Annotated in this window: 73 protein-coding genes and 2 pseudogenes; 23 read left to right on the forward strand and 52 right to left on the reverse strand. The window is 44.2% G+C overall.

All coding sequences use genetic code 11. From position 1 onward, the window contains the following. Positions 1 to 164: 164 nt before the first annotated feature. Together AB4Z45_RS25355 and thrS are read right to left on the reverse strand one after the other, a co-directional pair. Entirely contained in the window at positions 165 to 989 is an 825-nt protein-coding gene (locus AB4Z45_RS25355) for a MetQ/NlpA family ABC transporter substrate-binding protein (protein ID WP_076268555.1), read from the reverse strand. 293 nt (positions 990 to 1,282) lie between these two features. After that, positions 1,283 to 3,196, reverse strand: a complete 1,914-nt coding sequence (gene thrS / locus AB4Z45_RS25360) for a threonine--tRNA ligase (RefSeq protein WP_441912433.1) — start codon at positions 3,194 to 3,196, stop codon at positions 1,283 to 1,285. A 506-nt stretch (positions 3,197 to 3,702) separates the two neighbouring features. Here thrS and AB4Z45_RS25365 point away from each other — a divergent pair. Then, positions 3,703 to 4,107, forward strand: coding sequence for a CBS domain-containing protein (locus AB4Z45_RS25365; RefSeq protein WP_076268557.1), 405 nt, complete (start codon positions 3,703 to 3,705; stop codon positions 4,105 to 4,107). Positions 4,108 to 4,187: 80 nt separating this feature from the next. Here the strand turns inward: AB4Z45_RS25365 and AB4Z45_RS25370 are convergent, their stop codons facing one another. Beyond that, positions 4,188 to 5,075 (reverse strand): LysR family transcriptional regulator, encoded by an 888-nt coding sequence (locus tag AB4Z45_RS25370; RefSeq protein WP_441912378.1) that lies wholly within the window; start codon positions 5,073 to 5,075, stop codon positions 4,188 to 4,190. Between the two features lie 113 nt (positions 5,076 to 5,188). Here AB4Z45_RS25370 and AB4Z45_RS25375 point away from each other — a divergent pair, with 113 nt between their 5' ends. Beyond that, complete coding sequence (locus AB4Z45_RS25375) at positions 5,189 to 6,574, forward strand: MFS transporter (protein WP_441912379.1); 1,386 nt, start codon at positions 5,189 to 5,191, stop codon at positions 6,572 to 6,574. Here AB4Z45_RS25375 and AB4Z45_RS25380 read toward each other — a convergent pair. Together AB4Z45_RS25380 and AB4Z45_RS25385 are read right to left on the reverse strand one after the other, a co-directional pair. Continuing rightward, a complete protein-coding gene (locus tag AB4Z45_RS25380; protein WP_441912380.1) occupies positions 6,554 to 7,183 on the reverse strand; it encodes a type 1 glutamine amidotransferase family protein in 630 nt (209 codons plus the stop codon). The two genes, AB4Z45_RS25375 and AB4Z45_RS25380, sit on opposite strands and share 21 nt — an antisense overlap. Positions 7,184 to 7,281: 98 nt before the next feature. Beyond that, the gene (locus tag AB4Z45_RS25385; RefSeq protein WP_441912381.1) at positions 7,282 to 8,064 is read right to left on the reverse strand and encodes an AraC family transcriptional regulator; all 783 of its coding nucleotides are present in this window, start codon (positions 8,062 to 8,064) and stop codon (positions 7,282 to 7,284) included. A 105-nt stretch (positions 8,065 to 8,169) separates the two neighbouring features. Here AB4Z45_RS25385 and pyk point away from each other — a divergent pair, with 105 nt between their 5' ends. The 3 genes from pyk (at position 8,170) to AB4Z45_RS25400 (ending at position 10,705) form a co-directional block, all read left to right on the forward strand. Then, positions 8,170 to 9,585 carry a pyruvate kinase gene (pyk, locus tag AB4Z45_RS25390; protein WP_076268562.1) on the forward strand — a complete coding sequence of 472 codons (1,416 nt, stop codon included), beginning with the start codon at positions 8,170 to 8,172 and terminating at the stop codon, positions 9,583 to 9,585. A gap of 206 nt (positions 9,586 to 9,791) precedes the next feature. After that, positions 9,792 to 10,088 carry a hypothetical protein gene (locus AB4Z45_RS25395; protein ID WP_076268563.1) on the forward strand — a complete coding sequence of 99 codons (297 nt, stop codon included), beginning with the start codon at positions 9,792 to 9,794 and terminating at the stop codon, positions 10,086 to 10,088. 242 nt (positions 10,089 to 10,330) lie between these two features. Continuing rightward, positions 10,331 to 10,705 (forward strand): hypothetical protein, encoded by a 375-nt coding sequence (locus tag AB4Z45_RS25400; RefSeq protein WP_076268564.1) that lies wholly within the window; start codon positions 10,331 to 10,333, stop codon positions 10,703 to 10,705. Positions 10,706 to 10,747: 42 nt separating this feature from the next. On the opposite strand, the gene AB4Z45_RS25405 is transcribed toward AB4Z45_RS25400, so the two are convergent. The 3 genes from AB4Z45_RS25405 to AB4Z45_RS25415 form a co-directional block, all read right to left on the reverse strand. Next, the gene (locus AB4Z45_RS25405) at positions 10,748 to 12,166 is read right to left on the reverse strand and encodes an MDR family MFS transporter (RefSeq protein WP_441912382.1); all 1,419 of its coding nucleotides are present in this window, start codon (positions 12,164 to 12,166) and stop codon (positions 10,748 to 10,750) included. A 4-nt stretch (positions 12,167 to 12,170) separates the two neighbouring features. Further along, entirely contained in the window at positions 12,171 to 12,596 is a 426-nt protein-coding gene (locus AB4Z45_RS25410) for a MerR family transcriptional regulator (protein ID WP_339206240.1), read from the reverse strand. 177 nt (positions 12,597 to 12,773) lie between these two features. Further along, positions 12,774 to 13,718 (reverse strand): acetamidase/formamidase family protein, encoded by a 945-nt coding sequence (locus tag AB4Z45_RS25415; RefSeq protein ID WP_441912383.1) that lies wholly within the window; start codon positions 13,716 to 13,718, stop codon positions 12,774 to 12,776. 364 nt (positions 13,719 to 14,082) lie between these two features. Between AB4Z45_RS25415 and AB4Z45_RS25420 the strand changes: the two are divergent. From AB4Z45_RS25420 to AB4Z45_RS25450, 7 genes and pseudogenes are all read left to right on the forward strand, one after another. Next, positions 14,083 to 14,261, forward strand: a pseudogene (locus tag AB4Z45_RS25420) (family 4 glycosyl hydrolase); the annotation flags it as partial. A gap of 42 nt (positions 14,262 to 14,303) precedes the next feature. Then, positions 14,304 to 15,197 carry a hypothetical protein gene (locus AB4Z45_RS25425; protein ID WP_441912384.1) on the forward strand — a complete coding sequence of 298 codons (894 nt, stop codon included), beginning with the start codon at positions 14,304 to 14,306 and terminating at the stop codon, positions 15,195 to 15,197. A gap of 85 nt (positions 15,198 to 15,282) precedes the next feature. Then, the gene (locus AB4Z45_RS25430; protein WP_441912385.1) at positions 15,283 to 16,509 is read left to right on the forward strand and encodes an ROK family protein; all 1,227 of its coding nucleotides are present in this window, start codon (positions 15,283 to 15,285) and stop codon (positions 16,507 to 16,509) included. A 129-nt stretch (positions 16,510 to 16,638) separates the two neighbouring features. After that, the gene (locus AB4Z45_RS25435; RefSeq protein ID WP_441912386.1) at positions 16,639 to 17,913 is read left to right on the forward strand and encodes an ABC transporter substrate-binding protein; all 1,275 of its coding nucleotides are present in this window, start codon (positions 16,639 to 16,641) and stop codon (positions 17,911 to 17,913) included. Between the two features lie 96 nt (positions 17,914 to 18,009). Then, positions 18,010 to 18,879 carry a carbohydrate ABC transporter permease gene (locus AB4Z45_RS25440; RefSeq protein ID WP_441912387.1) on the forward strand — a complete coding sequence of 290 codons (870 nt, stop codon included), beginning with the start codon at positions 18,010 to 18,012 and terminating at the stop codon, positions 18,877 to 18,879. 42 nt (positions 18,880 to 18,921) lie between these two features. Further along, a complete protein-coding gene (locus tag AB4Z45_RS25445) occupies positions 18,922 to 19,767 on the forward strand; it encodes a carbohydrate ABC transporter permease (protein WP_076268571.1) in 846 nt (281 codons plus the stop codon). 36 nt (positions 19,768 to 19,803) lie between these two features. Further along, positions 19,804 to 20,637: a PIG-L deacetylase family protein gene (locus AB4Z45_RS25450; RefSeq protein WP_441912388.1), complete on the forward strand. Its 834-nt coding sequence runs from the start codon at positions 19,804 to 19,806 to the stop codon at positions 20,635 to 20,637. A 136-nt stretch (positions 20,638 to 20,773) separates the two neighbouring features. Here AB4Z45_RS25450 and AB4Z45_RS25455 read toward each other — a convergent pair whose 3' ends face one another. The 9 genes from AB4Z45_RS25455 to AB4Z45_RS25495 all read right to left on the reverse strand — a co-directional run bounded on the left by AB4Z45_RS25455 (position 20,774) and on the right by AB4Z45_RS25495 (position 27,005). Further along, positions 20,774 to 21,760, reverse strand: coding sequence for a cation diffusion facilitator family transporter (locus tag AB4Z45_RS25455; protein WP_441912389.1), 987 nt, complete (start codon positions 21,758 to 21,760; stop codon positions 20,774 to 20,776). A 179-nt stretch (positions 21,761 to 21,939) separates the two neighbouring features. After that, a complete protein-coding gene (locus tag AB4Z45_RS25460) occupies positions 21,940 to 22,500 on the reverse strand; it encodes a nucleotidyltransferase family protein (protein ID WP_441912390.1) in 561 nt (186 codons plus the stop codon). After that, the gene (locus AB4Z45_RS25465; RefSeq protein ID WP_441912391.1) at positions 22,484 to 23,212 is read right to left on the reverse strand and encodes a metal-dependent hydrolase; all 729 of its coding nucleotides are present in this window, start codon (positions 23,210 to 23,212) and stop codon (positions 22,484 to 22,486) included. The genes AB4Z45_RS25460 and AB4Z45_RS25465 overlap by 17 nt, the downstream gene beginning before the upstream one ends. 54 nt (positions 23,213 to 23,266) lie before the next feature. Then, complete coding sequence (locus AB4Z45_RS25470; protein ID WP_441912392.1) at positions 23,267 to 24,307, reverse strand: serine hydrolase domain-containing protein; 1,041 nt, start codon at positions 24,305 to 24,307, stop codon at positions 23,267 to 23,269. 133 nt (positions 24,308 to 24,440) lie between these two features. After that, positions 24,441 to 24,836 carry a hypothetical protein gene (locus tag AB4Z45_RS25475; RefSeq protein WP_441912393.1) on the reverse strand — a complete coding sequence of 132 codons (396 nt, stop codon included), beginning with the start codon at positions 24,834 to 24,836 and terminating at the stop codon, positions 24,441 to 24,443. A gap of 191 nt (positions 24,837 to 25,027) precedes the next feature. Continuing rightward, a complete protein-coding gene (locus AB4Z45_RS25480) occupies positions 25,028 to 25,681 on the reverse strand; it encodes a polysaccharide deacetylase family protein (RefSeq protein WP_441912394.1) in 654 nt (217 codons plus the stop codon). 200 nt (positions 25,682 to 25,881) lie between these two features. Next, the gene (locus AB4Z45_RS25485; RefSeq protein ID WP_076268579.1) at positions 25,882 to 26,061 is read right to left on the reverse strand and encodes a hypothetical protein; all 180 of its coding nucleotides are present in this window, start codon (positions 26,059 to 26,061) and stop codon (positions 25,882 to 25,884) included. Between the two features lie 250 nt (positions 26,062 to 26,311). Further along, positions 26,312 to 26,542, reverse strand: coding sequence for a hypothetical protein (locus AB4Z45_RS25490; RefSeq protein WP_053373130.1), 231 nt, complete (start codon positions 26,540 to 26,542; stop codon positions 26,312 to 26,314). 145 nt (positions 26,543 to 26,687) lie between these two features. Further along, positions 26,688 to 27,005 carry a thioredoxin family protein gene (locus tag AB4Z45_RS25495; RefSeq protein ID WP_083682069.1) on the reverse strand — a complete coding sequence of 106 codons (318 nt, stop codon included), beginning with the start codon at positions 27,003 to 27,005 and terminating at the stop codon, positions 26,688 to 26,690. 195 nt (positions 27,006 to 27,200) lie between these two features. On the opposite strand from AB4Z45_RS25495, the gene AB4Z45_RS25500 reads away from it, so the two are divergent. The 3 genes from AB4Z45_RS25500 to hflX all read left to right on the forward strand — a co-directional run bounded on the left by AB4Z45_RS25500 (position 27,201) and on the right by hflX (position 33,063). After that, positions 27,201 to 28,412, forward strand: coding sequence for an SWIM zinc finger family protein (locus tag AB4Z45_RS25500; RefSeq protein WP_441912395.1), 1,212 nt, complete (start codon positions 27,201 to 27,203; stop codon positions 28,410 to 28,412). Next, positions 28,409 to 31,366: a DEAD/DEAH box helicase gene (locus AB4Z45_RS25505; RefSeq protein ID WP_441912396.1), complete on the forward strand. Its 2,958-nt coding sequence runs from the start codon at positions 28,409 to 28,411 to the stop codon at positions 31,364 to 31,366. Before AB4Z45_RS25500 ends, AB4Z45_RS25505 begins: the two co-directional genes overlap by 4 nt. Positions 31,367 to 31,797: 431 nt before the next feature. Next, the gene (gene hflX, locus AB4Z45_RS25510; RefSeq protein WP_441881125.1) at positions 31,798 to 33,063 is read left to right on the forward strand and encodes a GTPase HflX; all 1,266 of its coding nucleotides are present in this window, start codon (positions 31,798 to 31,800) and stop codon (positions 33,061 to 33,063) included. Between the two features lie 139 nt (positions 33,064 to 33,202). Here hflX and AB4Z45_RS25515 read toward each other — a convergent pair whose 3' ends face one another. The 3 genes from AB4Z45_RS25515 to AB4Z45_RS25525 all read right to left on the reverse strand — a co-directional run bounded on the left by AB4Z45_RS25515 (position 33,203) and on the right by AB4Z45_RS25525 (position 36,187). Then, positions 33,203 to 34,129: a TIGR03943 family putative permease subunit gene (locus AB4Z45_RS25515; RefSeq protein WP_441912397.1), complete on the reverse strand. Its 927-nt coding sequence runs from the start codon at positions 34,127 to 34,129 to the stop codon at positions 33,203 to 33,205. Further along, the gene (locus AB4Z45_RS25520) at positions 34,126 to 35,076 is read right to left on the reverse strand and encodes a permease (RefSeq protein WP_441912398.1); all 951 of its coding nucleotides are present in this window, start codon (positions 35,074 to 35,076) and stop codon (positions 34,126 to 34,128) included. The genes AB4Z45_RS25515 and AB4Z45_RS25520 overlap by 4 nt, the downstream gene beginning before the upstream one ends. A gap of 190 nt (positions 35,077 to 35,266) precedes the next feature. Continuing rightward, on the reverse strand, positions 35,267 to 36,187 hold the full coding sequence (locus tag AB4Z45_RS25525) for an aldo/keto reductase (RefSeq protein WP_441912399.1): 921 nt from the start codon (positions 36,185 to 36,187) through the stop codon (positions 35,267 to 35,269). Positions 36,188 to 36,332: 145 nt separating this feature from the next. Here AB4Z45_RS25525 and udk point away from each other — a divergent pair, with 145 nt between their 5' ends. Further along, on the forward strand, positions 36,333 to 36,968 hold the full coding sequence (gene udk / locus AB4Z45_RS25530; RefSeq protein ID WP_076268584.1) for a uridine kinase: 636 nt from the start codon (positions 36,333 to 36,335) through the stop codon (positions 36,966 to 36,968). Positions 36,969 to 37,121: 153 nt separating this feature from the next. Here the strand turns inward: udk and AB4Z45_RS25535 are convergent, their stop codons facing one another. From AB4Z45_RS25535 to AB4Z45_RS25620, 18 genes are all read right to left on the reverse strand, one after another. After that, entirely contained in the window at positions 37,122 to 38,273 is a 1,152-nt protein-coding gene (locus AB4Z45_RS25535; RefSeq protein WP_441912400.1) for an MFS transporter, read from the reverse strand. 18 nt (positions 38,274 to 38,291) lie between these two features. Further along, positions 38,292 to 39,389, reverse strand: coding sequence for a polysaccharide deacetylase family protein (locus tag AB4Z45_RS25540; RefSeq protein ID WP_441912401.1), 1,098 nt, complete (start codon positions 39,387 to 39,389; stop codon positions 38,292 to 38,294). 155 nt (positions 39,390 to 39,544) lie between these two features. Beyond that, positions 39,545 to 40,621, reverse strand: a complete 1,077-nt coding sequence (locus AB4Z45_RS25545) for a copper resistance D family protein (RefSeq protein ID WP_441912402.1) — start codon at positions 40,619 to 40,621, stop codon at positions 39,545 to 39,547. A 194-nt stretch (positions 40,622 to 40,815) separates the two neighbouring features. Next, the gene (locus tag AB4Z45_RS25550; protein WP_441912403.1) at positions 40,816 to 41,661 is read right to left on the reverse strand and encodes a carbohydrate ABC transporter permease; all 846 of its coding nucleotides are present in this window, start codon (positions 41,659 to 41,661) and stop codon (positions 40,816 to 40,818) included. Positions 41,662 to 41,674: 13 nt separating this feature from the next. Next, positions 41,675 to 42,577 (reverse strand): carbohydrate ABC transporter permease, encoded by a 903-nt coding sequence (locus AB4Z45_RS25555; protein ID WP_441912404.1) that lies wholly within the window; start codon positions 42,575 to 42,577, stop codon positions 41,675 to 41,677. Positions 42,578 to 42,664: 87 nt separating this feature from the next. Continuing rightward, entirely contained in the window at positions 42,665 to 44,032 is a 1,368-nt protein-coding gene (locus AB4Z45_RS25560; protein ID WP_083682071.1) for an ABC transporter substrate-binding protein, read from the reverse strand. Between the two features lie 189 nt (positions 44,033 to 44,221). After that, entirely contained in the window at positions 44,222 to 45,505 is a 1,284-nt protein-coding gene (locus AB4Z45_RS25565) for an extracellular solute-binding protein (protein WP_441912405.1), read from the reverse strand. A gap of 29 nt (positions 45,506 to 45,534) precedes the next feature. Next, positions 45,535 to 46,521 carry a substrate-binding domain-containing protein gene (locus tag AB4Z45_RS25570; RefSeq protein ID WP_441912406.1) on the reverse strand — a complete coding sequence of 329 codons (987 nt, stop codon included), beginning with the start codon at positions 46,519 to 46,521 and terminating at the stop codon, positions 45,535 to 45,537. A 15-nt stretch (positions 46,522 to 46,536) separates the two neighbouring features. After that, positions 46,537 to 48,321, reverse strand: coding sequence for a cache domain-containing sensor histidine kinase (locus tag AB4Z45_RS25575; RefSeq protein WP_441912407.1), 1,785 nt, complete (start codon positions 48,319 to 48,321; stop codon positions 46,537 to 46,539). Position 48,322: 1 nt separating this feature from the next. Continuing rightward, the gene (locus AB4Z45_RS25580) at positions 48,323 to 50,110 is read right to left on the reverse strand and encodes a response regulator (protein WP_441912408.1); all 1,788 of its coding nucleotides are present in this window, start codon (positions 50,108 to 50,110) and stop codon (positions 48,323 to 48,325) included. Between the two features lie 35 nt (positions 50,111 to 50,145). After that, positions 50,146 to 50,856, reverse strand: coding sequence for an ABC transporter permease (locus AB4Z45_RS25585; RefSeq protein WP_441912409.1), 711 nt, complete (start codon positions 50,854 to 50,856; stop codon positions 50,146 to 50,148). Then, positions 50,853 to 51,701 (reverse strand): ATP-binding cassette domain-containing protein, encoded by an 849-nt coding sequence (locus AB4Z45_RS25590; RefSeq protein WP_441912410.1) that lies wholly within the window; start codon positions 51,699 to 51,701, stop codon positions 50,853 to 50,855. The genes AB4Z45_RS25585 and AB4Z45_RS25590 overlap by 4 nt, the downstream gene beginning before the upstream one ends. 173 nt (positions 51,702 to 51,874) lie before the next feature. Further along, positions 51,875 to 52,972, reverse strand: a complete 1,098-nt coding sequence (locus tag AB4Z45_RS25595) for a LytTR family transcriptional regulator DNA-binding domain-containing protein (protein WP_441912411.1) — start codon at positions 52,970 to 52,972, stop codon at positions 51,875 to 51,877. Positions 52,973 to 53,143: 171 nt separating this feature from the next. Then, a complete protein-coding gene (locus AB4Z45_RS25600) occupies positions 53,144 to 54,256 on the reverse strand; it encodes a Ger(x)C family spore germination protein (RefSeq protein WP_441912412.1) in 1,113 nt (370 codons plus the stop codon). Further along, the gene (locus AB4Z45_RS25605; protein ID WP_441912413.1) at positions 54,253 to 55,353 is read right to left on the reverse strand and encodes a GerAB/ArcD/ProY family transporter; all 1,101 of its coding nucleotides are present in this window, start codon (positions 55,351 to 55,353) and stop codon (positions 54,253 to 54,255) included. The genes AB4Z45_RS25600 and AB4Z45_RS25605 overlap by 4 nt, the downstream gene beginning before the upstream one ends. Next, positions 55,350 to 56,882: a spore germination protein gene (locus AB4Z45_RS25610; RefSeq protein ID WP_441912434.1), complete on the reverse strand. Its 1,533-nt coding sequence runs from the start codon at positions 56,880 to 56,882 to the stop codon at positions 55,350 to 55,352. Before AB4Z45_RS25610 ends, AB4Z45_RS25605 begins: the two co-directional genes overlap by 4 nt. A 180-nt stretch (positions 56,883 to 57,062) precedes the next feature. Next, positions 57,063 to 58,415, reverse strand: coding sequence for a sensor histidine kinase (locus AB4Z45_RS25615; RefSeq protein ID WP_441912414.1), 1,353 nt, complete (start codon positions 58,413 to 58,415; stop codon positions 57,063 to 57,065). Position 58,416: 1 nt separating this feature from the next. Then, positions 58,417 to 59,133, reverse strand: coding sequence for a response regulator transcription factor (locus AB4Z45_RS25620; protein ID WP_441912415.1), 717 nt, complete (start codon positions 59,131 to 59,133; stop codon positions 58,417 to 58,419). A 155-nt stretch (positions 59,134 to 59,288) separates the two neighbouring features. Here AB4Z45_RS25620 and AB4Z45_RS25625 point away from each other — a divergent pair, with 155 nt between their 5' ends. Both AB4Z45_RS25625 and AB4Z45_RS25630 read left to right on the forward strand, forming a co-directional pair. Further along, positions 59,289 to 59,960 carry a hypothetical protein gene (locus AB4Z45_RS25625; protein ID WP_441912416.1) on the forward strand — a complete coding sequence of 224 codons (672 nt, stop codon included), beginning with the start codon at positions 59,289 to 59,291 and terminating at the stop codon, positions 59,958 to 59,960. A 149-nt stretch (positions 59,961 to 60,109) separates the two neighbouring features. Beyond that, positions 60,110 to 61,876 (forward strand): sulfatase-like hydrolase/transferase, encoded by a 1,767-nt coding sequence (locus tag AB4Z45_RS25630; RefSeq protein ID WP_441912417.1) that lies wholly within the window; start codon positions 60,110 to 60,112, stop codon positions 61,874 to 61,876. A gap of 9 nt (positions 61,877 to 61,885) precedes the next feature. Here AB4Z45_RS25630 and AB4Z45_RS25635 read toward each other — a convergent pair whose 3' ends face one another. From AB4Z45_RS25635 to AB4Z45_RS25645, 3 genes are all read right to left on the reverse strand, one after another. Continuing rightward, on the reverse strand, positions 61,886 to 62,539 hold the full coding sequence (locus tag AB4Z45_RS25635) for a response regulator (RefSeq protein ID WP_441912418.1): 654 nt from the start codon (positions 62,537 to 62,539) through the stop codon (positions 61,886 to 61,888). Further along, entirely contained in the window at positions 62,536 to 67,617 is a 5,082-nt protein-coding gene (locus tag AB4Z45_RS25640; RefSeq protein ID WP_441912419.1) for an AAA family ATPase, read from the reverse strand. Before AB4Z45_RS25640 ends, AB4Z45_RS25635 begins: the two co-directional genes overlap by 4 nt. A 570-nt stretch (positions 67,618 to 68,187) precedes the next feature. Then, positions 68,188 to 68,976, reverse strand: a complete 789-nt coding sequence (locus AB4Z45_RS25645; protein WP_441912420.1) for an arylamine N-acetyltransferase family protein — start codon at positions 68,974 to 68,976, stop codon at positions 68,188 to 68,190. Between the two features lie 616 nt (positions 68,977 to 69,592). Between AB4Z45_RS25645 and AB4Z45_RS25650 the strand changes: the two genes are divergently transcribed. From AB4Z45_RS25650 to AB4Z45_RS25660, 3 genes are all read left to right on the forward strand, one after another. Next, a complete protein-coding gene (locus AB4Z45_RS25650; RefSeq protein WP_441881205.1) occupies positions 69,593 to 70,645 on the forward strand; it encodes an LLM class flavin-dependent oxidoreductase in 1,053 nt (350 codons plus the stop codon). Positions 70,646 to 70,788: 143 nt separating this feature from the next. After that, a complete protein-coding gene (locus AB4Z45_RS25655) occupies positions 70,789 to 71,562 on the forward strand; it encodes a hypothetical protein (protein ID WP_441912421.1) in 774 nt (257 codons plus the stop codon). Between the two features lie 1,398 nt (positions 71,563 to 72,960). Continuing rightward, a complete protein-coding gene (locus AB4Z45_RS25660; protein WP_441912422.1) occupies positions 72,961 to 73,218 on the forward strand; it encodes a carboxymuconolactone decarboxylase family protein in 258 nt (85 codons plus the stop codon). 66 nt (positions 73,219 to 73,284) lie between these two features. Here the strand turns inward: AB4Z45_RS25660 and AB4Z45_RS25665 are convergent, their stop codons facing one another. From AB4Z45_RS25665 to AB4Z45_RS25690, 6 genes are all read right to left on the reverse strand, one after another. Next, positions 73,285 to 74,616 carry a family 43 glycosylhydrolase gene (locus AB4Z45_RS25665; protein WP_441912423.1) on the reverse strand — a complete coding sequence of 444 codons (1,332 nt, stop codon included), beginning with the start codon at positions 74,614 to 74,616 and terminating at the stop codon, positions 73,285 to 73,287. Positions 74,617 to 74,823: 207 nt separating this feature from the next. Further along, complete coding sequence (locus AB4Z45_RS25670; RefSeq protein ID WP_441912424.1) at positions 74,824 to 75,795, reverse strand: N-acetylglucosamine kinase; 972 nt, start codon at positions 75,793 to 75,795, stop codon at positions 74,824 to 74,826. A gap of 28 nt (positions 75,796 to 75,823) precedes the next feature. Further along, positions 75,824 to 76,816, reverse strand: a complete 993-nt coding sequence (locus tag AB4Z45_RS25675) for a LacI family DNA-binding transcriptional regulator (RefSeq protein ID WP_441912425.1) — start codon at positions 76,814 to 76,816, stop codon at positions 75,824 to 75,826. 84 nt (positions 76,817 to 76,900) lie between these two features. After that, the gene (locus AB4Z45_RS25680; protein WP_441912426.1) at positions 76,901 to 78,241 is read right to left on the reverse strand and encodes an ABC transporter substrate-binding protein; all 1,341 of its coding nucleotides are present in this window, start codon (positions 78,239 to 78,241) and stop codon (positions 76,901 to 76,903) included. A 59-nt stretch (positions 78,242 to 78,300) separates the two neighbouring features. Then, positions 78,301 to 79,182, reverse strand: a complete 882-nt coding sequence (locus tag AB4Z45_RS25685) for a carbohydrate ABC transporter permease (protein WP_441912427.1) — start codon at positions 79,180 to 79,182, stop codon at positions 78,301 to 78,303. Continuing rightward, positions 79,179 to 80,075, reverse strand: a complete 897-nt coding sequence (locus AB4Z45_RS25690; protein WP_076268610.1) for a carbohydrate ABC transporter permease — start codon at positions 80,073 to 80,075, stop codon at positions 79,179 to 79,181. The genes AB4Z45_RS25685 and AB4Z45_RS25690 overlap by 4 nt, the downstream gene beginning before the upstream one ends. Positions 80,076 to 80,626: 551 nt before the next feature. Between AB4Z45_RS25690 and AB4Z45_RS25695 the strand changes: the two genes are divergently transcribed. Next, a complete protein-coding gene (locus tag AB4Z45_RS25695) occupies positions 80,627 to 81,169 on the forward strand; it encodes an NADPH-dependent FMN reductase (RefSeq protein ID WP_441912428.1) in 543 nt (180 codons plus the stop codon). Positions 81,170 to 81,265: 96 nt separating this feature from the next. Here AB4Z45_RS25695 and AB4Z45_RS25700 read toward each other — a convergent pair whose 3' ends face one another. The 4 genes from AB4Z45_RS25700 to AB4Z45_RS25715 all read right to left on the reverse strand — a co-directional run bounded on the left by AB4Z45_RS25700 (position 81,266) and on the right by AB4Z45_RS25715 (position 85,844). Further along, positions 81,266 to 82,264: a LacI family DNA-binding transcriptional regulator gene (locus AB4Z45_RS25700; RefSeq protein ID WP_076268612.1), complete on the reverse strand. Its 999-nt coding sequence runs from the start codon at positions 82,262 to 82,264 to the stop codon at positions 81,266 to 81,268. Positions 82,265 to 82,522: 258 nt separating this feature from the next. Next, complete coding sequence (locus AB4Z45_RS25705; protein ID WP_441912429.1) at positions 82,523 to 84,796, reverse strand: glycoside hydrolase family 3 C-terminal domain-containing protein; 2,274 nt, start codon at positions 84,794 to 84,796, stop codon at positions 82,523 to 82,525. A gap of 49 nt (positions 84,797 to 84,845) precedes the next feature. Continuing rightward, positions 84,846 to 85,091: a hypothetical protein gene (locus tag AB4Z45_RS25710; protein ID WP_441912430.1), complete on the reverse strand. Its 246-nt coding sequence runs from the start codon at positions 85,089 to 85,091 to the stop codon at positions 84,846 to 84,848. Between the two features lie 276 nt (positions 85,092 to 85,367). Then, the gene (locus AB4Z45_RS25715) at positions 85,368 to 85,844 is read right to left on the reverse strand and encodes a CcdC family protein (protein WP_441912431.1); all 477 of its coding nucleotides are present in this window, start codon (positions 85,842 to 85,844) and stop codon (positions 85,368 to 85,370) included. Between the two features lie 420 nt (positions 85,845 to 86,264). Between AB4Z45_RS25715 and AB4Z45_RS25720 the strand changes: the two genes are divergently transcribed. After that, positions 86,265 to 88,358 (forward strand): GxGYxYP domain-containing protein, encoded by a 2,094-nt coding sequence (locus AB4Z45_RS25720; RefSeq protein WP_441912432.1) that lies wholly within the window; start codon positions 86,265 to 86,267, stop codon positions 88,356 to 88,358. Between the two features lie 151 nt (positions 88,359 to 88,509). On the opposite strand, the pseudogene AB4Z45_RS25725 reads toward AB4Z45_RS25720, so the two are convergent. Further along, positions 88,510 to 88,642: pseudogene (locus AB4Z45_RS25725) on the reverse strand (transposase); the annotation flags it as partial.

An 88,642-nucleotide genomic window follows, 5' to 3' on the forward strand; every position in this document is an offset into this window, starting at 1 on the left:
ATGGTATATTGAATGTACATAGAAACCTTCCTTTCGAAGATGGTTGGGTGGTACCTCCATTTTACCAAAGGTTGGTTTCTTTGTTTTTTACAGATTTCAAAACTTTGAAGAGGGTGCCTCTAAAGCCTATGGCTTTTGGGACACCCTCAAGGTCTATTTTCGAGTTACCAAGATGCGACAATGTACGTGCCGTATTTTTCTTCTACGAATTTCTTGACTTGGTCGGAATGATAAGCCTTAATCAATCTTTGGAATACCGGCTTATCCTTGTCCTCGGTTCTTACTGCAATAATATTTACCCAAGGAGAATCCTTTGGCTCAATAAAAATGGCATCCTTCGTTGGCACAAAACCCGCTTCTACCGCATAGTTGGTGTTGATTACTGCCGCCGTCAGATCGCCAAGCGCTTTCGGAATGAATGCTGCATCCAGCTCCTCAAATTTCAATTTGAGCTTGTTTTCTGCGATGTCGCGAACAGTCGCTTTAATGCCAACGCCTTCTTTTAACTTGATCAGTCCAGCGTTTTCAAATAGAATCAACGCGCGTGCGCCATTCGTCGGATCATTAGGCAGGCCGATAACATCGCCTTCCTTTATTTCAGAAACATCTTTGATTTTTTTGGAGTAGAAGCCGATTGGAAAATTAAGCGTGTTCGCGATCTTCACCAAATCAAGGTTGTTATCCTTCTTGAATTGATCGAGATACGGCTCATGCTGGAATGCATTCGCATCAAGCTCGCCTTCCGCCAGCACTTTATTCGGCTGTACATAGTCATTGAATACAACAAGCTCAATATCGAGGTTATCCTTAGCCGCAACTTCCTGCACCTGTTTCCAAATCTCTTCCTCAACGCCTGCCGAAATGCCTACCTTAAGCTTTGCTTTCTCTCCTTCTCCCTCTGCACCACTCAATTCTGATTTGTTGCCGCACGCAGCAAGCACAGCGGTTAATACCAGTGTCAGCATAATCAATACGAGCTTTTGTTTCATATGTTCTCCCCTGCTTCCTATTTGTTTTCCAAGCTGATTACATGTCTAGAAAAACAGAAAAGCTCTTATTCCACGATGCCGGCTGCTTGCGCCGTTCCGTGAAATAAGAGCTTTTAGTCGTCTAATCAGCTCAATTTCTTATAATTCCGATGAGCTTACTATAGATTATATTTATTGCTTCTGTCAACGATTTTATTTGTCATTCAAGCGCTAGCTCTTCCATGGATGACCAATTCCAACGTGGAACGTCAGCCGCTCCGTTATTGCACCCCGCTGCAACCGCGCTAACCTTATTACGATTTAGCTAATACTTCATCCTTAATCCGCTGTACAACCTCAGCAATCGCTAGTGATCCGAGATCACCTTCGCCTCTTTTCCTGATGGCAACGCTGCCCGCGTTTTTCTCACTCTCACCGAGTACCAATGTGTAAGGCACCTTTTCAAGGCCAGCCTCGCGAATTTTATACCCCAGCTTCTCATTCCTTGTATTCACTTTAGTGCGAATGCCCGCTTCAGCGAGTGCTTCCTTCACTTGCAAGGCATAATCGATATATTTCTCCGAGACAGGCAGCAGCTTAACCTGAACAGGTGCGAGCCATAATGGGAATGCTCCTGAATAATGCTCTGTCAATATACCGATAAAACGATCAATCGATCCATATACCGCACGATGAATAACGACAGGGCGATGCTTCTGGTTGTCTTCGCCAATATAGGACAAATCAAATTTTTCAGGCATTTGGAAATCAAGCTGAATCGTGCCGCATTGCCAGCTCCGCTTCAATGCATCGAGGATATGAAAGTCGATTTTCGGCCCATAAAATGCACCGTCGCCCTCATTTACGCGATATTGAATATTGCGGCTGTCCAGTACGCTGCGCAGCGATTGCTCCGCTTGATCCCATAGCTCCTCGGAGCCCATTGAATCCTCAGGTCTAGTCGACAGCTCAATTTTGAAATCAAAACCGAATACGCCGTAGATATGGTCGATCAATGCGATTGCATGGCTGATCTCTGCTTCAATCTGATCAGGCCGCACGAATATATGAGCATCATCCTGGCAAAACGTACGCACCCGCATCATGCCGTTCAGAGCCCCCGAGTACTCATGGCGATGAACCTGGCCAAATTCCGACATCCGAATCGGAAGCTCTCTGTACGAATGCAGACTGTTTTTGAAAATCAGCATATGCCCCGGGCAGTTCATCGGTTTTAGCGCATAAGCCGTGTCATCCACATTTGTAAAATACATATTGTCCTTATAATGATCCCAGTGACCCGATTGCTCCCACATCCGCTGGTTCATCATAAATGGCGTGCGTACTTCCTCATAATCCCGCTGCCGCTGCTTCTCGCGAATCAGGCTCTCCAGCTCCGTACGAATCGTCATGCCGTTTGGCAGGTAGAACGGCATGCCCGGCGCCTCTTCTGAGAACATGAACAGCTCCAATTCCTTGCCAAGCTTGCGGTGATCACGCTTCTTCGCTTCCTCCAGCAGGTGCAAATGCTCATCAAGCTGCGCTTTTTTCGGGAAGGACGTGCCATATATCCGCTGCAGCATTTTGTTGTCCGAATTGCCACGCCAGTAAGCGCCTGCTACATTCAGCAGCTTGAACGCCTTGATGCGTCCTGTGGAAGGTAAATGAGGACCGCGGCAAAGGTCAACAAACTCGCCTTGCTCATAGAGTGAAATAATGGAATCGTCCGGCAAATCACGAATTAACTCCAGCTTGAGCGGCTCTTCCTCCTGTGCGAATAAAGCTGTCGCTTCCTCGCGACTCACTTCACGACGCGTAATCGGCAGGTTTTCTTGAATAACCTTGCTCATCTCTGCTTCAATGGCAGCAAGATCATCTGTAGATAACGGCTTCTCGATATCAATGTCGTAATAGAAGCCATCCTCAATAACAGGACCAATTCCGAGCTTCACGGCCTTTTCCCCATAGATACGCTTTATGGCTTGTGCCATAACATGCGCTGTACTATGACGGTATATCGCTAAACCATCAGCGCCATCAAGCGTTATAATTTCAACGCTGCTGCTTGCTTGAATGGGCTCGTTCAGATCGACAAGCCTGCCATCGACTTTTCCCGCGACTGCATTTTTGCCAAGGCCAGTACTGATTGATTCCGCCAATTGCGCGGCGGTTGTCCCCTGCGGATACTCCTTAACTGTTCCATCCGGTAATGTAATTGCAATACTCATCATGCAGCCTCCGATCGAATGTAGTTGAACGCAAAAAAACACATCTCTCCCACCAAGGGACGAGTGCGTTCAGCTCGTGGTTCCACCCTCATTCGATCTGCTGCTTTATATGACTGGCTATCGCCAGACTTAAAGTTGCATACAGCAAGATCCTTATTGAGCACCCGGTAACGAGGATGAATCGGTGTTATTTACAATCGCTTTATGCAAACAGCGGGTTCAATAACACGGCTGCAAAGGGGTAATTACACATTCGGTTGCTGGAGAAGCTCTCAGCCTTAGCCTCTCTCTCTGGACAGCTCGTATAAGGTAATCATGTCTTTGGTCAAAGCCTATTTATGGCTAAATTGTAATTCGAATATTCCAATAAGTCAACTGCAGCCAAGTATTCATGGAAATAAGCATCATTTTTAGCATTTTTATTCGATTATTTTAGACGTGCCCAGTCACTTCCACATGCACCATCGGACAAAATATGCTTTAATATACCAAAGGAGCGTGATTCAATGGACATCAAATCGTTTCTATTTCCAAAAAACGAGGTCTCTTACCTCATGACATCCTCTAATATGAAAGAAGCCATAGATAAATTAGAGGCTAGCCACTATACCGCCATTCCGATCTTGGACGACAATGGCTTATATTTCGGAACACTTTCCGAAGGGGATTTATTATGGAAGTTGAAAGCCACACCCGGTCTCACCTTTGATACGATGCACGAAATTCCTGTCGTCTCCATTAAAAAACGGATGAAAGTCGAATGTGTCGCGATCAACGCCGATTTGGACGATATGCTGGCGCTGGCGGCCGATCAGAACTTCGTTCCCGTCGTAGACACCGATCGCGTCTTTCTTGGTATTATTCGCCGCAAAGATATCATCGAATACTATACCCGAAATATTTCTGATTAGCTTGGAAAAGCCAGATCATGCATTTCAAGAAGGCTGCCGTCGCCGGCAGCCTTTTATGATGAATTAGTGGTGAAGCATGCTTAAATGCTTTGTTTGGATAACGCTTCAAAATACGCTGCAACGACCTCACGAAATTCCAGAGCAGCTCGCGAAATATACCGATTTCTATGCCATAATAGTGCTATCTCCCGTACTAATTCGTGATTCTCTATTTGGAGATAATGGATTTGTTCCCGCGAATTCCTTGCCGTGCTGGGTATGAAGGCTATACCTATTTCGGCCTCCACAAGCATGCTAAGCCTTGCAGGTTCATCCCCCTCATACACATATTTTGGTACAAATCCAATTGATTCGCATAAAGAGTCAACTAAATCGCGCGTACCGTAGCCTCTTTTCACTCCAACAAACCATTCATCCCTTAGCTCTGCCAAAGTTACGCTGCTTCGATCTGCCAGCCGATGCCCCTTTGGAACAGCTACAAGGATCGGGTCGATAAACACGATTTGACATTCGATCTCATCCCTTTCTATAGGAGGTGAGGACAAGCAAAAATCCACTTCTCCTCTATCCAGAAGCGTAACCATTTCCTGTGTGGCGAGCATTTGCACATGAAATTGAATATCAGGACGTTTTTTCCGAAACTCACGAAGGATATTGGGCAATTTGCTTGCAGTGGTCACCGCTAATTTGAGCGTGCTATGTTCCGGGCTGGATAAATCGCTAAGCTCCTGCTTCCCCTGCTCCAATTCAAACAATGCCCTTTCTGCACGGCGAAGGAATAGGCTGCCATACTCATTCAATCGCAAATTTCTCCCTATTCGATCGAATAAGGGGACCCCTAAATCCTCCTCCAAGCGCCCAATCGTCTTGCTTAGTGAAGACTGAGTAACGTGCAGATTGCGTGCAGCTTCGGTCATATGCTCCAAACGAGCTACCGTGAGAAAATATTGCAGTTGAAGAAGTTCCATTTCGCGCCCCCATTCATTCCCTCAAGTCAATGAGATTATAGCATCAAATGCGTTGGAATGAATAAATGATTTCAAGTACGATGACCTTAATACGTTTTGGGGGCGATTCAAAAATGAGTGTTCGCAGCAGGTGGTTAATGATCTCCGTTGGACTAGGAATACTATTGAACCCATTAAATTCTTCGATGGTTTCAGTTGCTATTCCACGTCTGCAGCATGTATTCCAACTTGATTTTACAAGTGTTTCTTGGATTATTTTTTCTTTCTACATTGCAAGCAGTATCGCTCAGCCTATTATGGGAAAGGCCAGCGATTTATTCGGGCGCAGGAAGATCTTTCTTGCCGGCCTTATTGTAGCCTTCGTTGCGTCATTACTAGCTCCGTTGTCACCAAACTTCGGATGGCTCATAGTGTTCCGCATTGTGCAAGCCATTGGAACAAGCATGATGGTTGCCGTTGGAATGGCTATTGTACGCATTCATATTACGGAGAAACAAGCGACTGCGCTGTCTGTTTTGTCCATCTTTTTATCGGGAGCGGCAGCCATTGGCCCTTTTATTGGCGGGGTCTTGATTCATTCATGGGATTGGACGGCTATCTTTTTCGTCAATATTCCATTTGCGATAGCTAGCTTTCTATTAGCATGGAGAACTATTCCTATGGATGAACCGCAAATGCGCGCTGCAAAGGACATGTCTTTTCGTATGTGGTTTGATTTGATAGATGCGTCAGGAATCCTGCTCTTTACAGTAGGTCTGGTTGCCCTGCTCGCTTCATTGCTCTCAGCCAAATCATCTGGACATCTCTCATTCGGAAATGGTGTTTTCTTGCTGATCGGCCTTGCTGCGCTGGGGGCATTCGTACGACATGAGTTAAAAACGGCGTCACCTTTTATCCCACTACGCACATTCGCCAAATATCCTGCGATGACTTGGGTTAATGTAGAATTCATGCTCGTTAACATACTATATTACTCGCTCTTTTTTGGGCTACCATCCTACTTGCAAATGGTACGCCATGTCAGTGAGTTCCAAACCGGAATTCTCATGCTAAGCTTAGGCTTATGCTCGCTAGTCACTTCTCCAATCGCAGGACGATGGATCGATAAATCAGGACCAAGACCAGCATTGCTGGTCTCTGCCATTCTCATGACACTTGGGTCAGTGTGGCTCGTCACATTGAATCAAAATTCACCGGTTATTAGCGTATGTCTAGCTTTGGCAGCATTCGGCATTAGCAACGGGCTGAACAATGTAGGGATGCAAGCATCCTTGTTCCAAAGCTCTCCAAAAGAAATAATCGGTGTAGCATCCGGATTATTTAATACATCCAGATACTTTGGAACCATCCTCTCCTCATTGTTGATAGGTATCGTTATGGGCGATACGTTCAGCTTCGAGGGATTTCACGTGCTTGGAATTATCCTCACGGTCATTGCGTTGTCTTTGGTATTTCTGAACCGGCGGCGCCGGAATTCATTACGATACGGAATCCATTAATTCGAAGAAATATTTTGATTCATGAGTCTGATAAAGCTTGAACCAAGCCTGTAATGTATTTGGCGCAAAAACATCCAACAGCTGCAGTACATGCATTGTAAACTCCAGCGGGGCTATACCAGATGCAGTAACTAAGTTTCCATCTGTTACTGCAGGCTCCGTTTCATAATATTTTTCTCCCGTATAATTAGGACAAATCATTTTCAAATATTCAAGATCGTTGCTTGTATGTCTTCTTGAGTCGAGCGCTCCCATCTTTGCAAGTCCCATTGTAGCGCCACAAATCGCTGCAACTACTGCTCCTTCTTGTAATGCTTTTGAAGCTTTTTTCAATATAGGCTCGTGAATGGGTTCCATCCAAGTATCTCCGCCTGGAAGAACGAGTACATCCGTACTTTCCAAACTACACTCTTCAACAGAAATAGCAGGCAATATTTTCAATCCGCCCATTGTAGTAGCAGGATTTTTATCCACGCCGACTGTAATAACTTCTAAAGGTGCTGCCTCTTTTTTAAAATACCTCCCCGAGTTAAGCTCAGCAGTTAAATAACCTACTTCCCAGTCCGCCATCGTATCAAAAACATATAGATATACTTTTTTTGTCTGCATAATAAACACTCCTTCTGTAATGTCTGAATACCCCTATTATAAAAAAACTTCACTGACATTCTCCGTCAGTGAAGTTTTTTAAATTTGATAAAAATCAATTAAACGGTTGAAGAGCGCTCATGCAGGAAATCAGATGGCGAGCTGCCAACAATGCGCTTGAATATGCGGTAAAAATACGAAACATCGTTATAACCTAAATAGTCGGCGATTTCACTAATCATCAGCTGCGATTCGGTCAGCATGTAGATCGCCGTCTTCATTCGCTGATTGTGTACATATTCGCTGATTGTCTGGTTCGTAACCGCCTTAAACAAAGTAGCCGCATAATTCGGTGTCGTATTAATGACATCCCCCAGCTCCTCCTTCGTCACCCTCTCGCGATAATGCGTCGAAATATATTGCTTCATGCTGTCCACACGCCGATGCTTGTCCGAGGAAATCATTCCGCGATCCTTCTCTTGATTGAGATAGACCAGCGCTTCCGTAAGCAGCGCCTCTGCCATAAGTTCATAGTAAGGCGGTTTCTCCTTGTATTGTGTCCAAACTCCCCGCAGCCTCTCCTGTATAACTTCAAAGCGCCCGAGCCGTTGCTTTAACGGCTCTTCCAGCTGAAGCAGAGGAAGGCTGCACTCGGTAGCGATTTTGCAAAAATTGACCACATACTTCGTGTGGACGACCGTTGGAATGCTTTTCCCATAGTATGGAATATGTCCCGGTATAAGGAGCAAATCTCCTTTTTCCAAAATCACCTTCTCCTCGTTCACCCAATATACACATTTCCCATATGTCACTAACGAGAGATGAAAGGATAACATGCGCCCCTCACCTTCCTCGTACCAATCCGCTCCGTTGTCCTGATGCACATCCATAATTGCCAGCATAATGAACGCTCCTTAGAACCGTACTATTGTACATTCATTGTACTATAGTTCTTATCTCCTTTCGACTTTTCACGTTACAATGAAAAAAATAAGGAGGCCTACAACATGCTAAAAACAAAAATTATTTGTACAATGGGGCCCGCTTGCGACTCCGTTTCGACGATTAAAGAAATGATCCAAGCAGGGATGACCGTTGGTAGACTGAATATGGCTCACGGCGAATTAGAAGATCACGTTATGCGAATGAACAATATACGGCAGGCTGCACGCGAGCTGAACACTTTTGTTCCCATTATGATGGATATTAAAGGTCCTGAGGTGCGGATCGGCAAGCTGAAGGAAGCGTCTTGCGAGCTGGTTATCGGTGAAGAATTGATTCTCACGACAGAGGATGTACTCGGCGATGCAACTCGACTTCCTGTAAACTATTCCGAGCTTCCGCTTGTCGTAAAAACAGGTGACCGGATTCTCATTGATGATGGACTTGTTGATCTGACGGTAATGTCGGTTGAAGGTAACGATATTCGTTGCAAAATCGTGAGCGGCGGCATATTGAAACCCCGCAAAGGCGTTAACCTGCCAGGCATCAAAACGACGCTGCCAGGCGTAACGGAGCGCGATGTCGTGCACATTCATTTTGGCATCAAACATAATGTTGAGATCATTGCTGCTTCCTTCGTAAGAAAAGCAGAGGACATCTTGGAAATCCGCAACATTCTTGAAGAAGCAAATGCAAGCCATGTACAAATCATTTCCAAAATCGAAAACGCTGAGGGCATGCAAAACCTTGATGCAATTATCGAAGCATCCGATGGCATTATGGTTGCGCGTGGTGATCTAGGCGTTGAGGTACCGATCGAAGACGTGCCGATGATGCAGCGTGAGATGATCAACAAATGCAATCTTGTAGGCAAGCCGGTTATCGTTGCTACACATATGCTCGAATCGATGCAGGTTAACCCGCGTCCAACTCGGGCTGAAGTAAGCGACGTAGCCAATGCGGTTATTCAAGGCGCTGACGTCGTGATGCTATCCGGCGAGACAGCTGCTGGAAAATACCCTATCCCATCCGTACGGACAATGGCTTCCATCGCTAGAAAAGCCGAATCCATGATCGATTATAAAGAGCAATTCGATAAAAAGAGATCGCAGCAAAGCACGAACATTACGGAGGTAATTAGCCAAGGTGTCGTTAGCTCCTCGCTTGAGCTGAGCGCCAAAGCAATCCTTACTTCAACGGAAAGCGGCTTTACAGCTCGCATGGTATCCAAGTACCGTCCGATGTCACCAATTATCGCAATTACGCAGCATGATCATGTGCTTCCAAAAATTTGCTTGCTCTCCGGCGTTATTCCGGTTAAAGGCGATGCAGTAACAACAACAGACGAAATGTTCGAGTCTGCTATCCGCAATGCCAAGCTGACTGGACTTATTGATACAGGCGATATTATCGTGCTTTCCGCTGGCGTGCCAATCGGCCAAGCCGGGGCAACCAATCTTATCAAAGTAGCACAAGTATAAGTAAGTATTTCGCCAAAAATGGCATGATATCAAAAAGCTGCGCCGTCCGAGGACGATGCAGCTTTTTACTCATATAAATGCAGCCCGAACGACTCAACATAATGATACTTTCATGAAGCTTTCACAAATGACATGCTTTCCTATGCCTTTTGGAGCATATTATAATAATAACAACACATCGTTTCTACACTTAGGAGGGAATGGGTATGAAAAAAGAACATACCGTTCATTTCAAAATTATGCATGGCTCGGCAACCAAGACGCTAACCGGACTCATGTACCTAGAGGAAAACACAAAACCAACTGTTCAAGATTATCAAGAAGTCCTGAAACAATGCGGACATGATGTACATATCGAGAATGAAGAGCAGTTTATTTTCCGCTCCAACAACCCAGCAGACGATTATTTGATCGACGTTCTTGAAAACTATAAGAAAAACGACAAAGATCTACATGCTGACCATCTCGCACAAAGCTTTGTAAAAAAGACGCCATTCCTATAGAAATATTACTAGAATAGGAGCAGAAAGGCTGTTTCGGGTCAAATGACCTCATGAAACAGCCTTTTTTTATCGTACAAAATAAACTGTTTACGACTTTGACAGCTGCTAAAGTACCTATTCCTTAATAAGGCTTTGGAAATATTTTCATGTTGAATTGGTTGTGTTATGCTTCTTCTAGGATTATATAAGCTTAGAGTCAGCATGAAGCTATACCGTTCATGATCCATGAAAGTTGGTGATTCGTGAGTACAAATGAAAGTATCACCTTAGTTGTCATTACCCTCATTTCCGTGCCGCTTTTCCTGCTTGCCTTCATCGTCATTCGGCAATCGTTTAAGGATACTCGGGAGACTAAATTTATTTTGAAACATGGCGAATCCTTTGACGCGACTGTGAGCTCCATACAAAAAACCAATACGGAGATTAACGGTCATCCTGAGGTTTTTATCGGATTAACGATTCCAAGAGAGCATGCAGATCCCTATCGCGCCATCATTAAAACCGCCATTTATATGGTTAATATTCCTCAGTATCAGCCTGGCCGCAAAGTAAAGGTGAAGGTGCTGGAGACTAACGGCAAAATTAAAGTCGCCTTGGAAGGCGCACATGTATTTTAACTTACATGAAATAAGAAAGAGCGCCGCAATCGGCGCTCTTTCTTATTGTACTGCAGCTGCCTTTCGTTTCCGCAGCAATAGTGTTAGCGGGATAGAACAGATAATAATAATCGTCCCCAGATGGAAAACATCCTGAACGCTAAGCGACAGCGCAATGGTTTTGGACGATGCACCGTCCTCCAAGTGAGCAATCGTCTGCGCTGAGAGGATCGTGCTGAACAAACTAATCGATAGCGCGGATGTCCCCTGCCTGATCCAATTCATCACCGCAGAGGCATGACCTGAATTCACGCTTGGTACAGCAGACATCGCAGCGTTCGTCACGGGCATATTGCTGAAGCCAATCCCCATATAACGAATAGCCACCCATACCGTAATAAATGCCGCGCTTGTCGCCACATTCGCATGGCTAAGCTCCCAAGTAGCTAATCCCATTAGCAGGAGACCGATGAAGATCAGCTTCGATGGTCCTATTTTGCCATAAAGCCTGCCTGCTGCAAGCGAGATTAATACCATCGCAAGCGTACCTGGAAGCATGACCATGCCTGTAGTAAAGCTCGACTCCCCTTTAATATTTTGCATGAAGATCGGAACGAGCAACGTGCCTGCATATAAGGAAATCGTTATACAGCAGTTTAGTATGACACCGTACGTAAATCTCGGAATCTTCAGTACTCGCAAATTCAATAAAGGATTGCTGACTCGCAGTGTCCGCACCACAAAATAAGCAAGCACGACTATACCAGCCGCGATCATTCCGAGTGTTTGCCAGCCTGCCCAGCCCCAATTATGCGCCTCGCTAAATGCGACCAGCAACGCGCTTGTTCCGATGAGAACCGCGCCAAACCCGATCCAATCCAGCTTAATCCCGGTGCTTAATCGATAATTAGGAATGTACTTGGCGGCAATAAGCACAGCAATAATGCCAATCGGAATGTTCATTAGAAATAATGATTTCCAGCCGTAAATTTCAGCAAGCCATCCGCCTATCGTCGGCCCAAGCGCAGGAGCAAGCATCGCTGATACGCTCCAGAAACTGACGGCCACAGCCTGTTTTGATTTCTCGATGGTCTGGTAAATGATTGTCATCGTAGTGGGCATAATAATTCCGCTGAAGAATCCTTGCAAAATCCGAAACGCGATGAGAGATTCAATGCTCCATGCGAAGGTACAAAGCGCAGACGTTATAGTAAAACCGGCTAGTGCAATCACATATAATTTTTTGTAGCTCCATTTATCGCCCATAAAACCGATAATCGGAGCAATAATACCTGTTGCCATCATAAAACCGGATAACATCCATTGCACCGTGTTTAAACTGGCATGAAAATCATCCATAAAGATCGGCAACGCTACATTTATCGTAGTTGTACTTAAAGAGGCCATGAAGTTACCGAAAAAAACGGCAATCATAATGGTCCAAAATGACGAAGCTGCTTTTTGCGAGGTTTCCACATTCATGCTCCTATTCCTGTAATTGATCCAAAGCTTTCTGTACACGCTTCTCTGTTTCGGTAAGTTCTTCTTTAAACTGCTCCATACGTTTAATTTTCATGTCGATCATCGTTTTTTCCTTATGGAGCACCTGTGATATTTCGAAAAGCTTCAATTTCCGCGCTTCGCGATCCTCACTCGTACGATATTCACTTTTCTGCTGCTCGATGAGCGATTGAAACTCCATGTACTGCTGAAGCTCTGCAAGCGAGAAGCCGAGCACCTCTTTTACGAGCAAAATCTTATTGATTTTCTCTATATTTTCCTCCGAATATAACCGAATACCTCCTTGCGTTCGCTCCGGTGCAGAGATCAAGCCAAAATCCTCATAATAGCGAATGGCGCGTTTCGTTAATCCAGTACGTTTGGCTACTTCTTCAATTTTTAGCAAATCCAATGTCGAGCACCTCCGAATTTTCTACAATAAGCATACTCCTAGTGACAGTTAACGTCAACGTTAACTTTTGGAGTGCAATAGTGATGGAGCAGCAGCTGTGCAAATAACTTGCCGTTCATATGCAAAAAAAACAATCTGAAACATAGCAACATGTTCCAGACTGTTTTTTGATCTCAGTTATATCGATGACTTGAAAACGCCATGCGGCAAGCAAGCGTGCACGCCTTTTATTCCATTCACAATTTGAGTAATTCTTAAATCAACAACCGAGCTTCCTAGTGCGATCGCTTCTACTCGGTTTAAACCATATATTTCACCCATAAGATCAAGCATACCATCCAGCGCCTCTACGGTGGCTTCATTTAAGTCTTCATGAAAGCCAAACGTAATCCAGCCTGAAGGCGTATTCGCTCTAGGATTCGTCAAAACGATGTCTTCCTTCACCGTTACCGTTACGTCAACCAAATCCATAGGAGACTCAATCGCCTGACAGCTAATCTCCCCATCGCCTTGACGAGCGTGGCCATCTCCTATGGATAAATAGCCTCCGTCCACAGAGATCGGCAAATATAATGTGCTTCCTTTGACAAGCTCCTTGCAATCGATATTGCCGCCGCAGGCGCGAGGAGGAAAAGTGGAATGAATACCTGGACTATCCGGAGGCATCCCAATCACGCCCAAAAAGGGTTGTAGCTCTACCGTAAACGATTTGTCATTAATGAGACAGGTTCCTCTCATCCATTCCTTGTCTAATTTCCAATCGAGGGAAATCTCTTTATATTCGGTTAGCTTTAGCTTTTGATTTTGCCAATTTGGATATTGGCCTGCTGCTGTAAAGCCATATGATCCTGGAATGATATCATTAAATCTAATCTCAAGAGTCATTCCTTTTTTTGCTTCTTTGATAAATAAGGGGCCAATTAAAGCATGACCACTATCGATATCCTGTCTTCTTGAAAAAGGTTTATATCTATCTTGATTGCTTGTACCTGTACCCCAGCCTGCATCCAGCGTTTGAAAACGAATGGAATCACCTGATTCGATCGTAAGCAGCGGAGTCACTTCTGTTGTAAACGAGCCAATTAGGGAGCCTTGCGCCAATTCGATTTTGTGAACGGTCATGAATGATCCCTCCAAAAAAGCTAAATTGCCTTTCAAATTTATATTACCATAATTGGAAATTAATAGTTATATGAAGAGAGTCCATCTCAATTTAGTTCATTGTTTGTCCATACGGTTGGAACCTCCCCCATGGACTACTTACAGTAAGATAGTATTATAAAATCGTTCTTTATCATAAGAAGAACGATTTTTTTTATTTTACAATAGAAGTAAGGCTAAGCGGGATGTAGATCATGCGCTTGCCAATATCTTTTTGATTTGAATAGGAGTGTGAACCAAAAAACAGATATAGATTAGTGATGTGTATGTTTTAGTGTTACAACCATTTAGGAAATCCAAATCATGACGGAGCAGAAAAAAAGGGTTGAAAATAGCGGTTATTGGAGGCGGTTCCTCATACATTCCTGAGATTATTGACGTTTTATTAATAAATATGATGAAATGCCCATACGTGGGCTGTGACTGTTTGATAGTGAAGAAGGCAGCCATAAGCTGGAGATTATTGGTAAACTATCCAAAAGAATGGTCAAAAAATCAGGTTTAGGTTACCGCTGCATGGTAGATGAATAAAAAGGATGGAATCTATTGAATATATTGTTGGCCTTTTGCGCTGTTCTAATGTTCATTATTCAGACGTTATCTTTGAAACAAATGAGAAGCACGAATAACAATGATGGATTATCCTCCTTTTTCAAACGGAGTTCGGCTTATACGGCGATAATTGCTATTGGCTTTTTTGTATCATGGCTCATATCAGATTTGAATGGCATCCATACCGCTACGCTTGTGCTTGGAGTGTTTTATGGGCTTGTTTTTGTACTTACTGTTTTGTTCTATTCCTGCGCTATGAATACGGGACCGTTATCTTACTCTGCTTTTTATTTCTCAGCAAGCCTGCTTCTGCCTGTTGTTGCAAGTGTTATACTTTGGAATGAGCCGATGACCGGCATGAAATTTATGGGTATTGCTCTTTTTATCCTATCCTTCTATTTCATCAATGTGTTTGGAAGCAAAGGGCAAGAAGCAGCAGGAATGAAATGGTTAGTTTATTGTCTTCTTGCCTTTATTTTAAATGGTACCTTGCCAATCATCATGAAATGGCAGCAGACGTTACTTGATGGGCATGAGCTGATTCCCTTTATGTGTGTAGGATTTGGATCCGCGTTCTTATTTTCACTTATCGGTATTCTTTTCACTGGGGGATTCCAAAGACAAAGCAAGCCAATTCCTACTGTACGACAGCTTCGTATTTTGTCACTGTACATTGTAGCCATAGCAGGATCAACCGGTACTGGAAATGCGATAATAACATATTTGTCAGGACGAATGTCAGGCCTTCATTTGTTTCCGCTCGTCAATGGAAGTATGATTGTGCTTCTAACGATCCTCTCCGCTGTTTTATTTAAAGAGAAAATGTCTCGTGGCGGCATCATCGGAATAGGCATTGGCTTGCTCGCCATCGTGTTTGTGAATATGTAAATAATAGTTATTGACAATCATAATGGCAAATCTTATTATTTAATTAAGTTTATTTATTAATCATTTTTAGAAGAGAGGTTGTCGTTTGTCCAAAGTATCAGCAAAGCAGAAACATGTAAGAATCATGAATCAAAATTTAATCATAGATGCGATTAGAAGAGATGAAAGCGCTACAAGAAGTGAGCTGTCAAAGCTGCTGAAGCTAAGTGTACCTAGCGTTTGCACGAACGCAGATCAATTGGTTAGGCTAGGCATTCTAAGGGAAACAGAGGATGGCTTCACAGGTGTGGGAAGAAAAGCAAGCCGTTTGCGGTTGAATGATAACTTTGGCTATATCATCTCCGTTGATCTAAGCAATCCTTGTATTACGGTGGGCATTTCAAATCTAAATCCAATCATTATTCAAGAAGTGAAATTCGATATTGAACAATATGACATCAACCAGTTAATGGAGCTAATCATAAGCAAGATTGATGAACTTCTTGTTAAGAGCAGTGTATTAGTAAATCAATTGCTTGCTATATCTATCTCTATACCAGGTCAAGTGGATAATGATTTAGGTATCGTAAAGTGCGGATCGTATCTGGAGCGACTCGGCACTGTGAATTTCAGAGAACCGCTTCTAAATAAATTCGGTGTTCGAGTACTGGTACAAAAGGATATCAATTCTGCTGTTCTAGGCGAAATAAAATTTGGAGCTGCACAGGGACACGCAAATGCTGTGTTTGTAAGCGTTGACGTGGGTGTGGGTCTTGGTATCGTGCTTGGAGGATCGTTGTATCCGGGGAAATTTCATCTTGCAGGTGAAATAGAAAATTACATCGTGAACGTAGAGGCAGAGAATACGGAACGACAGGATGGTTTATTTGAGAGCTCTCGGTTGCGCGATTTGGTTACAATAGAAGCTTTGGTCAGATCGGTTAGAGCAGAGCTGGAGTCTGGAGGCGAGAGCAGACTGCTTAAAGCTGTGAATGGCGACATTGCTAAGGTCGATTTTAATGACATTATAAAGGCGACATTAGAAGGAGATGCCCTAAGCGTTAAGCATGTGAAGCGCTGTGCAAAGATTATGGCTGCCTTCATAGCAAACATGTTATTTTTACTTGATTTGGATACCGTAATATTGGGTGGTGGGTTCGTCACCCTCGGTTCGGCTTACACCGATACAATACGGGATGAAGTTAGGCGATTAGGGCTAGGAAATACGGCTATCGTGGATACGGCGCTCAAGACGAAAGCTGTTTTGATTGGCGGGATTGCCATTGGATTGGAGACTATGTTCAGTGAACTGCTGGAGGAGCAGGAGGCTTAAAGCCTCCTATCTCTCCTATTAGTTAATTAAGTTTATTAATCAATGATAAATTAGATTGTTCCTTGGACGTTTTAAATGAACGCGTTCAAGTTTCAATATATGAATTCATTTTAAAAGGAGAGTTGAGTAATGAAGAAAAAGGCGGCAAGCAAGGCAACAGCACTAGTACTTATCTTCGTAGTATTTGCAGCACTGATGGCAGCATGCGGGGGATCCAAACAAGAAGAGAATGGAGCATCCGAGAGTAAAACAAAAGAGATAACGCTTCGGGTAGCGACATCATTCGCTGGATCTGATCCATGGGTTCCAGCTTGGACGGAAGCTATTAAACAGTTCCAAGAGGAAAACAAGGGCATCAAAATTACGGATGAGTCAACGCCGGTCAATCAAGAAGCATTGCGTACGAAAGTGAAAGCGGATGCAGCAACTGGCAATCTAGCCGATGTGATGTTTTATTTCAATGGCAGCGAGACAGCTATTCTAACCGAATCGAAAGAAATTGTTTCCTGGGAAGATGAATTTGCTAAAGATCCAGATTGGGCGAAGCAATTCAATAGCGGAATCATCGAGAAGGTCAAGTATGAAGGCAAACTCTATTCTCTCCCCTATATCGGCTTCTATGAAGGCTTGTTCTGGAATAAAGAGTTATTCGACCAGTATCAACTCGAAGCTCCAACAACCTATGATGCTTTTATAAAAGCGATAGATACGTTTGCAGCTAATAATATTGTACCATTCGCTACATCGCTCACAACTCCATATCTGCAAGAGGCTTTGGTTCTTTCACAGGTTGGGCCAGAGGGACAACAAAAGGCTTACGATCCATCATGGGCGCCAGCTCTTACGATCTTCAAAGAGTTGAATGATAAGAAAGCGTTTCCTAAAGATGCACTCACGCTGGATGATGAAAAAGCGCAATCTTTATTTGCAGGCGGGAAAGCGGGAATGATGTTCAACGGTTCATGGACAGCTGCTGGTCTGAGTACAAATCCTGCTTTTCAAATTACACCATTTCCACTCGTGCCGGGTGGTAAGGGTGAGAATATGATTGTATCTGGATTTGGTTCTGGTTGGTATATGAAGAAAAATACCGATCAAGCTAAATATGATGCAGCTCTAGCTTTTGTGAAATTCATGACATCTCCTGAAACGGCTGGCAAATTTGCAGCAATAGGCGGAACTTATGCAGTCGATACACAACAATCCAGCAGCACCGCACAGCTTCTGATTGACGGCAACAAGATGGTGAGTGAGGCAAAGGATTTCGTTATGCCCATCGATTCTTACGTTTCTAGGGAATCGTATACCGAGTTCTTAAAAGGTATTGCTTATGTGTCAGCAGGAAGAAAAACAGCCGAGGAAATTCTAGATGAAGCCACAAAATTAAACAACAGAAACAAGTAGTTTTTTCAACAAGCCCCGGGATATCGGATCACCGGCTCCCGGGCAAATGGCAGTATGTAATCCAAGCTATTGCTTATGAAGAGGAGGCGTTCAGTTGTGATATTCAGGGACAAGAGATACATTGTGCTTTTCCTGGCGCCAACGATGCTATTATTATTCACCTTTCTTTTATATCCACTCGTACAATCCGTTTATTATAGCTTCACCGAATGGTATAACTTCTCAAATACGAAGAAGTTCATAGGATTCGGCAATTACAACCAGCTCCTTCATGACCCCGTTGTTTGGATAGCGCTAAAAAACACGTTTATATTGGTGATCGGTGCCGTATTCCTGCAGGCTGGAGGAGGTTTGGTCCTTGCATTGCTAACCGACAGCATCAAACGAGGATTTAAGTTTTTTAGAACGGTCTTTTTCTTTCCGATTGTTATCTCAGGTACGGCGATTGGCCTCATGTTCTCGCTCATTTACAACTATGACTATGGACTCTTAAATGCCATTATGAGAGGGCTCGGTCTGTCTGAGCAAATATGGCTAACGGAGAAAAGCGCTATCTATTTGGTACTCATACCGATTCTATGGCAGTATGTTGGATTTTATTTTGTTATATTCCTGACTGGAATGTCGAAGATTCCAGAGGATATTTATGAATCAGCTATGCTGGACGGTATTACAGGAATAAGAAAATCCATCTATATTACACTTCCATTATTACGAGATGTCATTGCTTCTTGCCTTACGCTCGCCACGGCTGGAGCATTGAAGGTATTTGATGTCGTATATATCGTGACCAAGGGTGGTCCATTGAATTCCAGTGAGCTGCTCAGTACTTACATGTACACGAAGGCATTCAATGGGCAAAACGCAGGTTATGCCAGCACAATCGTCATTGCGATGATGATACTCGGTATTGTCATAACAGTTGTGTTAAATAAATTAGTTAAAAAAGAGGCTGTCAGCTACTGATGATAAACTACAAACAGCCCAATTGAGAAGGTGATATTTTAGATGGTTAACAGACTAGTAAAGCCTGGTGCGGTCAAGTTCGGCGTATATGCACTCCTGCTTTTATGGGCATGCACAACGATCATCCCGCTATTATGGGTGCTGCTCAATAGCTTCAAAACGTCCGAAGAAATTTTAACGCAATCATTCGCTCTCCCACAAAGCTACTCTTTATTTAACTTTTTGAAGTTGAACGAGTATGGCAATATTAACGTCGTTAAAGGCTTTATGAACAGTATGATCATTTCGGGATCCGTTGTATTAGGTGTTTCCCTTTTTGGCGGGTTGGCTTCTTTTGTACTAGCGAGATTTCAATTTGCATTTAAAGGGTATTTCACGTCTATATTTGTTATTTGCATGCTGCTGCCGCAGTTCGCTGTTATTATTCCGAATTTCGTTATCATCGAGAAGCTGGGTTTGAATGGAACCTATTTATCCGTTATTCTCCCACAAGTAGCTGGCAATTTGAGCTTTGCTATTCTAATGATAACAGGCTTCATGGCTTCTTTGCCTGGAGAACTAGAGGAAGCGGCGGTCATGGATGGGGCAACCATTTGGAAAATATATTATAAAATAACGCTGCCGCTTTGCTTCCCTATTTTTGCAACGGTGTCTATTATGGTCTTTCTTTGGTCATACAACGAGCTTTTGCTACCACTCGTCTACCTGCCAATAAGAGAGATGCAGCCTATATCTGTCCTCTTGTCGCTCGTATCGAATGCGTATGGTACAGATTATGGCGCTATGATGGCAGCCATCACGATTTCAATCGTACCACTGCTTGTTTTGTACATGTTCTCACAAGAAACGGTTATTAAAGGGCTGACAGCAGGTGCAGTAAAGGGATAATGGTTTTGGGTTACCATACAGGAGGAGAGAAAAAAGATGTCTACACAACAACAAAAAAATATAATTGTCATTGCTGCACATCCGGATGAACCGGAAATTTATGCGGGAGGAACCTCTGCTTTATTCGCAGAAATGGGACACCGAGTGAAATTCGTTTCCTTAACCAATGGAGATTGCGGACACTACTCAATTAGCGGACAAGAGCTCGTGGATAGAAGAACGCAGGAGGCCTATGAGGCTGCTAGACGATTGGGTGTTCTTGACTATAGCATATTGAATATATCTGATGGCCGTCTGACGAATAGCTTTGAAGTGAGAGAAGAAGTTATTCGCCAAATTCGCAATTGGAAGGCCGATGTCGTCATTACCTTCCATCCTGAAGGTGCAGGACATGTAGATAATCGCAATGCAGGAAGAATTGTGAGAGATGCTGCGGATTTTATAGCGAAGGTACCTAATTCTGTGCCAGATGCCCCATATTTAGAGCAATCCCCTCTTTTCTTGCTTATGCCGGACTACGGAAAGAGGCATGCTTACTCACCCGATCTGGTCGTCGATATTGGTTCTGTTATTGAGAAGAAGCTGCTTGGCTGTGATGCGCACGCTTCCCAATTCTATGAGTTTGCGCCATGGCAGCGTAATCTGCTAGATCAGGTTCCACAGACGTGGGATGCTAGGAAGGATTATATTTTGCAATATTGGAGCAGCTTTATTGAGGTTTCATCGGAGATGCTTCCGACGCTGGATCGACTATACGAAGATGGGAAGTCAGGAAAAACAAAGTATGCAGAGCCATTCGAGATTGCAGATTATGGCAGAAGACCGAGTGATACGGAGCTGAAGCAGTTGTTTCCCATGCTGAGTCAATAAGAGGAAATACCTTGATATACTTCGTGAACGGATCGTTGTTGCAGGGCAGCTGCAATGCATGTCAATAGCAAAAGCCAGCTCCTATGAACTGCACCTCCATTGTTAGACACCATCTAACTTTGGAGGTGCAGCTTTTCTATTTGGATTCAATAGGATTCCAGCTTCTTTTGCCGTCATCCTCTAAAATCCCTAATGTCACATCTGCAATATCCTTGTCTTCAAGCAGCTTGGCGCGAACGAGGAACTTAATATCATCGGCTACCGCAAGCGTTAAACCAGGCTGCAGCTCCAAGTACGCCTCAACGTGGTAATAGCGGCCCTCTTGTAGAATGCGCATTTGATAAATATCGGTTACGCTCTGTTCGGAAAAAATAATACGGGACACCTTGTCTGCTACTTCCTTCGGGGCAGAAACACCAATGAGTCCGATCATATTGTCGTAGCCTACACGATAAGCAACTCCAACCATTAACAGACCAATCAACAGGGTTGCAACGCCATCAACCGTTTTAAACGAGGTAAATGCAGCAATAATGACCGCGATCATCGCCAAGGCAGCTCCCGAAACGGCGACAAGATCCTCATAGAAAACTAATCGCGTAGCAGGAGCAGAACGCCCTACATTTTTGAAGGCAGCTGAGAAAATACCGAGTCCTTTCCCTTCTGCTCCCGCTTCGTGTAAGATTTCCTTCATGGCTTTGACTAGAATAAGCCCGTCTATGACAAGATTAACAACCAGAACCCCAATGTTTAGCCAAAAACCTTCACTTGCAACTGGATGCAAAATGAGATGCCAGCCTTCACGAATCGTTTCATAAGCCATAATGGTAACGACGATGACGGCTATCATACAGAAAATATTGATGACACGTCCAAAGCCGGTTGGAAACCTTGGCGTCGGTTTTTTCTCGGCAAGAATGCTTCCGGCAAAAACAAAGCCTTGGTTTATCGCATCTGCCAATGAATGCATGGCGGAAGCAAACATGGCGCCGCTGCCGCTGAAGGCCGCTGCGAACCCTTTTATGGCGGCGATAAACGCATTGCCGATCATCGCTACAGCGGAGGATTTATTCCCTTTCTTTATAAGCTGCATAAAACTCTGACGTTCTGCTTTAGACTCCATTTTCTCCTCCGCAACATTTTATTTACCATTACCTTTCCACTATTTCCTGCTTTCAATCCCAGCACTGCTATTTTATGCTTACCCACACCGGCAATAGGATAAACGGACAAAAGCTTTTCATTATGTCAGAGACAACTTTCTTCTTGCGTTATCGAAGTCATTAAAATAATACCATGCTTTCATTGGCGTACTTTAGGCCAGCGCTCTTGAAACCTCTTTTGCTCAAGCCGCTTCTCATAAATGGCGATTCGATCCTCGTATTCCAAGTAAAAAGGTGATGGTCTAACAATCATTTCTAGAACATCTTCTATCCCACAAGGAGCAGTTAACACGAGTTTGTCATGCTGATCTATTTTCAAGCCTAGGGCGGTTACGGTCTCAGGAAATTTGGAAATGGCATCTGTGGAGCTGGAATACGGAGGATTGTTATTGATCATATGCATTCGGGCTTGGTTCTTAACGGACCAAGGCACGTGAGGGTTCATCTGATTTAATGTGTTTTCCAGCTGTTTCTCTATCTGCTCGTCTATGTTGGAAGGATCGAAATAAACGACATCAACATCGGCCAGCGGCGTTCGTTCCGTAAATCCGTGAAGGGTATCCCAAATTTTGCTGCGAACGAAACCAGCACATACCCACCAATCTGGAAGCTGGAGCGTGCTAACCTCTCGTAAGATGTTCATCATCCACTCATCTCTATATACAAGCTGTATAATATCCTCTTCACTGTTTATCAACATTGATCCACTCTCCTGATTTGTTCATTTCTTGTTCAATATGTATGTCCAAGCCTGCTATAGGCGAATAGCCGTCGACACTTGTTTCATCCGTCCTCACCATAAATGACCACTTAAAGCCCTCTCTTGGAAAGGTGAGCATGACATAGATGTTTTCGTTCTTATACTTTTTTTCTAATGCCTGCTGCAATTGCAGCTTCGAGAACGACAACCCTCCAAGATACAAGGCAACAAGGATTAGTCCTGATAAAAAAATACGCCTTCTTCTCCGAGTAGACGCCCCGATAATGAGAGCAGCGGTCAGCGTAATTAAAAGAACAGCGTCGTTTCTATTTACAATAAAGAAATCAGTCTCCGTTTTAATAAAGGGATAAAAGGGAGCTACGCCATTGCCGATGAAATCTATAAATAAATGGCTAAAAACGCAGATAGACAATATCAGCCAAGCCTTTTTAAACGTAATTTTCCTCTGGAATGCATAATAACATGCAGCAAAGAACAAACCAATCACAGGTACAAGCCAAATGGAGTGACCAAGCAGGTCTCCGTAAAGCTTCGAAATATCAGGAGAAATAGCAGCTGCACCGCCGAAAATGAAGAGAACCTTGCGATTCACCTTTGATGCAGCCGCTTTCCCGCAAAATAAATAGGCCAAGCTGGCGCCTACTACAAAATGTAAAAAGACGTGTATGATATGACCTGAAATATTATCCATATTCACCTTTCTATCAAATTTAAAAATTTGATATATGATTCTCGAAGAAGCAGCCTACACTATCGGCAGTTCATAATGCTTGCACAACTCCCGAATGACCTCACCGATCAATGACTCGTTTTGAGGTTTACCTGGCTCTGCATTCATCATCACTGCAATACCGCTTTCTTGGCGCGGGTATCCAGCCAGCTTGCTTTGAGAACCAACTCCCCAGCCTTGAGAAATGAAGCAGAGCTGCTCTCCAGCATCAGGAAGAAATACGCCTAAGCCTGCACCTTTATCGCTCGCATAACCCGTAAGCATTATTCTAGCCATCGCTGGCCGCAAAATACCATTAGGATCGCCATTCCAAGCCTTCACGACCTCGCGTGCCAATACTAGCAATTCAGAAGGCGTTGTCCACAAGCCTGCTCCGGATAAATTGGGATAGTGCGCTCTCTTCCCTTCAACCACCTGTCCCCGTTTATCATGACCCATGGATGTGTTCAGTGGCTCGTTTGCAATACCATCCCAGAAAATAGAACGTTTTAAGCCAAGCGGCTTCATAACAAGCCGCTCCATAGCAGCCGAAAAGGCTTCTCCTGACACATCCTCAAGGATTTGCTCCAACACAGAATAACCTGCATCCGAGTAAGAGAATCGACTCTCTGGCAGGTGAGCAGCCTCGACTGGTTTGGAATGATATTTCGTTGCTCCTAAGAGCAGCTCTCTAGGCGTAGGGAAAGGGTCTTGCTTCTGATAAGGTTCATAGCTCCCCCGTGCATCCACAATTCCCGATTGATGTGCCAGCAAACTGCGCAGCGTTACTTTCCTCTGCTGAGTGAACTGGTTTTCGGGCACCTGCCAGGAAACTAAGTAACGATTAACATCCTCCTCCAAGCTAAGCACGCCCTCTTGGACTAAACGAAGCACACCAATAGCCGTAACCATTTTGCTGATGGAGCAGGCAGGAAACAAAGTTTCCTCTGTCACCTTCTGCTGCAGGCTCGCTTCAAGTACGCCATAGCTTCCTTGCCACACCATTTGTCCATGCTGAAGAACGGCAATTCCTAATCCCGGAACACCATTCAACTTCATTTTTTCTTCTATTTCCAAACTTATCATTGCCTCTTGGCACATAAGATCAGCTCCGTCACCAAACAAATTAGAATAATTTTTACCTCATTATTCCATTTCACTCTGTATGACGGGAAAAAGCAACAGCCAGTTGCAACATTTTTATGGCAGCCTATTCTTTCTTCGATATCCGTCTATAGAAATAAACGCCCTCAACAATCAGCCCTGCCATAAAACCTCCTGCTACCGCTTCTAAAAATACGAGGAAACTAATCAGGTCCTCCCATCCAGTCAAACCTTTGGAATACATAGCCATCAGTATAAGACCTATTAGCATCCCAAGATTGGAAAACAACCATAGCTTTCTCGCTCCAAGCCAGCCGATAAAACCGAATAAAAAAGATAATATGGCTGCGAGCAGCATAAATCGGAAAGCGTGCATGCCGGTGAAAGGCTGGCCTAATATAACAAAACGAATCAACCATAATAACAGGCTAACAAGCAAGGAGGATGCTCCAGCTAGTAGCCACCACCTGCCGCTTCTGTCAGCGGGAATCCAGTGCATCAACCATTGCTCCCTCTTGAATAAATGTTCTTTTTTACTTAAACGCATGAAGCGCTTACTTTGTTTCGTTCATTCTGGTTTGCCCTGCATGAATTCAGCAATAACTGCTCGCAGCAAAAAAAGGAGTACAGTTCGCCGCTGCTATGAATTCATAGAGACGAGCTGTACTCCTTTTTAATCATGCGATTTGCTTGCTAAATGGCTGCGGTTTGAAGAGTTGTTTCCTTAGGAAGCTGAAAAACTACATTTTTTGCAAGCAGCTTATCCATTAATGCTTGAAAAGGAGCAACCGAGATCCAGTCGTGAATCATAATAATTTGTCCGCTTGTTGCTTGTAAATCATGATGTTGGTCCATAACGTCCACCGGCTCAAAATCGAACGTATCCCAAGTACAATCCACATGCAGTCCGCTTTTTGGGGTGCCATTCTCGAAAGACGGCTGCTGATAGCCCAGCTCATCCAGCACACGTTGAATACCTTCGAAATGATCATCATTCATTTCGTCTAACAACTGCTGCATAAATGGAAAACGAAACAGCTTGGAAGGCCTTCTCTTTTCTGCTTTATTGTACAGCTCATCTATAATACGGTCGGTTCGCTCGATCTGTCCTCTTACGTCTTGTAAGCCGATAACAGAGAAATCTGCATGATCATATCCGCGATTCCCGATGATATGGCCTGCTTTAATCGCAGCTATCGCTTCCTCAGAGCAGCTTTCCAATGCTTCGCCCCTACAAAACCAAATCGCCCGAATCTCTTTTGCGTTCAGAAAATTGACCTTTTGCATAAAATCTTCAGCAGGACCTTCATCTATCGTGAGGCACACCGCTTTTTCAACCGCCAACATAGCAAGTAACCCCCGTTTAATTAATGCTGCCAACCTTTATCATCTATGTAGTATACCATAAGCATTCCTTTTCACTTACTCTTCTTTCCTAAAAGAACTTCATTTGTAGCTATATGAAAATAGTACACACAGCAAACCGAATGTCAGAATGACACCCGGCTTTTTTTGCAAGTCATGTAATTTCAATAATTACCGATCAACTAAGAATGTTTTCTAGCTGAATTCAATTCATTGGCATTCTGATGCCATTCCTTGAGCATGCTTTGGTAAAAATGACTTTCCTGCGTGCTGAGTCCCTGCTTGTTGTCTTTAATAATTAAATTGCCGATATTCCGCTTCAAAATGATGCTCCGACGTCCTAACATGTCCATATAAGTCAAGTAAAATCACCCTCCAGATAATGTTTTCCAATCGGTCGTTTTAAGTATAACGAATACGACTCCTATTGAAAAACAGCAACCAGTGGCGTTATTTCTAATAATGCTGACTAAGGCGGACTGAGCGGAAACGAGCAGCAGTCATTCGAAAACATCCTGCCGTATCCTCCATATAACGTCCACACCTCCTCAGATGGGATGTAAACACAACAAAAAACCACAGCCCATATTTGGCTGTGGTTTATCGCAATTATTAGGCTTTACCTAGGATCTCATCTATTTCGCTTTTCAGTAATAGATATCTGTGGACGCTGCGATTGATCGCAACCTTAGTGAGGTTATGCTTAAGCACATAAACCTTCATCTGGTCCTTAGTCAGGCCTAACAGGTCACCGGCCTCGGTAACGGTTAATACAACCTGCTTGCTCGTTGCGTTAAATGTTTTTTTTACTTTTTGATCCCAGTCTTCAAATACTACCTGCATATTTCCGACTCCTTTATCATAGTCAATGGTCTTTATTGACTGCACTTCTCAATTATAACACGAACAGCACTATAATCTTCGCCTGATAAAAATTTTATAGTAAATAAAAATATATTTTGGCCGTTCTACGGAGAAATCATCCCCGTTAATCCATGTTCTTCATAAGTTTATACAAATAATCAACTGAACGCATCGCATATTCAAACTGATAAGGTTCTCCATTCTTCAATAAAACAAGGCAAGGCACGCTCGTAATTTTCCAAGCATTTCGCAGCTGGGGGGCGTAATTTATATTTATTTTATACAAGGTCGTTGGAACCTCAGCCGCTTCCACAATTTCCAGCATTCGCTCGGCGACCTTACAGGTTCCGCAAAACGGTGATGAAAACAGCAGCGCATCCTTACCATTCCCTATCCGATTAAGCTTTAGCCAGTCTTCTTCTTGGATTTCTTGAATTGCCATCTGTCATCTTTCCTTTCTGCCGATTAAAGACAGTCGTTCTTTTATTGCCGTATCTATATTGTAAAATGTTTTGGTGCTTTAGGAAAGACAAACTGCGGGAAGCATGCACATTATCACCCGAGCAATGGCTAAAATAAATGGTATAATTAGCTGATTCGCAAAATGATTTTTATTCGTTAGGGAGACCACTTCGTCATGAAACCAATTGAACAAATGAACGTCGCAGAGTGGCACGCACTGTTTAAATCTCGTACCGAGTCTCTGTCTGACCTTACTCGAAATGCCGCATATGTACACAGTGCAATTACAGCAATTAATCAGATAAAGCCTAAGCTTTCTTCTGCACAAAATAATCTATTCGAGCTGCATGCTCATCTTCATATTCTGATGCTGCTGCTTAATCTTATTCCCGATCAAAAGGGACATTCCGGCTCCTTTATCGGCTTCCATACACATGCTGCTATTTCTGATGTACAGCTTGCTATTGCTGAGCTCATGCAAAAAAAATCCGATCCTGCCGAGGGGCCCGACTATTGGCGATGCATAGAAGAAACATTAGCCTTTTTACGCAAGCTCATGCTCGCGGAATCAGGATCAAAGACGTATTTCTCCGATTCTTATTTTTGGTTATGGCAATACTGGATTATTCCTAACCAGAACGATAGGAACCTATGTCTAGAAGAGCTGCAGCAATTGAATGCCGCACCTTCAAAGCCCGGCTCAGCGATCTCCCGCTACCCTTGGCTGCTTGCCGAGGTGTGGATGAACTTCTTCTTACAACGCGACGAAGAGGCGTGGAGCAAACTAAATGAAATAAGCAGCCGTAACGAGCTTCGTCCCGGTGACTTATTCCATGTCTTAACCATGATGTCTGAAAAAGAGCAATGGCAGCGGTTATCGAATTGGTTAGTGGAAACGAAGCCCTATGTAGAGAAAAGCCGAATTAACGCCTTGGAAATCTTTTATAGCTACTGGGACGGGGTAATTGAACATATTCCAGATGCGGAGCAGCTGATGTGGGCGCCTCTCATTCAATCGCTTCCCTATGCTAGTTCTATTTACGAAGGAAAACTGCTCCGTCATGCCAAATGGCAGCAATGGATCGATTATCAGCTCAGCACGGGAACGGAGCCGCTTGACTATCGCGTTGGTGTGTTCGCCCCTATTGAGAAACATGCGCCGGAGCTGCTGCTGCCCTTTTATCATCAGGCTGTGGAAAGATATGTGCTGCTCAAAAATAGGCCTGGCTACAAAACCGCTGTGAAGCTGCTCAAACGTTTGGCTAAGCTGTACAAAAAAAAGAAAGACGAGGAGCGCTGGGAAACGTTTATTGCAGCGTTCGCTTCTAGCCATAGCCGACTTCGTGCGCTTCAGGAAGAACTTCGGAAAGGAAAACTTATACCATGAGCAAGTTTACAAAAACAATTACGGTATACGCTAGTTTAACGACACATGGCGATGCTCTCCTATACGGAATGAGCGGCATGAGCGACTTCCTGCCCGGCGTCAGCTTGAAGCACAGCTTGTTCGCCTGGCATACACCTTCCTTTTACGGCACAGAACTCGAAGTACAGCAGGTTGAAGGACTAGAGCTTGTATTGCTTCCAGCCGAGCAGGTTATTCCTTTTTTTGCGGAAAACACGGTACTTGAGCATGTGGAATGGATATGGGAAGAGCAAGCCGGAATGCTTGTTGCGCTCGCCCCCTTGTTAGCAGCTGAAATAACTGCGCATCGCTTTATACCAAGCTTCTCAGCCTTCCGTACAGGAAAGCTCCAATGGAGCTGGGATAGTGCTGCAATAAACGAACACATTCAGAGCATGATCAGGAAAACTCAATCAGACGATAGCTTTAAGACGGGATTACTTGCTGCTTTTTCTGCTGCTGTATTTGACGCTTACTATGGCACAGAAACGACTGCTGCTGATTTGCGCAGGGAATACCCGCTCCTCTTTGCCAAGGATGGCATAACCGCTGGACTTGATGCTCAGGCATGGCTGATCTCCATTGGCTGGAAAGCCGATCACGCTCCATTTCGGCCAATGCTTCAGCTTGTCGAGCCCGTTGCTGTGGACGACCCGTGGCAGCTTAAGCTTATTTTGCAGGACAAGCTCGATCAAGCGGTTATTGTACCCGTTAAATTGTCTGATACAGGCGAGGCTTACGGCTCGTGGCCTGCTTCTTGGTCGCCATCTATTCGTGAGCGTTCCTCAGGCTGGTTGGAGCGTATTCGTGCTTGCCTGCCGACAAGCCTGCTTGCGGGCAATCGTGACGATATTTTAAACGTCCCCTTGAAAAATGATGCCGCTTGGCGGTTCCTTGCCGTAGATAGCCCCCGTTTGTTAGACGCGGGCTGGCAGGTACTGCTTCCCGCTTGGTGGGAAACCGCCAGCCGCAAGAAACCACGCCTTCGCGCTAAGGTCAGCACAAGCAAACGAGAAGAGGGCTCCGGTGAATCTTTATTTGGACTGGATACACTAATCGAATTCGACTGGCGCATTGCCATTGGAGACACCGACCTGACTGAAGCCGAGTTTAATGAGCTTGTTGCCCGGAATGAGCGGCTCGTTCGCTTCCGAGGACAGTGGGTTTCGCTTGATCCCGCCTTGCTTGCGCAAATTCGCAAAGCGATGTCGGGCATTGACCGCGCCGAAGGTTTATCGTTTCAAGATGTTCTTCAGCTGCATCTTTTGGGAAGCGGCAACGAGCAAGGGGATAATCAGCCTGAGCAAGAAAATGAAGCAGAGCAAGAGCATCGTATTCAGCTGGAAGTTGAGCTGAACGAGCATTTGATGACGCTGGTCAGCCAGCTAAACCAACGAACCGAATGGCCTATGCTTGCTGTTCCTGCCGGGCTGCGTGCCGAGCTTCGACCTTATCAGCAGGAAGGCTACGCTTGGTTGTCCTTTTTACGTCGATTCGGACTTGGCGCATGCTTGGCCGACGACATGGGTCTTGGCAAGACGGTTCAGCTTATCGCCTACTTGCTCAATCTCAAGGAGAGCGCAGCAGAGTCGGAGCAGCACATGCCATCGCTCATCATTTGCCCAACCTCTGTTCTGGGCAACTGGCAGAAGGAGATAAGCCGCTTTGCACCCTCGCTGCGCGTCATGCTTCATTACGGAAGCAAACGCCTCGGAGGAGAACATTTCCTTGAGGAGATTCGAAGCTCCGATGTCATACTAACTTCATTCGCAACCGCTACTCTTGATCAAGACATGCTGAAGGATATTACTTTTGCAGCGATTTGCTTGGATGAGGCACAAAATATAAAGAACGCTCAAACGAAACAATCCGCAGCCGTTCGCAGCTTTACTGCGAAGCATCGTATCGCTTTGACGGGCACGCCGATCGAGAATCGTCTATCGGAGCTGTGGTCCATCTATGATTTCATGAATCCGGGGTTTCTGGGGAGTGCACATGGTTTCCAACAGCGCTTCAGCAATCCTATTGAAAAGGAACGCAATGTTCAGCGCACCGCAGATTTGCAAAAGCTCGTTAAGCCATTCATGCTGCGGCGCAAGAAGAAGGACCCCGCGATCCAGCTTGATTTGCCGGACAAAAACGAAATGAAAACGTATATTCATCTCACAGCCGAGCAAGGCGCGCTTTATAATCAAACCGTTAATCAGCTTATGGATCGCATGCAAAAGCTTGAAGGCATAGAACGTAAAGGCGCCATTTTATCGTCCATTATGCAGCTGAAGCAGCTTTGCGATCATCCGATGCTGCTAACGAAAGAACCTTTGGTGGACAGCTCTGCGCCCGCTGGCGAGCAAATGGATACAGAGCGGATCATAAGCCGATCGGCTAAGCTTGAGCGGCTGCTCGCCATGGTGAGAGAACTGCGAGACGAAGGCGAACGCTGCCTTATTTTCACGCAATACCTCGGTATGGGAGAAATGCTTCAAAGCGTGCTGCAGCAGGAGCTGCAGGAGCCGATATTATATTTGAATGGCAGCACCTCCAAGCTGGCGCGGGACCGCATGATTGAGCGGTTCCAATCGCAGCAATTGCCGCCGGAAGAGCAGCCTAATGTGTTCATTCTGTCGATTAAGGCTGGCGGCGTCGGGCTTAACCTGACCGCTGCTAACCATGTATTCCATTTCGACCGTTGGTGGAATCCTGCTGTGGAGAACCAAGCAACCGACCGCGCGTACCGCATGGGCCAAACTCGCGACGTTCAGGTTCATAAATTTATCTCGCTTGGCACGCTGGAGGAACGCATCGATGAGATGCTCGAAAATAAGCAGCAGCTCAGTGAAAATGTCATCTCCAGCTCTGAGGGCTGGATCACGGAGCTGTCAACCGATGAGCTGAAGGAGCTCTTCACTTTGCGTCAGGATTGGAGCGATTCATAAGGGACTCTTTTCCTTTTGACTTGCCGTGAAATAGCCCTTTGTGCTACACTGATGCTAATTTAAATGAACGGAGGGTTACGTGTGATAGACTATATCCGAGTTAGGTCTTTGCGCAGCTGCTAATTGAATAGCGCCAAAGCTCTGCCTGTGTGCAGGGGACTCAGGATAGGTCTGCCCATTTTGAAGGTAACCCATATAAACTGAATACGTCGACTATTGTAGGGAGCATCCCGACTCGCGTATTCGCCTTTAGAGCGGAATTTCCATACGTTTATTTCAGCGTATATGGAAGGCCATCAATCCATATTGATAAGGGATACTCGATTCCTTATGGATATTTTTACTGATACCCGCTTACCTATAACGGTGAACACAGGCAGAGCTGCCTGTGTTTTTTATTTTTTAAATAACCGTTAAAAGGATGATGAATAATGGAACAACCAAAACAAAAGGCGATTATCGTCGGAGTTCAGCTTCAAAATCAAACCGACTTTGAATACTCCATGGAGGAGCTTCGCAATCTAGCTTCCGCTTGTTATATCGAGGTCGTTGATGAGCTAAGCCAAAAGGCAGCACGCATTAACCCGTCTCACTATATTGGGACTGGAAAAATCCAAGAGCTGCTGGCCCTGCTCGAAGCGCATGACGCGCATGTCGTTATTTTCAACGATGAGCTCTCCCACTCTCAAATTCGTAATTTGGAAGCCGCTTTGGAGCGGACGGTCATTGACCGAACGATTCTCATTTTGGATATTTTTGCGGAGCGCGCCAAAACAAGAGAAGCCCAGTTGCAAGTCGAAGTTGCTCGGCTTCAATATATGCTTCCTAGGCTTGTCGGACTTCGCGCATCCTTGGGGCGGCAAGGCGGCGGAGCTGGTCTCAAGAATAGAGGCGCCGGTGAAACGAAGCTGGAGCTGGATCGCAGACGTATCGAAGAGCGGATCACTGCTTTGCAAGCCGAGCTTGAGAAGCTGGTAGCCCGCCGTCAAATTCAGCGGAAGCAGCGGCAGAAGAACGAGGTGCCTGTCGTCTGTCTCGTCGGTTATACGAATACGGGGAAATCCAGCTTGATGAATGCTTTGCTTGAGAAATACAATCCAGAGACAACCAAGCAGGTGTTTGCGAAGGATATGCTTTTTGCAACGCTGGAGACCTCGGTTCGCAGCATTGATTTGCCTGACAACAAATCATTCCTGCTGACAGATACGGTCGGCTTCGTAAGCCAGCTTCCCCATCACCTGGTGAAGGCCTTCCGCTCAACTTTAGAGGAAGTAACTGAAGCTGATTTGCTCGTACATGTCGTCGACTACGCTCATGACGATTATGAGCAGCTTGTTGCGGTTACGAATGAGACGTTAAAGGAGCTTGGGGCTTACAATCTCCCAACGATTTATGCTTACAATAAATGTGATCTGACGGAGCATCCTTATCCGGAAGTACGTGATAACAACGTCTACCTATCCGCCAAAAAGAATATTGGACTAAATGAGCTTATTCAGCTTATTCGCGATCATGTCTTCGACGACTATATGGAATGCGAGCTGTTGATTCCGTTCAACCAAGGGCGCTTGGTTGCTTACTTTAACGAGCATGCGCACGTGCATGCAACGGACTACGAAGCAGAAGGCACACGGATGAAGCTGGAATGCCGGGTATCTGATTTTGAAAGGTACCGGAATGAAGTAACGGTGCTTTAAGCTATAATAGTTGTTTAGAAGGTTAATTAAAAACCTTTTGAGCTAATACTGAAAAAGTCGTCGTTTTGTCGCTAAATGCAACAAGACAACGACTTTTTTAATGCTCTTCTGAACGGGTCGGCATCTTACTGCTTCCCCGTTAATTGGAACGATAGACATATGGATCTTTGGGAGTCTCGATTGGCTTCCAGTCGGTCACCTTTAGAACAGGAATCGTTTGCTTAAAGGGCTGATAAAGCTCCCACGTCAGTTTCCCGTTTACATGCACCCAATCATCATCTTTAATTTGCGTGTTTTTCGGAAATTCGACAAGCATGCCAAAAACGCCTGAATCCGCCACACAATGAATGAAGCCAAACCGGAAAACAAAATAATGGTTGCCGTCCACCTGTTGTCCTTTGTAGGCGAACCCATCGAACCCGATTGATTTGCCCATAAATGCCTCTGGAGTATTGTAGATGACTTCCATGCCTTTCAAATAATCTGCGTCCGTCAAAATGACTTCATCCCGATTTATAAATTGCTCTAGTTCTTTATTTTTGACATTAACATAATCGTCCTTGGCGTAAAAAACGCTAGAATCTGGCTTCAGAAACTGGTGGGCGCCAGGATTATTTTGGATGTTTTCGTCAAAGCTCGGGAAAGAAAAGCCTTTTGCCTTTACGAAGCTTGAATCAAGCGCATAAGCAGGCAGGAACAGCCCTGTAAAGATTGGCACAAATAAAATGAAGCAGCTGATAAATCGTTTTAGCCTCGTATCGTTGCCGTGGTTGTGGCCATGATCATGATGATGATTGTGTTGATGACTGTGATCATCATGTGCTTCATGACGGCATTCCAACTCTTCTGCATGTCCCCCTGCGGCAAGCGCCGCCTCCTTTTTCTCCTCGGCAATCTGCTGGCGCGAGACGCGAACAAATTCAAAGATGCTTAGCAGACCCATAATAACGACGGCACTGATAGAGAGATAAGCATATTTCATATTGATATATTTATTAATATCTCCCGTATAATGCAGCATAAAAAACATAAAAGAAAATCCGAACAATATAACGAAACGAATCACCCGAATAACCTCCCTACAAGCAACGATCCTACCAGCGTAAACAACGTTACAAGTGCAATTAAAACGACGACAAATTTACTGCGGTATGTTCCGAGAAGCATAAGCGTGTTTTTAATATCGATCATCGGTCCAAAAACAAGAAAAGCCGATAGTGAGCCTACCGTAAATGTACTTCTGAAGGAAGCTGCGATGAAGGCATCCGCCTCCGAACAAAGTGAAATAAGGAAAGCTAGAGCAATCATCACTAATGAAGAAGTGACCGGATTGCTGCCTAAATGAAGTAAATAAGAGGTCGGTACAAATGTCTGCATGCATGCAGCGATAAATGCACCAAGCACTAAATATTTGCCGACGGAGAAAAACTCTTCAATCGCGTGCACGACTACCTCATAAAGCTTCTTACCGGATGAAACGCGGGAAACAGCAGGTATTTCCAAGCCAGGCTCCATAGCCGCGGCAGTTTGTTCGTCTTGCATGCGGAACGGAAGCTGCTTGAACATAAACGACAGGATAATCGATACGGAGAACGCTACCGCGATAGCAAGCCCAGCCCGAATCCCAACCATCTCCCAGTCATTACCAAAAGCGATATAGGTGGAGAATAAAACAATGGGATTAATAATGGGTCCAGTAAGCATAAATGCAATTCCGGCATGCAGCGGCATGCCCTTGTTTATTAATCTTCGCGTAATGGGGACAATCCCGCATTCACAGGAAGGAAAAAAGATACCGATTCCGCAACCAAACGCGGTAGCCAGATAACGGTTGCGCGGCATGATGCGTGTGAGCCATCCTTCCTTCACAAAAGTTTGAATCAATCCAGAAATAAGAACACCGACTAAGACAAACGGAATAGCTTCCATCACCATGCTAATAAAAATCGTATTTAATTGATATAAGGTCGTCAAGCTTGCTCCTCCTGCGTTTACTTCATTTTCCAAATGCATCTAGTATTTGCCTCTTGCCTCTGTATATGGTTGTAAACCACTCGCAGCCTGTATGTCAAGCCTGCCGAATTCAGTTATTGAATTGACATAAAAAAGACTGATGATTGCTCACCAGCCGACTTAGCTATTCTATAATCTTTTATCACTGCAATCCCTTATGAGACAGCACCTGCTCGTAGATATTGACAGACTAATTGCTGCGATCCTGCGGGTGAGGCTCGACTGCAAGCATTGCCGCCTTTGCGTTCGCTTCAACCTGAGCCGAGTCCTTGCAGCCCGGAATGACAGCCGTTACGGCAGGATGCTTCAAGCACCAAGCAAGCGCCCAGCTCGCCATATCGACACCTTGCGGCACCTCTTCACGCTGAATGTGTTCTACTTCCAGCAGCTTAAGCCGCGTGTTCTCTTTATCATGCCTGTGGCGTACATCGGTATCACCGAACACGGCCCCCGGCTTATATTTGCCGCTCAAATAGCCGCTTGCCAGCGGAACACGTGCAAGCACGCCCAAATCCTGCTGCTCGCATGCTGGAAATACTCTTTCCTCCGGCTGACGGTCGAGTCGATTATATACGACCTGAATGACGCGAGAGTTCACCTTTGTTGATGCTTCTGTCTGATGCAGATTGTCATTGCTGCCGATAGACGTCCCAAGAAAACGGATTTTCCCGGCTGCAATTTGCTTATCCAGAGTGGTCCACAGCACATCATTATCAAATGCTTGGTCTGGTCCAGAGTGGAACTGGTACAGGTCAATATAGTCCGTCTTTAGCGCCTTCAGTGAAGCATCAAGCTGAGCTACAACACCTTCGGCGTCAAATACGTCGGTACGCGTGAAGCGCTCGTGGAAATGATGGCCAAACTTTGTTGCTATGATCCAATCCTCGCGGTTGCGGCGGCTGATATAATCTCCAATGAGTGACTCTGAGAGGTGATCGCCGTAACATTCAGCGGTATCAATCAGATTGATGCCAAGCTCACGCCCTTTATCGAGAATCAAATCGACTTCGTTCTGCGAATACTCCCGGCCCCATTCTCCTCCAAACTGCCAGGTTCCGATGCCGATTACCGACACATTTAGTTCTGTGCTTCCGAGTCTTCTATACTTCAAGATCAACACTCCTTCTAAATGATGTAGCCTGTCCTTTTCATTTTAACATTTTAAACCATGAGTAAGAAATAGCATGCTTCCGTATTCTGTGCTACAATACTGAAATTGCTATGGCAATTTTATTAGGGAGGTTTACTGAATCACCATGCTTATTATTGGTATCGCTGGCGGCACCGGCTCGGGAAAAACTACGGTTGCACGCTCTGTCATTGAACGTCTTGGATCAGAAAAAGTAACTTTCATATCTCAGGATAACTACTATAAAACCTATTCGCATCTCAGCATGGCTGAACGTGAATTGATCAATTATGATCACCCTCTCTCTTTTGATATCGAGCTGCTCGCTCAAGATCTGCTGCTTCTAAAAGAAGGGAAAACCGTTTACGCGCCAGTCTATGACTTCGCGGCTTATGCTCCATCCACTACAGAAACGGTAGAGCTTAAGCCGAACAATATCGTAATATTGGAAGGACTTCATGTGCTCGCAGAAGAGAGCATTCGGAAGCTGCTCGACATCAAAGTATTCGTCGATACGGATCCCGATGTACGTATTCTCCGTCGTGTGCTTCGGGATATTGAGGAGCGCGGCCGGACGATCCAGTCCGTTCATGACCAGTACTTGAAGACGGTTAAGCCGATGCACGAGGCTTTTATCGAGCCATCCAAAAAATATGCCGATCTAATCATTCCCGAAGGCGGACACAACGAGGTCGGTATTCAGCTGCTGTCCATACTGACTGAAAAATATATGACAGATCACGAGCCGCCGATTCTCGGCTAATTGCGCTCTAAACATAGGAAAGGGGCAGTCCCTCCGGTCATTTCAGACCATGAGGGACTGCCCCTTTTTTAGCAAATGTAAGTTTAAAGTGCCATTCGGCAGCTTTCCAGCAGCAATATGTCTACTTTCTAGCTCTATTTTTGCGAGCAACCATTAAACAATCGAGTTTGTTTGGCTTCCTCGCTCATGATGCTTGTTTGCGAAGAACAGCACCGAAGCCGTCAGGCATAAACAGAACAGAATCAAATAAAGAAATGGCGCTCCAAAATAATCGACCACCGCGCCGCCCATTGCATTGCCGACAATGCCGCCAAGTCCCCAGGTTACAGCCGCATATACCGTTTGCAGAGTCGCTTTCGTGCCCTCAGTCGCATAGCTTTGTACGATTTCAACAGCTGTGCCCGCGACAAAAGCGAACGCGATCCCATTTAGCAGTTGAACCGCCAGCGTCAATGTAACGTTGTCGAAGAAAAACATCGCAAAATATTGGATGCCATAGATCAAAGCCGCGACGCACAGCAGCTGGTATCTGCCTATTCGCTTGCTTAGCTTCGTCGCCACCCAGAACATCGGCACCTCAATAATAGCGGCTATCGCAAATGCACTGCCGATCCAGCTCTTATCAAAGCCCATTTCCTTAAAGTATAATGGCAAAAAATTCATATTAATCGATGCAGACATCATCATCAGCATGCTTGTAGCGACAAAGATCATAAACGGCTTATTGCGAACAACCTCGCCCATTTGGCCGAATAACGTCACATTTCTACGAGTAACCTTCGTTGCTGGAAGCAGCATGAGCGCCAAGCAGACGGTTAAACTCACAATAAGATAATAAATAAAGATATCGTTGTAGCCGTATTTTTCGTATAAAATGCCTGTAGCAAAGGTACCTATCGCATAACTTAAAGCTCCCCATAACCTGACGCTGCCAAAGGAAAAACCTTTTTTGCTGGCAATTTCTACAGACATCGCGTCGCCTATCGGCCCGCCAGAGGATTGAAACCATGCAAAGAAAATAGACAAGAAAAGAATTCCCGCAAGTCCCTCCATAAGCTGAAATCCAAGCCCGAGTATCGGAGCAATGATGACGCAGATCATGATAATTTTGCGCGGATTGTTGATTCGGTCATTAATCATGCCCATCACGGGCTGGGCAATGACGCTGACCAGAGCCCATAAAGACAGGATGAGACCAACCGTTGTATGGCTAAAGCCGCGATCGCTGAAATATAGACTCGTGTAAGGCATTACGACAGAAATGGCTAGATACCATAAAAAATAATAGGTTGCTAATGACTTCACCGGGTACGTACCTTCTCTCTACAGCTCTTCCTTAATCTCCGATTGCCAGCCGAGCTGCCTGCACATCTCATGCATATTGCGAATATCCCGTCTTGCTTCAATGCGGGTTAATCCTAATTCCATTGCATGCTTAGCAGCCCACCGAAGCAAATATACGAGCGTATCCGCTTGCGCTTCCTTAGCCCCAAAGTCGAGTAGCACAAGCGTATCTTCTACGACACCAGCGCGTACGAAACCCCAATAGGAGCCTTCAAACTGCCATATGTGGAACAGCTCACGATTCTCTATAACGCCGAATTCATGAATTGGATTCTCCAAATGCTCAAGCCATTCCTGCTCGGAATTGAATTGAAGCGTATATTGTGGAACGTTCCATGCTATGGTCTGAGCAGCTAGCGCAGACAGCTCCTCTTTATTTGCCAAGGGAGCCCAGCCCTCCGAAGGATAATCCAGCTCAGATGGAACCTCAACCGTTATTTTCCAAGGCTTGTAGCCTACTTCTAACCCTGCTGACTCCAGCATTTCGGGAATACCAACGCATCGTAATCCTCTTTGCTTAGCGGTTTGGATAAGTGCTCTTAAAGCCTCCGGAGTGCCTGTCGCAATATCATTGCTATGCATGACGACAATCGTCCCTTTATCCAGAACGGGTTCGACCTTTGCAATTATATCTTCCGAAGATACGCCCCTCCAATCTCCTGAATCAACGCCTTCAATATCCCGGTAGCCGCCCCATTCATCCAGCCAAACCAAGTTTTCCTCGCGGAAAGAACAATAAGGAAAACGCATAAAAGTTGGGCAAGCAAGGCCTGTCGCATCCTGATAAGCCAGCTCGGTCAGCTTGAGCTGCTCCAAAAATACAGCCTTAGGCACCTCAGCCATTCGACGATGATGATACGTATGCGGGGCAAGAACATGACCCCGAGACAAAATCTCTCTAGCTTTATCCGGATATCTATCTATCCACTCGCCCGTAAAAAAGAAGGTGCCAATCGCTTCTTCTTCCTCTAGAACAGAAAGCCAAAGTTCAAGCGGTAGATGTGAAGGCCCGTCATCAAACGTAAATGCACATATCGGCTGGTCGTTATTTCCCTTCCAAAACGCTTCAATTGTCATATGGCAACCCCTATTCTCTCGTTAGTTTCCTGTATTATAGTTGAGAACAAAAAAATGTTCCAATACTCTCCTCTCCTTATCTAATACAATCCTACTGTCTTACAAAAAAAACTCGTCCTGCTTAAAAAGCAAAAACGAGTTTCCTTCTATCAGCTCTATTGAACAGATAAAAGTATGCCAAAAAACGGGAATAAGACAGCTATGCAAGCAAAGGCGGCAAACATGCTGCGTTTCTCTTTTTTATAGCTGGGAAATATTAAGGCCAGTGCTGCAATTCCAATAACAATCATGCTGATATATACCAAACTCCAGTTCCACTGCAGCGACAAGTCTTGCAAATCGCCATGCAAAAAAGTAAATAACGGAGATGGAGAAGGCTGTTCGAACTCCCCTTCATGAGGCGGCTCCTGTACACCCATGTAGGCGGTTGTGATGAGAATGACTAGTGCAAGAAACGTTTCCGCGCGAAGCCACCATTGCAATCTACTTTTATGTCGACCATGATCTGTAATCTTTGATAGAAACCCATTCATAAAGCCTAGAAGAACAAGCGGCAAGAAAACAAGATGCTTCAGTAGAAGCGCTTGTCCATAGTTGATTCCCCATGAGTTGATATACCCATCGACTAGGAGAAACATCATCATTATACCTGCCGCTACAATAAGGACGATGCTGCTAATCGACATTGGCGTGAACCATCTTACAAACGCCTTCCAGTTCCATTCCCCATTTGTAAACCAAGCAACAATAAGAAGCGTGCCGAGCCAAAGAGAAACTGCAGCGACATGAACGGATTGTGAAAGTACGCCCCAGAAAGGCGAGAAGCCTGCCGGATGGCTGGCCCAGCCATGAGCTAGAATACTGGCGCACCATAAGAGTGCTAGAACCCATTTGGTCATTTTACCCTGCAAGCCTTTAAACTGAGTGATCATGTACATCACGGTACATATTATGAGATTCCAAACCCAAGCATTGCCGTACGAATAATCTTTTACAACAATTAATAAAACCTGAATGAAGGGCATGTCCTGCGCAAAATCGCGTAAAACAAGCGCTGATCGAAGAATCGACATAAATGAAAAAAGCGGGATTGCCAATAAAGCATATTGAAATAAATCAGTGATGTTCATTAATTGCGGTTTGGACTTCTCTGGAATGAACTGAAGCAATAGATAACCGCCGGTCAAAGCAAAGGACAAATAAAGCAGCGTTTCAAACAAATAAATGTACAATATGATCAACTCCAAGCACAGGGTTCAACTCAAAAGTCATCATATCATAAATAAAAACAAATGAATGCATGCTCATATGATATTTGTTTGAAAAATTGGAATACCCGCATTCGGTACATATTCCATAAACGAACAGCTCCTTCCTCGGAAGAGAAAAGAGCTGCCAGCTGCTATTGAATTATTCAAATATTAGCTTATTTAACCGCACCAGCTGTAATCCCGCTTGCGATTTGCCTTTGAAAAATAATATAAATAATAAGAACCGGAATAATGGTGATCAACAGCGCTGCGAACAACGGACCCCACTCTGTACGATACTGCATCTCGGCCTGCATAACGCCAATTTCCACCGGCAGCGTATACTGGGTCGGATCATTAATAAGTATCGTACCCACGATATATTCGTTCCAGATGTTCAAGATATTGACGATGCCAACCGTGATCAAACCTGGCTGCGCCAGCGGAAGCATAACTCGGAAAAATGTCCCGTAATAAGAAGCGCCATCCACGATTGCTGCTTCCTCGAGCTCCTTCGGCAGCGACTTGAAAAACCCGACGAGCACAAAGATGCCAAAGGCCAGCAAGCTGGACGTATAAACAAATATCAATCCGAGCTTCGTATTAATTAGGCCGAGCGAATTCATCAAGAAAAACAACGGAATGAGCGCTAGTACAAACGGTACCATCATTGAGGAAATATAAAGCAGAAACAACGCATTGCTTCCTCTAAATTTATACCTCGCCAGCACATACGCTGTCGTTGCGGATAGCAGCAGCGCTAATATCGTTGATCCCGTCGTAATGACAAGGGAATTCACGAAATAAGTATCAAAGTGGTATTTGTTCCACACATACGAGAAATTGGACCAAATAAGCGGAATCTCTGGCAAAGCCCAAGGTGCATTTAAGAAAAATTGTTCATTATTTTTTAGAGAATCAAGCAAGGTCCAAATGAGCGGGTACAATACCGATATGCCCCATAGGATCAAAATGGCATAGATGATTAGCTTGGCGATCGGATTTTTAATCTGTATATTCATCTCTTTATCCCCCTTAGCTCATCTCAACGGGATCATGACGCATAAGCCGTTGAAGTACGATTGTCGTAATTAAGGACAGGACCAGGATGATAAACCCTATCGAAGCGCCATACCCAAAGTGGAATTGCCGGAATGCCATTTGATACAAGTAGGAGCCCATAACCTGTGTACTGTTATCCGGTCCGCCTTCTGTCATAATCCATACGATTACAAAGGAACCGTTAAGTGTAGTCATCATGATGTTAAGAATGGACACTTTCATCTGCTCCCAAACGAGCGGAAGCGTGATGCTCCAAAACTGTTTCCATTCCCCTGCGCCCTCAATGCTTGCCGCTTCAAAATAGGAAGCAGGAATGCTTTGAATAGCTGCAATGAGAAGGATCATATAAAAGCCGATACCCGCCCAAATCGCCGGAGGCAGAAGCATCCAAATCGTATGATCGGAAAAACCAAGCCACGTTATCGATACTTTTTCACTCGTAAATAATGACAAAAATGCATTCAAGAAGCCAATTTGCGGATTATATATGAAATTCCACAATACGCCAATAACAACGACGGAAATTACATTCGGAATGAAGAAAATCGACCGAAAAAATCCAGCCAGCTTAAAGCCAAACCTAGTGAGCGCTACTGCAAAAAACGTCGCGAGAAGCATAATTCCGATTACTTTGCCAGCAACAAGAAAATAGTCATTGCCGATCGCTCTCCACACAATGGGATCATGGAACATCTCTTTGAAATTATCAAAGCCAACAAACATTTTTGTCTCCGACATGCCGGACCAGTCAAAAAATGAATAATACAAGCTTTGCACTACCGGATAGATTGTAAATACGCCGAAAAATAAAAGAGTTGGGATGATGAATGATGCGATAAATATATTTCTCTGCCATTTTACTGTCCCTGAGTTCATACCTTCCATCCCTCCGAGTAAATTCACAGAAAGTGATCGAGGCGTTATGCCTCGATCAATCTCTGCCGTCAATCTTTTGAAGGCTTATTATTTGCTAACCTTTTTCACCACGTCAGTTACCCGCTTAACCCACTCTTCAGGCGTAATTTTGCTAATCGTTAGTGCATCTGTTGCATCCATCATCGCTTTATCAACGTCAGCGTTGTAAGTGATTGTTGGGATAACAACCGTGTTAGGATCTGTCAAATATTTAGCAGCATCTTTAACATGGCTTGGCGCATTGGAGCTGCTGATGTCGCCTTTAATGTTGGAAGGCGCGCCGCTTAGCTCAGCCCATTGTGAAGCTTGATCTTTTGAGAAAATGAATTGCAGGAACGCTTTAGCTGCTTCTTTGTTTTTCGCTTTTTTCGCGATGGCAACAGTAGCTGTGGATGTATTCGCAACCACTTTACCGCCTGCTTCTTGCGTAATGGAAGGAATGAAACCAAAGTCAAAGCCAGCAGGAACGTCTTTAGCCATTTCATTAGGCAGCCAAAGGCCATTCACAATGAAAGCATCTTTGTTTTGCAGGAACAGCATTTGTGAATCCGTGTGATTGATTTGGATAGAAGCTTTGTCGATGTAATCCTTATCGCGCATTTCTACGATTTTGTTCAATGCAGCAAGAACAGCAGGGCTCTCAAAAGCTTCTACTTTGTTAGCTGCCATATCTTGAAGAATAGAGAAATCGTTGTTGTTTGCTGATACGATAGCTGGATACAGGAACGAGCCATTGATATAGTACGGGTATTTGCCTGTGTGAATGAACGGCGTAATGCCGTCTGCTTTGATTTTTTCGCTTACAGCAAGGAACGATGGGAAGTCCGTTGGCTCAGCCCAGCCTTTTTCCTTGAAGAGCGCTTTGTTCCAGAAAACACCCCATGAGTTCAGTACGAGTGGAATATTGTATACTTTACCGTCAAATTGTTGAGCAGGTTGAGCCAAAATGTCGCTGATTAGATCGCCGTCAACGTTTTTGGCATCTTTCAGCCAATCCGTCAAATCCTCCAGCTGGCCGTCTTCAACCATTTGGCGATCGTTCAATACCGGACCGTCGATGTATACGAAATCTGGCGGGTTGCCGCCGATCCAGCGCGGTCTATTTTGATCGTTAATTTTAGGTCCTGCGGATTCTTTAATGTTAAGCTCCGGATTTGCAGCTTGGAAATCAGCAATAACTTTTTTCCACCATTTATCGCCATACCCGCCCACAAAATATTGAATTTCGAAATCGCCTGTCAGCTTAACCGTCGTGTCGGTAGCAGCAGGCGCGTCCGTCGCTTCAGCAGCCGGCTCCTTTGTAGGTGCATTAGTAGCTGCTCCACCATTATTGCTATTCGAGCCACATCCAACTAACGATACGGCAGCCAAAATAACGGCGATACCAAGCGCTGCAATCTTTTTCTTCATAATCATTAAAGCAAACCCTCCCAAAAATGATGTTTTTTACACTGTACTTAGGGGCTCATCTTGCTGCTCCATCGTGTAATTTCATCATAAATTGGGAGGGCTATAATCTCTATTGAATATCTTCCATATATTCTTTATTATCTTCTCTTCCGTGCATATAAAGCTATTTTTCGAGTGATTTCGCTAAGATAGCGCTCATTTTTGCTGCTTGCTCTTGTTTTCTGCAAAAGACTGCAATTCATCTAATGCCGCTTTTGGCGTCATTTGCTCATATAGAACAGCTTCACCGAGCTTACGGGTATAATCAAGCACCGCTTGCCAAGCAGGCTCCTTCGCTGGATAAAACCTAGCTTTGCTTAACGCTTCCAAATCGCTTTTGATCACTTCGCTCTTCTCCGACAGCTTGTTGCCCACCGTCGTCGTAACGGGAAGAAACCCTTCGCGTTTAATCATTTCTTCATAAGCTCGATCTTCATAGAGGAAGTCAAGAAACTTGGACAACGCTTCTTTATTGGTATGATCAGTTTTGAAGGAAACAAGCAGATCATGTACACCAAACGTAATTGGCGATGTACCATCCTTTACTGGAATTGGACCCTTTCCCCATTCCAGCTCCGGAAACTCCTTGGGGACGACTGCCGAGAAATAATTGCCAGATATCATCATAGCAAGATGGCCTCCGCCCATAATTCGCTGCTTCTCGTCGCGAGTTGTTATGTTTGGCTCTGGCTCAGTCAAGCCTTTATCAAACAGCTCTTTAAAAAAAGACAATCCTTCCACATTGGTCGGTGAATTAATGGCCCATTTCCCATCTTTAATCCAATCTCCACCCGAGCCGAAAAATATATAAGACAAAGTCGCCTGTGTCTCATTGTCCGACAGGTCAATTCCGAAGCCGTCTGCTGCGCCAAGCGCTTTAATTTTCATTGCGGCCTGCTCCAGCTCCGACCATGTTGTCGGAGGGGCGGCAATGCCCGCTTTGCGGAACAGCTCCTTGTTGTAGTATAAATTCCGTGTAGTGGCTACGTATGGAATTGCGTATTGCACCCCATCTATCTGATCCATATCTACTAAGTTCGGATACAGCCGATTCGCTAGTTCAGGCGATATAATATCGTCCATATTATTCAACAAGCCATCCTTGGCGTAATGGGCATACACATTCGTATTCAGAAGATCGGGAGGCTGGTTTTTGCTAATCATTGTCGTATAGATTCCATCGAGTATATCCCAGTTGGCTACTTGCAGCTCTACATCAATGAGAGGGTTTTTCCGCTCAAACTCTTTTACCAGCTTCTCAAGCAGCGGCTTCGTTTCCGTACTGTATTCGGAGGCGACAAACCGAATCAACGCACGTTCCTCCTTTGGAGTTGCAACTGGCTCTGGGTTCTCGTTCATGCACGATGAGGAAACTACTGTAATTAACAAAAGGCTGATAGCAACCATAAGAGGCTTCGTTCCATACCGTTTTCGCTGCATAGGGTTATATTATCCTTCCGAATAGGGATCTACTTACTCGTTATAAATGGGAATAGTAGCTTCTGATTTTCCGTTGTGTACATATTTTCTTTCGTAATGACATTGGATTCGATATACGTGATAGGCTCGGTTTTTTCTCCATTAATTAGCTTTAGCGCCGCTTTCACGCCAAGATAACCCATATTAAATGGCTTTTGTACAATAGAAGCTGTCATAATGCCCGACTCCAGCAATTGAACCTCATCACTGGTGCTGTCAAATCCAATAAGATTAATAGCACCTGCCTTGTTATACTCCTTCAGCAGCCTTGCAACCCCCTGTGACGCGGATTGATTGAGCGTAATAAATGTATTAATGCCGGAATCACTTCGAAGCAGCCGCTTGGCAATTTCATAGGCTTGATCCTCGGAATCATCTGCATAATAGGTTTCCATTGCACTCACTTTGTAGCCCTTTAATGCAAGGCGCATTCCCTCCAGCCTCTCTTGCGAAATAATTGAGCTCGCGTAATCACTAATAACGGCAATATTCGGATCGCCGTCCGTTTCCTGAATGGAGGTTTGTCCTGCTAGTTGTCCTGCTTCTTTATGGTTGCTTGAAACAACGATAGGAGAGGGCTTCATACTCGGAGAATGATTAATAATGACCAGCTTAATGCCTGCAGCACGCGCCTTGGCAAGAATAGCTGGCATTCGATTATCCATTACCATATCAATGACAATCGCCTGCGGCTTCCGCGCAATCGCATCCTCCAAGATTTGAATCTGAGCATTGGAATCGCCTTCAATAAGCGGACCTTCTACACTCAGATTTAGCCCCGTTTCCTTAGCTGCTGCTTCCGCACCCTGATTGACTGCCTGCCAGAAATCAAGTCGAATATTTAAGGATTTCAAGATGACCGTAACATTTTTCTCCTCATGGTTAACACCAAAAAGCAGATTAAAGTTGAATACAAAATAGATGGCAATCATCGCAATTGCCACGACTAGCAGCAGCGTAAATCGATGCTTTCGCATTATTTTGCTTCCCCCTTAATCGAGCTTCGGTATTACGATCGTAATACAGGTGCCCTCTTCAATTTCGCTGCGAATTTGAATGCCATACTCATGCCCAAAATAAAGCTTGATTCGCTCGTTTACATTGCGTATCCCGATGCCTTGGCTCGCATTATCCTCCAAATTGCTGTAGAGAAGCTTCCCTAGCTGTTCCGCTGACATCCCTTGGCCGTTATCCTCTACTTCAAAAATAATGTGATCGCCTGCCTGCCTTCCGCGGATCGTAATTAATCCATCATCCATGCCATACATGTTCCGGATGCCATGATAGATCGCATTTTCTACAAAAGGCTGAAGCAATATTTTTAACGTTTTATAATCAAGAATCGATTCGTCCATATCAATGACATAATTAAGCTCATCGTTATAGCGCATTTTCTGTATAAGCAAGTAGTTCGTAATATGCTCAATTTCCACTCGAATCGGAACCAGCTCTTTTTCCTTCGTAATGCTTGCGCGGAACAGCTTAGCTAAAGCGGATGTCATCAGAACGACCTCCTCATGCTGCTTCTGCTCGGCCATCCACACAATCGAATCGAGAGTGTTGTATAGAAAATGGGGATTGATTTGCGATTGAAGCAGCAGAAGCTCGCTTTTCCGCTTATTTTCCTGATTTAAAATCGTTTCCTCCATGAGAAACTTGGTTCGGCTGACCATTAAGTTAAAAGATCGACCCAGCTGTCCAATTTCATTCATTTGGCCAATTTCCGTCTGAATATTGAAGTTGCCCTTCTCTACTTGCTTCATGTCGGATTGCAATACTTTAATAGGCTTGGATAAGCGATGCGACAATCCTATAGAAATCAGCAGCGTAATGGCTAAGCCGCATAAGGAATAAAAAATAATGGAATTACGCAGACCCTCTTTGTTTGCAATCAAATCATCTGAATAAGCCACTCCGGCAATTCTCCAACCAAAGTTTGTGTCCTGCACGGAGTAAATGCGTTTGTCTCCACCCTCGTTCACGACGAAGGATTGACCGCTTGGAGCCTGTAAAACTTCTGCAATACGTTCTGTACGCAGTTTGCTATCGATGAGCTGCTGCTGCGGATGATAGACGATATGGCCTTCGTTATCCACGATGAAGAGGTAACCTTTTTTACCGAGGTTAATATTTTCGCAAATGTCATTAATGACACTTAAGTTTAGATCAACGAGGAGTACGCCATCCGCCTTAATCCCATCTGTGCTCTTAAGCTCTCGACTCAGAGAAACAACCCAGCGGTATTCGTTTTCAATTAAGCTTTGTACATGAGGAGCAGAAACGACGGACCTGCCGCCTGCCGCTTTTGCCAGCTGATACCACTCTTGATCCTCTGTCTTCGTATTTGGATTTAAGGTAGTAATTCGGCGGTCCGACACAAATCGCCCATTGTACCCAAACACCATAATGGATGCAATGTCCTTGCGCGTATACAAGATCGCCTGGAACAAGTCGGAAATTTGTTTCTCGTACGTGCGGCGGTTCTCTGCGCTGATGAAGTTATTGTCCGATATGTAATACTTGACGTCCTTATTCGTTAAAGCGAGCAGTGATATATTTTCCATATTGTCGACATACGATTGAATATTTAAATTGACTTGCTTAATGATTTCCTCAATGTAGCCCTTCGAATTCCGCTCAACCGCCGCGACGGAAACCTGATAGCTTACTAGAGTTGTTAATACAATTGCAGCCAAAATCAGCATAGAAAACGCCAAAGATATATTGGATTGAATGCTTTTTAGCGGAAACAAAGGAAAGAACCGATCTTTGAGCATGTTAGGCTCCGCTCCCCTTTATTTGTTTCTCTCTGTAATCCTTTGGCGTTATACCTGTGTGCTTTTTAAATAAAATGCTGAAATAATTCGGGTCCTTGTAGCCCACCTGCTCCGCAATTTCATACAGCTTCATCGCCGAATTGTGAAGCAGCTCCTTCGCCTTAGCCACCCTTACACCGGTCAAATATTCAATAAACGTCTCTCCTGTATGCTGTTTGAACACGAGACTGAAGTAGCTTGAGCTCATGAGCACATGACGGCATAAGTCCTGCAATGACATCTTTTCATTCGCGTAATTCGTATCGATATACTCCACCGCGCGGTGAATTTGCATGTTGGTCAAATAACTACGGTTATCCGCTATAGTAGAAATGACAGAGCTTACCATGTCCTTTAACCAAATCTCAACCTCATCCAGCGTCTTGAATTTAAACACGTTCATCAGCTTCATTTGCTGCTCGAACGGCGATTCCTGCTCTCGAACGGCTAGCTCCTGTACAGAGTTCATCAGCGAAAGAACAACCTTTTGCATTTGCAGCATACAGGCTTCTACTGGAACAAGAGAGGTTTTCAGCTCCGCTACCCCTTGTTCAATCAATTGGTAGGCTTCTTGAATGGCGCCTGTCTTCACAGCAGCAGCCAGCTTGCGGTCGAGGTCATGACTCAGCGGCGTGTATCCGGAAGGTTTTCCTTCAATATCAATAATGCTCAGCACTCTATTCTTTCCTAGCAGGAAACGATAGTCCAGCACCGACAATGCGCTTTTGTAAGATGACGGCAGCTGTTCAGCGAGCGTACATGTTCGTCCAATTCCTATCGTCACCGTAAATTTCAAATATTTCTCAATATGATAGCGGACCTCCTCGGCAAGCGAAAATCCTTGTTCATACAGGAGGCTTTCACTGTCATTTCCAAAAATGATGGCAACCATTCGCTCCTCACGGGTTCGGAAGGTCAGCACATGCTTTCGGTCCAGCGTTTCATTAAAAATATCATATGCAGCGAATCGCAAAAATTCGACATCATGCTCATAGGAGGACAGCTCTCGGTCACCAAAATCGTCGATATCTACGACCATGACCAAATATAGCGGCGATATCGGCGGCAGGTTGAAATAAGCAAAACGTTCTGCGATTTCCACTTTCCCTAAACCAACCGCAACTAAACGCTCTAGAAACCGCTCTTTAAGCAGCGGAAGACTGTGCTCCAGCTGGTTGTTTAGCCTGCCCAGATCTTCACGACGCTGCTTCTCTTCATCCATCTCTGCTTTAATTCGATCCAGAAGCTGACGTATTTCTTGCGCTGTAATCGGTTTCAGAATGAAATCAGAAATTTTAAGCCGAATCGCCTGCTGCGCATACTCAAATTCGTCATAGCCCGTTAATATAATCATTTTTATATACGGGAATTGAGCGGAAATTAAACCAGCCAGCTCTAATCCGTCCATAAACGGCATACTGATGTCTGAAATAACGAGCTCCGGCCTATCCAATTCTACGGCATCCCACGCTTCTCGACCGTTAGCGTAATCACCAATCAATTCGAAGCCATGCTCATTCCAATTGATTGTGTTTTTTAATCCGATTCGGACAACCGCTTCATCATCGACAATAATTACTTTATACATCGAAGCCTCTCCAGTCTGTAAATGCCAATATACGAGCCGTAACAATATACTCCAATTATGCATGAGAATACACCAGCTTACAATTCTTTGATTCAGGAAAATGCCGAAAAACCCGGCCGCTAGCGGCTCGGGTTCTCTTGGCTTAAGCGGCAGCAAAATCATGCTGCTCCTCCCACCATTTAATCAACTGCTTTGCTTTATTCGTCCACCATACGTTTCTTGTATACGTACAAGCATAAAGCATACATCGCAACAATCCACACAAAAATAATAGCTAAATGGGACAATACGTCTGCCAGCCCCGCACCAGCCTCTACTTGCTTCGCTAGTTCAATCAGCTGCAGGTTTGGCATGTAATTGGCAATCGTCAGGATTGGATACTGATCCATCAACGGTGTAATTAATGACCCAAAAGCAAAAATGACAAAAGCCGGCATGATTGCAACGGATGCTTCCATCACCGATTTAGTTAGCAAACCGATGAACGTGCCTAAGCCCAAATAAAAAACGGATGATAAAAATATAGCGATGATAATGACCAATAGGTTTTTCGGATGATAATTAGAAAGTAAAGCAGAGAAAACAATAATGACCGTGCCCGCAATAAAGCTTAGCAAGCTTTTGCCGCAAAAAATCTCAAAAATGCTCGCCGGTGACAGCATGAGTCCGCGCAGTGTATTTTTTTCTTTCTCTTCAGCTACCAAGGCCGACTGCACATAGGTAGCTACCAAAATTAAAGCCATATTGATGACCAGATAATGTACATCAATGGTATTCACACCAATGCGCCCATATAAAGCAGCCAGGACTAAAGGAAGGAACAATGTCGAGGTTATATACATGTTTCGAGATACGTCTTTATAGTCTTTTTGCAAAATGGCCATTACTCGCTTCATTGAAAATGTCATGATAGTTTCCTCCCCGTCACTTCTACAAAAATATCGCCTAATGTTGGAAAGTTCGATTGAATGGATGCGATTTGGTTTTTGCTCATATAGTCAAATACCTTCTGCGCCCCGTCAGCTCCCTTTGGTACAATAACCGTTGACCCGTCAGTTAGCTCCACTGTAATGGTTGCATCGCTATGCTGCTCACGCAGCTTCTTTGGTTCATCAAGCAATTGAATCGTTCCATTATTCAGGAAAGCAACGCGGTCGCATAAAGTTTCGGCTTCGTTCATATCATGCGTCGTTAAAAAAATGGTTGTACCCTTTGCTTTCAATTGTAACAAGCCTTCATAAATATGCTTCGTATTCACAGGGTCAAGCGCTGATGTGGGCTCATCCAGAAACAAGAGCTCTGGTTCATGCAGGAAAGCCCGAGCGAGAATGACCCGTTGAAGCATGCCCTTGGATAATTTAGATACCATCTTCCTGCTCTCTTGCTCCAAATTCACCATCTGCAGCACGACATGAATCCGGCTTTCGGGCACATCGTATAAATCACAAAAAAACTTCAAATTATCGTAAACAGACAAGCGAGCATACAAAGACGTATTGTCTGTAATGATTCCAATTTTTTTGCGATACTTTTCTTCCCGCAATTTACTCGCGGGTACTCCAAATACATAGGCACTCCCCGAGGACGGCTTCGACTGCGCTGTTAATATTTTGATGGTTGTTGTTTTGCCCGATCCGCTTGGTCCTAGAAATCCGAAAATCTCACCCTTCCTTACGTTAAAGGAAACATCCTTTAACGCCCTGGAATTCGCAAATGATTTCTCTAATGAAGTCACTTCAATTATATTTTGCATGCCGCTCTCAACCTCCGTTGTTTTATCCGATCTACCTTCATCTTAGGTGAGAGGAGGAAGAGGCGCATTATAATCGCATTGAATGGAGCATACAAAGGGGTGAATGATGCTTATTTCGAGCTGAATAGCGCAATAATTACGTGGTTTGGAGCAGCAGATTCAGCGAATGGCGCTTATTTAAGCCCGATCATTTCCTTTAACTCAGCCATTTTTGTTTTTGAAAGCGGAACGTTAGTCTTTAAATGATCATCAAGCACCAAGCTATAGCTATTGCGAGTGAAGGTAATGACTTCTCTTACCTTTTGCAAATTAACGATGTAAGAACGATGGCAACGGAAGAAGCCATATGTCTGCAGTCTTTCTTCCAGCTCGTTAATTTTGAAGGATGTTGGATACATCTCCCCTTTAATATAGAGATTCGTTTGTCCTTCACTGCTTTCGATATAATCAATTTCCGGAGGATTGAACAATATAATTTTGTCATTCATTCGAGTCGGAATTTTCTCAAATCTGACGTGCTGAACGATAGGTTCATCATCTTCAAGGTCCTCATCACTTGCTGCATGCGAAGGCATAGATTCTTCCTTTTTATCCGCATCTTCTGTCGATACTAATTTCGGTTCCTCTTCTGTATCTTGAACATCAAAAGCTTTGAGTCCCTTCTCATCCAGTCGATAGACCCGGCTTGTCACACTAAGCGCTGTTTCCATATTCCCCGTGAGTACGAGAATCGCTTTGCCGCTTTCCCCGAGTGTACGAACTATTTTATGAAAAACAATCCTCGTTTCGATATCTACGTTCTGATCCGGCTCCTCAAATATGAAAAGAGCAGGATTTTGAAACAATAAGCGTGCAAACTGAACCCGTCTTTTCTCTGACAGGCTCAGCTTCGTTAGGCGCTTATTGGCTTTCAGATCAAGATTGACGATTCGGACAGCTTCATCGATGGATAGGCTTGAACCGTATATTTGTTTAAAGAAGCTAAAGTTTTCTTTGACAGTCAACCGTTCATAAGAGCCTTCTTCCAACAGCAGAAGACCTATCTGACTAAGAAAACCTTTCCTGTTATTTGCAAATGACAGATCATTCAACTTAATTTCCCCGCTGGAAATCGGCAGTTTTCCTGTCAGCATCGCTAATAACGTATTTCGGACATTCATGCTCGAATAAAGCGCGACCACCTCATGACGTGCAATTTCAATATGAAAGGCTGGAAATACGAGTACATTTTCGGTATATCTCTCTAACTCATTGATGGTCAGAACCGCCATATGATCACCTAGCTTATCTATAATTTAAAAGCCATATTTTTCATTTAACCTGTTTATTATACATGAGCACATAGCTATGCTGAATATAATGTGGGTATTTATTCAATTTGCGACAAAAAGCCACAACCTTCTTATGGTTGCGGCTTTTTATCGAATCAGAAAAAAACGATATTACCTATTCGAACCCATTCCCTGAATCGTAATTTTAAACTTCACATTTACTTCCGCCTCTGAGAACGCTTCTCCCCAATGGTCCTTAACCTTTTTCCATTGCTGGTATTTAAAAGCTCTAGCATATAAGCCGAGTCCAATGGGGTCGATTTTGGCCTTTTGTAATTTCTTGACCATCTGATCCACTTGCTTCTGAAGCTCTTCCTCGATTTGTTTTTGTAATTCGGGTGCATTCTTCTGAACATCAAAAACAAATAAACGTTCTGTGAGGTTAATCCCCATCCTCGCTTCAATATCAAATTTAAATTGATCGTTCTTGTAATCGGTTTTTGTTCTTACTTGAATTATGGTAGGAAAAAAACTTATTTTATTTTCCTGAGCCATTCCCTCGTTTGGCTGCTGAGGAAGGCTGAGCGTAAATGAAAATACGCCGCCTGTTTCATCCTGCAAAATTTTCAGAAGTTTTGACTGATTCCTATCCAGCGTTAATTTGTATTTTCCTGAATGATCCAAGAGCGCTGTACCTGTTACTCTTATGAGATTATCTTTTTTCATCTCGGTCATGCTCGGAGTTATCCCTTTTTCCGTAAATTGACGATGAAGCTCTTGAAGCGTCGTTTTCACTGTAAGATTTTGATTGTTCGTCGTCTCAATCAGTTTCAATAAATACATCGGAAGACGCGGCTTATCCTTAGGCGTGAACATCGCAATTTCTGAAACGGGTCCGTCTACCAAGACGACTCGAGACATCGTTGTATTTTTCCCATCGCGATACATCGTGTCCAAAATATTAAACCAATCCTTATGCTGAAATACACGTTTGCCGATAAGAAATACTTGAATCTTGCCTCGCCTCGATAATGCCGTTATTGATGAATCCAATTGATCTCTAGACTCTCTAATCGTAATGGATTTAACCATCGTATTCTCTTCCTTATCCTTCGCTTCTTTATAGAAAACAGGGCTAGAGGAGGAAACAACGAGATTTCCATCCTTATCTAGATCGATTCCCAACATCAAGCTAAGAGATATATCCTCAATGTTAATCCGATCCACACAGCCCGAAAGAACGGAAAGCGATATCAGCAGAAAAACAAAGTAAACGACTTTCACAGGCTATCACTCCGCTTAAACCGATTATATATGCTTACATAGAGGTAAAGCAGAATAGGAAACACATAGGCGAACCCAATTCCTACAGTGCTGATGAAAAGCACCCAATTCCCCGTTTGATTCCATGAAGGGTGGAGAAAAAGGGTGCAAATCACGATCGAAACAAACAAGGTTATGACGATAGGCGTTGGTTTTTTTGTCCCGAGCAGATGGTTTGTACTAAAGACCACTCCGTACATATAAGGAAGCCAAGCGGTGGAAATGACAAACAAATAAAGAGCCAGAAATACCATGTCAAAGCGCTCCAAAAAGTGCAGCTCGATCATTTTCAATAAATTAAATAGCGGCTCATTATATTCGGTTATGCCGTCCGGACTAAAGTAGGCGAAGCATATAAAGGTAACGCCCAGATAGATAAATAGAGTAATGGAATTAGCTATGACAATTCCGCGAACAGCCAAATGCTTTTTTTGCAAAAAAGGATATATCAAAAAAACGATTTCAAAACCGAGAAAGGAGAACGTGGTTGCTTTAACTCCATTGAAAATAGGCATCCAGCCTTCCTTGATAATGGGAAGCAGGTGAATCCAGTTGCTGTCTCCCATAGGGATAAGCAATAGAAAAAACATCCAAAACGTCATATAAAAAACAAGCTCCGCGTAGCGTCCCAACGCATGCAGCCCTTTTCCAACTATAAAAAAACCAGGAATAATGAGTAAAACCATCACAATATAATCCGGAGTCATTTGCAAAAACCACTGTTTAATAAATAACATCGTGACTGACAGTATCGTCCATGCAAAAAAGGCGAAATAAGCAATAATAGGAATGCTCATTACCTTCCCTGCAAATTTGCCAAAGAGTCGCATTAACAAGTCTGGCAAAGTATCCTCCGGGTATTTTTCAAAAATCTTTATGATTGTAATACTGGCTATCAGGTTTACGCAGTATCCAATGAGCAAGGATATCCACCCGTCCGTTCCTGCCTTTTCTGCAAGCGTCCTTGGCAGGGAGAATACGCCTGTTCCCACTTGGCTCCCATGAACAATAAAAATAAACTGCATGATCGTAATTTGGTTTCGTTTATATTTGCTCAAGAATCTTCACCACTCCGATATTTTTTCTGTCTAGTGGTTTGTAACGACATCGTGCTCTTAGGGCGCTTAAGCATGCTCCATATCGGAAAACGAACAAAAACATCCTTCATTTCAGAATATCTAAACGGAGCTAAAGGGCTCCCATAGGGCGTTCCCAACGATTCCATAGAAACGAAATGGGCAACTAATGCGCTCGCACCAATGACGATGCCTACTATGCCAAACATCGAAGCCAAAATCATGATTGGAAATCTTAGAAGGCGTATGGAAGCCCCCATATCATAGTTCGGGATAATGAAAGAGGCGATCGCGGTAGAAGAAACGACAATAACCATAATGTTGCTCACGATTCCTGCCTGAACTGCCGCTTGTCCAATAATGATACCGCCTACGATACCAATCGTTTGACCAATCATCGCAGGCAGCCGAATTCCCGCTTCTCTCATCATTTCGAGCATGATTTCCATCAATATAGCTTCTATTATCGGCGGAAAAGGAACCCGTGATCTAGTCTCCGCAATCGATAGAACGAACTGAACGGGAATGACCTCGTAATTGAACGAGATGAACGCGATATAGGCAGATGGCAAGAATAAAGCGATAAATAGAGCAAAAAAACGCAAAAGACGAATAAAAGAAGCTATCAGCCAGCGGCTATTGTAATCATCAACACTCTGAAAAAAGGCAATGAAGTTTACAGGAGCAATCATCACAGTAGGGGAACGATCCACAACAACTGCAAATCTTCCTTGTAGAATATGTGATGCTGTTGTATCGGGTTTTTCGGTCAAAATAACTTGAGGAAATGGTGAAAAGGGATTATCTTCGATAAATTCTGCCAGCTCTCCCGTATTCATGATGGCGTCAATATCAATATGATTGATCCTCTGTTCGAGCTCCTTAAGAATCTCTGGATCAGCCACGTCAGCTAGATATAAAATTGAAACCTTTAATTTTCCGCGTTGTCCTATGATTAGCTCTTTGATTTTCAATTCACGGTTTGGAATATATCTGCGAATCAAGGCTATATTTTGGCTCCCCGTTTCAACAAAGCTCTGATGGGCTCCTCGCAGCGAAGCTTCGATACGAGAATCATCAACCGGTCTTTGCGGCCAGCCCTTCGTATCATAAACGTAAGCCTGGGATTGCCCCTCAACAAAGAGCACACTATCCCCTTGCAAAATGGCATTTTCGATTTGATTCCAGGTTGATTCGTTCCGGATCGTTCCTACACTGACTTCAGGCAAGCGGAAATATTGGCCAGAGTCGCCGTTAATTAAAGCATGTAAAATATTATTGTGAATGTATTCCTTATTGACTAACCCCTCCAAATAAACAAGAGTCGCAGAATTATCATCTTGATTCGTTTGGATCTGCCTTATGATTAAATCTGGCGTTAACGTGAACAGCTGTTTGAGGTAAATAATATTAGTTGACATATTTTTGCTAATGGGAGGATCTTGAAGAGATGAGGCACTATTCATCGGTATCCGATATTTTGATTTTCGGTTCCCTCTAAAAAATTTCATGTATGAAAACACAAGGAATCATCCTATCTCGTTTCTGTCTATGGATTTAAAATAGTCATTCCAAGGATCGACAAAAAGCGACTAAAAGATACTCCGCGTGCCTTACTGGATATAAAAAGAAGCCCTCAATCCCACTCCTATTGTGGTTTTGAAGGCTTCTTCCTTATGGCTTGCTCCTACTCATGCGGCTATTGGAAATCCAAGATAAAATATAGCACCGCCGCCCTTGCGGTTATCGGCAGTAATGAGTCCCCCGCATCGTTCCACAATCGCTCGCGATATGGCAAGGCCGAGGCCGGACTCTCCGTCCTTGCCTTTCACAAAACGATGAAATAAATAAGGAAGAAGCTCATCCGGAATGCCGCCGCCATCATCGGACACCGATATTTCTATGCGGCCTTTTTTAGCCGAAGCATGAATATAAATATTTTTATCCGCATGTCGAATCGCGTTTGTCACAACATTAAGCATCGCTTGAAGAAGCTTGTCTTGGTCTGCTCGTACAATCAGCTGTTCATGCTCATCATTGCTTGGATGCAGTGTAATTCCTTTTTTGACGAGCATAGGGTTTACACGTTCAATCGTCTCAGCGAGCAAATCCTTTAAACACACCAACGAGGGCTGATAAATATCCTCCTCGCTGTCCAGCTTCGCTAACAACGTCATTTCGGTAACCAAATTTTTCAGCCTGTCACTTTCGCTTAAAATAATGTCCAAGCCTTTATAAACACCTTCACCTTCAAACACTCCGTCTCTAATGCCTTCCGCATAACCCGCAATGGACATTAAAGGTGATTTCAGCTCATGTGAAGCATTTTGGAAAAACTGCTTTTGCGCACGGTTAAAGCGATTAAGCTCGTCAGCCATTTCAAAAACGACCTGTGCAACAGAACCAATCTCCCCCCCTGCCTTTACGCGCTTCACCTTGGAAAACTGGCGGCTCTTCACCTTTGTCAATTCTTCCTTTAATCTCATGAGCGGCTTGATTAGCTTCCTCGTGATCAAATGGCTGAGCACCAGCATGAGCATTCCGCCCAAACCGAATACAAGAAGCAAACGTTTCAGCAGCGCCTGTTCAATTTCTTTGATTTTGCTGACCGGCGTAAAGAGCGTCAAGGTACCCTGCGGAATGGCGTTCACTTCAACAAGAAACCCTTTATCCGTCCCGTCTACTACCTTACCAACGCTCGTAATGGCTGCTGTCTCCGTGCTCGATGCTTTACCGGCCTGCAAAGATTGCATCGGCAATACCTCTTTCATAATATTTCCTTGGGCATCCGTCACGACGGCTTCAATGGATGGGTTAATTGACAATGCACTGGCGGAAAGTGTCACCTGGCTATCTTTCGCTGATTGGGTCACCATTTCCGTCTTCATAGTAGCGGACAGCGTTGCGCTTGCCATCTTCAGTTCTTCCTTTTGCGCAACCATAAAATGATCTAATAACACATAGTGAATTAAAAGCGCAGTGATCGATAAAACAAGCACAAGCGCGATGCCAAATGCGAGATTAATCTGATGAACGAGCTTCATATTAATACACACCCCGATCCGTTCTCATTCGATAGCCATGACCCCATACCGACTCTATTGGTAAATGCTCTATTTTTTTTCGTATTCGTTTAATAAGATGATCGACTGCACGATCGCTGCCGAAATAATCGTCGCCCCAGACGAGTGTGAGCAGATCAGCTCTAGCAAAAGCACGGTTCGGCTGCTCAATAAACACCTTGAGCATCGTGAATTCCTTGCTCGTCATGTCCACTTCCTCGCCTTGCCAGAATACACGCCTTTCCTCCAGCATCAATTGAAGCTCACCGAGCTCCAGCCGCGACAATGGCGTTGCAGCATTCGCCGTGTTTTCTTCGGCTTGGTTAATTTTATACCAGCGTTGGAGCTGCCGCTTTATGCGCGCCATCAGCTCGCGAGGACTAAACGGCTTAACTAAATAATCGTCGCTCCCAAGCTCCAAGCCTAATATTTTATCAACCTCTGTATCTTTGGCTGAAATCATAATAATGGGCACTTCTGCCTCATTCCGAATTCGCCTGCATAGCTCATAGCCATCCATTCCCGGCAGCATAATATCGAGCACCCACAGATCCGGAGGATTGGTTTGCCACAGCTCCMATGCGTCCTCTGCATTTTCCAAACCGATTGTCTGGTAATTTTCCTTCTGCAAATAAATCTCGACTAAATTACGTATATGAAAGTCATCATCCACAACGGCGATGCGATAATTGCTGTTCACCTTCACTAACCCCCTGAACATTTCTTCTATAAGTATACCAAGCCCACAATCGCAATGGGGTCGTGCCATCGTTTTTCCACAAATACACCAATGTTCTGACACAGCCTTCTTGTAGAGTAAGACGAGTAAGACAAACCCATTAGGAGCGTGAAACCATGAACCATAAGTTGATTATTTCCAGAGTTGTCCTTTCATCTGCTTTATTGATGTCCGCTGTTGCAGGCCCTGCCATCTCGAATGCAGCGTCTAAAGCGCCAGCACCTGAAAAACTCTCAATGCTGCAAAACGTAACAGCAAGCACTTCCATCTCCGCAGATGCAACAACTGGCGTAGCTGTGGTTAACAGCTTTACTAATCCGCTCGACTTAGCCAAAAAGTATGCGCCTGACACACTCGCTGACTGGCAGGATACATTAGACCAATATGAGAAAACGATCGGCAGCACGATGAAAAATCTCATTTCATCTGTCGAAGCAATACCAGCAATTTCAGCTGGCAAGGAAACGATTTCTATCTCTAAATCGGAGAAATTGGAGAATGGCACAACTTTGTCATTGAAAGCTTCTGCAGTAAAAATCTCAGATTCCACTAAACTAAATATTGCACCAGCTGATGTCGTTCAGCTTGATAAGAATACAGATACGGCGGTTCAAATGACTGAGGCGACTATTAGCGAAGCCGACAGCGCTGACATGGCGTTTATTAGAGCAGAGATTAAGCTGGCGCAAGCGGTTCAAGCTGAAGATGCTGCTGCTATTAAGCAATCACTGAACGAGCTTCTTGTACAATACAAACAGCAAATCGCTGAATGGAAAGCAGAGAAGTAAAACCTTTAAAAAAGAAAACAAGCTCACCTCCTTGATGAGGTGAGCTTGTTTCTTTTTCGCATATGCTTACGCATCTAACGGTAGAAAATTACTGTTTCTAAGCTTTGCAGCATAATTTAAAGTGAAGTCTTAGCCAAGGATGTGTTGCCATGAAACGTAATCAGCAAGCTTCCCGAAAGCTCGATAAGCCTAATTTCCTTGTCATTCTGGTGGATGAGGAACGTTATCCCCCTGTATATGAGAACGCCGAAATAAAAAAATGGCGCAAAAAAAATCTAATCGCACAGGAGCTGTTGAAAGAAAACTCTATGGAGTTCCATAGGCACTACATCGGGAGCTCCGCATGCTGCCCAAGCCGGGCAACCTTGTTTACCGGACATTACCCATCGCTCCACGGCGTCAGCCAAACGGTTGGAATCGCCAAAGAGTCTTTCGATTCCGATGTGCATTGGCTGGATAAAAACACCGTTCCTACGATGGGCGACTATTTCCGCGAAGCCGGCTATCAGACGCACTACAAAGGGAAATGGCATATAACCAATGCAGATATTATCGTCCCTGGCACCCACAACAGCATTCCAAGCTTTGATCCTTTGACAGGCGTACCTGACAGAGAGCGAACCGACTTATATTACCAAGCTAATCGCTTAGATGGCTTCGGCTTCTCTGACTGGATTGGTCCGGAGCCAAATGGAAAAAATCCGCGTAATTCCGCCTCCTCTGCAGGTTTTGGAATAAGCGGACGCGATGTGGTTTATAGTGAGGAAACCGTGATGCTGCTTGAAAACCTTGATCGTCAAAAAAGCAATGATAAAAATGCCAAGCCATGGTTAGTCATTGCTTCCTTCGTTAACCCGCATGATATTGTTTTGTACGGTGCGCTCACTGCGCAGCTGCCCGCCTTTCGGTTCGAAGTGGAGCCTACGGTACCATCCGTTTCCCCGTCGCCAACGATGAACGAATCGCTACTTACGAAACCACGCTGCCAAGCAAGCTATCGCGATACTTACCCTAAGGCGCTGCAGCCGATCATCGACAATCCATTTTACCGTCAGCTTTATTACCAGCTGCAAAAAAATGCCGATCAGCAAATGTTAAAAGTATACGAGGCGCTTGCTCGCTCATCATTTTATGACAATACGATCGTTATTTTCACCTCAGACCATGGTGATTTGCTCGGATCTCACGGAAATCTTCATCAAAAATGGTACTGTGCCTATGAAGAGTTTCTGCATGTGCCTTTCCTTATTCATAATAAGCATCTTTTTCCGCATAATAAAAATGTGGATACCCTTACAAGCCATGTTGATTTGCTGCCTACTATGCTTGGACTTGCGAATGTGGACATCCATACCATTCAATGCTGCTTGCAAAAGAGATTCAGTGAAGCCCGCCCTTTTGTTGGGCGCGACCTCACTCCTATCATTTTGGAACAAAAACCGGCCGTAACCGGCGATAGTCCTATATATTTCATGACCGATGACGACGTGACACGCGGTCAGCACCAAGTAAATCCACTCGGGGAAGCCTATGCATCCGTTGTTCAGCCTAATCACATTGAGTCTGTCCTCATGACGATCATTACCGATGGCAAGAAACAATTGTGGAAATACTCCCGTTACTATGACAACGTGCAATTTTGGAGCCAACCAGGCGTACAGGATGTAACCTTTTTGCAAGCTGATGCTCCAAAAGGTGAACCTTACCCGCTGTGGGTGTCACAAGTGAAAACGGAGCCGGCTCCAGAAGAATTTGAGCTGTACAACTTAACCGAGGATCCGCTTGAAGCTCGCAACCTTGCGAATCCAGCCTATGCCACGCAGCATACGAAAGAAATTGAAACATGGATGATGGAGCTGCTGAATGAGCAGCGCATGCAAAAAAGACTTGTCCCAGCGGATACGGGCATCACTTAAAGCCATGAATTAAATCAAGCCTTGCAGGCGAATAATCGCCTGTGCGCGATCAACAACTTCCAGTTTGCTATAGAGATTGCTGATGTAGTTGCGTGCTGTACCTTCGGCTATGAACAACGCATCAGCAATTTCTCGATTGTTCAGTCCGCGTATAATAAGCTGTGCCAACTTTTTCTCGCGATCTGTCAGCTGGATGTGACGCTGGCTCGTTTTTTGCCATTGCTCGTGATCCTCTGTAAACCTGTTCATCCTCTCAGCCAATTTGGCTGCAACCGCGGCTGGAAGAATGAACTGCCCGGATATCGTATCACGAATCGCGGCAATCATTTTATCGATGTCCATATCCTTCAGCATATAGCCGCTTGCCCCATGCGCCATGCCCTCTACAATATAATCCGCGTCTATGAATGTCGTTAAAAACAAAATAAAAATGTTGGGCGAGCTCTGCTTAATTCGTTTTAAAGCGGTGATTCCATCCATAATCGGCATTTGAATATCGAGCAGCATAAGGTGTGGCTGAAGCGTCTCTGCCATTTCACACGCCTCTTCCCCATTTTTAGCTACGCCAACGATCTCGAAATCATCTTCCAAGTCCAATATGGTTCGAAGCCCTTCCCGTGTCAGCATCTGATCATCGGCAATTACTATCGTTATCTTATTCATTCCCTCTCTCCATTCAAACGTATCTTGTAGGGCAAATCGATTTTTAACAGACAGCCTTGATTTGGCCATGATTCAATAGAGAGGCTTCCGCCCAGCTGTTCCACTCGCTCTTTCATCGCCTTTAACCCAAATCCAAGCGCAATCTCAGGGGCTCCCATTCCGCAATCTTCGAGCCTGAACTGCAAATAGGTTCCTACGGTTTGCAAACTAAAGCGGAATTCCTTGCTCCCCCCATGTCGGATGCCATTGGTTAAGCCTTCTTGGAGCGCATGATAGATCGCCTTCTTATGCGCTGTCGACAGCTTCGGCAAAGGCTGAATCGCTGCATGAACCTCTACTTCCATATTGCGCTCTGTATCCTGAATGAGCCGCTTCAGCATTTGTCCGAGGTCAGCGAACTTGTCCTCCTTCAACATATGGACAGAGCCGCGGATCTCATTCAAGCTATGCCTTGCTAGATCCTGTGCTTCTTTCAACCGCTGCATGCCGCCCTCCATGTCCTTGTGCAGCAAACGCTTTCCAGCTTCAATCTGAAGGATCGTCGAGGTAAGTGAATGGCCGACAATATCATGAATATCATGGGCAATGCGGCTCCGTTCCTCATAAACAGAAGCTTCGGCAAGCGCAGCAGACGTCTCTTGCATGGACCTCTCAAGACTGCGAGTCCGCTCCACGACTTGTGCCTCTAAGTTATTTTTGAGATATTGTATCCCCGAATAAAGCTTAGCGTTTTCTATGGAAATGGCGCACTGGGAGCCGAGCAGCTTCAGAACATCAAGCCGCTGCGGTGTGAAGACGCTCGTCGATAGCTTATTCTCCATATAAAGCAAGCAAATCAGCTTATTCTGATGCATGATAGGGAGACATAAAACCGACTTTAATCCATTATTTTTAACATACGGATTTCGGACGAACATCCCTTCATGGGCTGCATCATGCAGGACAACTTCCTCTTTCGTTCGTGCTGCATAGCCAATAATAGCCGCTGAGGCGATTTCCGATTCCTCCGCAAGGGGCACGGTTTCAATGCGAAGCTCCTCTGCTGTTCCATACGCCTCAACAACCCAATTGTCTTCGTGACCAAAAATAAGCACACCATATTCCGCGCCAGCATTATGAAGCATGATACGCATCAGCGTGTCGAGCAAACGATTCATTTCCATTTCGCCCGATAATGCTTGCGCGGACATGACTGCTGAGAGATAATCCACACTTTCAAGGCCCGACTCCCGTCTGATGTGGAGCAAATGCCCATATTTTTGTTCCAGATCGGCCGCTTTCGCAGCCGCCCCCCATTCAATATATGCTTCATACGCTTCCGTCATATAGATTTTCGCGAGCTGCTGCCTGCCTTGACGAAGGGCAAATTTTGCAAGGCATTCCGCTGCTATTGCAAGATCATGTATATATCCATAAGCACGCGCTGCCTCAATCGACTGCTCAAACAGCTCCTCCGCTTGACGGCTCTTTCGTGTAATCCGCGCCATTTCAGCTTTAATGAGCAAATATTTATGCTTATAGTTTTCTGGGCAACGCGTAGTGAGCACTTTCATTCTTTTCATATGCTTCTTAATAGTTGTCAAAATCTCTTTTTGCTCCTGTACGGAAACATCCTCATAAAGCTGTGCCAGCACTAACGATTCATAAAAATATTGTACGGTGCTCTCATAGTTATCATTACGCGAAGAAATAATTGCGGCTGCTCTCTTCAAAGCCTCATTCGCTTCCTGATACTGGCCAAAAAAGTAGCCAGGCAAATAATGAAGCGTGCAAACCAGCTCTTGAATCGTATTAAACTGATCTCCGTGCACCGACCCGGCAAAATCCTCGCTAAAGATATCCGTTTCTATAAATGGATCATTCGGCGCGCGATATCCCGTTAAACGTACAAGGAGAGCGGAAAGCAGAACGGCTTGCTTCCAATGAAGCGTATTATTATGGCGCAAAAAATCGCCTGAATGCGCAATTAACCGGTTATAAATATCACTAAGCGGATGACCATATTGCAGCAGAGTTGCACAATTAATTAATACACTTTGATTGCTGTGCCACAGATCTCCAGATTCCAGTCCAACTTTCCCAGCATGCTCGGTAAAGGTCTTCAGCATCATCGGATCAAATTTGCGCCAGCTGTCGTAACAAAGGGTGAATGAAGTAAGCGTCTTAACATGCAGTATAGGGTACGGCTTCGATAATTCACAGGCGAGCATCCCCCATTCGAATGCGTCTTTATAATGCCGAAATTGAAAATTCAGGAACATGGCATAACCGACAAAACCGATTGATGACCCCGGGGCCATGCCGTAATCCAGTGTCATTTCGACCATGGTAAACGTAGTAGCAAGCCAGCCTTTTTGATTTACAAAAAAACTGGCATTGCTCGTATAGACCATCGAGGTCATAGCCGCTTTCCGTACTTCATCTGTCATTGGCGGCAGTTGCTGCAGCGATGCTATCGAATGTTTCTTAATTTTCCTTCTGAGCTTTAACCACTGCACAGTCAATTCGAATGTGCTTGGCTCAAAACGAGGATGAATATCCAACAACTCCAACGTTTGACGGCCTAAAGTAAGGACCTCGTCGTAATTGTCATTCGTTGCCTCCAATTGAATCTTCATTGTGCAAACGAGCGCTTTATCTAAATTAGTTTCCGCTTTGCTGATCAACAAATTAAATAAATCATGTGCTTTCGCAAAATGACCGCATAAATATTCCGCCTCGGCGCGTTCTCTGAATATTCGGAAGGCAAGCGAGTAGCTGTTTTTCCAACATTCCTCTTCGATAAGGGCAGCAGCATGACGCAAATAGCCTAGTGATGTCTCATATGCGGTCGATTGTTTGGCCTTCAAGGCCGCCTTTAAGTTCAGCTCGGCGAGTTCAAGCTTCTGCTCTAGACGTTCTATTTGTTTCCATGCCTGATTGAAATGATTGACAGCTTCGAATACATTTGCATCTTCAGTGAATGCAACACGGTCCGCAAGCAGCGATCCGATTCTCCAATGCAGTGCGGGAAGCTCATCCTCGGACACAAGATGATAGGCAGCCTGCTGAATGCGATCATGCTGAAATTGATAAATTTTTCCGTTCCCGAGCTTAACTGGCTGCAATAATTGTTCACGCTCGGCTTTCTCCAGCAATTCTTCAAGCTCCTGCAAGGATAGATTCGTAATGGAAACAAGCATATCTACATCAAAGCTGGTGCCAAGAACAGCTGCCCGCCCAAGCACATAAACCATCTGATCCGGGAAAAGCTTCATCTTATCCGATATATAATCAGCCGTATTGGCCGGAACGTTCCTTTCAGCAATTAGCTGCAAATCCCACTGCCAGCGCCTGCTCGATTCATCAAACATAACTTGCTCATCATCAACCAAATCCTGAATAAATTGCTTTAGAAAAAAAGGATTGCCTTCCGTCTTATGGAGCAATACAGCAGCCAGCTCATCGGTTTCAGCAGCTTCGCAGCCCATGGTGTCGCTTAGAAGGCTGGTTAAATCAGCGGCTTCCAAAGCCTCTAGATGAATACGGCTGTTCTTTGTGTTGTGCTCTTCAAAATGATTCTCCAAACGGCTTAGCGGATGCAGAGGCGTAATTTCTCCATCCCGATAAGCCAAGATGACGAGTAAATGATTGATGTCCCTATCCTCTAGAAGATAAGCAAGATACTGAAGCGATTCTTCATCCGCCCATTGAAGATCATCAAAGAACAAAACCAACGGGCAGTCCCGGTGAAGGAAGAGATGAATAAAACGGCTCAAAATAAGGTGAAAACGGCGCTGCGCTTCCACTGGCGGCAATGAAAGCACCGCTGGCTGCTCTCCAATCAGCAGCTCCAGCTTTGGAACCAATTCAATCAACAGCTGTCCATACCCATTTAAGGCATCTATTATGCGCAGCTTCCAAACCTCTGCCTGCAGCTTGCTCTCCATGAGCATTAGGCTAACCAATTCATCAATGGCTTGAATCCATACGTCGTAGGGTTTTGCCGTTTGCTGCGGATTGAATTTGCCCGTAACAAAATAAACTTCAAGCGGCATCGATTTTCTAAGCGTTTCATTCACAAAGGACGTTTTTCCTATTCCTCCGTTGCCGCTAACCCAGATAACCTCCGCAGCGCTTAACGACGCTCGCTGCAGTGCATCTTGCAAGCATTGCTGCTCGGAGCGTCTGCCGTAATACTGGTTTGAAGTCCTCCAAAGATCTGAAATATCACGGCTTGCCAGTGCAAAGGCTTCTACTTCTCCTGATAACTGGAATTGATTCAGACATTCTTCCAAGTCCGACTTCAACCCGAATGCACTGATATACCGCGCATCAGGCATCTTCTCCATACACTTGCTTACAATAGCAGATACCATCTCGGGTATAGAGGAATACCTCTTATGCAGAGGTTCAGGCGTGCTGGCAATATGCCGATATATAACATCCATTACATCTTGTGATTCAAAAGGAAGGCTTCCCGACATCCATTCGTATAAGGTGACGCCGAGCGAATAGAAATCAGAGCGGTAATCGGGGATCATTCCCGTTCTGCCCGTCTGTTCTGGGGAGATATAGGACAAAATGAAGTCAGGCCTGCCTGTTGTTAATGGAAGCGGACTCTTGTTAAGTTCAGTTGAACACATTCGAATATCAATAAACTTCACTTCATAGGTATCGGGATTAGCGATGAGATGAAAGGGGGTTATTTCATTGAGTATTATTTTTTCACGATGTATTTGCATCAGGCTATCTGCTGCCGATACTGCGATGGCCAGCAACGCTTCATGCATAAAAGGGTTATCGCGCGTGCGCAATACCCGATCCAGTGTACTGCCTCCGATATCCTGCAAAATCAGAACAGGTCTGTCTGCTAACATTTCCAGACTATATGCTTCTAACGTTCCTCGTCCGCCGAGCTTAACGAGCAGCTCATACTCATGCTGAAATGCAGCAACCACGTTCGGTCCTGGATAGATATCACATGTGGTTTTGGCGATAACAGGAATGTTATCCGCTTGGCGAATCATTCTATATAGGTTTATATCATCATAACTGCCTATTTCATCGATCATTTGATAACCTGATATCTCAATCAAGAAGCCGCACTCCCCAGTTGCTAGATATGGAAAGAATTCATTAATTAAACAAAGGTAATCAATTAAAGGAAGCCCAGAAGAAATTTAACTTCATTATAGCATTGGCTCTTCTACTATGAATACCACGCTCGTGCTCGGAATAAAAAAACAGACCATCCGATGGAAAGTCTGCTCGTTACATTCACTTAAACATTCGTTTTCGATGATTGCTCCCAATTTTATACCAATATTTAGTATGTTCATCCTTAAACAGTCGAATGCCTACCAGTCGGAAAGGCGTCCAAATCTCTCGAAACATGATATACTCAGCCATTGTTTTCACCTCAAAAATAATTCCTATTATCTATTTACCTTTAGCATTTCTACCATTTACATGATACTAATTACCTATAAACAGTATAATCCAAATTATCCCTTTTATATAGTGAGAGTTGTCATTTTTTTGTCATATGACAACAATCGGTCAGCATGTACGTAAAAAATGGGCTGTCCCAACCGTAGATTAATCTACTTTTGAGACAGCCCGCTAGTATGATAGAGATATAAAAGATGATCCGATTGCTTAGCATGCTATACGGATATGACAATTCCAAAATATTTACGTAATGCTTCCGCATATTCCTCTTGTGTAGAAGGTGTGACTACCTGAACGCCCAAACCCGTAAATATACGAAACTCTTCGCCTGCAATCGTATTTCTTCCTTCAGCTGTCCGAATGGCCGCCATCGGCGTGCTCACAAATATCGAATCTTGTGCATGCTCACACCAGTAGGAGGTCATAATGAAATCCTGCGGCAACTGCGGTTCCTCGGTAAAGGTATAAAGGCGGCTCCATTCCCCCTTCTTCCTCTCCAGCAGCACCCAGCCAAAAAAGGCATCCCGCTCCAGCTGATACGCTTCTTCCTTTTGCTCATAGACAACATTTTCAGCCAATAGAATCGGGTTTCGTGGTGCAATACCGCCTACTCCCACATCGCATAGATACGGCTTTCCTTCAGCTACTACCTGTAAAATATGATGCCTGCGTTTTGGCGGTGTCTGTGTTTCATCACGCCAGAACCGGGCAAAATAGTTCGTCACGTTAAAGCCGAGCTCGGCTAACAACCAACCAAACAGTGCATTCAACTCAAAGCAATAGCCACCGCGATGCTTAGTAACGATTTTATTGAACAGGTCGGGAATTTCCAATGATAGCGGTACCCGATTTATAATATCTAAGTTTTCGTAGGGTACGGTATGTACATGGCAGTTCTGGAGCTCCGTAAGTGTTGCCAAGCTGTTGTCGATCGGGCCGTTATAACCTATTCGTTCAAGATACGCCAATACTTCAGGTTTCCATAGCTTGTGGTCAACTACCATTTTATTTACCCCTCGCTGTTCGTAGACTTGTTATTTATTTCATCATATCTTCCTGCATCGACTAATGGCAAGACAAGCGCTGCAATTAATGAAAATCAGTAAAATTATTGTATTCAAAATAAATCATTTACGGGCAAAGCCACGATTTACTCCGAATAACGTTCCGATTATCCAATGGCTTATAAAAGCTGTCCCAAAAGTAGAAATCTACATTTGGAACAGCCCTTGTTATGTTTATGGAGGCTTAGACAAAAAGAATTCCTGAGTGAATCGCTGATAACAAGGCGCTCCTTTGCCCGGAATTTGTATTGGATTTTTCGCTAACGAACCCCGCAGCTCTTATTTAAGCCATTTGGAATGAATTGAATTTGTAACGAACTCCAGCGTCGCTATTTTGAGAAAAACAGCTCCTAACCCCTCATACAGCATGCCATAACGTTAATCAGGTTCGTTAAAATTTAAAAGATGCCGTTTTCTGCCTAATAAGCATATTACGATTCGTTAGAGAAGTAATCAACCGAAATTATCTGCTTACTAAATTTGAGAAACCATAAAAAATTGAGTAAACTATAGGTAATAAAGGAGGCGTTTATTTATGGCCGATTTGGCAGCAAACATGGAAATTGGAATCAGTACTTTTTTGGAAACAACACCGGACCCGGTGACAGGAGTAATCATGAGCCATGCTGAACGTCTGCGCAACGCGGTTGAGGAAATTGTGCTAGCAGATCAAGTTGGACTAGATGTTTATGGTATTGGGGAGCATCACCGTGCTGATTACGCTGGCACTGCGCCTGCGGTTGTACTGGCAGCTGCAGCTCCTATGACCAAAAATATTAGACTCACCAGCGCTGTTACCGTTCTGTCCTCAGACGACCCTGTTCGTGTATTTCAACAGTTTTCCACACTCGATGGGCTCTCGAACGGCAGAGCCGAAATTATGGCAGGGCGGGGATCCTTTATTGAATCCTTCCCGCTATTTGGGTACAGCTTAGAAGATTATGATGAATTGTTTGAAGAGAAGCTAGAGCTGCTTCTTGCTATCAGAGATTCCGAAAAGGTCAATTGGCGCGGTGGACATCGTCCTGCTATTCATAATCTACCTGTATACCCGCGGCCAGTTCAGAGCCCGCTTCCCGTTTGGATCGCAAGCGGCGGCAACGCGCAATCTGCGATTCGCGCAGGCTTGCTCGGCCTTCCTATCGCCTTCGCTATTATTGGCGGGATGCCTGAAAATTTTGCACCGCTGGTCGATCTTTACAAGGAGGCAGCTGCAAAAGCTGGACATGATCCCAGCAAGCTGCAAATCGCCACACATTCCCACGGTTTTGTTGGCGAAACAACGGAGCAAGCAGCCGATTTATTTTTCCCGCCAACTCAGGCCCAAATGAATGTCATTGGACGTGAACGCGGCTGGGGGCAGCATTACAGTCGTGCAGCTTATGACTCTGCCCGCAGCCTTCGAGGCGCTTTATATGTGGGTGATTCTGAATATGTTGCGGAGAAGATTCTTTTGCTGCGCAAAAATCTAGGGGTTACTCGGTTCTTCCTGCATGTGAATGTGGGTACGATGCCGCACCGCGAGGTACTGCGAGCCATTGAGCTGCTTGGCACTAAAGTAGCACCAATCGTGCGCAAGGAGCTTGCAAGAAGCGAAGGAAAGCAATAAAAAAGATAGCAATTATCTCAAAAAAGAAGTGTGCGGACCTGAGATGGCCTGTGCACTTCTTTTTTAGGTTGGGTAAATCTTCTAATAAAAGGAAAAACGAAAAAGACAGAGAAATAGTACACAATCCGATACTTAAGGAGCTTGTGTATGAATCATCTTTCTCGCAAACAAATACAGCAAATTCAGCATATGTTTCCCACATTCGCCCATTATATCAATTAAGTACTGAATGGCAATATATTAGCTCTTATAATGTTTCTACAGAACCATATTTAATAGCATACTCATCTCAAAGTAGAGAACCTACAACTGCAGAATGTTTGATTGGGCAATGTGAACTAAATACAGTAAGTAATACATTTGATTCATTAGCTGGTTTTCATATCCCATCAGACATTACAAGTGGAAGTTGGACAGCAACAACGACTACCTTAGCTACTGACTCAATTCAAACGAACACAACTCAAATTGAGAGTAAAACTTTGATAGAGAATCCAGAGTATACAGCTATCGAAAACAAGATACAATTGGATGAATTCGCAGCTGAGGTGAATGACAATATAAGAGAACTTAAGGGTAATGAACTTTCAGAGTTTATTATTACTTTTAACAGACCTTTATCAAGTGAAGAAGTCAAAGAATATTTAGATGATATTTCGAGTGTATTATTGTATGGAAGAGGTATTAACTCAAATAGTGAACGTGTAACTATTGGTCAAGTACTACTGTCTGATTCAGTGTTTGATGCAATAGAAAGTGATACAAGTTATGAATTTAAAGGCTATATACAATTACAAGGTGTGGCAAGTAAAGAAGTTTTAGAAAAATTGGTAGATGATTCGAATGTGTATTCAGTTGAAGTTGCTAAAGGTACAATTCCAATGGGATTATATTGGAAGCTAGAAAATAGTAAATAATAATCTTAAGCCTGGAGACTTGTCTTCAGGCTTAATAATTTTTGTGAATGTGGTATAATATATACTAAACAAACAGGGGTAAGGTGGTGAGTCATATCGAAGTTGGTCACTATAAAAGGATAATTGGAATCCTTACATGTTTGACAGGTTTACTCTATATTCCTAGTGTATTGAAATGGCTTTGGAATAGTGATTCAACTATGAGCGACCTCTCAGTTAGCTTAGTATGGAGTTTCGTTTGTGTTTTTATTGGTATTGCTTTATGCTCTAAGGACTGGAGTAATCTTCATGTTGCTTTTTTAGTGATCAATTTAATTTATCACTTGATTTGGAGTTACTTAATAATTGATCAAGTCCTACATCTTCCTAACAAGCAACTCCAATACTTACCTTACTACATTCATATCGTATTAGTAGTAGGTTGTGGAGCGTATTTTATTATTTATAACAACAAAAAAAATACAGTTTAACAATAGTATCAAGTCAATAAGTCTAGTGTATTCTAGGCTTTTTATTTTGCGATCTATTATTACTTTTTATAATTTTAATAGGTGTAATAAACTTAAAGCTCTTCGCTCTATTACGTGGGTAAGCAGAATTTTGCTCCGATGATAGAACGATTTGACATGGAGCCCCTGCTGCATGAGTAGTCGCGCCAAAGAAGAAACAGTCATTACAATATTTTCATGTTTCGGTCCCCAAACATATTCATTACTATAAATAGGTTCCTTGCCCTTAGTCTTATTGAGCTTTTGTATTAATCGAAACTGTTCTTGAAGAGAACATGCTAACTGAATATCTTCCTCTGAAAACGTTTGACTCGCAAGCAAATTAGTTAGTTCACTTTGCAGAAGTGGAATTTTCTTTGTTTGGTCTAATGTTTCAACTGCAATTCGTTCTACGTCTAATGGATTTAAATTTTCATACACTTGACCTGTAATACCAAGAACTTGATTATTTGCTAGAACATATTCTTCAAGTCTTATAAAATCTCCAGCTGCATTTTTTTAAATTCAATTTGTTGGTCAGAAGCTCTCTCTATTTCTGGAAAAATAGTTCTGTGTAGTTCCTGCTTGCCAATACCAACGGATAAAACCATTTTTTTAACTTTTTAACATTTGCAAAATGAATCGAATTCATCTAAATGGGGGCTATCTGGCTTATAGTTTTTCTAGTGTTTTTGTGTTGCAATCGACCAGTAACCCTCTCTTAGTTTGTCCATTATCATTTCCTCCGTAATTAAAAGTTACTAAATGAATTTATTAATATATTATATTAGATATCTCCAATTCCGACTTCAATTCTTCAACTGCGTTTCCACTAATAATAATCTTTGGGGAAATTTCAATAGTCATGTAAAACAAACCCTCTTTCTTAGAATCTTACAATCCGACAAAAATGAAAGAGCTCATTGCTGTAGCCGTTGCTCATGTGACAGGATGCCCCTATTGCATTGATGTGCATGTGAAGAAATACAAGGAGCTAGGAGGCATACGGGAGGAAATAGTAGAGGCCATTTTGGTTGCAGCATCCACAAGAGCTGGCGCCATTCTCAGCCATGCGACCCATGCCTTAATCTCATTTGAAGAAGACGATGACAAAAGATCACACAAGAAAGCAAACCAATCATCCTCAGCGCCGGACTGTTTCTGTTAAGTTTATTTCTTCAAATTAAAAAGCAGCAGCCCCCATTTCTTATCGTGGGGGCTGCGTCATATTCTATTAATCCAGAAACGGGCTAACCGTTATGCCTTCGACACTAATCTCACCATTTCCGCCTGTGAGCCTAATGATATTATCATCACCTGGCTCTAGCTGAACGGTAATACTAGCAAGACCGCTATAGTCCAGCAGACTTCCTGTTGACAGTGCATTAAGCAAGGAATAATCATGACCATTCACGGTCAGGTTTAGTTTGGCGAGTCGCTCTGCCGTTGCATAACGAATATGAATGGCCGCTCTTCCGCCTTTTTCTCCGTCGATAGCTTGAAACTCGCAATAAGAGCCAGCGATATCCAAACGATTAACGACACTTTCTCCTTGCTCGTTTGTTTCAACAACCGCTCCTCCGTCCACACGGCTGGCAGAGTAGGTTCTCTGATTTGTATTGGGAGCCGGAGCATCCCCTACAGACTTAACGCCTTCTTTGGTTTGAACGACGGTCTGGATTGTTCCATCTTCATTAAAATACAAATAATCAATACACATGCTTCTTAAATTGCCTTGGCCCGAAATTTCCTGATTGTGATAAAACAAATACCACTGCCCCTTAAATTCCGCCACAGAACCGTGAGTAGTTGAGCAGCCAGTCGGCTCTAGAAAAATACCTCTATAGGTCCATGGTCCAAGCGGATGCTTGCTGGTAGCATATCTCATTCGGTTGTTTCCATCTAAATTATCAGCGTAGGTCAGATAGTAAAGGTCAGCCCTTTTGAAAACCCAAGCCGCCTCATGAAAATCCTCCAGTCCTTCCATCTCGCGCATCTCGCCGTTAATGGACATCATATCGTCGTTCAGCTCGCCGCCCTCGCATCTGCTGCCCCCGCCGTAATACATATAAGCACGTCCATCATCATCAACGAGCACGCACGGATCAATGAGCGCAAATCCGCCCAGTCCTGAGATATAACCTTGATCCTTAAAACCGCTTCCTGGTTTTTGGCTCGTCGCCACACCGATTTTCCATGTATTATTCCAATCTGATCCGCTGGGATGCGGGTAATAGAAATAATAGGTTCCGTTTTTGTAGGCGCAATCCGGCGCCCACATGAAGCCGCCTTCCGGTCTGCCCCATGCTACATCGTCCGAACGAAGAATTTCGCCCTCATCCAACCAGTTCACCATATCGGAAGAGGAGTACACATGGTATCGATCCATTAAATCACAGCCTCTTGCCGGGTCCATATCATGCGAAGCATAAATATAAACCTTGCCGTCCTCCCAAACATGAGCAGAAGGGTCAGCCGTATATATTGTAGTTATTATCGGATTTTGAGATGTTAACTTCACACGTTCATGTTCTACTGGAATACCTTCATTTTTTATCATGTTCATCTATTCCTCGCTCTCCAGCCTATATTTTATAAACTTAACCAAATGATTAGCTTACTCCAGCATAACTCGACTTACCTATACGTCACCATGAGACGATATTAAACAATCTAGTCGATTTGAATAGCATCTTCGTATCCCACGTTTATTACATTTGTTTTAAAAGGCCAAATAAAAAAAGAGCACCATTAACGGTGCCCTCCAAAAAAATCAATAACTATATTCCGACACGGATCTTAAACGGTCGTATACTTCCCGCGGCAGCGTATTCCCTTCAGCTTCAAAAGCAAGCCACACCGCTCCCACAACCGGCTCAATCTCGAGCTTAACTAAGAATGCATCTGGAGCACAGCTTTTGACAGCTTGTTCGATATACGGGTGAATAAAACTTGCCTCTCCCCTAGTAAGTACGCTGCCAGCAAGGACAACATCGAACTTGTCCGCCTCCATCCTTAGACGTTGAATGACAGCCCGCGCCGACTTGCCCAGCTCCTCCCCCTGCACTCGCAAAATCGTTAATGCAACCTCATCTCCCTGTTCTGCTGCTTGAAACAGCAGCTTCACCGTTCTAAGCGGAGGTGTCTTATCGTGATTCAAATAATCATTGAACATGCTATCCACACTGTCGTAGCCTTGGTCCTGCAGGAGGAGGTTCGTCAATATAGTCGGCCGCTCGCGCCCATCCCAAGCCCGAATAACCGAGCGGAAAGCTTCAATGCCTAAGTCGCTGCCACCGCCGAAATCTCCGAAAGCATAAGAGAAGCCTCCGCACTGATAAAACTCATTCCGAGAGTTAACCCCCGCGCTGTTCGTCCCGGCACCACAAATCAGTACAACGCCATACGGCTGATCCGTTCCCGCTCGAAGAGCTATCGCTGTATCGCAATTTACTTCATGCTTCGCAAATCCCAGTTCTGCGATCATGGGTCTCAATATTTCATAATCCGCTTCCCTGTCAGCACCAGCCAAACCAAAATAAGCGTACTGAATGTCGCTGCGTACTACATTTGCTTCTTGTAATGCCATCTCAACCGATTCGCGTATGTTGCGTTTGGCCGCCTCATAATCAACCTGATGATTGCCGTTCCCGCTATTCCCTTTTCCTACAATTCTGCCCGACTCATCTGTAATCAGCGTGTACGTCTTGCTGCCGCCGCCATCTACACCCAAGTAATATTTCAACGGATACACTCCCTTGATTTCATGTTTGTTATTGCCTCAAAGAAGTTGTCTCCCGAATAACCAGCTCAGGGCTCAATTGAACAGTAACATTTCTTTTGGCTGCACCGCTTATGCTCTTCAGCAGCAGTTCAACCCCCATCCTTCCAATTTGCGCGGCCGGCTGGCGCATCGTCGTCAGCTTCGGGTGAAACTCCGTGGCAAGAATCTGATCATCAAATCCAATGATCGAAATTTGCTGAGGTATTCGAATTCCCTCAATTATAAAAGCATTCATAGCGCCGAGCGCCATATTATCATCGGACGCGAATATCGCAGTCGGCAGTCTGCCAGCGTCCATCCAGCCCCGAGCAATTCGGTAACCCGTAGATATTTCAAAATCTCCTCGCTCCACGCAGAAGGGTGTTATGCCCGCTTCTTCCAATGCAGCATAGTATCCTCGTTCACGCTCTCGACTGCTCAGAAACAGCTCTGGACCACTAATATGCGCGATATCCCTGTGTCCCAAATCGATTAAATGTTTGGTTGCTTCATATCCACCATAAAAATTGTCTACGATGACAGAGGTTGCTGGCGAATTCATCTGCTGATTATCGAGCATGACAAATGGAATTCGGTTTCTCTTAAGCTCTAATACGTACTCATCCTCACGTATGGGTGACAATAAGATGACGCCATCGACACGGCCTTCCTGAAACAATGATCGATGGATGTGATCATCCTCCTCTGTTGAAATCGATAATGCAAGAAAATAGCCGTTTTCCGCAAGCCGATCATTAACCTCCTTTACGACCGCATCGAGAAACGAGTCATGCAAAGTTGTTAACGCTAGTCCAATTATGCCTGTTTTTCCTCGTGCAAGACTCCTTGCAGACGCATTAGGGTGATAATCAAGCTCCTTCATAGCCTGAAGAACCCGTTCCCGGTTGCTCTTTCTGACACTTGGCAAATTGTTTAATACCCTTGATACCGTCACAATGGATAATCCTGATTTTTTGGCAACGTCCACAATGCTTACCTTCATAAGAACGCCTTCCTCAGACTAGTAGTAATCACGCTTTGTATAAAATGGAGGGGAGCAGCCTAAATCGCCCCTCCCCTTAACCCATTATTTATTCACTCTTGCCAAAAGATCCTTCAGCTTCTGTTCAATGACTGGCAGCACATCCTCAACCTTCTGCTTTCCGTTCTCTACACCTGAAAGTTCATTGATGAACAGCTCATTGATTTGAGAGTAATTGGAAATCAAATGATTGTACGATTCGAAGCCGTATTTATAAGCGCCTTCAAATACTTGTTTAATGCCAGCTGGATCGATGCCTTCAAAGTTGCTGTAATACTTTTCTGCAGCTGCTTGGTTGACCGGAGGATTGCCTCCGCTAAGCTCGATCGATTTCTCCTGAATTTCAGTTGTAACCAAGAACTTAATCCACTCCGCAGCTTCCTTCGGATGTTTCGAATCCTTAAGTACAAATAATGGATCCACGTAAAGCACGCTCCGCACATCGCCTTTTGGACTTACTGGAACCGCAGCAACACCTACTTTAAAGTTGAAATCTGCAGCGGCAGCAAGGCTCCATGAACCAACTATAGACATCGCGATTTTACCCGATAGGAACGGATCACCGAATTGCCCGGATACGGATTGGGAGAATGCTGGCGTTGGCGACACTTTCAAATCATGAATGAGACCATAAAGTGTTTTGTACGCATCAATAACATCAGGCTTAGTTAGATTTATTTCTGAAGGCTTACCGCCATTTGTCCATGTGTCATCGGAGTAGACATTTGCACCAAAATATTGAGGACGTTGGTCACGTTCACCAAATCCAAAGTCGACGCCATATTGAGCTTCCTCCAAATTTTCAGAGTCTACGGTCAGCTTCTTCGCATATTCGACCATTTTGTCGAAAGTCCAGCTTTTATCCTCATAATCGGTTGGAGGGTAAGGAAGTCCCGCTTTATCAAAAAGATCCTTGTTGTACAGCATGACGGTCACGTAGCTATTTAACGGAATACCATAGGTTTTACCATCAACCTTGTAGATGTTCATTACATCTTCAGGAATATTGTAGTCCGCTGCTTTGAAGTCTTCAAAATAAGGGGTCATATCCATCAGCATATCTTTATTGTAATATTCCATAAAACCGCCATAGCCCCAGTGAGAGGTTACGTCCGGGGCATTTTTCGCGGCAATAGACGATTGCAGCTTGGAATCAAACTGTTCATAAGGTGCTTTAGTCACTTTAACTTTGATGTTCGGATGTTTCGCTTCAAACTCTGGAATCAGCTTCTCTACAAACGTTCTGTCCGGCGAATCAATCGTATAATGCGTAATCGTTACCTGCTTTTCTTTGCCGGAACCCTCGTTTCCGCCGTTTGAGCAAGCGGTTGCAAACATCGATAATGCGAGAATAGCGGTAATGGATAACCATTTCTTGTTCTTCATTCTAATTTCCCCCTTGGTTTTATTAGATTTCATACAAGCAAGCTAAAACGCTTAAAAAACTATTTAATGCCTGTAAGTACGATTCCCTCAACGAATCTCTTCTGTGCTACCGCAAACAACACGATAATTGGCAGTACGGAAAGAATCGAAGCGGCCATCAGTAAATTCCAAGGCGCTAAACGAAACTTCGATGACAGCATAGCAGCCATCCCTACTGGAAGCGTGAAGTTCTCCTGCGAATCTAAGTAAAGTACAGGGGTGAGCAGGTCATTCCAACTCCAAATGAATGAAAATATAGCAACCGTAGCGAGCGCCGGTCCTGCTAAAGGCAGCGTAATATTCCAGTACAGTCTAAACTCGCTGCAGCCGTCAATCCGCCCGGCGTTATAAAGCTCGTCAGGCAGCGTAGAGAAAAACTGTCGCAATAAAAAAATCATATAAGCTGACCCAAAGAAAGCGGGAAGGATGAGCGGCAATAACGAATCATGCAATCCAAGATTCATAAATAATAGGAACTGCGGAATCATAATCGCTGGATAAGGAAGCATCAATGTGCTGAGCACTAGCATGAACATCAGCCCGCTGCCTTTTCCCTTATATCTAGCAAATCCAAAAGCAACGAATGATGAAGAAAGCACCGTTCCAATAACTGTGAATAGGCCAACAATCAAGCTGTTCTTATATTGCTGTCCGAATTTAATTTCGGTATTGGTAAACAATTCACGGAAATTTTCCCACGCAAACACTTTTGGAATGATTGTTGGGGGAAACATAAGCATTTCTTTCGTCGTCTTCAGGGATGTCGAGAGCATAAACCAAACCGGTGACAGCATCGTAATCGTTACCGCTAATAAAATTAGAAATCCGACAATTTGCGAAAGCTTTAGCTTTCTTTTGACAATAATTCGCTTTGAGCTCGCGTCATGGGTCACTTCACTCATTTACTGCCCCCTCCTTCGTAGTAAACGTAACGTTTCGACGTCCTCATAATAAAGTAGGTGACAACGAGTACTGCAACGAGAAGGATCCAGGCCATGGTTGACGCGTATCCGTAGCGGAAATTTTTGAACGCATTGATGTAAATGTTGTACACGTAAAACCATGTAGAGTAGTTCGGTCCGCCACGCGTGATGGTATAGGCCTGTGTAAACACTTGGAAGGATTCAATGACACCGATGATAAGCTGGAACAGAAAAACGGGCGAAATCATTGGAAAGGTTACGTTCCAAAATGTTTTCCACCGGCCAGCACCGTCGAGCCTTGCTGCCTCCAGCAGATGAGCCGGCACACCTTGGAGCCCTGCTAGGAAAATAAGCATACCTGCGCCGAGTCCCCAGAACGACATAATGATGAGCGCCCACAAAGCGTAATTCTCATCCAGGAACCAGTGAATGGGGTCAATTCCGAAAAAAGATAATCCATAGTTGAACAATCCCGCCTGTGGATTAAATACCCAAAACCATAATAAGGCCATGGATACGCCTGAAATCATACTTGGAAAATACATCGCTGTTCGAAAAAAACCGTTAAAAGGAATCTTCTGATTAATCAAGATTGCAAACATAAGTGATAAAAACAACGTAATAGGAACACTAATAAGCGTGTACTTGAGCGTAACCATTATCGAATTATAAAACTGTTCATCCTGAAAGAGCTCTTTGAAATTGTTTAATCCTACGAAAACAGGCGGGTTAATGATATCGTAGTCTGTGAAGCTGTAGTACAAAGATGCGCCTACTGGATATAAAGCAAATATGAGAAAACCAATAATCCATGGCGATATAAATAAATAAAAGTGTTTGTTTTCCCGTCTCTGAAATTTGCTGTTCTTCAGTAAAACCGCCCCCTTCCATTTGGTTTCCTATTCCTTTTGGCCTTAAAGAAGCAAATTTAAAAAACTCTTAATCGCTCTCTTGTATGTCCCCTTTTTTCCACCGTTGCTTTGCTTGTGCATTTCTTCAAAATCGCTTTTTCAAATCACCTCTTTTTCTCTCTGTTATTGCTTTTCATTCACGAAAGTTAAACCGCTTTAATATTCAACATGAGTTTATACCGACATTCAAAATATGTCAATTAATATTTTTTTTGTTTATTATGGATTATAGATTCCCTTTACCTAGTACAAAAACGCACGGTTTCTGTTTTTGTCTTTACTTGTCTCTTATAAGTATCAAACGTATATTTTGTCGTATATTTTGTTTAAACGTTTAAACTTTATTATGTGAAAGCGCTATTCAATTATCGGGTTTTAATTTAGTATAGGCAGAAGTAATTTGAAAACTCGTGTTAAAATGAGATAATAAAGATGAATGCGATTGTTTATCATAATACACGGTAACTCCATATCGAGGGCTTAATAGCATAGAAGAAATGAGATGAAGTGGAATGAATAAGGAAATTAAAATCTTGGCTATTTCGGGGAGTCTTCGTCAAAACTCCTCAAATACATCGCTAATGAAGGCTGTCATCGGATTAGCCCCCGCAAACATGAAATTTACTATTTATGGCGGGTTAGGCGACCTTCCGCATTTCAACCCTGACATGGATATAGATGAAGGACCGGTGCCTGTCAGAGAGTTGAGAGCACTTCTTGAGGAAACGGATGGCGTGCTTATATGTACACCCGAATATGGGAACGGTGTGCCTGGCGTTTTGAAAAACGCACTGGATTGGCTTGTATCCACAACGGCGTTTATGAATAAACCTACAGCGGTAATTAGTGCCTCACCTACTCCAATGGGCGGGGACAAAGCTCATGCTTCACTTCTGCTTACTCTTAAAATGATTAATGCTGATATTGTTGAGGGCGGGACATTAATTATTCCACATATTACTTTGAAGCTAAATAAAAGAGGCATAATTACCGATTCCCAATTAAAGCAGGAGTTAATAACCGCGCTTCAATCACTTGAGCAGGCTTGCCACTAGGCTTAATAGCGACGCAGCCAAAATAAATAGAAAGAGCCCGCGCAATCACTATACAAATAGTAATTACGCGGGCTCTTTTGCACATTATTATTAAACTTAACGCCCTCTAGGCGCTCCCGTCGATTTCCTCACCATTAACTCCGGATCAAACTCCATGATCGTATTTCTTTTTGGAGAATCCTTGATTAGCTTCAGCAAAATATCCACACCCTGCCGCCCAATTTTCTCAAATGGCAAACGGATGGTTGTCAGCGCAGGATGAAATTCTTCCGCATAGATCTGGTCATCGAAACCTACAACGGATACATCTTGAGGAATGCGAACCCCTTCATTTTTGAAAGCATCCATTACACCAAGTGCCATAAAGTCATCTGCTGCGAATACCGCTGTAGGCAGCTTGCCTGCATCGATCCAGCGCTTGGCAATGGCGTAGCCTGAAGGAATATCAAACGATCCTTGCTCCACTTCAAAAGGCTGCAAACCTGCTTCTTCGAGCGCGAACATAAACCCTCTCTCACGCTCACGGCTGCTCAGAAACGGATCTGGTCCGCTAATATGAGCAATTTCGGTATGTCCAAGGTCAATGAGATGTTTGGTTGCATCATATCCGCCTTTGAAATTATTAACAATAACAGAAGGAACCGTCGGATTGCGCTGCTGATTATCAAGGATGACAAAAGGAATCTTCCGCTTCTTCAGCTCCATTACATATATATCTGCATTAATTGGCGAGAGCAAAATAACTCCATCTACACGGTCCTCTTGAAACATCGAACGATCGAATGAATCCTCGTCCCCCTGCGAGATGGAGAGTGCCAGGAAATAGCCCTGCTCTGCCAAGCTATCATTAATTTCTTTGACTACAGCGTCAAGGACAGTATCATGCAATGTCGTCAAAGTTAGACCGATAATACCGGTTTTGCCGCTTGCAAGACTGCGGGCTGAGGCGTTCGGATGATAGTCCAGGTCCTTCATGGCCTGCAACACTTTTTCTTTATTTTTTTGGCGCACGGATGTCGACTTATTAAGAACTCTGGATACCGTTACAACCGACAATCCTGACTTCTTGGCAACATCGAATATACTAACCTTCATTGATGAACCGCTCCTGTTAAACGCAATTTACATAAACATACCACATTTACCACTAGATTTCACATAAGTTGAGACTTTATTAGAGTAAATTTATGTTTTATTCCATTGACAGGTCTATATTCAGGTTTTGTCCGTAAAAGGCACCTCATATCCCTGCTCAATTGTGGAGCGGCATATAAAAGCTTTGCATTAATTGAATAGAAAAAAAGAACCGTCACGCGGAAGGACGGTCCTTTTGTAAAATCTATTTCGCTTCGACTATGAATGGTTTAATTGGTGAAGCAAGCCGTTTAGCATTTCGTCTGTGAACGCCCCTTGGCTAAAGGACACCAAGCTGCGAAGAGGCATAAATTTCATCATCGCGGCCATCATGTCTGCCATTTCATTCTCCTCAGACATCAAGATTCCCATTCCTGCTTGAACCTGCTGCATAATGCCTTGCACGATTGGACCCTTCTCCGTATCGCTTATTAAGTCACCGAGAAGGCTATTGCGATGATACACAACTTTCAGAGGGACAGTGGATTGAACGCGCAGCGTCTCGCCTAGGATAATATCCTCCGATGAACGCCCAATAAGAACAGCAAAGTCTCCGCTCTCGACATGCCAGTCTTTTAGAGCAACATTGTAATAAGCGAAAGATCGTTTATCCAGCGTAAACGTTATCTTCTTCTGCTCTCCAGGCTGCAGCTCTACCTTGGCAAATCCTTTCAGCTCTTTCTCCGGCCGAATCACGGTGCTCTCGACATCTTGAACGTACAGCTGAACGATTTCTTTGCCGGTGCGTGTTCCTGTGTTCTTAATCGTGACGTGAACGTTTACCGTTTCCGTATCCTTTATTTCCTTGCTGTCTATCAACAGATTTGTGTACTCGAATGTTGTATAGCTCAGACCATGCCCAAACGGAAACATCGGCTTAACGCTCTTTGAATCATAGTAGCGATATCCGACAAAGATGCCTTCCCGATACTCCGCATGATCTGCCTCGCCTGGATAAAATAGAAATGATGGATTGTCGCTTAGCTTAGCAGGAAATGTCTCTGCCAGCTTGCCGGATGGATTCGCTTCTCCAAACAGAACGTCAGCAATTGCACCGCCAACCGCTTGCCCTCCTAAGTAAGCCTCCAAAATGGCTCCCACCTCGTCAGCCCAAGGCATCTCGATAGCCGAACCATTCATAAGGACAACAACGACGTTGCTTTGCACACTCGCTACAGCCTTAATCAACTGATTCTGATTACCCGGCATATTTAGATGTTTTCTATCGTATCCCTCAGATTCATAACGGTCGGGAAGACCCGCAAATACAACAGCCACATCAGCTTCGCCAGCAGCCTTCTTCGCTTCTTCCACGAGCGCATCATCAATATTATCGTTATCCAGCGAGTAACCCTCAGCATAAACAATGAATGACGAGTCTCCAGCCAGCTGCTTCATTTCCTGCAGCGGATTATCGAGCGCAGTCGGCACGATATGCGAGCTGCCGCCGCCTTGATATCTAGGTTTTTGAGCAAATGCGCCAATGACCGCCACTTTTTTCCCTTTGCTGAGCGGCAGCAGCTGTTGTTCATTTTTCAAAAGCACCATACATTCACTAGCAACCGTGCGAGCTAGCTGATGATGCTCTCCCACATTGTAAGAGGCGTTCTCTTTTTTCTGATCAACACTCATGAAGATAATTCGAAGCAGTCTTGCAACAGCTTGATCGAGCAATTCAATGGAAAGCTTGCCGCTTTGAACGGCCTCTATTATTTTTTTGTCGCCACTGCCGTTGCTGGAAGGCATTTCTAGCTCAAGCCCCGCTGCAAGCGCATCTACTCGCTCATCTACCGCACCCCAGTCGGAGACAACAAAACCTTCATGGCCCCATTCTTCCTTCAAAATATCCGTTAACAAAAATTCGTTTTCCGAAGCATACGTTCCGTTTACTTTGTTGTAGGCGCTCATGACCGTCCATGGCTTTCCTTTTTTCACCGCACCCTCGAAGCTTGCCAAATAAATTTCACGCATCGTCCGCTCGTCGACAATCGCATCGACTGACATTCGGCGGTGTTCTTGATTGTTGAGTGCAAAATGCTTGAGTGAGGTGCCAACACCTTGGCTTTGTACCCCTTGAATATGGCTTGCCGCCATTTCCGAGGATAGGAAAGGATCTTCAGAAAAGTATTCAAAGTTCCGTCCGCATAGCGGCGTCCGCTTGATGTTCGCGCCTGGCCCAAGTAAAACAGCCACATCCTCTGCTTGGCATTCCTCGCCAAGAGCCACGCCTACCTTTCCAACCAATTCACGGTCCCAAGAGCCGGCAAGCCCTGCCGCTGATGGAAAACAGGTAGCAGGAACGCTATCAAAAATACCTACATGGTCAGAAGAACCCTTTTGCTTACGCAGCCCATGAGGTCCATCCGTTACCATTACAGAAGGAATATGAAGTCGTTCAACACCCTTTAGATGCCAGAAATCGAGCCCCGAGCACATACCTGCTTTTTCTTCTAAAGTCATTTGGTCAATAAGCGCTTGAATATCAATTTTCATTTAAAATCCTCCTCTATTATGTTTCTCATTACACCTATGTTTAGACGCCTTAAGCTCTGAATACAGCATTAGGATTCTCATGCCTAGCCGTACTAAAGAGAATGCTGCCTGCGATAAATAGGACAATAAATGCAGGATGCTCGCCGAAGTTTTCAAAAAACTGTCCAAACAAGGAGTGTTCCTCGTTATATATCGCTTTGGACAAGCTCAAATCAGCAAAACTAAAAACGATCATGACTGCGACCCACAAGAGCACAAATCCCCAAATAAAGAGACGCATTCCTTTCGATGTCATATCCATACCCCTTTTCGAAAAATGTACATTACAGCAAGCGCTTACATTTATTCAAAAAAGATAGAAGCTGCGACTAAACCATTACTTCCAGCATGGTCATGCCTCATTTTCAAATTCCCCCTCATCCCCATTGTTACATCCCAATACGTTGATTATAAAATGCCAATTCCACAAAATATGGTATAAATTTCAGAAAAATAGTATTTTAATGAGATGTTGTGAAAACAGAAAAAAAGGAGCTCCTTTAAAAGGGCTCCTTGAGTGCCAGAATAGCGATTATACTTTTCGTACCGTTTGAAGCTGTACTAATCTCCGAAATTTAATATAAGAAACGACTCGCCATGGGATGACGTAGAAGAACGCTAAAATCATAAACAAAGCAGCCAGCGTTTGAGGTTCAATTGTGGACATGTAATGGTGAAGCTCGAAACGAATAGCAATGACAACAAGAAAAGCGACGATGAATCCCCAGTTCTTCTTGGCGTATATAAGATGATTATCACGAATTTCATAGTTCGTGGTCCATATTAGCGGAATCGAGAGGATAATACCGATAGCCGCAGCAATCAAAAATTCGTAAAACGGCGCATGGACGTTGGAATTAAATATCAACAGCAGACCCGGCAGCATAAATAGAATCGGGTACAACAGCCTTTTGCCGTCTCCTCGAATGGGGCGGTAAAAGCTTCTTGTTCGTCTCCACAGCACGAGGGCAGCAATGACAATGACAAACACATAAAATGAGCTATCCATTTCAACACCGCTTTCTACAAATTAAATATTGAATTTCCATAATTTATATTATACCTACTCGAAGGAAATACCTGCAATACGATTCCTTTGGATATAAAGGGATCACTATGTGAAGTATATGCTGCACGCATACTCTCCGCCAATTATATATATTTAATATATATAATTACTGCATGCAATACTCACGGTTTGGCTATGTAAAAGGGACTATTGTCTATCTCTTTTGCGCTATAATCCTTTAGGTCTCGAGTTGCCTTCTGTTGGAACCTTTGTCGAAACGATTGTATTAAACATAAATATATTTAATATATAGTTTAGGTACTGCCGTATGCGCATTAGCGAAGCCGCCTAGGAAGGAGGGAATGGAAAAGGCGCTATGACGATGGTATTACCCAATCAGATGAGACGAGGTGTAAGATCGTGATTCGAAAACTTACTGTCACATGTCTGGCTATCGTATGTACGCTGTCTTTAACGCTTGGCGCTTCAGCACCAGCTGCAGCAACTGCGGAATCCAAATCCGGCAATAGCTCCATTAGCTGGCCAAACAAGCAAGCGCTTCCATCCTTTGCAACCCCCAAAAAACTAGATGTAGCTGATATTTATGATGCGCCAGGGGACATTAAGCTTCTGCTTGCAACGCTGCAGGGTATCGTTAACCGTGAGGAGCCTCGAATATATCTGCTGGAAAACCAAGAAGAAGGCAAACTGACCTGGCTAAAAGATTTGAAGGTTCCCTACAATGTGCATGCAGATTACTGGGATATCGTCAAAAAATATAAAAAAGAAGTAAAAGGCATCATTGTTTACGATCCAAAGGTCGCTGATACCGTCAATGTAGCGACTACTCTTGCTGGGTTAAAAGATGCCGTTGTCGCTAGCCCTGCTCTCGCCGCGCAGTTGAAAGCAGCACCATTTAACCTAAAAGTGCTCGATGATTTACAAGGCAAATTCAAAGACCGTTTGGATGCTTACACATGGCAATATGAGAATCTATGGGCCAAATCGACACATCGGATGTTAGTTGGATTAAGCCCTGACACATCCGTTAGAATACCTCCCGGACTCCCTGAATCGTTCAAGACCATTGCGGAGGACACCACGCAGGAGCGCGATGGCAAAAATAAAAATACGTATGAGCTGGATTTGACGAGCAATTTGGGCAAGGAATCCGTATTTCTTCGCTTCGAGGRTGCTTTCCCTCAGGATGGCTGGGGATCCGCCGTTCATGAAGTAACCGTGAAGGCAGACGGGCAAACAATCGCGCAGTTTATTCCAGGTACGCCTGAGGAAGAGGCGTTTCTGTACGACCGTCAAAGCTCTCAAGTATCAACAGGACAAGGCGGACACCGATTTGCAGACAATGGCCGATACTTCGTCTATAAGTTTACGCCGCCTGCAGGTACAAAGCAGTTAACTGCCTCCGTCCTTATGTGGAATCAATTTAAGGTATCGGCAGGCAATATCCAGCCGCCAACCTCAGACCAGAAGGAGCCTTACGGCTACCTCCGTGATTATGCAGTTGCGAATAAAGCGATGGTGTTCTGGCTTGATTCCAACGTGCCGGAACAGAAAGCGCTTTTCGAAAAAATCTTATCAGGCGTCAAGCCAGGCACCCCTTACTTAGGCTGGTTCAATAATGACGTTGAAGGCGAATTCAGCTCCGTAGAAATTACATCCAATTACAGTGTCTACGTGCTTGCGGCCGACTGGTTCAGCAACTTAACGGTTTTCTCGGGAACAAAGGCAAAGGCAGTCAAAGCCAAAACGCCTAAGGCCCCTAAGCTTGCAAATAAAATTTACGTCACGTATACCTTCAGCGAGGGCGACAACTTCCAATACAATCAGCATAGAATGCGTATCCTATGGGATGATCCTGCTCGCGGAAAAGTACCGATCAACTGGACATCAAGCCCACTTCTTTATGACGGCGCACCCGCTATTCTGAACTATTTTCAAAAGACAGCAACAGAGAATGACCTCATCATTGCTGGTCCTTCTGGATCAGGATACTTCTACCCGGAAGCATGGCCGGAAGCCACATTCTCTGATTTCCTTAAGCAGTCTTATACGTATATGAAGCAAACAGGAATGACCGTTCCGTATGTGCTGAATCGTGTGAACAGCGAGAATGTTCCGCTCAGCGCATCAAAGGCAGCTGCCTATGAGAAGTTTTACAAGGCAAAAGGACTATTCCTAAGCTGGGAAGATCATTATGGTGTCGAAATTATAAACGGTACACTGCCCGTATCCACGATTCAAGGCATAAGTACCGTACAAGACGGGAAAAACATTTTGGCAGCAGCCAAAGCAAAATGGGATGGCAAATCACCATTGTTCGTATCACTCGGGCTGCTCGCATGGAGCATGACACCTTCTGATGTTGTGGCGATAACAGAATCGCTCGGAYCGGAATATCAAGCTGTACGGGCTGACCACTACTTCTCACTTATCCGCGATTACAACAAACTGCCGGCCAAATCGCAGCTAGCGGAGGACGAAGACGAGGATTAGATTTAAAATGTACGTGGCTTTTGTTAAAAGTGGAACCAAAAAGGGGCTGTCCCATAAGCATCAAGCTCGCTGAGGAATAGCTCGCTTTGAACGGGAGTATTGGTAGCAGTACAGGAGAGCTATTCCTGTACTGCTATTTTTCTATTCTGGTCTATGCTTGCTTCATAGGATTATGGGCAAGCGAAAGCCACCCGACCTCCAGACTTACCTTAGGTAAGCTGCGAAGCAGAAACGCCGGAATCCTTGGTTATTCTTTATCTGTCCTAAAATACTTTCGGGTTCAA

The sequence above is a fragment of the Paenibacillus sp. MCAF9 genome (genome assembly GCF_052114265.1).
GTDB lineage: Bacteria > Bacillota > Bacilli > Paenibacillales > Paenibacillaceae > Pristimantibacillus.

What these genes read in the sequence shown, in the direction of transcription:
- AB4Z45_RS25355 (WP_076268555.1), bottom strand. Translation starts at nt 989, where the DNA reads ATGAAACAAAAGCTCGTATTGATTATGCTGACACTGGTATTAACCGCT.
- thrS (WP_441912433.1), bottom strand. Translation starts at nt 3,196, where the DNA reads ATGAGTATTGCAATTACATTACCGGATGGAACAGTTAAGGAGTATCCG.
- AB4Z45_RS25365 (WP_076268557.1), top strand. Translation starts at nt 3,703, where the DNA reads ATGGACATCAAATCGTTTCTATTTCCAAAAAACGAGGTCTCTTACCTC.
- AB4Z45_RS25370 (WP_441912378.1), bottom strand. Translation starts at nt 5,075, where the DNA reads ATGGAACTTCTTCAACTGCAATATTTTCTCACGGTAGCTCGTTTGGAG.
- AB4Z45_RS25375 (WP_441912379.1), top strand. Translation starts at nt 5,189, where the DNA reads ATGAGTGTTCGCAGCAGGTGGTTAATGATCTCCGTTGGACTAGGAATA.
- AB4Z45_RS25380 (WP_441912380.1), bottom strand. Translation starts at nt 7,183, where the DNA reads ATGCAGACAAAAAAAGTATATCTATATGTTTTTGATACGATGGCGGAC.
- AB4Z45_RS25385 (WP_441912381.1), bottom strand. Translation starts at nt 8,064, where the DNA reads ATGCTGGCAATTATGGATGTGCATCAGGACAACGGAGCGGATTGGTAC.
- pyk (WP_076268562.1), top strand. Translation starts at nt 8,170, where the DNA reads ATGCTAAAAACAAAAATTATTTGTACAATGGGGCCCGCTTGCGACTCC.
- AB4Z45_RS25395 (WP_076268563.1), top strand. Translation starts at nt 9,792, where the DNA reads ATGAAAAAAGAACATACCGTTCATTTCAAAATTATGCATGGCTCGGCA.
- AB4Z45_RS25405 (WP_441912382.1), bottom strand. Translation starts at nt 12,166, where the DNA reads ATGAATGTGGAAACCTCGCAAAAAGCAGCTTCGTCATTTTGGACCATT.
- AB4Z45_RS25415 (WP_441912383.1), bottom strand. Translation starts at nt 13,718, where the DNA reads ATGACCGTTCACAAAATCGAATTGGCGCAAGGCTCCCTAATTGGCTCG.
- AB4Z45_RS25435 (WP_441912386.1), top strand. Translation starts at nt 16,639, where the DNA reads ATGAAGAAAAAGGCGGCAAGCAAGGCAACAGCACTAGTACTTATCTTC.
- AB4Z45_RS25445 (WP_076268571.1), top strand. Translation starts at nt 18,922, where the DNA reads ATGGTTAACAGACTAGTAAAGCCTGGTGCGGTCAAGTTCGGCGTATAT.
- AB4Z45_RS25450 (WP_441912388.1), top strand. Translation starts at nt 19,804, where the DNA reads ATGTCTACACAACAACAAAAAAATATAATTGTCATTGCTGCACATCCG.
- AB4Z45_RS25455 (WP_441912389.1), bottom strand. Translation starts at nt 21,760, where the DNA reads ATGGAGTCTAAAGCAGAACGTCAGAGTTTTATGCAGCTTATAAAGAAA.
- AB4Z45_RS25460 (WP_441912390.1), bottom strand. Translation starts at nt 22,500, where the DNA reads ATGTTGATAAACAGTGAAGAGGATATTATACAGCTTGTATATAGAGAT.
- AB4Z45_RS25465 (WP_441912391.1), bottom strand. Translation starts at nt 23,212, where the DNA reads ATGGATAATATTTCAGGTCATATCATACACGTCTTTTTACATTTTGTA.
- AB4Z45_RS25480 (WP_441912394.1), bottom strand. Translation starts at nt 25,681, where the DNA reads ATGTTGGCGGTTGAAAAAGCGGTGTGCCTCACGATAGATGAAGGTCCT.
- AB4Z45_RS25490 (WP_053373130.1), bottom strand. Translation starts at nt 26,542, where the DNA reads ATGCAGGTAGTATTTGAAGACTGGGATCAAAAAGTAAAAAAAACATTT.
- AB4Z45_RS25495 (WP_083682069.1), bottom strand. Translation starts at nt 27,005, where the DNA reads ATGGCAATTCAAGAAATCCAAGAAGAAGACTGGCTAAAGCTTAATCGG.
- AB4Z45_RS25500 (WP_441912395.1), top strand. Translation starts at nt 27,201, where the DNA reads ATGAAACCAATTGAACAAATGAACGTCGCAGAGTGGCACGCACTGTTT.
- AB4Z45_RS25505 (WP_441912396.1), top strand. Translation starts at nt 28,409, where the DNA reads ATGAGCAAGTTTACAAAAACAATTACGGTATACGCTAGTTTAACGACA.
- hflX (WP_441881125.1), top strand. Translation starts at nt 31,798, where the DNA reads ATGGAACAACCAAAACAAAAGGCGATTATCGTCGGAGTTCAGCTTCAA.
- AB4Z45_RS25520 (WP_441912398.1), bottom strand. Translation starts at nt 35,076, where the DNA reads ATGCATTTGGAAAATGAAGTAAACGCAGGAGGAGCAAGCTTGACGACC.
- udk (WP_076268584.1), top strand. Translation starts at nt 36,333, where the DNA reads ATGCTTATTATTGGTATCGCTGGCGGCACCGGCTCGGGAAAAACTACG.
- AB4Z45_RS25540 (WP_441912401.1), bottom strand. Translation starts at nt 39,389, where the DNA reads ATGACAATTGAAGCGTTTTGGAAGGGAAATAACGACCAGCCGATATGT.
- AB4Z45_RS25550 (WP_441912403.1), bottom strand. Translation starts at nt 41,661, where the DNA reads ATGAATATACAGATTAAAAATCCGATCGCCAAGCTAATCATCTATGCC.
- AB4Z45_RS25555 (WP_441912404.1), bottom strand. Translation starts at nt 42,577, where the DNA reads ATGAACTCAGGGACAGTAAAATGGCAGAGAAATATATTTATCGCATCA.
- AB4Z45_RS25560 (WP_083682071.1), bottom strand. Translation starts at nt 44,032, where the DNA reads ATGATTATGAAGAAAAAGATTGCAGCGCTTGGTATCGCCGTTATTTTG.
- AB4Z45_RS25565 (WP_441912405.1), bottom strand. Translation starts at nt 45,505, where the DNA reads ATGCAGCGAAAACGGTATGGAACGAAGCCTCTTATGGTTGCTATCAGC.
- AB4Z45_RS25570 (WP_441912406.1), bottom strand. Translation starts at nt 46,521, where the DNA reads ATGCGAAAGCATCGATTTACGCTGCTGCTAGTCGTGGCAATTGCGATG.
- AB4Z45_RS25575 (WP_441912407.1), bottom strand. Translation starts at nt 48,321, where the DNA reads ATGCTCAAAGATCGGTTCTTTCCTTTGTTTCCGCTAAAAAGCATTCAA.
- AB4Z45_RS25580 (WP_441912408.1), bottom strand. Translation starts at nt 50,110, where the DNA reads ATGATTTTGCTGCCGCTTAAGCCAAGAGAACCCGAGCCGCTAGCGGCC.
- AB4Z45_RS25585 (WP_441912409.1), bottom strand. Translation starts at nt 50,856, where the DNA reads ATGACATTTTCAATGAAGCGAGTAATGGCCATTTTGCAAAAAGACTAT.
- AB4Z45_RS25590 (WP_441912410.1), bottom strand. Translation starts at nt 51,701, where the DNA reads ATGCAAAATATAATTGAAGTGACTTCATTAGAGAAATCATTTGCGAAT.
- AB4Z45_RS25595 (WP_441912411.1), bottom strand. Translation starts at nt 52,972, where the DNA reads ATGGCGGTTCTGACCATCAATGAGTTAGAGAGATATACCGAAAATGTA.
- AB4Z45_RS25610 (WP_441912434.1), bottom strand. Translation starts at nt 56,882, where the DNA reads ATGAAATTTTTTAGAGGGAACCGAAAATCAAAATATCGGATACCGATG.
- AB4Z45_RS25615 (WP_441912414.1), bottom strand. Translation starts at nt 58,415, where the DNA reads ATGAAGCTCGTTCATCAGATTAATCTCGCATTTGGCATCGCGCTTGTG.
- AB4Z45_RS25625 (WP_441912416.1), top strand. Translation starts at nt 59,289, where the DNA reads ATGAACCATAAGTTGATTATTTCCAGAGTTGTCCTTTCATCTGCTTTA.
- AB4Z45_RS25630 (WP_441912417.1), top strand. Translation starts at nt 60,110, where the DNA reads ATGAAACGTAATCAGCAAGCTTCCCGAAAGCTCGATAAGCCTAATTTC.
- AB4Z45_RS25635 (WP_441912418.1), bottom strand. Translation starts at nt 62,539, where the DNA reads ATGAATAAGATAACGATAGTAATTGCCGATGATCAGATGCTGACACGG.
- AB4Z45_RS25645 (WP_441912420.1), bottom strand. Translation starts at nt 68,976, where the DNA reads ATGGTAGTTGACCACAAGCTATGGAAACCTGAAGTATTGGCGTATCTT.
- AB4Z45_RS25650 (WP_441881205.1), top strand. Translation starts at nt 69,593, where the DNA reads ATGGAAATTGGAATCAGTACTTTTTTGGAAACAACACCGGACCCGGTG.
- AB4Z45_RS25660 (WP_441912422.1), top strand. Translation starts at nt 72,961, where the DNA reads ATGAAAGAGCTCATTGCTGTAGCCGTTGCTCATGTGACAGGATGCCCC.
- AB4Z45_RS25665 (WP_441912423.1), bottom strand. Translation starts at nt 74,616, where the DNA reads ATGAACATGATAAAAAATGAAGGTATTCCAGTAGAACATGAACGTGTG.
- AB4Z45_RS25675 (WP_441912425.1), bottom strand. Translation starts at nt 76,816, where the DNA reads ATGAAGGTAAGCATTGTGGACGTTGCCAAAAAATCAGGATTATCCATT.
- AB4Z45_RS25680 (WP_441912426.1), bottom strand. Translation starts at nt 78,241, where the DNA reads ATGAAGAACAAGAAATGGTTATCCATTACCGCTATTCTCGCATTATCG.
- AB4Z45_RS25685 (WP_441912427.1), bottom strand. Translation starts at nt 79,182, where the DNA reads ATGAGTGAAGTGACCCATGACGCGAGCTCAAAGCGAATTATTGTCAAA.
- AB4Z45_RS25695 (WP_441912428.1), top strand. Translation starts at nt 80,627, where the DNA reads ATGAATAAGGAAATTAAAATCTTGGCTATTTCGGGGAGTCTTCGTCAA.
- AB4Z45_RS25700 (WP_076268612.1), bottom strand. Translation starts at nt 82,264, where the DNA reads ATGAAGGTTAGTATATTCGATGTTGCCAAGAAGTCAGGATTGTCGGTT.
- AB4Z45_RS25705 (WP_441912429.1), bottom strand. Translation starts at nt 84,796, where the DNA reads ATGAAAATTGATATTCAAGCGCTTATTGACCAAATGACTTTAGAAGAA.
- AB4Z45_RS25710 (WP_441912430.1), bottom strand. Translation starts at nt 85,091, where the DNA reads ATGACATCGAAAGGAATGCGTCTCTTTATTTGGGGATTTGTGCTCTTG.
- AB4Z45_RS25715 (WP_441912431.1), bottom strand. Translation starts at nt 85,844, where the DNA reads ATGGATAGCTCATTTTATGTGTTTGTCATTGTCATTGCTGCCCTCGTG.